Origin of the sequence: Pseudomonas sp. 8O (assembly GCF_902506495.1) — a bacterium.
Taxonomy (GTDB): domain Bacteria; phylum Pseudomonadota; class Gammaproteobacteria; order Pseudomonadales; family Pseudomonadaceae; genus Aquipseudomonas; species Aquipseudomonas chaetocerotis.
This window is the reverse complement of record NZ_LR733264.1, coordinates 2214746-2325825: the sequence shown is the minus strand read 5'-3', so window position 1 is coordinate 2325825 and position 111080 is coordinate 2214746. Positions and strand designations below refer to the sequence as shown.

The 111080-nt window shown below is 64.1% G+C and carries 111 protein-coding genes (2 of these 111 running past the window's edge); 47 read left to right on the top strand and 64 right to left on the bottom strand.

Annotation, left to right across the window (positions count from 1 at the left end; translation table 11 throughout):
- The 7 genes from GV002_RS13550 to GV002_RS13520 form a co-directional block, all read right to left on the bottom strand.
- Positions 1 to 88: the beginning of a TOBE domain-containing protein gene (locus tag GV002_RS13550; protein ID WP_003242436.1), read on the bottom strand. The gene continues 128 nt to the left of window position 1, outside the view; 88 of the gene's 216 nt are visible here — the first part of the coding sequence; its start codon is at positions 86 to 88; its stop codon lies off the left edge, out of view.
- An 88-nt stretch (positions 89 to 176) separates the two neighbouring features.
- Positions 177 to 977, bottom strand: coding sequence for an aliphatic sulfonates ABC transporter ATP-binding protein (gene ssuB / locus GV002_RS13545; RefSeq protein WP_160018847.1), 801 nt, complete (start codon positions 975 to 977; stop codon positions 177 to 179).
- Positions 974 to 1768, bottom strand: coding sequence for an aliphatic sulfonate ABC transporter permease SsuC (gene ssuC / locus GV002_RS13540; RefSeq protein ID WP_160018846.1), 795 nt, complete (start codon positions 1766 to 1768; stop codon positions 974 to 976). Before ssuC ends, ssuB begins: the two co-directional genes overlap by 4 nt.
- 227 nt (positions 1769 to 1995) lie before the next feature.
- Complete coding sequence (gene ssuD, locus GV002_RS13535) at positions 1996 to 3144, bottom strand: FMNH2-dependent alkanesulfonate monooxygenase (RefSeq protein WP_160018845.1); 1149 nt, start codon at positions 3142 to 3144, stop codon at positions 1996 to 1998.
- A 61-nt stretch (positions 3145 to 3205) separates the two neighbouring features.
- Positions 3206 to 4186, bottom strand: coding sequence for a sulfonate ABC transporter substrate-binding protein (locus GV002_RS13530; RefSeq protein WP_160018844.1), 981 nt, complete (start codon positions 4184 to 4186; stop codon positions 3206 to 3208).
- A gap of 84 nt (positions 4187 to 4270) precedes the next feature.
- Positions 4271 to 4864 (bottom strand): NADPH-dependent FMN reductase, encoded by a 594-nt coding sequence (ssuE, locus tag GV002_RS13525; protein ID WP_160018843.1) that lies wholly within the window; start codon positions 4862 to 4864, stop codon positions 4271 to 4273.
- A 9-nt stretch (positions 4865 to 4873) separates the two neighbouring features.
- Complete coding sequence (locus GV002_RS13520; protein ID WP_160018842.1) at positions 4874 to 5512, bottom strand: peroxiredoxin; 639 nt, start codon at positions 5510 to 5512, stop codon at positions 4874 to 4876.
- 117 nt (positions 5513 to 5629) lie between these two features.
- Here GV002_RS13520 and GV002_RS13515 point away from each other — a divergent pair, with 117 nt between their 5' ends.
- Entirely contained in the window at positions 5630 to 6085 is a 456-nt protein-coding gene (locus tag GV002_RS13515) for a GNAT family N-acetyltransferase (RefSeq protein WP_160018841.1), read from the top strand.
- On the opposite strand, the gene GV002_RS13510 is transcribed toward GV002_RS13515, so the two are convergent.
- The 8 genes from GV002_RS13510 to GV002_RS13470 form a co-directional block, all read right to left on the bottom strand.
- Entirely contained in the window at positions 6082 to 6774 is a 693-nt protein-coding gene (locus tag GV002_RS13510; RefSeq protein ID WP_160018840.1) for a response regulator, read from the bottom strand. The two genes, GV002_RS13515 and GV002_RS13510, sit on opposite strands and share 4 nt — an antisense overlap.
- Complete coding sequence (locus tag GV002_RS13505; RefSeq protein WP_160018839.1) at positions 6774 to 9425, bottom strand: sensor histidine kinase; 2652 nt, start codon at positions 9423 to 9425, stop codon at positions 6774 to 6776. The genes GV002_RS13510 and GV002_RS13505 overlap by 1 nt, the downstream gene beginning before the upstream one ends.
- Positions 9426 to 9435: 10 nt before the next feature.
- Positions 9436 to 9993: a potassium-transporting ATPase subunit KdpC gene (kdpC, locus tag GV002_RS13500; RefSeq protein WP_160018838.1), complete on the bottom strand. Its 558-nt coding sequence runs from the start codon at positions 9991 to 9993 to the stop codon at positions 9436 to 9438.
- Between the two features lie 233 nt (positions 9994 to 10226).
- Positions 10227 to 12299, bottom strand: a complete 2073-nt coding sequence (kdpB, locus tag GV002_RS13495; RefSeq protein WP_160018837.1) for a potassium-transporting ATPase subunit KdpB — start codon at positions 12297 to 12299, stop codon at positions 10227 to 10229.
- A gap of 13 nt (positions 12300 to 12312) precedes the next feature.
- Entirely contained in the window at positions 12313 to 14001 is a 1689-nt protein-coding gene (gene kdpA / locus GV002_RS13490; protein WP_160018836.1) for a potassium-transporting ATPase subunit KdpA, read from the bottom strand.
- 10 nt (positions 14002 to 14011) lie between these two features.
- Entirely contained in the window at positions 14012 to 14101 is a 90-nt protein-coding gene (locus GV002_RS13485; RefSeq protein ID WP_021490657.1) for a hypothetical protein, read from the bottom strand.
- A gap of 277 nt (positions 14102 to 14378) precedes the next feature.
- Positions 14379 to 15713, bottom strand: a complete 1335-nt coding sequence (gene chrA, locus GV002_RS13480) for a chromate efflux transporter (protein WP_160018835.1) — start codon at positions 15711 to 15713, stop codon at positions 14379 to 14381.
- Positions 15714 to 16215: 502 nt separating this feature from the next.
- Positions 16216 to 17085: a LysR family transcriptional regulator gene (locus GV002_RS13470; protein WP_160018834.1), complete on the bottom strand. Its 870-nt coding sequence runs from the start codon at positions 17083 to 17085 to the stop codon at positions 16216 to 16218.
- A 149-nt stretch (positions 17086 to 17234) separates the two neighbouring features.
- Between GV002_RS13470 and GV002_RS13465 the strand changes: the two genes are divergently transcribed.
- Both GV002_RS13465 and GV002_RS13460 read left to right on the top strand, forming a co-directional pair.
- A complete protein-coding gene (locus GV002_RS13465) occupies positions 17235 to 18212 on the top strand; it encodes a hypothetical protein (protein ID WP_160018833.1) in 978 nt (325 codons plus the stop codon).
- A 128-nt stretch (positions 18213 to 18340) separates the two neighbouring features.
- Positions 18341 to 19108, top strand: a complete 768-nt coding sequence (locus GV002_RS13460) for a TSUP family transporter (RefSeq protein WP_160018832.1) — start codon at positions 18341 to 18343, stop codon at positions 19106 to 19108.
- A gap of 226 nt (positions 19109 to 19334) precedes the next feature.
- Here the strand turns inward: GV002_RS13460 and GV002_RS13455 are convergent, their stop codons facing one another.
- The 4 genes from GV002_RS13455 to GV002_RS13440 all read right to left on the bottom strand — a co-directional run bounded on the left by GV002_RS13455 (position 19335) and on the right by GV002_RS13440 (position 23286).
- Positions 19335 to 20066, bottom strand: coding sequence for an ABC transporter ATP-binding protein (locus GV002_RS13455; RefSeq protein WP_160018831.1), 732 nt, complete (start codon positions 20064 to 20066; stop codon positions 19335 to 19337).
- On the bottom strand, positions 20063 to 20893 hold the full coding sequence (locus GV002_RS13450) for an ABC transporter permease (RefSeq protein ID WP_160018830.1): 831 nt from the start codon (positions 20891 to 20893) through the stop codon (positions 20063 to 20065). The genes GV002_RS13455 and GV002_RS13450 overlap by 4 nt, the downstream gene beginning before the upstream one ends.
- A gap of 3 nt (positions 20894 to 20896) precedes the next feature.
- On the bottom strand, positions 20897 to 21889 hold the full coding sequence (locus GV002_RS13445) for an aliphatic sulfonate ABC transporter substrate-binding protein (RefSeq protein WP_160018829.1): 993 nt from the start codon (positions 21887 to 21889) through the stop codon (positions 20897 to 20899).
- 77 nt (positions 21890 to 21966) lie between these two features.
- Positions 21967 to 23286 carry an OprD family porin gene (locus GV002_RS13440; RefSeq protein WP_160018828.1) on the bottom strand — a complete coding sequence of 440 codons (1320 nt, stop codon included), beginning with the start codon at positions 23284 to 23286 and terminating at the stop codon, positions 21967 to 21969.
- A gap of 487 nt (positions 23287 to 23773) precedes the next feature.
- Between GV002_RS13440 and GV002_RS13435 the strand changes: the two genes are divergently transcribed.
- The 4 genes from GV002_RS13435 (at position 23774) to GV002_RS13420 (ending at position 28313) form a co-directional block, all read left to right on the top strand.
- Entirely contained in the window at positions 23774 to 24733 is a 960-nt protein-coding gene (locus GV002_RS13435) for an aliphatic sulfonate ABC transporter substrate-binding protein (RefSeq protein WP_160018827.1), read from the top strand.
- Positions 24730 to 25959 (top strand): acyl-CoA dehydrogenase family protein, encoded by a 1230-nt coding sequence (locus tag GV002_RS13430; protein WP_160018826.1) that lies wholly within the window; start codon positions 24730 to 24732, stop codon positions 25957 to 25959. The genes GV002_RS13435 and GV002_RS13430 overlap by 4 nt, the downstream gene beginning before the upstream one ends.
- 103 nt (positions 25960 to 26062) lie before the next feature.
- Positions 26063 to 26989, top strand: a complete 927-nt coding sequence (locus tag GV002_RS13425) for a sulfurtransferase (protein WP_160018825.1) — start codon at positions 26063 to 26065, stop codon at positions 26987 to 26989.
- Positions 26990 to 27128: 139 nt separating this feature from the next.
- Complete coding sequence (locus GV002_RS13420; protein ID WP_160018824.1) at positions 27129 to 28313, top strand: YeeE/YedE thiosulfate transporter family protein; 1185 nt, start codon at positions 27129 to 27131, stop codon at positions 28311 to 28313.
- A 134-nt stretch (positions 28314 to 28447) separates the two neighbouring features.
- Here GV002_RS13420 and GV002_RS13415 read toward each other — a convergent pair whose 3' ends face one another.
- Both GV002_RS13415 and GV002_RS13410 read right to left on the bottom strand, forming a co-directional pair.
- Positions 28448 to 29689, bottom strand: a complete 1242-nt coding sequence (locus GV002_RS13415) for an MFS transporter (protein WP_160018823.1) — start codon at positions 29687 to 29689, stop codon at positions 28448 to 28450.
- 331 nt (positions 29690 to 30020) lie between these two features.
- The gene (locus GV002_RS13410) at positions 30021 to 30305 is read right to left on the bottom strand and encodes a hypothetical protein (RefSeq protein WP_125836181.1); all 285 of its coding nucleotides are present in this window, start codon (positions 30303 to 30305) and stop codon (positions 30021 to 30023) included.
- A gap of 174 nt (positions 30306 to 30479) precedes the next feature.
- Between GV002_RS13410 and GV002_RS13405 the strand changes: the two genes are divergently transcribed.
- The gene (locus GV002_RS13405; protein WP_160018822.1) at positions 30480 to 31109 is read left to right on the top strand and encodes a class I SAM-dependent methyltransferase; all 630 of its coding nucleotides are present in this window, start codon (positions 30480 to 30482) and stop codon (positions 31107 to 31109) included.
- Positions 31110 to 31181: 72 nt separating this feature from the next.
- On the opposite strand, the gene GV002_RS13400 is transcribed toward GV002_RS13405, so the two are convergent.
- From GV002_RS13400 to GV002_RS13390, 3 genes are all read right to left on the bottom strand, one after another.
- Entirely contained in the window at positions 31182 to 31487 is a 306-nt protein-coding gene (locus tag GV002_RS13400) for an NIPSNAP family protein (RefSeq protein WP_125836179.1), read from the bottom strand.
- A gap of 150 nt (positions 31488 to 31637) precedes the next feature.
- Entirely contained in the window at positions 31638 to 32285 is a 648-nt protein-coding gene (locus GV002_RS13395; RefSeq protein WP_160018821.1) for a DUF998 domain-containing protein, read from the bottom strand.
- 53 nt (positions 32286 to 32338) lie between these two features.
- Complete coding sequence (locus GV002_RS13390; RefSeq protein WP_160018820.1) at positions 32339 to 33556, bottom strand: MFS transporter; 1218 nt, start codon at positions 33554 to 33556, stop codon at positions 32339 to 32341.
- 104 nt (positions 33557 to 33660) lie between these two features.
- On the opposite strand from GV002_RS13390, the gene GV002_RS13385 reads away from it, so the two are divergent.
- The 4 genes from GV002_RS13385 to modC all read left to right on the top strand — a co-directional run bounded on the left by GV002_RS13385 (position 33661) and on the right by modC (position 37182).
- Positions 33661 to 34434: an AraC family transcriptional regulator gene (locus tag GV002_RS13385; RefSeq protein WP_160018819.1), complete on the top strand. Its 774-nt coding sequence runs from the start codon at positions 33661 to 33663 to the stop codon at positions 34432 to 34434.
- Positions 34435 to 34543: 109 nt separating this feature from the next.
- Positions 34544 to 35299: a molybdate ABC transporter substrate-binding protein gene (gene modA, locus GV002_RS13380; RefSeq protein ID WP_160018818.1), complete on the top strand. Its 756-nt coding sequence runs from the start codon at positions 34544 to 34546 to the stop codon at positions 35297 to 35299.
- A 78-nt stretch (positions 35300 to 35377) separates the two neighbouring features.
- Positions 35378 to 36058 (top strand): molybdate ABC transporter permease subunit, encoded by a 681-nt coding sequence (modB, locus tag GV002_RS13375; protein WP_160018817.1) that lies wholly within the window; start codon positions 35378 to 35380, stop codon positions 36056 to 36058.
- Complete coding sequence (modC, locus tag GV002_RS13370; protein ID WP_160018816.1) at positions 36058 to 37182, top strand: molybdenum ABC transporter ATP-binding protein; 1125 nt, start codon at positions 36058 to 36060, stop codon at positions 37180 to 37182. Before modB ends, modC begins: the two co-directional genes overlap by 1 nt.
- 147 nt (positions 37183 to 37329) lie before the next feature.
- On the opposite strand, the gene GV002_RS13365 is transcribed toward modC, so the two are convergent.
- On the bottom strand, positions 37330 to 38154 hold the full coding sequence (locus GV002_RS13365) for a sigma 54-interacting transcriptional regulator (RefSeq protein WP_160018815.1): 825 nt from the start codon (positions 38152 to 38154) through the stop codon (positions 37330 to 37332).
- 114 nt (positions 38155 to 38268) lie between these two features.
- A complete protein-coding gene (locus tag GV002_RS13360) occupies positions 38269 to 38850 on the bottom strand; it encodes an RBBP9/YdeN family alpha/beta hydrolase (RefSeq protein ID WP_160018814.1) in 582 nt (193 codons plus the stop codon).
- A gap of 245 nt (positions 38851 to 39095) precedes the next feature.
- Here GV002_RS13360 and oscA point away from each other — a divergent pair, with 245 nt between their 5' ends.
- The 5 genes from oscA (at position 39096) to GV002_RS13335 (ending at position 43168) form a co-directional block, all read left to right on the top strand.
- Entirely contained in the window at positions 39096 to 39278 is a 183-nt protein-coding gene (oscA, locus tag GV002_RS13355; protein ID WP_074682162.1) for a sulfur starvation response protein OscA, read from the top strand.
- A gap of 102 nt (positions 39279 to 39380) precedes the next feature.
- Positions 39381 to 40379 (top strand): sulfate ABC transporter substrate-binding protein, encoded by a 999-nt coding sequence (locus GV002_RS13350; protein ID WP_160018813.1) that lies wholly within the window; start codon positions 39381 to 39383, stop codon positions 40377 to 40379.
- A gap of 92 nt (positions 40380 to 40471) precedes the next feature.
- Positions 40472 to 41290 (top strand): sulfate ABC transporter permease subunit CysT, encoded by an 819-nt coding sequence (gene cysT / locus GV002_RS13345; RefSeq protein WP_160018812.1) that lies wholly within the window; start codon positions 40472 to 40474, stop codon positions 41288 to 41290.
- Positions 41291 to 41300: 10 nt separating this feature from the next.
- Positions 41301 to 42173, top strand: a complete 873-nt coding sequence (gene cysW / locus GV002_RS13340) for a sulfate ABC transporter permease subunit CysW (protein ID WP_160018811.1) — start codon at positions 41301 to 41303, stop codon at positions 42171 to 42173.
- A gap of 2 nt (positions 42174 to 42175) precedes the next feature.
- A complete protein-coding gene (locus GV002_RS13335) occupies positions 42176 to 43168 on the top strand; it encodes a sulfate/molybdate ABC transporter ATP-binding protein (protein WP_093051491.1) in 993 nt (330 codons plus the stop codon).
- A 132-nt stretch (positions 43169 to 43300) separates the two neighbouring features.
- Here the strand turns inward: GV002_RS13335 and GV002_RS13330 are convergent, their stop codons facing one another.
- A complete protein-coding gene (locus GV002_RS13330) occupies positions 43301 to 43993 on the bottom strand; it encodes an ArsR/SmtB family transcription factor (RefSeq protein WP_160018810.1) in 693 nt (230 codons plus the stop codon).
- Between the two features lie 84 nt (positions 43994 to 44077).
- Here GV002_RS13330 and GV002_RS13325 point away from each other — a divergent pair, with 84 nt between their 5' ends.
- On the top strand, positions 44078 to 44440 hold the full coding sequence (locus tag GV002_RS13325; RefSeq protein WP_160018936.1) for an antibiotic biosynthesis monooxygenase family protein: 363 nt from the start codon (positions 44078 to 44080) through the stop codon (positions 44438 to 44440).
- Complete coding sequence (locus GV002_RS13320; protein ID WP_160018809.1) at positions 44433 to 45170, top strand: sulfite exporter TauE/SafE family protein; 738 nt, start codon at positions 44433 to 44435, stop codon at positions 45168 to 45170. Before GV002_RS13325 ends, GV002_RS13320 begins: the two co-directional genes overlap by 8 nt.
- Before the next feature lie 9 nt (positions 45171 to 45179).
- Here GV002_RS13320 and GV002_RS13315 read toward each other — a convergent pair whose 3' ends face one another.
- Positions 45180 to 45581 carry a hypothetical protein gene (locus GV002_RS13315; RefSeq protein ID WP_160018808.1) on the bottom strand — a complete coding sequence of 134 codons (402 nt, stop codon included), beginning with the start codon at positions 45579 to 45581 and terminating at the stop codon, positions 45180 to 45182.
- 122 nt (positions 45582 to 45703) lie between these two features.
- On the opposite strand from GV002_RS13315, the gene GV002_RS13310 reads away from it, so the two are divergent.
- Together GV002_RS13310 and GV002_RS13305 are read left to right on the top strand one after the other, a co-directional pair.
- Positions 45704 to 46489 (top strand): helix-turn-helix domain-containing protein, encoded by a 786-nt coding sequence (locus GV002_RS13310; protein WP_160018807.1) that lies wholly within the window; start codon positions 45704 to 45706, stop codon positions 46487 to 46489.
- A 130-nt stretch (positions 46490 to 46619) separates the two neighbouring features.
- Positions 46620 to 47366: a hypothetical protein gene (locus tag GV002_RS13305; RefSeq protein WP_160018806.1), complete on the top strand. Its 747-nt coding sequence runs from the start codon at positions 46620 to 46622 to the stop codon at positions 47364 to 47366.
- Between the two features lie 139 nt (positions 47367 to 47505).
- Here the strand turns inward: GV002_RS13305 and GV002_RS13300 are convergent, their stop codons facing one another.
- On the bottom strand, positions 47506 to 48030 hold the full coding sequence (locus GV002_RS13300) for a DUF962 domain-containing protein (protein ID WP_160018805.1): 525 nt from the start codon (positions 48028 to 48030) through the stop codon (positions 47506 to 47508).
- A gap of 123 nt (positions 48031 to 48153) precedes the next feature.
- Between GV002_RS13300 and GV002_RS13295 the strand changes: the two genes are divergently transcribed.
- Together GV002_RS13295 and GV002_RS13290 are read left to right on the top strand one after the other, a co-directional pair.
- Positions 48154 to 48837, top strand: a complete 684-nt coding sequence (locus GV002_RS13295; RefSeq protein WP_160018804.1) for a Crp/Fnr family transcriptional regulator — start codon at positions 48154 to 48156, stop codon at positions 48835 to 48837.
- Between the two features lie 61 nt (positions 48838 to 48898).
- Positions 48899 to 50863, top strand: a complete 1965-nt coding sequence (locus GV002_RS13290; RefSeq protein ID WP_160018803.1) for an alkaline phosphatase family protein — start codon at positions 48899 to 48901, stop codon at positions 50861 to 50863.
- Positions 50864 to 50957: 94 nt separating this feature from the next.
- Here the strand turns inward: GV002_RS13290 and GV002_RS13285 are convergent, their stop codons facing one another.
- The 6 genes from GV002_RS13285 to GV002_RS13260 form a co-directional block, all read right to left on the bottom strand.
- The gene (locus tag GV002_RS13285) at positions 50958 to 52271 is read right to left on the bottom strand and encodes an NAD(P)/FAD-dependent oxidoreductase (protein ID WP_160018802.1); all 1314 of its coding nucleotides are present in this window, start codon (positions 52269 to 52271) and stop codon (positions 50958 to 50960) included.
- A 106-nt stretch (positions 52272 to 52377) separates the two neighbouring features.
- Positions 52378 to 53745 (bottom strand): glutamine synthetase family protein, encoded by a 1368-nt coding sequence (locus tag GV002_RS13280; RefSeq protein ID WP_160018801.1) that lies wholly within the window; start codon positions 53743 to 53745, stop codon positions 52378 to 52380.
- 121 nt (positions 53746 to 53866) lie between these two features.
- The gene (locus GV002_RS13275) at positions 53867 to 54046 is read right to left on the bottom strand and encodes a hypothetical protein (RefSeq protein ID WP_160018800.1); all 180 of its coding nucleotides are present in this window, start codon (positions 54044 to 54046) and stop codon (positions 53867 to 53869) included.
- A gap of 197 nt (positions 54047 to 54243) precedes the next feature.
- Positions 54244 to 55749 (bottom strand): methyl-accepting chemotaxis protein, encoded by a 1506-nt coding sequence (locus GV002_RS13270; protein ID WP_160018935.1) that lies wholly within the window; start codon positions 55747 to 55749, stop codon positions 54244 to 54246.
- 459 nt (positions 55750 to 56208) lie between these two features.
- Complete coding sequence (locus tag GV002_RS13265) at positions 56209 to 57285, bottom strand: FAD-dependent oxidoreductase (RefSeq protein WP_160018799.1); 1077 nt, start codon at positions 57283 to 57285, stop codon at positions 56209 to 56211.
- Positions 57282 to 58295: an AraC family transcriptional regulator gene (locus tag GV002_RS13260; protein ID WP_160018798.1), complete on the bottom strand. Its 1014-nt coding sequence runs from the start codon at positions 58293 to 58295 to the stop codon at positions 57282 to 57284. Before GV002_RS13260 ends, GV002_RS13265 begins: the two co-directional genes overlap by 4 nt.
- Positions 58296 to 58398: 103 nt before the next feature.
- On the opposite strand from GV002_RS13260, the gene GV002_RS13255 reads away from it, so the two are divergent.
- On the top strand, positions 58399 to 59457 hold the full coding sequence (locus GV002_RS13255) for a fatty acid desaturase (RefSeq protein WP_160018797.1): 1059 nt from the start codon (positions 58399 to 58401) through the stop codon (positions 59455 to 59457).
- 172 nt (positions 59458 to 59629) lie between these two features.
- Positions 59630 to 62509, top strand: a complete 2880-nt coding sequence (locus tag GV002_RS13250; protein WP_160018796.1) for an EAL domain-containing protein — start codon at positions 59630 to 59632, stop codon at positions 62507 to 62509.
- Here GV002_RS13250 and GV002_RS13245 read toward each other — a convergent pair.
- The 3 genes from GV002_RS13245 to rpmB form a co-directional block, all read right to left on the bottom strand.
- Entirely contained in the window at positions 62497 to 63711 is a 1215-nt protein-coding gene (locus GV002_RS13245; RefSeq protein ID WP_160018795.1) for an HDOD domain-containing protein, read from the bottom strand. The genes GV002_RS13250 and GV002_RS13245 overlap by 13 nt on opposite strands.
- Before the next feature lie 283 nt (positions 63712 to 63994).
- Complete coding sequence (rpmG, locus tag GV002_RS13240; RefSeq protein ID WP_003464575.1) at positions 63995 to 64150, bottom strand: 50S ribosomal protein L33; 156 nt, start codon at positions 64148 to 64150, stop codon at positions 63995 to 63997.
- Positions 64151 to 64160: 10 nt separating this feature from the next.
- A complete protein-coding gene (gene rpmB / locus GV002_RS13235; RefSeq protein WP_003242523.1) occupies positions 64161 to 64397 on the bottom strand; it encodes a 50S ribosomal protein L28 in 237 nt (78 codons plus the stop codon).
- Positions 64398 to 64742: 345 nt separating this feature from the next.
- Between rpmB and GV002_RS13230 the strand changes: the two genes are divergently transcribed.
- Positions 64743 to 66320 carry an ABC transporter substrate-binding protein gene (locus GV002_RS13230; protein WP_160018794.1) on the top strand — a complete coding sequence of 526 codons (1578 nt, stop codon included), beginning with the start codon at positions 64743 to 64745 and terminating at the stop codon, positions 66318 to 66320.
- Between the two features lie 53 nt (positions 66321 to 66373).
- On the opposite strand, the gene radC is transcribed toward GV002_RS13230, so the two are convergent.
- On the bottom strand, positions 66374 to 67048 hold the full coding sequence (radC, locus tag GV002_RS13225; RefSeq protein WP_160018793.1) for a RadC family protein: 675 nt from the start codon (positions 67046 to 67048) through the stop codon (positions 66374 to 66376).
- A gap of 139 nt (positions 67049 to 67187) precedes the next feature.
- On the opposite strand from radC, the gene coaBC reads away from it, so the two are divergent.
- The 4 genes from coaBC (at position 67188) to argB (ending at position 72405) form a co-directional block, all read left to right on the top strand.
- Positions 67188 to 68396, top strand: a complete 1209-nt coding sequence (gene coaBC / locus GV002_RS13220; protein WP_017676056.1) for a bifunctional phosphopantothenoylcysteine decarboxylase/phosphopantothenate--cysteine ligase CoaBC — start codon at positions 67188 to 67190, stop codon at positions 68394 to 68396.
- 2 nt (positions 68397 to 68398) lie between these two features.
- Positions 68399 to 68854 (top strand): dUTP diphosphatase, encoded by a 456-nt coding sequence (gene dut, locus GV002_RS13215; RefSeq protein ID WP_074682220.1) that lies wholly within the window; start codon positions 68399 to 68401, stop codon positions 68852 to 68854.
- Positions 68855 to 70080: 1226 nt separating this feature from the next.
- The gene (gene algC / locus GV002_RS24205) at positions 70081 to 71475 is read left to right on the top strand and encodes a phosphomannomutase/phosphoglucomutase (RefSeq protein WP_218580343.1); all 1395 of its coding nucleotides are present in this window, start codon (positions 70081 to 70083) and stop codon (positions 71473 to 71475) included.
- Positions 71476 to 71499: 24 nt separating this feature from the next.
- Positions 71500 to 72405, top strand: coding sequence for an acetylglutamate kinase (gene argB, locus GV002_RS13205; protein ID WP_017676059.1), 906 nt, complete (start codon positions 71500 to 71502; stop codon positions 72403 to 72405).
- A gap of 102 nt (positions 72406 to 72507) precedes the next feature.
- Here the strand turns inward: argB and GV002_RS13200 are convergent, their stop codons facing one another.
- A complete protein-coding gene (locus tag GV002_RS13200) occupies positions 72508 to 73110 on the bottom strand; it encodes a DUF4124 domain-containing protein (protein WP_160018791.1) in 603 nt (200 codons plus the stop codon).
- Between the two features lie 20 nt (positions 73111 to 73130).
- Positions 73131 to 73772 (bottom strand): orotate phosphoribosyltransferase, encoded by a 642-nt coding sequence (gene pyrE, locus GV002_RS13195; RefSeq protein WP_013717752.1) that lies wholly within the window; start codon positions 73770 to 73772, stop codon positions 73131 to 73133.
- A gap of 80 nt (positions 73773 to 73852) precedes the next feature.
- On the opposite strand from pyrE, the gene GV002_RS13190 reads away from it, so the two are divergent.
- A complete protein-coding gene (locus tag GV002_RS13190; RefSeq protein WP_017676062.1) occupies positions 73853 to 74632 on the top strand; it encodes an exodeoxyribonuclease III in 780 nt (259 codons plus the stop codon).
- A gap of 59 nt (positions 74633 to 74691) precedes the next feature.
- On the opposite strand, the gene GV002_RS13185 is transcribed toward GV002_RS13190, so the two are convergent.
- Positions 74692 to 75063: a DUF4870 domain-containing protein gene (locus GV002_RS13185; RefSeq protein WP_160018790.1), complete on the bottom strand. Its 372-nt coding sequence runs from the start codon at positions 75061 to 75063 to the stop codon at positions 74692 to 74694.
- A gap of 28 nt (positions 75064 to 75091) precedes the next feature.
- Complete coding sequence (gene rph / locus GV002_RS13180) at positions 75092 to 75811, bottom strand: ribonuclease PH (protein WP_160018789.1); 720 nt, start codon at positions 75809 to 75811, stop codon at positions 75092 to 75094.
- 174 nt (positions 75812 to 75985) lie between these two features.
- On the opposite strand from rph, the gene GV002_RS13175 reads away from it, so the two are divergent.
- The 6 genes from GV002_RS13175 to GV002_RS13150 all read left to right on the top strand — a co-directional run bounded on the left by GV002_RS13175 (position 75986) and on the right by GV002_RS13150 (position 81434).
- On the top strand, positions 75986 to 76849 hold the full coding sequence (locus GV002_RS13175; protein WP_160018788.1) for a YicC/YloC family endoribonuclease: 864 nt from the start codon (positions 75986 to 75988) through the stop codon (positions 76847 to 76849).
- Positions 76850 to 76997: 148 nt separating this feature from the next.
- Positions 76998 to 77615, top strand: coding sequence for a guanylate kinase (gmk, locus tag GV002_RS13170; RefSeq protein WP_160018787.1), 618 nt, complete (start codon positions 76998 to 77000; stop codon positions 77613 to 77615).
- A gap of 150 nt (positions 77616 to 77765) precedes the next feature.
- A complete protein-coding gene (gene rpoZ / locus GV002_RS13165; protein WP_160018786.1) occupies positions 77766 to 78029 on the top strand; it encodes a DNA-directed RNA polymerase subunit omega in 264 nt (87 codons plus the stop codon).
- A 63-nt stretch (positions 78030 to 78092) separates the two neighbouring features.
- Positions 78093 to 80204: a bifunctional GTP diphosphokinase/guanosine-3',5'-bis pyrophosphate 3'-pyrophosphohydrolase gene (gene spoT, locus GV002_RS13160; protein WP_160018785.1), complete on the top strand. Its 2112-nt coding sequence runs from the start codon at positions 78093 to 78095 to the stop codon at positions 80202 to 80204.
- Between the two features lie 68 nt (positions 80205 to 80272).
- Positions 80273 to 80653 (top strand): RidA family protein, encoded by a 381-nt coding sequence (locus GV002_RS13155; protein ID WP_003464610.1) that lies wholly within the window; start codon positions 80273 to 80275, stop codon positions 80651 to 80653.
- A 55-nt stretch (positions 80654 to 80708) separates the two neighbouring features.
- Positions 80709 to 81434 carry a hypothetical protein gene (locus GV002_RS13150; protein WP_160018784.1) on the top strand — a complete coding sequence of 242 codons (726 nt, stop codon included), beginning with the start codon at positions 80709 to 80711 and terminating at the stop codon, positions 81432 to 81434.
- Positions 81435 to 81486: 52 nt separating this feature from the next.
- On the opposite strand, the gene GV002_RS13145 is transcribed toward GV002_RS13150, so the two are convergent.
- The 3 genes from GV002_RS13145 to GV002_RS13135 form a co-directional block, all read right to left on the bottom strand.
- Positions 81487 to 82110, bottom strand: coding sequence for a LysE family translocator (locus tag GV002_RS13145; RefSeq protein ID WP_160018783.1), 624 nt, complete (start codon positions 82108 to 82110; stop codon positions 81487 to 81489).
- Between the two features lie 150 nt (positions 82111 to 82260).
- Entirely contained in the window at positions 82261 to 83061 is an 801-nt protein-coding gene (locus GV002_RS13140; protein ID WP_160018782.1) for an AraC family transcriptional regulator, read from the bottom strand.
- A gap of 1 nt (position 83062) precedes the next feature.
- The gene (locus tag GV002_RS13135; protein ID WP_160018781.1) at positions 83063 to 83920 is read right to left on the bottom strand and encodes an NAD-dependent epimerase/dehydratase family protein; all 858 of its coding nucleotides are present in this window, start codon (positions 83918 to 83920) and stop codon (positions 83063 to 83065) included.
- Positions 83921 to 84018: 98 nt separating this feature from the next.
- On the opposite strand from GV002_RS13135, the gene GV002_RS13130 reads away from it, so the two are divergent.
- The 3 genes from GV002_RS13130 (at position 84019) to GV002_RS13120 (ending at position 88530) form a co-directional block, all read left to right on the top strand.
- A complete protein-coding gene (locus GV002_RS13130; protein ID WP_017676072.1) occupies positions 84019 to 84948 on the top strand; it encodes a hydrogen peroxide-inducible genes activator in 930 nt (309 codons plus the stop codon).
- Positions 84949 to 84956: 8 nt separating this feature from the next.
- Positions 84957 to 87032 carry an ATP-dependent DNA helicase RecG gene (gene recG / locus GV002_RS13125; RefSeq protein WP_160018780.1) on the top strand — a complete coding sequence of 692 codons (2076 nt, stop codon included), beginning with the start codon at positions 84957 to 84959 and terminating at the stop codon, positions 87030 to 87032.
- Between the two features lie 91 nt (positions 87033 to 87123).
- Positions 87124 to 88530, top strand: coding sequence for an aminoacyl-tRNA deacylase and HDOD domain-containing protein (locus tag GV002_RS13120; RefSeq protein ID WP_160018779.1), 1407 nt, complete (start codon positions 87124 to 87126; stop codon positions 88528 to 88530).
- A 106-nt stretch (positions 88531 to 88636) separates the two neighbouring features.
- Here the strand turns inward: GV002_RS13120 and GV002_RS13115 are convergent, their stop codons facing one another.
- From GV002_RS13115 to GV002_RS13030, 18 genes are all read right to left on the bottom strand, one after another.
- Positions 88637 to 89389 carry a hypothetical protein gene (locus tag GV002_RS13115; RefSeq protein ID WP_178094652.1) on the bottom strand — a complete coding sequence of 251 codons (753 nt, stop codon included), beginning with the start codon at positions 89387 to 89389 and terminating at the stop codon, positions 88637 to 88639.
- 82 nt (positions 89390 to 89471) lie between these two features.
- Positions 89472 to 89867, bottom strand: coding sequence for a helicase (locus GV002_RS13110; RefSeq protein WP_160018777.1), 396 nt, complete (start codon positions 89865 to 89867; stop codon positions 89472 to 89474).
- Positions 89868 to 90084: 217 nt separating this feature from the next.
- Positions 90085 to 90357 carry an HU family DNA-binding protein gene (locus GV002_RS13105; protein ID WP_003242571.1) on the bottom strand — a complete coding sequence of 91 codons (273 nt, stop codon included), beginning with the start codon at positions 90355 to 90357 and terminating at the stop codon, positions 90085 to 90087.
- A gap of 188 nt (positions 90358 to 90545) precedes the next feature.
- The gene (locus GV002_RS13100) at positions 90546 to 91694 is read right to left on the bottom strand and encodes an NAD(P)/FAD-dependent oxidoreductase (RefSeq protein ID WP_160018776.1); all 1149 of its coding nucleotides are present in this window, start codon (positions 91692 to 91694) and stop codon (positions 90546 to 90548) included.
- 349 nt (positions 91695 to 92043) lie between these two features.
- Positions 92044 to 93384 carry a hemolysin family protein gene (locus tag GV002_RS13095; RefSeq protein WP_160018775.1) on the bottom strand — a complete coding sequence of 447 codons (1341 nt, stop codon included), beginning with the start codon at positions 93382 to 93384 and terminating at the stop codon, positions 92044 to 92046.
- Positions 93385 to 93446: 62 nt separating this feature from the next.
- Positions 93447 to 94766 (bottom strand): phosphate regulon sensor histidine kinase PhoR, encoded by a 1320-nt coding sequence (gene phoR / locus GV002_RS13090; protein WP_160018774.1) that lies wholly within the window; start codon positions 94764 to 94766, stop codon positions 93447 to 93449.
- 236 nt (positions 94767 to 95002) lie between these two features.
- Complete coding sequence (gene phoB / locus GV002_RS13085) at positions 95003 to 95692, bottom strand: phosphate regulon transcriptional regulator PhoB (protein ID WP_072426159.1); 690 nt, start codon at positions 95690 to 95692, stop codon at positions 95003 to 95005.
- 82 nt (positions 95693 to 95774) lie between these two features.
- Positions 95775 to 96665 carry a 4-hydroxybenzoate octaprenyltransferase gene (gene ubiA / locus GV002_RS13080; RefSeq protein ID WP_160018773.1) on the bottom strand — a complete coding sequence of 297 codons (891 nt, stop codon included), beginning with the start codon at positions 96663 to 96665 and terminating at the stop codon, positions 95775 to 95777.
- A 222-nt stretch (positions 96666 to 96887) separates the two neighbouring features.
- The gene (locus tag GV002_RS13075) at positions 96888 to 97439 is read right to left on the bottom strand and encodes a chorismate--pyruvate lyase family protein (RefSeq protein ID WP_160018772.1); all 552 of its coding nucleotides are present in this window, start codon (positions 97437 to 97439) and stop codon (positions 96888 to 96890) included.
- 157 nt (positions 97440 to 97596) lie between these two features.
- Positions 97597 to 98043 (bottom strand): flagellar protein FlgN, encoded by a 447-nt coding sequence (flgN, locus tag GV002_RS13070; protein WP_160018771.1) that lies wholly within the window; start codon positions 98041 to 98043, stop codon positions 97597 to 97599.
- Positions 98040 to 98318: a flagellar biosynthesis anti-sigma factor FlgM gene (flgM, locus tag GV002_RS13065; RefSeq protein WP_160018770.1), complete on the bottom strand. Its 279-nt coding sequence runs from the start codon at positions 98316 to 98318 to the stop codon at positions 98040 to 98042. Before flgM ends, flgN begins: the two co-directional genes overlap by 4 nt.
- A gap of 78 nt (positions 98319 to 98396) precedes the next feature.
- Positions 98397 to 98822: a flagellar FliJ family protein gene (locus GV002_RS13060; protein WP_072426154.1), complete on the bottom strand. Its 426-nt coding sequence runs from the start codon at positions 98820 to 98822 to the stop codon at positions 98397 to 98399.
- Complete coding sequence (gene fliI, locus GV002_RS13055) at positions 98819 to 100135, bottom strand: flagellar protein export ATPase FliI (protein ID WP_160018769.1); 1317 nt, start codon at positions 100133 to 100135, stop codon at positions 98819 to 98821. Before fliI ends, GV002_RS13060 begins: the two co-directional genes overlap by 4 nt.
- Positions 100136 to 100141: 6 nt before the next feature.
- Complete coding sequence (fliH, locus tag GV002_RS13050; protein ID WP_160018768.1) at positions 100142 to 100834, bottom strand: flagellar assembly protein FliH; 693 nt, start codon at positions 100832 to 100834, stop codon at positions 100142 to 100144.
- A gap of 1 nt (position 100835) precedes the next feature.
- Positions 100836 to 101900 (bottom strand): FliG C-terminal domain-containing protein, encoded by a 1065-nt coding sequence (locus tag GV002_RS13045; protein ID WP_160018767.1) that lies wholly within the window; start codon positions 101898 to 101900, stop codon positions 100836 to 100838.
- Positions 101875 to 103560: a flagellar basal-body MS-ring/collar protein FliF gene (fliF, locus tag GV002_RS13040; protein ID WP_160018766.1), complete on the bottom strand. Its 1686-nt coding sequence runs from the start codon at positions 103558 to 103560 to the stop codon at positions 101875 to 101877. Before fliF ends, GV002_RS13045 begins: the two co-directional genes overlap by 26 nt.
- Before the next feature lie 19 nt (positions 103561 to 103579).
- Positions 103580 to 103915, bottom strand: a complete 336-nt coding sequence (locus GV002_RS13035; RefSeq protein WP_074918704.1) for a flagellar hook-basal body complex protein FliE — start codon at positions 103913 to 103915, stop codon at positions 103580 to 103582.
- Positions 103916 to 103927: 12 nt separating this feature from the next.
- Positions 103928 to 105337, bottom strand: a complete 1410-nt coding sequence (locus GV002_RS13030; RefSeq protein ID WP_160018765.1) for a sigma-54 interaction domain-containing protein — start codon at positions 105335 to 105337, stop codon at positions 103928 to 103930.
- Positions 105338 to 105816: 479 nt separating this feature from the next.
- Here GV002_RS13030 and GV002_RS13025 point away from each other — a divergent pair, with 479 nt between their 5' ends.
- The 7 genes in view from GV002_RS13025 to flhA are tightly spaced (at most 12 nt apart) and all read left to right on the top strand, a layout consistent with a single transcriptional unit that may run on beyond the window.
- Positions 105817 to 106656 (top strand): FliM/FliN family flagellar motor switch protein, encoded by an 840-nt coding sequence (locus tag GV002_RS13025; RefSeq protein ID WP_160018764.1) that lies wholly within the window; start codon positions 105817 to 105819, stop codon positions 106654 to 106656.
- On the top strand, positions 106653 to 107024 hold the full coding sequence (fliN, locus tag GV002_RS13020; RefSeq protein WP_021490734.1) for a flagellar motor switch protein FliN: 372 nt from the start codon (positions 106653 to 106655) through the stop codon (positions 107022 to 107024). The genes GV002_RS13025 and fliN overlap by 4 nt, the downstream gene beginning before the upstream one ends.
- Positions 107024 to 107773, top strand: coding sequence for a flagellar type III secretion system pore protein FliP (fliP, locus tag GV002_RS13015; RefSeq protein WP_160018763.1), 750 nt, complete (start codon positions 107024 to 107026; stop codon positions 107771 to 107773). Before fliN ends, fliP begins: the two co-directional genes overlap by 1 nt.
- A gap of 12 nt (positions 107774 to 107785) precedes the next feature.
- Positions 107786 to 108058, top strand: a complete 273-nt coding sequence (locus tag GV002_RS13010) for a flagellar biosynthetic protein FliQ (RefSeq protein ID WP_037051071.1) — start codon at positions 107786 to 107788, stop codon at positions 108056 to 108058.
- A 3-nt stretch (positions 108059 to 108061) separates the two neighbouring features.
- The gene (gene fliR / locus GV002_RS13005; protein ID WP_160018762.1) at positions 108062 to 108856 is read left to right on the top strand and encodes a flagellar biosynthetic protein FliR; all 795 of its coding nucleotides are present in this window, start codon (positions 108062 to 108064) and stop codon (positions 108854 to 108856) included.
- Complete coding sequence (gene flhB, locus GV002_RS13000) at positions 108849 to 109982, top strand: flagellar biosynthesis protein FlhB (RefSeq protein WP_160018761.1); 1134 nt, start codon at positions 108849 to 108851, stop codon at positions 109980 to 109982. The genes fliR and flhB overlap by 8 nt, the downstream gene beginning before the upstream one ends.
- A gap of 3 nt (positions 109983 to 109985) precedes the next feature.
- Positions 109986 to 111080, top strand: the 5' portion of a protein-coding gene (flhA, locus tag GV002_RS12995) for a flagellar biosynthesis protein FlhA (protein ID WP_160018760.1). 1002 nt of this gene lie beyond the right edge of the window; 1095 of the gene's 2097 nt are visible here — the first part of the coding sequence; it begins with the start codon at positions 109986 to 109988; its stop codon lies off the right edge, out of view.

The following is a 111080-nucleotide window of genomic DNA, read 5'->3' as shown; positions in this document are numbered from 1 at the left end:
CGTCGATTTCCGACAGCACGTCGCCGATGACGATTTCCTTGATGCTGCCCTTGAACTGGTTACGCACGTTGATGGCTTTGATGGTCATGGTGTTTCTCCTGATGGTCCACTGATGTAGCCCGGATGAAATCCGGGGAATCTTGCAACCGCTCCCGGATTGCATCCGGGCTACGGCGTCAAAGCGCCCAACGCAATTGCGTGGGCAGGGGTGATACGGGCTCCGGTGGTATGGGTAATTCAGGCTGCGCCAGCACCCGGTCGAGCACGCGCGCTTCCAGTGCTGCCAGCAGTGGCGAGCCATGCGGACGCGGGCGTACCAGCTGCACATCGAGGTCGAGGCCGATCTGGCCGTCCTCGATGAGGATCACCCGGTCCGCTACGGCCACCGCTTCGGCAACGTCGTGGGTGACCAGCAGCACGGTGAAGCCATGCTGCTGCCACAGGCGCTCGATCAGTTGCTGCATCTCGATGCGGGTCAGCGCATCCAGCGCGCCCAGCGGCTCGTCGAGCAGCAACAGACGTGGGCGGTGGATCAGCGCGCGGGCCAGCGCCACACGCTGCTTCTGCCCCCCGGACAGGGCCGCCGGCCACTCATTGGCGCGATCCGCCAGGCCGACCGCCGCCAGGGCTTCCTTGGCCTGCTTGCGCCAGTTGCCGGCAAGACCGAGGCCGACGTTATCGATCACCCGCCTCCAGGGCAGCAGACGCGAGTCCTGGAACATCAGACGAATGTCTTCACGCACGGCGTTGAGCGAACCACTGCCGGCCAGCAGCTGACCGTCGCTGGGTTGATCCAGCCCGGCCAGCAGGCGCAGCAGCGTGCTCTTGCCGCAGCCACTGCGACCAACCACGGCGACGAACTGGCCGGCCGGGATATGCAGGTCGATACCCTTGAGCACCTGACGCTCGCCGAAGGTTTTCTCGATCTTCTCGATAGTCAGGGGAATGCCCTGACGAATGTTATGCAGCGCTGTCATTGGTCACCTGCCTTGACCTGATAGGCCGGGTGCCAGCGCAGCCACACGCGCTCAAGGCCACGGGCGGCGACGTCGGCCAGCTTGCCGAGCACCGCATAGAGCAGGATCGCCAGCACCACCACGTCGGTCTGCAGGAATTCGCGGGCGTTCATCGCCAGGTAGCCGATGCCGGCGCTGGCCGATATGGTCTCGGCAACGATCAGCGTCAGCCACATGAAACCCAGGGCGAAACGCACGCCCACCAGAATCGATGGTAGCGCGCCGGGCAGGATCACCTGGCGGAACAGGGCGAAACCGGACAAACCATAGCTACGCGCCATCTCAACCAGCGCCGGGTCGACGTTACGGATGCCGTGGTAAGTGTTGAGGTAGATGGGGAACAGCGTGCCGAGCGCGACCAGGAACACCTTGGCCGCCTCGTCGATGCCGAACCACAGGATCACCAGCGGAATCAGCGCCAGGTGCGGTACGTTACGGATCATCTGCACCGAGCTATCGAGAAAGCGCTCGCCCCATTTCGACAGGCCGGTGATAAAGCCCAGCAGCAAGCCGATGCCGCCGCCAATGGCGAAGCCGATACCGGCGCGCTGGCCACTGATCGCCAGGTGCTGCCAGATTTCGCCGGAGGCCAGCAGCTCCCAGCCGGCGGCGAGCACGGCGCTGGGCGCCGGCAGGATGCGACTGGACAGCCAGCCGCTGGCCACCGCCAGTTGCCAGGCGGCCAGCAGCCCCAGCGGCAAGGCCCAGGGCGCGGCACGCAGGGCCAGTTTGTGAAGGGTCGTGTTGCGCATTTTTTGCCTCGAAGAATTCTGTTTACTCGAACCTGTGCTCCCGGATTTCATCCGGGCTACAAATCCCCTCTCCCCCATCAATGGGAGAGCCGGAGGAACATCGACCCGTAGGGTGCGCCATGCGCACCAATGGGAGCGCAGGCAATCGCGGTGCGCGCAGCGCACCCTACGATTCGGTCCGTAGCCCGGATGCAATCCGGGAAAACCTGTACCAGCGTTGCACCACCTCAACTCGCCGAAGCCGCCCTCGGCAGGATGTCGCTGGAGATCATTTCGCCGAACGGGCTGACATAGCCGCGGCTCTCCGGACGCGCAGGCTGGGCCACGTCCAGGTGCGGGAACAGCAGTTCGGCGACCCGGTACGACTCTTCCAGATGCGGATAGCCGGAGAAGATGAAGGTGTCGATGCCCAGCCCGGCGTACTCCTTGACCCGCGCCGCCACGGTCGGGCCATCACCGACCAGCGCGGTGCCAGCGCCGCCGCGCACCAAGCCGACGCCGGCCCAGAGGTTCGGCGACACTTCCAGGTTGTCGGTCTTGCCGCCGTGCAGGGCGGCCATGCGCTGTTGGCCGACCGAATCGAAACGTGCCAGCGACGCCTGCGCGCGGTCGATGGTGCCCTGATCCAGGTGGCTGATCAGGCGATCTGCCGCCGCCCAGGCCTCTTCATTGGTCTCGCGCACGATCACGTGCAGACGAATGCCGAAGCGCACTTGGCGCCCCTGCGCGGCAGCCTTCTCACGCACCTGGGCGATCTTCTCGGCCACCGCAGCCGGCGGCTCGCCCCAGGTCAGGTACAGCTCGACCTGCTCCGCGGCCAGGTCCTGCGCTGCGTCGGAGGAACCGCCGAAATACAGCGGCGGACGCGGCTGCTGGATAGGCGGATAGAGAAGTTTGGCGCCCTTCACCTGGATGTGCTTGCCGTCGTAGTCGACGGTTTCGCCTTCCAGCACGCGGCGCCAGATACGGGTGAATTCGACGGAGGCCTCGTAACGCTCGGCATGCGACAGGTGCAGGCCATCGCCGGCCAACTCGTCCGGGTCGCCCCCGGTCACCAGATTGAACAGCGCACGGCCGTTCGACAGGCGATCCAGGGTCGCCGCCTGGCGCGCAGCCACGGTCGGCGAAATGATCCCCGGGCGCAGGGCAACGAGAAACTTCAGATTCTGCGTGAGCGGGATCAGCGAGGCGGCTACCAGCCAGGAATCCTCGCAGGAACGCCCGGTGGGAATCAGCACGCCGCCATAACCGAGGCGGTCAGCCGCCTGGGCGACCTGGGCCAGGTAGCCGTGGTCGACGGCGCGCGCGCCTTCGGCTGTGCCCAGGTACTTGCCATCACCATGGGTAGGCAGGAACCAGAAAATATTGAGGCTCATGGAGTGGTCTCCTTGGATTCGCTCCCCTCTCCCGCCGGGAGAGGGGCTGGGGGTGAGGGTTCTACTGGTTCTGCGCGACCTTGGCCGGCGGATTCCAGATCACGTCCTTGATGGTCAGCTGCTTGGGGATCAGCTTCAGCTCGGTGAAGGTGTCGGCGATCTTCTGCTGCGCCTCGACCACCTCCGGGGTGATGAACTGCGCGCCGTAACCCTGGCGCTCGACGGCCTGGCGGGTGATCTCCGGGGACAGGCCGATCAGCGGCGCGACCTGACTGGTGGCTTCGTCGAGGTTGCCCTTGACCCACTCGCCGACGCCGCGGATTTCCTCGACCAGCACACCGACCACCTGCGGGTTTTTCTCGGCATAGGTGCGGGTCGCCAGGTAGAACTGGTGGTTATCCACCAGACCGCTACCGTCACGCAGGGTGCGGGCCTGCAATTGCTTCTCGGCGGCGGACTGGAACGGGTCCCAGATCACCCAGGCATCGACGCTGCCACGCTCGAAGGCGGCGCGGGCATCGGCCGGCGGCAGGTAGACCGGGGTGATGTCGCCGTACTTGAGGCCGGCGTCTTCCAGTGCACGAACCAGCAGGTAATGCACGTTGGAGCCTTTGTTAAGGGCGACCTTCTTGCCCTTGAGCTCGGCCACCGATTTGATCGGCGAGTTCTTGGGTACGAGGATCGCCTCGCCCGTCGGAGCCGGCGGCTCATGGGCGACGTAGAGCAGGTCGGCGCCAGCTGCCTGAGCAAATACCGGCGGGGTTTCACCGGTGACACCGAAATCCACGGAGCCGACGTTGAGACCTTCGAGCAGTTGCGGACCGCCCGGGAACTCCGTCCACTTGACCTCCACGCCCTGCTCGGCCAGGCGTTTTTCCAGGGTGCCCTTGGCCTTTAGCAATACCAGGGTGCCGTATTTCTGATAGCCGATACGCAGGACGCTTTTGTTATCAGAAGCAGCCTGAGCTTGAGTGATGGCGCCGAAGGAAATGGCCGCGGCAAACAGGGCGACCAGGCTTCGACGCAAAGTAATGGTGCGCATGGCGCTCTCCCTTTGCAGTGATGTCTTGGTTGGCTACCTGCTTGCCCGTTGGCGGGCGAGTAAGGCGGGGGTGTTACAGATGGATCAGATGCTCCAGCGAGCGTTCACCAGCCGGTCGTTGAGCAGGTTCGGGTCGATCGGCTTCGGCCGTCGCGCCAGGGCTGCGCCCAGTTGTTCCAGAGCCTCATCGAGACGTTCGCGCAACTCGTCGTCGATCTGCGCGGGCCTGTCCCCTTCCGGGTAGGCGATCTGCTTGTCCACGGCGAACACGCCGGAGAGCATTTCCTGCGCCTTCAGCGCGGCCAGCACCGGCTTGAGCGCGTAATCCACAGCCAGCAGATGCGCCGGGCTGCCACCACTGGCCAGGGGCAGTACCACCTTGTGCGCCAGGGCACGTTCGGGCAGCAGGTCCAGCAGCACCTTCAGCGCACCGGTAAACGATGCCTTGTATACCGGCGTACCGACCACCAGGCCATCGGCGCTGGCCACCACAGCCTGCAGCTGCTGCACTGCCGGGCTGTCGAAGCGGGCATGCAGCAGATCCTCGGCCGGAAAATCCCGCACCCGTAGCCAACTCACTTCCACGTGCTGCGCCTCGAGGCGTTGGCGTACATGGTCCAGCAGCACTTCAGTGCGCGAGCGCGCCGCAGGGCTACCGGATAGCAACACGACATGCATGGTCAGTCCTTAGCGGTTCGGTTGCGGCGTCAGACGCAGATAGGGCTTCACTGCGCGATAGCCTCTCGGGAAGCGCTCGGCGATCTCGGCCTCGTCCTTCAACGACGGCACGATCACCACCTCTTCACCGTCCTGCCAGTTGGCCGGGGTGGCCACCTTGTAGTTGTCGGTCAGCTGCAGCGAATCAACCACGCGCAGGATTTCATTGAAGTTGCGCCCGGTACTGGCCGGATAGGTGATGGTCAGGCGCACCTTTTTGTTCGGGTCGATGACGAACAGCGAACGCACAGTCAGGGTGTCGTTGGCGTTCGGGTGGATCAGGTCGTAGAGGTCGGACACCTTGCGGTCGGCATCGGCGATGATCGGGAAGTTGACCACCGTGTTCTGCGTCTCGTTGATGTCATCGATCCATTTGATGTGCGAATCCACCGGGTCGACCGACAGGGCGATGGCCTTGACGCCGCGCTTGGCGAATTCGTCCCTGAGCTTGGCGGTAAAGCCCAGTTCGGTGGTGCACACCGGCGTGAAGTCGGCCGGGTGGGAGAAGAGGATGCCCCAGCTGTCGCCCAGCCACTCGTGGAATCGAATGCGGCCTTCACTGGAATCCTGTTCGAAGTCAGGGGCGATGTCGCCCAGACGGATGCTCATGATCGTGCTCCTTGGCAGTAGCTTGCGTGGTGCTCACTATGCTCAGGAACCAATCGAAACAAAAAGAATAAATAATGATTTATTTATAACCAAAAAGTTATTCAAGGAAGGTTCGTCATGCCCACCCCAAGCCTGCACAAGGTTCCCAGCGAACAGGTACCGATAGCGCTGCTGCTGGAGGCCGACCCCAGCCCCAGCGTCATCGCCCGCTATCTGCAGGAGGGTCATTGCGTGGTCGCACGCCTGGGCGAAGCGACTGTCGGCGTCTACGTGATCAAGGCCCTGACGGCCGACACCTGGGAACTGATGAACATCGCCGTGGCACCCGAGCACCAGGGCCAGGGCATCGGCGCCCTGCTGCTACGCCACGCCATCGAGCAGGCCCGGCAGCTCGGGGCGCAGCGACTGGAGCTGGGCACCGGCACCTTCGGTCACCAGCTGACCTTCTACCAGCGCGCCGGTTTTCGCGTGGTGGCGGTGGAGCCGGATTATTTCCCGCAGCACTACCCCGAGCCGCTGTTCGAGAACGGCCTGCAGCATCGGGATCGTTTGCGCCTGGCCTTGGTACTTTAGGCGGGCTCGCGCAGGCGATAACCCACACCGGCCTCGGTGATCAGGTAGCGCGGCGCGGCCGGGTCGTCGCCGAGCTTCTGCCGCAGGTGGCCGACCACCACGCGCAGGTAGTGGCTGTCGCCGACGTGGCTGGGCCCCCAGATGTCGCGCAGCAGTTGTTGCTGGGTCACGACCCGGCCGAGGTGCTGGGCGAGCAGCGCCAGCACAGCATATTCCTTGGGCGTCAGGGCGATTTCGGCGTCGTCGAGGGTGACCCGGCGGTAGGCCAGATCGATGTTCAGCGCGCCACAGACGATGCTCGCCGGCAGCGCTTCACGCCCCTGGCCCTGGCGCAGCAGCACGCGCACACGGGCGAGGAACTCCTGGATGCCGAACGGCTTGGTCACGTAGTCATTGGCGCCGCCATCCAGCGCCAGCACCTTCTCGCCCTCGCTGGCGCGCACCGAGAGCACCAGCACCGGCACCTGGCTCCATTCGCGCAAGCCGCGCAGTACCTGCTGGCCGTCGAGGTCGGGCAGGCCGAGGTCGAGCACGACGAGATCGGGGTTGTGCAGTGCCGCCTGGGCCAGGCCGTCTTCGCCGTTCGCCGCCTCCAGCACCCGATAGCCCTGGGCGCTAAGGGCGATGCGCAGGAACTTGCGAATCTGCGCCTCGTCGTCGATCAGCAGAATGTTCGGCCCTTGGCTCATCAGTCTTCCTCGGCGGCTTGCGGTTGCGCGGTCAATGGCAGGTGCAGGGTCAGGCTGGCGCCACGGCCGTCGAGCCCCTCGCCGACCGTGACGCGGCCGCCATGGGCACCCACCATACCCTGGCAGATCGCCAGGCCCAGGCCCGTACCCTGGCCGCCGCGATCACCCCGCGCTGCGGTGTAGAACATGTCGAAGATCTTCGCCCGTTCCGCCTCGGGAATGCCAGGGCCCTGGTCGGCGACGACGAAGCGCAGCGCCTGTTCATCGTACTCCAGCGCCACGCGCAGACGGCCACCGGGCGGCGAGAAGCGCGCGGCATTCTCCAGCACGTTGATCAGTGCCTGCTCGATCAGCGCCGCGTGCACGTACAGCAGCGGTGGTTCCGTCGGCAGTACGCATTCGACCTGCAGCGGCGCTAGCACCGCGCGCAGGCGTTGCAGGGCGCTGGCGACGATGTCGCTGGGCGCCACCCAGTCGCGCGCCAGTTTGAGCCCGCCATGGCCGAGGCGGGTCATGTCGAGCAGGTTCTGGATGTAGCGGTCGAGGCGCTCGGCCTCGTCTCGGGTGCCCTCCAGCAGCTCGTTACGATCCGCCGCAGGGATCGCATCGCCCAGCGCCAGCAGACTGTCGATGGAGCCGCGCATGGCCGTCAGCGGCGTGCGCAGGTCGTGCGACACCGAAGCCAGCAGCGCGCTGCGCAGCTCCTCGGTCTGCCCATGCAGACGCGCCGCTTCCAGCTCCTCGGCCAATTGCGCACGGGCCAGGGCCTGCGCCAGCGGCTGGGCAAGGGCAGCCACCAGGCGCCGACGCTCGTCCGCCAGCGGTGTGCCGTCGGCGCTCTGCAAACCGATCAGCAGCAGCGGTCCCTCCTCGCCACACAACGGCCACCACCACCAGCGACTGCTGGGCAGGGTGTCGGTGCCGAGGCCGGCAGGTTGCTCGTGCTGCCAGGCCCAGTCGGCGGCGGCGCGTTCGGCATCGGGCAACTCGGCGGGCAGCCCCCCCTCATGGCGCCACTGCCCATCAGCGCTGCGCGACAGCAGGGTCAGCTGCATGTCCGCCCAGCCACCCAATTGCTGCTCAGCCACCGCCAGCACGGCCTGGCGGTCGGCAGCAACGGTGAGCTTGCGCGACAGCTCCAGCAGCGCCGTGGTTTCGCCCTGCGCCTGCCGCAGCGCCTGCACCTGGCGCCGCTGGCGGCTGGCCAGGTTGCCGGTCAACCCAGCCATGAGCAGGAAGAACAGCAGGGTCAGCACGTCTTCCTGACGCTGGATGCGCAGGGTCAGGGTCGGCGGGATGAACAGGAAGTTGTAGGCCAGGAACGACAGCCCCGAGCACGCCAGCGCCGGCCCCAGGCTGCTGCGCACCGCCACCAGCAGTACGGCGGCGAGGAACACCAGGGAGATGTTCGGCAGCTCCAGCACCCGCGCCAGGCCGAGGGAGATCAGCGTGGCGCAGGCAGTCGCCAGTGTGGCCAGCAGGTAGTCGCGCCAGCGCGGGGCGATGCGCGTGCGCCGGCCAGCCCGTGGCTGATCACCCGCCGCATCCAGCACACTCACCTCCAGCCCGGCCCCGGCAGCCAGCAGGCGCTCGCCAAGACCGCGACCGAACCAGCGCCGACGCAGGCGCCGCGTACTGTTGCCGACCAGGATCAGGCTGGCGCGGCGCTCGCGGGCATGGTCGAGCAGCGTGCGCGCCACCGAGTCGCCGTGCAGCGTCACCACCTCGCCACCGAGGCGCTCGGCCAGGCGCAGCGCGGCTTGCAGACGGCCACGCTGCTCCTCGTCCATGGCCTGGCGGCCGTCCACGTGCACCACCGACCAGGGCAGATGACGACGCTCGGCCACCCGACAGGCATGACGCACCAGACGCTCGGCCTCGCCATCGCCATCAACACCCACCAGCAGGCGCCCGAGCACGCTGGGCGCGGCCTGGCCGAGCTGGCGGTAGCGTTGGTCGAGGTCGGCATCGACCCGCGCGGCGGCGGTCTGCATGGCCAGTTCGCGCAGCGCAGTCAGGTTGGTCGGCGAGAAGAAGGCGTCGATGGCCGCGCGCGCCTGCTCGGGCATGTACACCTTGCCGTCGCGCAGGCGTTCGAGCAGCTCGCGCGGCGGCAGGTCGACCAGCTGGATCTCGTCGGCTTCCTGCAGCACCCAGTCCGGCACCGTCTCGCGCACCTGCACGCCGGTGATGTCGCGGACGCGGTCGTTGAGGCTTTCCAGGTGCTGGACGTTGACCGTGGTGTAGACGTCGATGACGGCAGCAAGCAGCTCCTGCACGTCCTGCCAGCGCTTGGCGTGGCGGCTGCCGGGGGCGTTGCTGTGCGCCAGCTCATCGACCAGCGCCAGCTTGGGTGGGTCGGCGAGCAGACCGTCGAGGTCCATCTCGCTGAGTTCAAGACCGCGATACGGCAGGCGCAGCGGTGGCTGCTGTGGCAGCCCCAGCAGCAGCGCCTCGGTCTCGCTGCGGCCGTGGCTTTCCACCACCCCGGCGCGCAGCAACACGCCCTGGCGCAGTTGCGCATGGGCGGCCTGGAGCATGGCGTAGGTCTTGCCCACGCCCGGCGCCGCACCGAGAAACACCTTGAGCCGGCCACGGCCTTCGCGGGGCAGGTCGGCGAGCAGCGCTTCGGCGCGCAGGCTGTCGTTCATCGAGCACTCGTCACTGGGAAGAAGTGGATGGATTGTCGACCAGCGCCAGGTTCAGAGCCAGCACATTGACCAGCGCCGGGCCGAACAGCGGGCGCTCGGTGTGCGCCTCAACCAGGCGCAGCAGCTCGGCTTCGGCCATGCCACGGGCCTGGGCGATGCGCGGCACCTGCCAGGTGACGGCCTCAGGTGACAGGTGCGGGTCGAGGCCGCTGCCCGAGGTAGTGACCAATTGCATCGGCACCGGCGTGTCACCGGCAAGGCCGGCGCTGGCCTGCTCGATGCGGGCAAACAGCTTCGGGTTGCTGGCCGCCAGGTTGCTGGCGCCGCTGGCCACGGTGGCGTAGTCACCGGCCGAGGGGCGCGACTGGAACCACTGATCACCATCGAAGGCCTGGGCGATCAGACGGCTGCCGCGCACCTCGCCGGTGTCGTCGCGCACCAGGCTACCGGCGGCCTGATCGGGAAAAGCCAGGTGCGCCACGCCAGTGACGGTCAAGGGATAGGCGACCCCGACCAGCAAGGTCATGAAGGCCAGTGTGGTGATGGCAGGGCGGATTGAGTCGAGCATGATGAGTCTCCTGTTCAGATTGCCCCGGATTGCATCCGGGCTACGTCGCTTGGCTTGTGTCATTCGTCTTGGCACCGTGCCTGGCCATTTCGCGGATAAATCCGCTCCTACCGACCATGCATCCAGGCGCAGAGATGCTCTTGTAGGAGCGAATTCATTCGCGATGGTCTTGGCGCCGTGCCCGAACATTTCGCGGATGAATCCGCTCCTACAAGAACGTTCAAACAACGCGCCTACACCCAGCCCAACCCCACCAGCAGCAGGTCGAGCAGCTTGATGCCGACGAAGGGCGCGACGAGCCCGCCCAGGCCGTAGATCAGCAGGTTGCGCCGCAACAGTTGGCCGGCATCCAGCGCGGGGATGCGCACGCCGCGCAGCGCCAGCGGAATCAGCGCGACGATGATCAGCGCGTTGAACACGATGGCCGAGAGGATCGCGCTCTGCGGGCTGTGCAGCTGCATCAGGTTGAGCGCGCCGAGCTGCGGGTAGATGCCGGCGAACAGCGCCGGAAGGATGGCGAAGTACTTGGCCACGTCGTTGGCCACCGAGAAGGTGGTCAGCGCGCCGCGCGTCACCAGCAGCTCCTTGCCCACCTGCACCACGTCGATCAGCTTGGTCGGGTCGCTGTCCAGATCCACCAGGTTGGCGGCCTCACGGGCGGCCTGGGTGCCGTCGTTCATCGCCAGGCCGACGTCGGCCTGGGCCAGCGCCGGGGCGTCGTTGGCACCGTCGCCGCACATCGCCACCAGCTTGCCTTCGGCTTGCTCGGCGCGGATGCGCGCCAGCTTCTTCTCCGGCGTGGCCTCGGCGATCACGTCGTCCACACCCGCCTCGGCGGCGATGGCGGCGGCGGTCAGCGGGTTGTCGCCGGTCACCATGACGGTGCGGATGCCCATGGCGCGCAGCTCGGCGAAACGCTCGCGGATGCCCGGCTTGACCACGTCCTTGAGGTGGATGGCGCCGAGCAGGCGCCCATTCCCGGCCACCAGCAGCGGCGTGCCACCACTCTGGGCGATCTTCTCCACCTCGCGCGCCAGCGGCGCCGGCAGGTCGTCACGCCCCAGGTCGAGGTAGGCCAGCACGGCGTCCACCGCACCCTTGCGATAAGCCACGCCACGCACGTCGGCACCGGACAGGCGCGTCTCGGCGCTGAAAGCGATCAGCGTCACGCTCGCGCGGTCGGGCACCTCCATCGTGTGCAGCGCCGACAGGTACTCGACGATGGACTTGCCCTCCGGCGTGTCGTCGCCCTGCGAGGCCAGCAACGCCGCCTCGGCCAGTTCCAGCGTGGACACACCCGGTGCCTTGACCATGGCGCTGCAACGGCGGTTGCCGAAGGTGATGGTGCCGGTCTTGTCCAGCAGCAGGGTGTGCACGTCGCCAGCGGCCTCCACGGCGCGGCCGGACTTGGCAATGACGTTCAGACGCACCAGGCGATCCATGCCGGCGATGCCGATGGCCGAGAGCAGGCCGCCGATGGTGGTCGGGATCAGCGTCACCAGCAGCGCCGCCAGGTAGATCAGCGGCAGATCGCCGTCGGCGAAACGGGCGAACGGCTGCAGCGTGGCCACCACCAGCAGAAAGATCAGGGTCAGGCCGATCAGCAGGATATCCAACGCCACTTCATTAGGCGTCTTCTGCCGGCGCGCGCCTTCGACCAGGGCAATCATGCGGTCGAGGGTGGACTCGCCGGGGTTGGCGCTGATTCTGACCAGCAGCCAGTCCGACACCAGCCGGGTGTTGCCCGTCACTGCCGAGCGGTCGCCACCGGACTCGCGGATCACCGGCGCGGATTCGCCGGTGATGGCGGCCTCGTTGACCGCCGCCACACCTTCGATCACCTCGCCGTCACCGGGGATCAGGTCACCGGCCTCGACCCGCACCACATCGCCCTTGCGCAGGCTGCTGGCCGGTACGGACTGGAACTGCGCACCGACCTGCTTGCTCGCCATCAGCCCCTGGCTGCCGGACTTGAGGCTGTCGGCGCGGGCCTTGCCACGGCCCTCGGCCAGCGCTTCGGCGAAGTTGGCGAAGAGCACGGTGAACCACAGCCACAGGGCGATCTGCACGCCCAGGGCGGTGCTCACCGCACCTGCTTCTGGACGGACGAAGGGGACGAAGCACAGCACGCTGGTGACCAGCGCTGTCAGCTCCACCACCAGCATCACTGGCGAGCGCACCAGTTGGCGCGGGTCGAGCTTGACGAAGGCCTGTTTGAGGGCCGGGCGCCACAGCGCGCCGAGGCCGGTCTGCGGCTGGCTGCTGGACGATTTGACGCTGCGTTGCGCCGTTACGGGGGCATTCATCACGGTTTCTCCTTCAGAACGCCAGGTATTCGGCCAGCGGGCCCAGGGCCAGCGCCGGCATGAAGGTCAGGCCACCCACCAGGAGGATGGTCAGGGTCAGCAGCACGACGAACAGCGGCCCATGGGTGGGAAAACTGTTCTGCCCCTGCGGCGCGGCGCGCTTGGCCGCCAGGCTGCCGGCAATCGCCAGCACCGGCAGGATGTAGCCGAAGCGCCCGAGCAGCATGGCCAGGCCGAGCATCAGGTTGTGGTAGGGGGTGTCGGCGGTGAAGCCGGCGAAAGCCGAGCCGTTGTTGCCGGTGGCCGAGCCGTAGGCATAAAGCGCCTGGCTGAAGCCATGCGGGCCGGGGTTGCCGATGGACGCCGCAGGCCCGGCGAAACTCACCGCCAGGGCGCCGAACACCAGCACGCCGACCGGCATCACCAGCAGTGTGGCGACCATCAGGCGCACCTCGCGAGCCTCCAGCTTCTTGCCCAGATAGGCCGGCGTGCGGCCAATCATCAGGCCGGCGAGGAACACCGCGATCAGCACGAACAGCAGCATGCCGTAGAGGCCCGCACCGACGCCGCCGAAGACGATCTCGCCAAGCAGCATGTTGACCAGCGGCACCAGCCCGCCCAGGGCGCTGAAGCTGTCGTGCATCGCGTTCACCGAACCGTTGGACGCCGCCGTGGTGGTGGTCGCCCAGAGCGCCGAGGCGAAGCTGCCGAAGCGCGCCTCCTTGCCCTCCAGCGAGCCGACCTGCTCGATGGGCAGCCCCGCCAGCGCCGGGTTCGGCTGCAACTCCGCCCAGGCGCAAACAGCCAGGCCGATGACGAACAGCACCAGCATGCTGGCCAGGATCGCCCGACTCTGGCGCAGGTCACGCACGTAATGGCCGAAGGTGAACACCAGCGCCGCCGGAATCAGCAGGATCGACGCCAGCTCCAGCAGGTTGCTGAGCGCCGTGGGGTTTTCGAACGGATGCGCCGAGTTGACGCCGAAGAAGCCGCCGCCGTTGGTGCCCAGTTGCTTGATCGCAATCTGGCTGGCCGCCGGCCCCATCGGCAGGGTCTGCTCGCTGCCTTGCAGGGTAGTGGCCGAGACGTAGTCGCTGAAGTTTTGCGGCACGCCTTGCCACACCAGCAGCACCGCCAGCACCAGGCACAGCGGCAGCAGGCCGTAGAGCACGGCGCGGGTGATGTCGACCCAGAAATTGCCCAGGCGGTCGCTGGACTGCCGCGCCAGGCCCCGGCACAGCACCACCAGCACCGCCAGACCCACCGCCGGGCTGACGAAGTTCTGCACCCCGAGGCCGAGCATCTGGCTGAAATAGCTCAGCTGCGCCTCACCGCTGTAGGCCTGCCAGTTGGTGTTGGTGACGAAGCTCACCGCCGTGTTGAACGCCAGTGGCAGGCTCAGTCCGGCGAGCTGCTGCGGGTTGAGCGGCAGAGCGCCCTGCACCAGCAGAATGCTCATCAGCACCAGCAGGCAGACCAGGGTGAAGGCCAGCAGCGCCAGGGCGTAACCGCGCCAGCTTTGCTCACGCTCCGGGTCGACGCCGGCCACGCGGTAGCACAGGCGCTCCACCGGCTGCAGCACCGGGCTGAGCCAGGTGCGCTGGCCCTCCATCACGCGGTAGAAGTAGCGTCCGAGAAAAGGTGCCGGCGCCAGCACCAGCAGGAAGAAGGCCGCCAGCAGCAGCCAGTCGTAGTCGTGCATGGCCGTCTCCTCAGCCACGCCCGGCGGTCAGCAGCGCCGACAGCAGGTAGGCGAAGAGGCCGACCACCAGGATCAGCGACACACCATCGATTGCGTTCATGTCCAAAGCTCCACGATGCGGGGAATCCGCTCGCGAGCATTGTCGAAAGGCTGGCCGTAAAGATTCGATTGGCGCCCCGCCGCCGGGGCGTAAAGAAATCGTATTGATGCAGTGGGATCAGCCCTGTGGGAGGCGCTTGAGCGGCGACTTATCCAGGCGGCTGCGACTGCATGAACGCATACCCGTAGGGCGGGTTAGCGGCGCAGAACACCGCTCCTACGGCCGCGCACCAACCTCAAGCGCCGCGTAACCCACCAAGCGATCGCAAGCCCACCACTCAAACCAACACATACACCACCAACCCCACCAGCGCACAGGCCACCAGCGTCTCGATCACCCCGCGCTTGAAGCCCAGCAACGCCACGCCCGCACCGAGGGTAATCAACGCCGACACCCAATCGAACGTGCCGGTGAAACCGTCGGGCCAGAGCACGTGATAACCGAAGAACAGCGCCAGGTTGAGGATCACCCCAACCACGGCAGCGGTGATCCCGGTCAGCGGCGCGGTGAACTTCAACTGCCCGTGGGTCGACTCCACCAGCGGCCCGCCGGCGAGGATGAACAAAAATGACGGCAGGAAGGTGAACCAGGTGACCAGCACCGCCGCCAACGCCCCGCTGGCGAAGGCCGAATCGCCGCCGAACACCGGCTGGCCATAGGCACCGACGAACGCGACAAACGCCACCACCATGATCAACGGCCCTGGCGTGGTCTCGCCCAGCGCCAGACCATCGATCATCTGTCGCGGCGTCAGCCAGCCGTAATGCTCGATGGCACCTTGATACACGTAGGGCAGCACCGCATAGGCTCCGCCGAAGGTCAGCAGCGCCGCCTTGGTGAAGAACCAGCCCATCTGCGTCAGCGTGCCCTGCCAGCCGAACGCCAGGGTCAGCAGGCCCATCGGCAACAACCAGAGCACCGCACCGACCAACAGGATCAGCGCCAGCCGGCTGGAGCGAAAATGCGTGTGCGCCAGGCGCGTCTCGTCATCGATCAATGCCGGCGCATGCGCCCCGACCTTCTCGCCATGGCCACCACCGACCGCGAAGTGCTGCGGCGCCAGTCGTCCGCCGATGTACCCCACCAGCGCCGCGCCCAGCACGATCAGCGGGAACGGCAGTTGCAGGGCGAATATGGCCACGAAGGCCGCCGCCGCGATGGCCCACAGCCAGACGTTCTTCAAAACCCGACCGCCGATGCGCCAGGCCGCTTGCACCACGATGGCAGTCACCGCCGGCTTGATGCCATAGAAAATCCCCGCCACCAACGGTACGTCGCCGAACACCAGATAGACCCAGGACAGCACAATCAGGATAAACAGCGACGGCAGCACGAACAGCGCACCGGCAATCACCCCACCCCAGGTGCGGTGCATCAGCCAACCGATATAGGTGGCCAACTGCTGCGCCTCTGGCCCGGGCAGCAACATGCAGTAATTCAGCGCATGCAGAAAGCGCCGTTCGGACAGCCAGCGGCGCTTCTCCACCAACTCCTGATGCATGATCGAAATCTGCCCCGCCGGCCCGCCGAAACTGATCAGCCCCAGCTTCAGCCAGAACCAGAACGCCTGCAGCAAACTGACCGGGGTGGGACGTTCAGGCAATTCGGACATTAGAGGGTTCCAGCGGCTGCAAGTCGACCGGCCACTATAGCCACGAAACATGACAGCCGCGCGACTCCGCACGAAAAATCACCAGCCTCACGCAGCCCTTGCCCCACCTGGCCTGGAAGAGTTTTCCCGCATCTTATCCACAATGCTTTCCCCAGATTCTGTGCACGACACCCGCCAACAAGCCACCACCCTGCCCGGCTGTTGTAAAACCGAGCCAAGTGATTGATTAAAAGCGATATTCCGCCTGGCAATAACGCCAGCGAAGCATCATTGGACAAAAACTGAACGGCCTGCCGAGACCCGCTTGGATGCTAGGCGCGGAGGGCTTTTGCAAAGGTTATCCACAGCGCTGTTAACAGAATTTGTGGGTGGTTATGGAGAGGTCTGGACCCGGGCTACGAAGGGCCAGCACGTGCGTCGCTGAGGTAGGAGGCTTCGTCGAGGTCATGGGTGACCAGCAACACGGCGATCTCGTAGCGGGCGGCCAGTTCCACCACCAGATTTATAGCTTTTTAAACTCATTCTGCAGCAGCTCAGCAAATGCATCCTTGGCTCGGTGAAAACCTACATGCTTGTTCCATACGAAATAATTCTGCACAGGCGATAACTGGCTAAAGGTATAGCCACTGATATTCCCAATTTTCTTGAACTGTTCGAAAACCCCTACAGGTACCAGGGAAACGCCTGCCCCGGCACTGACGCAACCGAGGATGGTTCCATAACTGGCGATGCTGGTGATCGCAGTCGATACGTGGTGCTCATTCAGCCATCCTTCAAGTGCACGTCGATACGGGCACCCCTCAGGCCACATGAATATGTTCATCTGCTCCAAATCCTGTGGCGTACGTATTACCCCGACAGAGGGAGATGCAATCATGACCAGCGGCTCCTTATAGACCTCCACCTGAGCAATATCTGGATGTGTTGTATTGACTGCGATGATTGCACCATCCAGGTTATGCCCTACCACATCATTGATTAATTGAGACCATGTCCCGGTGCTGAATTGCATCTGCACATCGGGATAAAGATGATGGTACTTGGATAATAAAATCGGTAATCGCCCTGTGGCTGCGGACTCGATAGCACCGATCTTCAGCACACCAGAGGGCACTGCATCCGGGGCGAGTGCTCTTTTGGCTTCCTGACATACTGCCAGAATCTTATTGGCATAGCCGAGAAACAACTCGCCCGAGGGACTGATGACAAGACCTCGGCCTTTGCGAATGAACAGCGCCACACCCAACTCCTGCTCAAGGAGCTTGAGTCGATTCGTTATATTGGATGGAACACAGTGCAGCACTTTAGCGGCCTGTACGATGCTGCCATGATCGGCAACCACCTTGAACATTTTCAGCTGTGACAATTCCATTGCAACACCGCTCACTAAAAGTGAATAGACAACTAACTATAAGTTACTTGTTCAGCACACTCAATCAACTTAGCGTTATCGAGCCAACTCAGCCGTATTGAGCAAGCACCGCATTCAATAGCGATTCCTTTAAGGATAAAGGTAAAACGATGACCTCCACTCTACTGAAAAATCGTTTTCTGGCACTTCAACAGCACGTGTCCATGCAGCAACTGGGCGAAGCATTCATCGAGGCTCTACCCCAAAATATTGCCGCATTGAAGATACCTGGCCGCCTGATTACCAGCGACTCTCGCAGGACTCCCATTCCCGCTTATGTCGAGCATGTTCCCAGCATTCAGCTGGTTATGCACGAAGTTCTCTGCCATGACACGACCCAGGAAGCCCAATCCTGGGCAGAGCAATGTTTCCATGCGTTCCTGGCCAAGCAGGAAGCGGATGATGGCGTTCTGAGATTTTTCAACGGCTGGAATGAGACCCACAAGACAACCAGTTTGGTATCCGCAAAGATCATCATGCGCCTGGCGGCAGATGCCATCTCGATCCCTACCGAACGGCAGCTTGGCTATAGCAATGTGATGGCACACATGCATGAAGTCGCGAAAGATGACTTCGGACTTGGCCATGAAGGGCACGATGGCATGTATGACTACATGACCAATGCCTTCAACGCCTCTCGTTGGAAAGAAGCCCACTTCATCGTAAGCGAGCGCAATGAATTCTCCGAATTTCTTTATAACGTGGGTGTAGCGGGACACAAGTTCCCAATGGACACAACCGAGCACAAACAGTCCATATTGAACGCCATGATAACATCCATCGCTTCGGAGCTATGGAATGGCCGGGAGTACAATTTCATTGCGCAATATATCGAAGAAAAACTCCTGTCCTACACCCCCTCCCTGAGTACCGATAACCGTGCCTTGCGCAATGCAAAAGGCTATGTCATGGGGCACTCTGGAGAGGTCGAGAACAGGCACGGCCTGCATGCATTAGCGGCAGCGCAGGCCTATAGCCGCAACACCGGTATCGCATTCGACATTACCAAACTCAAGGAAGTAATGCTGGATTACAACCAACGAGTGGGCAATGCTTTCCATGGACTTCACCGTGCGCTAACTGCATGACGACGTCCGTTTAAATACGCGCGTGGGTATTCCGTTTAACCCTATAAACGAAATACCCACACCCTTACCTGTAAATGGATAGCCCTGTATGTCACCGCCCCTAATACCCCCAAACTGGGAAATGCATGATGAGTTTTGAGTACCTCATCGTTGCACTCGGTTTCTTTGCGTTCTGCGGTGGATTGATTGATGCGGCAGTTGGTGGTGGCGGCCTTGTGCAAGTGCCTGCACTTTTGCATGCATTACCGCAACATAGTTTGGCCACCGTGTTCGGCACGAACAAACTGGCGGTATTACTGGGAAATATTTCGTCTATCTCGGGCTACCTGAGAAGAATAAATATCGTCTGGAAGCTCATGCTACCCACGATGATTTCTGCCTTCGTATTTTCTTTCCTGGGTGCTCTTTCGGTATCGCTCATTCCCAAGACGCTCATGGAATATGCCGTCTTTGTGCTCCTGATCGCCATGGCCATCCATACCTTTGTCAGGAAGGACTTTGGGCAACACCAAGGCAACCTGCAACATGGCAGGCGAGAAATTCTGCTCGGCATATTCTTCGGTGCACTACTCGGTTTCTATGATGGTGTATTCGGCCCCGGCAGTGGCAGCCTCTTGCTTTTCGTATTCGTCAGGTTCTTCGGTTTTGATTTCCTGAACGCTTCGGCTTCCGCCAAGCTCATCAACCTGGGGACGTTCAGCGCGGCGCTGCTGTTCTTCGCGCCATCAGGCAATGTGTTATGGCTGGCAGGCGGCATCGTAGGCCTGTGCAATATCGCTGGGTCTCTGACAGGCGTTTTCCTGGCACTGCGTTATGGAAGCGGATTCATCCGTATCTTTTTCCTGATTTTGCTGCTGTTTCTAATCGGTAGAATGGGGCTTTCCCTATTTTTCTGATCATTCAAACCTCCTGAAAGGCATCGCTATCCAACCAGGTCGATGGACCTTCAAGATTGAAGGTCCATAGCAGTGGAATTATCGGTTTCATACATGCACTCCCCTCCACAGCCCCATAGGAAGAGCCCCCGGATTTCATCCGGGCTACGAAAAGCAGTCCGCGTGCGACGCAGGCAAAAAAATGGGCCTTACGGCCCGAAAAGTTACTCCACCTTGAAGAGTTCGTTTACAGCACGTGTGACTGGTACAGCTCGGTCAGGGCCTCGCCGCGCAGGTAGGCCAACTCGGCCGAGCGCCGATCTCGCGGGCGAACCAGGGGCACGGCCAGTTCGCGTTGCAGACGGCTTGGTGTGCCGCCAAGGATCAGCACGCGGTCGCTGAGGTAGAAGGCTTCGTCGAGGTCATGGGTGACGAGCAGCACGGCGATCTCGTAGCGTGCAGCCAGCTCCACCAGCAGATCCTGCAGCTTCATGCGGGTGAAGGCGTCCACCGCGCTGAAGGGCTCATCCAGCAGCAGTACCTGCGGTTTGCCATACAGCGCGCGGGCGATAGCCACGCGCTGGGCCTGGCCGCCGGAGAGGTGTTTTGGCAGCGCGTCGCCACGTCCCTGCAGGCCGACGTCACGCAGCAGTTGCTGCACCCACGCGTCGTCAGCCACCCAACCATCGGCGAAGCCGACGTTCTGCGCGACGCTCAGCCAGGGCATCAGCCGAGGCTCCTGGAACACCACGCCGATGCCGCAGCCACGCCCGAAGTTGAGCAGCGGGTTGAGTTCCAGCCCGCCCAGGTAGTCCTGATCCAGCCCGGCGGCGATGCGCAGCAGGGTGCTCTTGCCGCAGCCGGAGGGGCCGAGCAGGCTGACCACTTCGCCAGCGGCCAGGCTCAGGCTGACGTCTTCGAGCACACGTACGTCGGCGAAGGCCTTGTGGATATTCTGCAGTTTCAGCAATGCACTCATGCTTCGCTCTCCCCGCCCTGGAAGCTGTCGCGCCAGCGCAGGGCGCGGGTTTCCCAGGCCTTGAGCAGGCTATCGCTGAGTTTGCCGAGCAGCGCCAGCAGCAGAATGGCGGCGATCACCAGATCCGGCCGCGAGGTTTCCCGACCATCGCTGAGCAGGTAGCCGAGGCCACGGGTGGCGGCGATCAGTTCGGCGGCGACGAGGAACATCCAGCTCAGGCTGAGCGCGCCGCGCAGACCGGTGAACAGGCTCGGTAGCGCAGCCGGCAAAAGAATGCGGCGCACCAGCGCCATGGGCGACAGGCCATAGAGCCGGCCCACCTCCACCAGCTTGCGGTCGATGTTGCGGATGCCGGCGAGCAGCGCCAGGTACACCGGGAAGAAGGCGCCGAGGGCGATCAGCACGATCTTCGGCGTTTCGTCGATGCCCAACCAGAGCAGCAGCAACGGTACCCAAGCCAGGCTGGGAATCGCCCGCAATGCCTGGAAGGTCGGTTCCAGATAGGCTTCAGCGCGGCGGCTGAGGCCCACACAGGTGCCGATGACGATGGCCAGCACGGCGCCAATGGCAAAACCGGCGCCGACGCGCAGCAAGCTGGCGTTCAGGTGCCGCCACAGCTCGCCGCTCTGCGCCAGCAGATACAGGGTTTGCGCCACCTGGCTCGGCGCGGGCATCTGGTGCGCGGGCAATACGCCGCTGCGCACCAGGGTTTCCAGCAGGGCCAGAATCAGCAGGGGCACCACCCAACCACGCAGGTCGGTCAGTGCCGGCCGCCAGCCTGGAAGCCGTTCGGCCCAGCGACCGATGACGAGGTTGAGCGCTCCCATCGGTCAGTTCCCCGCCTTGGCCACGTTGCTACCGATCACCTGAGCGGCCAGTTGCGGCTGGATCAGTTGGTCGACCACCCGGGCCACATCGGTGCCCGGACGCACCAGCTGCTCGTCGAGCAGGATGGGCGCGGCGGCTTTCAGCGCCTTGATGTGTTCGGCGCCCGGCTGCGGGTTGCTGAAGTCGGTGCGCGACAGTTGCAGCTTGGCCACTTCCAGCGGCAGCTTGGCCTCGTCGGCGAGCAGTTGGGCCAGGGCGTCGGGGTTGGCGATGGCCCACTGACGCGCCTGCTCGTAGGCGGCGATCACCTGCTGGATCAGCTCGGGCTGCTGCTTGGCGAACTTCTCGGTGACGCTGAGCACGCTGTAGCTGTTGAAATCACGATTGCGGTACAGCAGGCGCGAGCCGGCCTGCAGTTCGCTGGCCGCCATCAGCGGGTCGAGCCCAGCCCAGGCCTGCACGTCGCCGCGCTCCAGGGCGACGCGACCGTCAGGATGTTGCAGGTGGACGATTTCCACGGCGTTCTTGTCCAGCCCGGCCTTCTGCAGGCTCTGCAGGAGGAACAGGAAAGGGTCGGTGCCCTTGGTGGCGGCGACCTTTTTGCCCTTGAGATCGGCCAGCGACTGGATGGGCGAGTCCTTGGGCACCACCAGCGCTGTCCACTCCGGACGGCTGGCAACGTAGACGGTGTTGATCGGCGCGCCGTTGGCGCGGCTAAGCACGGCGGCCAGGCCGGCGGTGGAGGCGAAATCGGTACTGCCGCCGTTGAGATATTCCAGCGAGCGGTTGCTGCCCTGGCTGAACACCCATTTGACGGCGATGCCCTGCGGCGCGAGGTTTTTTTCCAGCAGCCCCTGCTGCTTGAGCACCAGGCTGGTGGGGGCGTAGTAGGCGAAGTCCAGGCGGACTTCTTTCGGTGGTGCGGCATGTACGGCGGTAGGCAACCAGGCGGCGAACAGGGCCGCCAGGCCAACACGCAAGGCATTCTTCTTCATGGTCATCTCCTCATGGATGAATGGCCTTCCGGCCCGTTGGCGGGCCGGTCAGGAGATGTCACAACTGGGTTAGTGGATCAGAGCAGCGTCAGGGTGTAGCTCAGGATCAAACGGTTCTCGTCGGCGTCGGTGGTGACGTTGCCGCGCTGGGTCGCATTGCGCCAGGACACACCGAGGCCTTTCAGCGGGCCGTCCTGCAGGGTGTAGTCGAGGCGGAAATCGCGCTCCCACTCTTTCAGGTCGCCGTTGGCGGAATCGACGTTGTCACCCTTGAGGTAAGCGACGCTGGCCTTCAGGCCTGGGACGCCGAGTTTGGTGAAGTCATAGCCGTACTCGGCCAGCCAGGTGCACTCGCCGGCGTTCTGGAACTTGCCGATCTGGCGGTCGGTGATCAGGTAGGACGAGGAGCCGCCGCCCTGGTTGAGGAAGGGGAAGGCGCTGTCGCCTTCGACCTGCTGGTAGCCCAGGCTGGCGAAGTGGCTGCCCAGGGTGTAGGTGAACAGCGCGCTCCAGGTCTGGTTGTCGACCTCGCCGGTGCTGCTGTCGCCGGCACGCCAGTAGCCGGCGCTGCGGTAGCCATCGGCACGGCCGGAGGCGCTGCCGTTCTTGCCGTCGGAGCCACTGTCGAAGTAGCGCAGATCGGTCTTCAGCGAACCCGGGCCGATCGCCCAGTTGTGCACCAGGCCGAGGAAGTGCTGTTTGTAGAAGTCTTCCAGGTTGCCGTAGTAGTACTGCAGCGTCAGATCCTTGGTCAGCTTGTAGTCGCCGCCGGCGAAGTAGAACTTGTTGGTGTCGGCGTCACCGGTGGCGCCGGCGATACGCAGGGCGATGTCGTCCGTGGAACTGCGGGTCTTGGTGCTTTCCAGCTGGCCGGCGGTCAGGGTCAGGCCGTCGATCTCGTTGGAGGTGATCTGCCCGCCCTCGAAGGTCTGCGGCAGCAGGCGGCCGTCGTTGAAGGTCACCACCGGCAGCTTCGGCAGCAGGGTGCCGAGGCGCGCCTCGGTCTTGGACAGGCGCACCTTGGCGGTCACACCGGCCTTGCTGTAGTCGTCCACGGCGCTGCCGTCGCTATCGAGCGGGAACAGCTGGCCGGGGGTGCGATCACGGCCGGCCTTGCCGGCGGTGCCGCCGGAGTCCAGCTTGACGCCCAGCAGGCCGATGGCGTCGAGGCCGAAACCGACGGTGCCCTGGGTGAAACCGGAGCTGTAATTGAAGATGAAACCCTGACCCCACTCCTGCGCCTCGCCGTTATTGTTGGCGGTGTTCTTGTTGTTCAGGTCGTAATAGAAATTGCGCAGGCCGATGCTGGCCTTGCTGTCTTCGATGAAACCAGCGGCGGCGGCCTGGTTGGCGATGGCGGCCAGCGTGACGGCCAAGGCCAGTGTGGATTTTTTCATGCTCGATGCTCCAAGTGCTTTGTGTGCTGTTCTAGGGTTGGCACTGCACAGGGGCTCGGCAGGACAGCGGACTTGGCGCTGTTCTCGGCGGATTGGCAAAAGAGCCCCTGATTCGGGCCCGATGCGGTGGTCCGCTGTCGGCTGCTGGCTAATCTACGAAATACCCGCTAATCCCTAAAAAGAATTATTTTTCACTTTGTAGTAACCAAAAAGAATATGACCCTGATCCCGATGCAACTCGGTCCGTAGGAGCGGATTCATCCGCGAATCCTGCGAGCCACTCCTGACGGCTTGCTCCGCCAGCCCGCACAAGGCCCCTGCTGCGCCTGACAAACTGGCCTTAGCTAATTCCTAAAAATTATTTAACAAGCAGTTTTTATATCGTCTAGCTTCTCTTCACCGGATCACCGGACTTCTTTCCCTCAACACTGAAGTACGCGTGATCCGCCGCCCCCATGGCCGGCACGTGTTCGTATCGAGAGCCGCCATGTCCAAGATCCATTCCAAACGCAGCACACTGATCGCCGCCTCGGTGGCCATCGGCCTGCTCGTCGCTCCGCTCACCGAGGCCGCCGAGCAACTGCGCATCGGCTACCAGAAATCCTCCACGCTGATCAGCCTGCTGAAGAGCCAGGGCACCCTGGAGAAGGCATTGGCCGACCAGGGCATCACGATCAGCTGGCACGAATTCCCCAACGGTCAGCCGCTGCTGGAAGCGCTCAACGTCGGCAACATCGATCTCTCCGCCGATGTCGCCGACACCGTGCCGGTGTTCGCCCAGGCCGCTGGCGCCGACCTCGCCTACTTCGCCCAGGAAGCGCCTTCCCCCAGCGCCCAGGCGATCATCGTGCGCGAGGATTCACCGATCAAAACCCTGGCCGACCTCAAGGGCAAAAAGGTCGCCGTGACCAAGGCGGCCGGCGTGCACTACCTGTTGATCGCCGCGCTGCAGCAGGCTGGCCTGAAGTTCAGCGATATCGAACCGGCCTACCTGACTCCAGCCGACGGTCGCGCCGCCTTCGAGAACCGCAAGGTGGACGCCTGGGTCACCTGGGAGCCATTCCTCAGCGGTGCCCAGCAGCAGTTGCCAACGCGCATCCTCGCCGACGGCAAGGGCCTGGCCGACTACCAGCGCTACTACCTGACCAGCGCCAAGTTCGCCAAGAGTCACCCGCAGGTGCTGCAGACCGTGTTCGCCGAGCTGGTGAAGACCGGCGACTGGCTGCGCGCCAACCCACGCCAGGCCGCTGAAATCCTCGGCCCGCTGTGGGGCAACCTCGACCCTGCCATCGTCGAGAAGGCCAACGCCAAGCGCAGCTACCAAGTGCGCCTGGTGCAGCCGGACAGCCTCGCCGAACAGCAGAAAATCGCCGATGCCTTCTACGGCGCCAGTCTGTTGCCGACCTCGGTGGATGCCCGTGAAGTCAGTATCTGGAGCCCGCAATGAGTGCCGAGGCCCGTCTGCACCCCAGCCTGCGCGACGAGCCCTTGTTCGCTGCGCACCTGTTCCCCGCGGATTTCGGCAGCCGCACGGCCAAGGTCGAACGCCTGGGCCGGCGCCTGGCGGCCAGCGCGGTGGAGCGTGATCGCGCCGGCGGCAGCGCCCAGGCCGAACGCGAGCTATTGCGCGACAGCGGCCTGCTGACCCTGGCCGTGCCGCAGCAGTATGGCGGCCAGGGCGTGGCCTGGCCGGAGATCTATCGCATCGTGCGCTACCTGGCGGCGGTGGACAGCTCGCTGGCCCACCTGTTCGCCTTCCAGCACCTGCAGGTGGCGACCCTTTTGCTGTTCGGCAACCCCGAGCAGCAGCGCCACTGGCTGACGCGCACGGTGCAGGAGCGCTGGTTCTGGGGCAATGCCACCAACGGCCGCGACACCGGCCTCAAACTCAGCCCACGCGAAGAGCATTTCGAGCTCAATGGCAGCAAGTCGTTCTGCTCCGGCGCGCTCGGCGCCGATGCGCTGGTGATCAGCGCACCGCGCGGCAGGAACCCGGAGGATCGGGTGTTCATCGTGCTGCCCAGCCAGCGCGAGGGCCTGGCGGTGAACAGCGACTGGGACGGCTTCGGCCAACGCCAGACCGACAGCGGCACGGTGCAGTTCGAGCAGGTGTTCGTCGACGCCAGCGAGTTGCTCGGCCCGGTCGGCCCCAGCCCGCGTACCACTCTGCGCGCCTGCCTGTCACAGCTGATCCTCACCCAGCTCTACCTGGGCAATGCCCAGGGCGCGTTGGACGCAGCGCTGCGCTACACCCGCGAGCAGAGTCGTGCCTGGCCGGCATCAGGCGTGGCCAATGCCAGTGACGATCCGTTTATCCAGCAACGCTACGGCGAGCTGTGGCTGCGCTACCGCAGCGCCCTGCCCCTGGCCGAGCACGCCGCCCAGCGCCTGCAGAGCGCCTGGGAAAAACCGGCGCTGACTGCCGCCGAACGCGCCGAGGTGGCGCTGGCCATCAGCGAGGCCAAGGTGGTGGCGGTACGCGCGGCGCTGGAGATTACCAGCCAGATCTTCGAAGCCATGGGCGCCCGCGCCACCAGCTCGCGTTACGGCTTCGACCGCTTCTGGCGCAACGTGCGGGTGCACAGCCTGCACGATCCCATCGACTACAAGGTGCGCGACCTCGGTCACTGGCTGCTCAGCGGCCAGGGGCCGCAGCCGTCGCTGTACGGCTGAGGGAGGTGCGTTCAACCGGGAATATGCATAGAAAAAAGCGGTATCTCGCTTCGATAAAGGCTGACTAGCCTGAAATCTGCCAACCTTCGAGAGGTCGTCGACAATGACTATCAAGACCCTGTTCGGCGCCGGCCTGCTGGCCGCCGCCACCCTGCTGCACACGCTGACGGCGCAGGCCGCCAGCGACTATCTGGTCAGTACCGAGTGGCTGGAAAAGAACCTGAAAGATCCCAAGGTACGCATCATCGAAGTCAGCGTGGTGCCCGGTGTCTACGAGCGCGGGCATATCCCCGGCGCGGTGAACTTCGCCTGGCACAGCGACCTGGTCGACCCGGTGCGCCGCGACATCGCCAGCCAGGAAGCCTTCCAGCAGCTGCTGCGCAAGGCCGGGGTAAATGACGACAGCACCACCATTCTCTACGGCGATAACAACAACTGGTTCGCCGCCTGGGGCGCCTGGGTGTTCGACGTGTACGGCGTCGACAACGTCAAGCTGCTCGATGGCGGTCGCGCCAAGTGGGAAGCCGAAGGCCGTCAGCTGGACAGCCGCGCCAGCACGCCGAAAGCCGGCAACGTAACGGTGCAGGCCGCCAACAAGGATCTACGCGCCTTCCTCCCGGACGTGCTGGCCGCTGCGGAGAAGCGCAGCGACGTGCAGCTGGTGGATATCCGCTCGCCGGATGAATACAACGGCAAGGTCTTCGCCCCGCAGGGCGTACAGGAGCTGGCCGTGCGCGCCGGCCACGTGCCGGGGGCAGTGAACGTGCCCTGGGGCCAGGCGGTCGCTGCCGACGGCACCTTCAAATCGGCCGAGGAGCTGAAGAAGGTCTACGCCGCGGTAGGCATCGACGGCAGCAAGCCAATCATCACCTACTGCCGCATCGGCGAGCGCTCCAGCCACACCTGGTTCGCCCTGAAGAAAATTCTCGGCTACGACGTGCGCAACTACGACGGCTCCTGGACCGAGTACGGCAATGCCGTAGGCGTGCCGGTGGTGAACCTGGCCGGCACCGTCTGGGGCGGTAAGTAAGCGAGCGGCCGGCGGCCTCGGCTGGGTAGATCACGCCGCACCGATCCGCCCGTGGCTCAAACGGCAACGACAGTACAAACAGCGGCCCTGCACGCGAAGCCAGGGCCGCTTTCGTCATCAGGGTCAGCAAGGACACCCCATGACTGCCAGCATTGCCTCCCCTCGCGCAGCGCTACCCATCGCTACGTCCGGTCTGATCGCCATCGCCCTGCTCGCCTTCATCTGGCTGCTGGCTGACGGCAGCAACGAAGGCCGCGTCTTCAGCTACTCGCTGGCCAGCGGCGCGCTGTTCGGCCTGCTGCTGCAGCGTTCGCGCTTCTGCTTCTTCTGTGTAACCCGCGACTTCGTCGAACGCCGCATACCGGACGGCCTGCTCGGCCTGCTCGCCGCCCTGGCGGTGGGCACCCTCGGCTATCACGCGGTGTTCGGCGCCTTCCTGCCCGACCCCAGCGGCGGGCGCCTGCCCCCGGATGCCCATATCGGCCCGCTGAGTTGGGTGCTGGCTCTGGCCGCCACGCTGTTCGGTCTCGGCATGGCGATTTCCGGCTCGTGCATCAGCGCGCATCTGTATCGCCTCGGCGAGGGCAATTTCGCCTCGCTGGCCGCGCTCACTGGCGCGCTGCTCGGCTTTGCTCTGGGTTTTCTCAGCTGGAACCCGCTGTATCTGGCCGCCCTGCAGGAAGCGCCGGTGCTCTGGCTGCCCGGCCGAGTTGGTTACGGCGGCTCGCTGCTGCTGCAACTGGCGCTGCTGGGTGCGCTGGCCGCCTGGCTGCTGCGTTATCGCCAGGCGGGCACAGCTTCCGGGACACAGGGGCTATGGTCGCTGCTGTTCGGCGCGCGCTGGCCAACCTGGGTCGGCGGCGTGCTGATCGGTGGGCTGGCGGTGCTGGCGTATTTTCGCGTCGCGCCGCTGGGGGTGACCGCCGAACTGGGCAGCCTGGCGCGTACCGGCGCGGACAGCCTGGGCTGGCTGCCCGAACGTCTGGAGGGACTCGATGGCTTTTCCGGCTGCGCAACGATGGTCAAGGAGACGCTGCTGTCGAACAACGGCCTGTTCGTCATCGGCCTGGTGATCGCGGCCTGGGCAAGCGCCCTGGCCGCCGGCGACTTTCGCCCCAGCAGTGGCGCGCCGCGCGACTGGCTGCGCGGCTTGCTCGGTGGCGTGTTGCTGGGTTGGGGCAGCCTGCTGGCATTGGGCTGCACCGTGGGCACGCTGCTGTCCGGGGTGATGGCCGGCGCGGTGTCGGGCTGGGTGTTCGGCCTGTTCTGCCTGGTTGGCATTGTGCTTGGATTGAAGCTGCGGCCGTTGCTGCGCTTGGGGTGAAGCCCGGTTCCCAGACCGGGCCCCTGCCAGGTTGCTGATTGAAGCGATCTGTAGGAGCCGGCTTGCTGGCGATCAAACCTTGGCCTCACGCGAAGCTGATCGCCAGCAAGCTGGCTCCTACAAACAGACGGCGCCTACGCCGCCTTGCTCGGCGAAGCATCCTCGAAGCGATTCACCTTGCGCAGGCTCTTGAAGCCGAGCATCCAGCCGCCAGTCACGGTCAGGGTGCAGGCGCAGCCGATCAGCGCCGCCGGTACCACGCCGAACCAGGCGGCGCTGGTGCCGGCGCGGAATTCGCCGAGCTCGTTGGAAGAGCCGATGAACAGCATGTTCACCGCGTTGACCCGGCCACGCATGGTGTCCGGGGTGGAGAACTGCACCAGTGAGGAGCGGATGTACATGCTCACCATGTCCGCACCGCCGGCCACCACCAGCGCGGCGAACGATAGCCAGAACAGGCTGGACAGCGCGAACACCAGGTTGGCCACGCCGAACAGCGCCACCGCGCCGAACATCACCAGGCCGACATGGCGGTTGAACGGCTTCATGCTCAGGTACAAACCCACCGATACCTCGCCGATGGCCATGGCGCTGCGCAGCAGGCCGAGCCCCGTCGGCCCGACTTCCAGCACTTCCTGGGCGTAGATCGGCAGCAGCGCTATCACGCCTCCAAGCAGCACGGCGAACAGGTCCAGCGAGATGGTGCCGAGGATGATCGGCCGCGTGCGGATGAAGTGGATGCCAGCAGTAAAACGCGCCCAGGCAGTGGACTCCAACGCCTGCATCTTTTCCGCGCAGCGCACCGGCACCCGCAGCAGCAGTGCGGAGCCAGCGAGGAAGCAGGCCAGGCACACCGAGTAGGTCAACCCGCCGCCACCGATGGCGTACAGGCCGCCACCGATCACCGGCCCGGAAATGGTCGCGCCGCGCATGATCATGCTGTTGGCCGCAATGGCCGCAGCCAGGCGTTCGCGCGGCACGATCTGCGGCAACAGGCTCGATAGCGCCGGCCCGGTGAAGGCGCGGCCACAGCCGTAGAGCACCAGCACCGCGTAGTACCAACTGACGGCCGCCTCGCTCAGCGACAACCACAGCAACACCGCCGCACACACGCCCTCGACCAGCCAACTGAGCATCAGGATCAACTTGCGGTCGTAGCGGTCGATCAGGTCGCCGGCGGGCATCAGCAGCACCAGCATGGGAATGAACTGGGCCAGGCCGACATAGGCCAGCGACAGCGGATCGCGCGTCAGGTCGTAGACCTGCCAGGCCACCACGATGGCCTGGATCTGAACGGCGAACACCACCACGATGCGGGCGATGAGAAACGGCAGGAAACCGGGAAGTCGGTAGACGGAAACAGGGGCAGCGGACACGGCGAAAATCTCGAGGCAGAACCGGCAAGTGCCGGACGAGGTAAGCCGGCCAATCTACGGGAAAGCTCCGCCACGGGGCAAACCCGAGAACAGGCTGTTGCGCAGATCACGCCCTGGACTACGCGGAGGCGTCAGACACACACGAGTGCCTTACTGGGCGACGCCGGGTCCGCGCCTGGTTCGGTCACTGTAGGAGCGCCGCCCCGGCGCGAAGACGGATGCGGCCGTATCGCAATAGTGAGTTGCCGGCTCCATTCGCCGCAGGGGCGGCTCCTGCAGGTGTTGCCAGCACGGGGGATGCGGGAGGTCATTCCTCCCGCCAATATCCAGGCTAGACGAATGCCTGGTCGCCGAAACCTCGCGGCAGACGCTGCGGGCCTGGCAAGGCAGCCAGACGCGCCTCCCAGGAAGTGCGCCAGTCGTTGATGGCGCGGGCAGCCTTCTCGCGGCGGGCGGCACGGCGCGCGGCATTGCGTGAGTTACGTCGAGCTTCGGTGAACACTTCGGTCTTACGGCAATTGCGGCATTTGACCTTGGCCAATTCGGTGGTGGCGGGCAGCTTTTCACCATGAGAACCACAGGCGAGGTGGCCAGAGACTTTGTAGTGCGTAACCATCGCGTTATCTCCTTGATTGTGGGTGCCCGACTGCAGCCAGCCGGTCTACACCCCTCAGGAAATGGGACTGTGCAAGCGGTACGCGGGTTCATTGCCATCGACCAAGGGGCATGCCGCCTCTGGCCGTGCGCCCTACCAAACGGTTTTAATGCGCTCTTTTACCGGAACCTCACCATGCCCCTGAGCCCCGATGAACTCGCGCAAATCAGCGCTCTCACCCTGGCCCACTACCAGAGCAGCGCCGAGGATTTTCGCGAGGGCACGCGCGACCATGATGTGAGTCAGAACATTGCCGCCCTGCTGCGTCATATCGAAGCTGAAAAGCCCTGGCGTATCCTCGATTTCGGCTGTGGCCCGGGGCGTGACCTGCGCACCTTCAGCGGCCTCGGCCATACCGCCGTCGGCCTCGATGGTTGCGCCGAGTTCGTCGCCATGGCGCGTGCCGATAGCGGCTGCGAGGTGTGGCAGCAGAGCTTTCTCGAACTGGACCTGCCGGCTGGACATTTCGACGGTATCTTCGCCAACGCCAGCCTGTTCCACGTGCCGGATCAGGAGCTGCCGCGCGTGCTCGGCGAGCTGCATGCGGCGCTCAAGGCCGGTGGCGTGCTGTTCAGCTCCAACCCACGTGGCGAGAATCAGGAAGGCTGGAACGGCCCGCGCTACGGCAGCTACCACGACCTCGAACGCTGGCGCGCGCGGCTCACGGCGGCCGGCTTCGTCGAACTGGAGCATTACTACCGCCCCGCCGGCCTGCCACGCGACCAGCAACCCTGGCTGGCCAGCGTGTGGCGGCGACTCGGTTGAGGCTCACCGCCGCAAGGCATGCCAGGGCGCTCGCTCGGGACAGCCAGGCGCCTGGCAGCTGCCTGCCTCGCCCTAGTCGAGTACAGGGCGGAAGAAGCTGCGCTCGTAGCTGAGGACGCAGCGCGTCTCCTCGGCGTACTTGAACGCCGCCTGGCACTCGGCGTCGACGAATGAATCCTGACGGTAGCGCTCGTAGTCGGTCAGGCTGGGAAAACTGAACAGTGCCAGCGCGACGTTATTGGCCCCCTCGGACGGCAGGAAATAGCCATGGTGCGTACCGCCGAATTTCTCTACCAAGGGAATCCACAGTTTCGCGTAGCGCTCGAATTCCTCGAGTTTGTAGGGGTCGACGATGTAGCGCAGGTAGCAAGTGATCATGGCAGTCCTTCCTTGCGGGCATGTTCGATGAGCGCGCGATATAAACACGGCTCGGCCGGCAGATGCATCTACTACGGAACGAAATCGCCTTCGCCAATAACCCCCGCAGCAGAGCACCGAGCATCGGTGCCCCAGTGCCCGCGAAACACTTCAAGTTGTACCTGACTGGAGGGAACCGGCACGGCTTCGCGACAACATCAGCGCCAGGCCTGCGACCCAGATCACCGAGATACCGTAGTTGATGCGCTGGTACAGGCCGAACGAATGCCCGGTCTCGACGGCATGGGCCATCAGCACCACAGTGGCCACGGCCAACACGGTGCAGGCGAGGGAAAACAGACCGAAGCCGCGAGCGCCCATCAGGCGCTTACTCGCAAAGGCCCAGAGCAGGCTGGCCAGGGTCAGCGATAGGAACATCACCAGCCCGGCCAGGTTGTGCATCTGCTGCGAGAAGGACGGCTGTACTGGCGCACATCCCTGGTCGCAGGGGAAATAGCCAGTGGCGAAGCTGGCCAGCCCATGGACGAGAATCAGCCCGGCACTGAACAGCGCAAGCCGCGAGCCGCGCAGCCGACGCAGCACGCCCACGGCGAAGAGCACAAAGAGCACGCCCAGCGGCAGGTTATTGACCCAGGCCGAGAAGCCCTGGGTGGGTGAACCCTGCGCTCCAAGCTGGCTCATGGCCTGATCCAGATGGCTGTAATCGGGGTACGCCAGCGCCGTCAGCAACACGCCGAAGAACAGCCAGAACGGTATCAGCACGCCCAGGCCAAGCAACATCCGATCAAGGTTTTTCATTCGTCCCTGCTCCTTGCGGGTAGTGGGGGCCCCTTGCCCCCGCGGTGAGTCGGCTAACGGGTCTTGAGCGACGGCAGCAGCGCGGTGAGGATACCCAGCAGCGGCAGGAAGGAGCACAGCAGGAACACCTCCTCGATGCCGTGGATGTCCGCCAGGTAGCCGAGCAGCGCTCCGCCAATACCGCCAAAGCCGAACATCAGACCGAAGAACAGCCCGGCGATCATGCCGACGTTGCCCGGCATCAGCTCTTGGGCGAAGACCACGATGGCGGAGAACGCCGAGGCCAGGATGAAGCCGATCACCATGCTCAGCACGCCGGTCCAGAACAGGTCGACGTGCGGCAGCAGCAGGGAGAACGGCGCCACGCCGAGGATGGAAAACCAGATCACCTGCTTGCGCCCGATGCGGTCGCCGATCGGCCCACCGAAGAAGGTGCCGGCCGCCACCGCGCCGAGGAACAGGAACAGGTAGAGCTGCGAGCTGGCCACCGACAGCTCGAACTTCTCGATCAGGAAGAAGGTGAAATAGCTGGTGAAGCTGGCCATGTAGAAGTACTTGGAGAACACCAACAGCGCCAGGATCAGCAAGGCGAACTTCACCCGCCCGGACGACAGGCCATGAGTGGCCATGCCGCCCTGCTTGAGTTTGAACAGCGTCAGGTGGTGGCGATACCAACGGCTCAGGCCATATAGCACGACGATGGCGAAGGCGGCGAACAGGCCGAACCAGGCGACGTTACCCTGGCCGTAGGGAATGATGATGGCCGCCGCCAGCAGCGGGCCGAATGCGGTACCGGCGTTGCCGCCGACCTGGAAGGTGGACTGCGCCAGGCCGTAGCGTCCGCCCGATGCGAGGCGGGCGATGCGCGACGCCTCGGGATGGAAGGTCGAGGACCCGATGCCCACCAGTGCTGCGGCCATGAGGATCGCCGGAAAGCTACCGACGAAGGCCAACATGAGGATGCCGACCAGGGTACACAGCGAACCGGCCGGCAACAGCCAGGGCTTGGGATGGCGGTCGGTGTGATAGCCCACCCAGGGCTGCAGCAGCGAGGCGGTGAGCTGGAAGGTCAGGGTGATCAGGCCGATCTGGGCGAAGCTCAGGCCGTAGTTGAGCTTGAGCATCGGGTAGATGGCGGGCAACACCGCCTGGATCAGGTCGTTGATCAGGTGCGCCAGGGCGCAGGCGCCGATCACGCGCATTACCAGAGGGCTGGCCTGGCTGACGGGCGAGGCAGCGGCCAGGGGCGTAGCGGCAGGACTGCTGGACATGCTTGAAGCTTCCGGACGAGGTGAGGAACGGCGCTATGCTAGGCTCCGCTCAATCGCCTGTCTCACGAAGACAGGACAGCAACCTTCGCAAAAAGGGCACAGGCATGCGATTACCCGAGAAGTTGCTGGCCGAGATCGACGCCTCCCCCTGGCTTGTCAGCAGCAGCGCCACCGATTATCCGGTCAACGCCATCATCGAGCCGCACTCGCACCGCAACAAGCACCAGCTGATCTACGCCATCTCCGGGGTGATGGTGGTGACTTCGGCGCTGAACCAGTGGACGGTGCCGCCGAGCCGCGGCATATGGATGCCCTGCGGTCAGGTGCATGCGATCCGCTGCATCGGCAGCGTGCGAATGCGCAGCGTCTTCGTGCGCCCCGACAGCCTGGCGGACATGCCCGCCGAGTGCCGCGCCGTGGCCATCTCACCGCTGCTCAGCGAGCTGATCCGCGCCGCCGTGGCGATCACCCAGCCCTATGCCGACGACTCGCGCGAGGCGCGGGTGATGCGCCTGATCCTCGATGAATTGCGCATCCTGCCGACCCTGCCGCTGCACCTGCCGCAGCCGGCCGACCCACGCATCCAGGCGATCTGCGCGACGCTGCAGAACGATCCTGGCGACGCCTCCACCCTGGCTGAATGGAGCACCCGCCTGTGTCTGGACGAGAAAACCATCCAGCGCCTGTTCCAGAAGGGCACTGGCATGACCTTCGGCCAATGGCGCCAGCAGGCGCGCCTGTTGTTGGCCCTGGAGCGCATCGCCCTGGGCGAGAAGATCATCGACATCGCCGGGGAGCTGGGCTACGACAGCCCCAGCGCCTTCGCCACCATGTTCAAGAAGCAGTTCGGCACCACGCCCAGCCAGTTCTTCAAGTGATGCAGGCCAGGCCCGCAGCCACTTCAACAATCGCTATATACAAAAAAACATAACGATGTAGGATTGCGCATCCGGTCTCTCGTCGGGATCGATTCCACGAGGAATCCTCATGTTCAAGCCTCTCAAGCACAGCCTGTTTGTCCTCGGCCTGGTCTTCGCCAGCGGCGCCATCGCCGACGAGGTCAAGGTCGCCGTGGCCTCCAACTTCACCGCACCGATGCAGGCCATGGCGCCCGCGTTCGAAAAAGCCACCGGGCACAAGCTGGTGGCGTCCTTCGGTGCCACCGGGCAGTTCTACGCGCAGATCAACAATGGTGCGCCGTTCGATGTACTGCTCGCAGCCGACGACACGACGCCGGCCAGGCTGGAGCGCGAGGGCATGACCGTACCCGGCTCGCGCTTCACCTACGCCATCGGCGGCCTGGTGCTGTGGTCGGCCGATGCCAGCTACCTCGACGGCACGGACGCAGCGCTGAAAGCCGGCCAGTTCAGGCACCTGTCCATCGCCAACCCCAAGGCCGCGCCCTATGGCCTGGCAGCGACTCAGGTGCTGGCAAAGCAGGGCCTGAGCGAGACGGTCAAGGCCAAGCTGGTGGAGGGCCAGAACATCACCCAGGCGCATCAGTTCGTCTCCAGCGGTAACGCCGAGCTGGGTTTCGTCGCGCTGTCGCAGGTGTACAAGGACGGCCAGCTCAGCAGCGGCTCGGCCTGGATCGTCCCGGACGCCATGTACGACCCGATCAGGCAGGACGCGGTGATCCTCAAGCAGAGCGCGAACAATCCGGCCGCCGTCGCACTGGTCGAGTATCTGAAAGGCCCGGAAGCGGCCAAGGTGATCGAATCGTTCGGCTATAAACTGCCGTAGCCCGGATGAAATTCGGGGCCATCTGTCTGAGCATGCCCCGGATTGCATCCGGGCTACGTCTGCCACCGGAACCCACCCATGCCGCTGTCCAAGAACGACCTCGATGCGATCCTGCTGACCCTCGAGCTGGCCTCGCTGACCACCTTGCTGCTGCTGATCATCGGCACGCCCATCGCCCTGTGGCTGGCGCGCACCGACTCCTGGCTCAAGCGCCCGGTCGGTGCCGTGGTGGCGCTACCGCTGGTGCTGCCACCGACGGTGATCGGCTTCTACCTGCTGGTGAGCATGGGGCCCAACGGTTTCTTCGGCCAACTGACGCAAAGCCTGGGTCTCGGCACCTTCACTTTCACCTTTACCGGCCTGGTGATCGGTTCGATCTTCTATTCCCTGCCCTTCGTCGTGCAGCCGTTGCAGAACGCCTTCGAGGCCATCGGCCGTGGTCCGCTGGAGGCTGCTGCGACCTTGCGCGCCAATCCCTGGGACAGCTTCTTCAGCGTCGTGCTGCCGCTGGCACGCCCCGGCTTCATCACCGCCGCCATTCTCAGCTTCGCCCATACCATCGGTGAGTTCGGCGTGGTGCTGATGATCGGCGGCAACATCCCCGGCAAGACCCAGGTGGTCTCGGTGCAGATCTACAACCACGTGGAAACCATGAACTACGCCCAGGCGCACTGGCTGGCCGGTGGCATGGTTGCGTTCTCCTTCATCGTTCTGCTGGCGTTGTACAGCGGGCGCAGCACCCGGATGAGGACACTGTGATGTTCGGGTTCGGCAAAGCCCCACCACCTGCCGTTCACGACGACGGGCGTATTCGCGCGCGCTTTCTGGTCAGGCATCCGGGCTTCACCCTGGATGTCGACCTCGACCTGCCCGGGCGCGGCGTCAGTGCGCTGTTCGGCCATTCCGGTTCGGGCAAGACCAGTTGCCTGCGCTGCTTCGCCGGGCTGGATCGCCCGCAGCAGGGCTACCTGCAGGTCGCCGGAGAGCTCTGGCAGGACAGTGAGCGCGGGTTCTTTCTGCCCGCTCACAAGCGGGCCATAGGTTACGTATTCCAGGACGCCAACCTGTTCCCGCACCTGAGCGTGCGCAAGAATCTGGAGTACGGCCAACGGCGCATCCCCGCCGCACAGCGCAAGGTGGCGCTGGATCAGGCGCTGCAGCTGCTGGGTATCGACCATCTGCTCGAGCGCATGCCCTCGGCGCTGTCCGGTGGCGAACGCCAGCGCGTCGGCATCGCCCGTGCGCTGGTCACCAGCCCGCGCCTGCTGCTGATGGACGAGCCGCTGGCTTCGCTGGACCTCAAGCGCAAGCAGGAAGTGCTGCCCTATCTGGAGAGGCTGCACGAAGAGCTGGACATCCCCGTACTCTATGTCAGCCATGCGCCGGACGAAGTGGCACGCCTGGCCGATCATCTGGTGCTGCTCGACGAAGGCCAGGTGCACGCCAGCGGCCCGCTCAAGGAAACCCTGCTGCGTGCCGACCTGCCCTTCGCCAGCGACGAGGATGCCGAGGCGGTGATCGACGGCCAGGTCTGCGCTCACGATGCCGCCTACGATCTGCTGGAGCTTCAACTGCCTGGCAGCGAGGCGCGCCTGCGCTTGCCCCATGCGGCGCTGCCCAGCGGGCATCGAGTGAGGGTGAAAATCAAGGCGCGCGACGTCAGCCTGGCGCTCAATCGCGCCGAGGATTGCAGCCTGCTCAACCTGCTGCTGGCTACGGTGGAAAGCTGGCAGGCGCTAGACGCGCAGATGCTGCTGACCCTGCGCATCGGTGATCAACGCCTGCTGGCGCGAATCACCCGCTACTCCTTCGATCAGTTGGGCATTCATGCCGGACAGGCGCTGTGGGCGCAGATCAAGTCGGTGTCGCTGCTCGCGCCGTAGGGCGCGCACCGATCTGATAGCTCCCACGCTCTGCGTGGGAGTCAAGGTAAGGGCGCTCAGCGCCCGTACGGACTGCTAGGCAAAAGCCAAACGGACGCAGAGCGTCCCAGGGTGCATTCCCACGCGGAGCGTGAGGAACGATCAGTCTCACGCAATACCCGGCAACTCCAGATGCTCCGGCCCGATTTCGGCGTTGCCGGCCAGCAGCAACGCGAAGTGGATGACGTTTTCCAGCTCGCGAGTATTGCCCGGCCAGCGGTGCGCCTCCAGCAAGGCCAGCGCCGCCGGGCTGATCGACGGAATGGTCAGCCCCAGGCGCGAGGCATGGATGCCGAGGAAGTATTCGGCCAGCGGCAGGATGTCGCCGACCCGCTGACGCAGCGCCGGGAACAGCAACTGGCCGTCGCAAAGGTAGGCATACAGGCGCTCATCGAAGGTACCCGCAGCCACCGCGCGGGCCAGGTCGATGCTGCTCGCCGCCACCAGACGCACATCCACCGGCAGCGCCTGGCTGGCGCCGACGCGATACACCTCGCGGGTTTCCAGCGCGGCCAGCAGCTTGCTCTGCAGAGGCCGCGAGAGATCAGCGATTTCATCCAGGTAGAGCGTGCCGCCATTGGCCGAACCGAACCAGCCGGCACGGCTACTGCCGGCGCCGACATGAGCACCGGCGGCATGGCCGAACAACTCAGCCTCGCCCCACTGCGGGCTTATCGCCGCGCAGCTCACCGCCACGAACAGGCCAGCGCGCTCACTGTGGCGATGGATATAGCGAGCCAACAGCTCCTTGCCGGTGCCGGTTTCACCGAGAATCAGCAACGGCTGGCCATTGCCCGCCAAGGCTTCGGCGCGCTCTCGCAGCTGACGTGAACGCGCATCGACGAATACCAGCGCCTTGGCGCGGATGCTCAGCGGGCTCTTGTCCGAATCAGCGAAGGTCAGCGGCGCCGGAAAGTCGGGTGGAAAGCTCATGACGTGCAGCTCCAATGCCGCGCCTCAGTGGACGCAGCCCGTAGTCGAGTAAAAAAGAGCGGGCGGCTGCCTGGCCCGTTCCCGCTCCGAAAGGGTTCGCCCCGAGAGGGCCTTTCAGGCGCGCAGGCGCGAGTGCTGTTCGATGCGGCTCTGCAGGCGATACAGATAGCCGAAGCCCTGCTCCCAGTAACGGTGCCCGGACTTCACGTTGATATGCCCGGCACCGCTCAGAATCGCCGCCTCGCTACCCCAGGCCCGCGCCAGCTCCATGGCGCGCAGGGCGCTGGCCGCTGCGTCGTTGTCGGAACCCACCAGCAGGCTGGGAAAGGGCAGCAGATCACGCGGCATCGGCGCAAAATTCTGCAGCGGTGCGGGGCAGCCCAGCCGCTCGACATCGGCCGGCGCCACCAGCAGCGCGCCGCGCACACGGCGCAGCAGTTCGACCGGTGCCTGCGCGGCCCAATGCGCCACCGTCACGCAGCCCAGGCTATGGGCGATGAGGATGAGCGGACGCGGATCGTCGGCGACTGCCTGGTTCAACGCGGTGACCCAGTCGCCACGTTGCGGGTTGAGCCAGTCCTTCTGCTCCACACGCGCGCTGTTCGGCAGGCTGCGCTGCCAATGGCTTTGCCAGTGTTCTTCGGGTGAGCCCTGCCAGCCCGGCAGGATCAGATAACGGATTGCTTCGCTGCCCATGACGGCGCCTCCTTGAATCGAATGGCGTCAGTCTAGGCAGCACGAATAAATTACAAAAAGAATAAGAACTTATTTACTTATTCTAAAAATGCAATGTATCGCATCACGCCACATATTTCCAAAAAGCATATAAATGTTCTTAAACAATATTTTTAAGAATATTTACGCCTCTCTACTATCCGCTCCACGCCAGCGTCGGTACTCCATACCGCCGCCGTGGCGACCTATTCACAAGGAGCCTGGAAATGACCGCGACGCTGAGAAACCTCGAAGGCCAGGACGAAGCCGTGATCCTCCGCGAGATCCAGACCGCCCTGCATGGCCTGAAATTCGGTTCGGTGGAAATCACCGTGCACAACGGCCAGGTCGTGCAGATCGAGCGCAAGGAAAAGATTCGCCTGCAACAACCGAGTACCAAGAACAGCTGAAACATGATGCGGCCCGACTGGACCACCAGAGGGCTCGAGAAAGATCGCCCCGCCTGACACCCAACACGCCAACACAAGAATTTCACAGTTAGGAGCTGCACCATGTCCCTTCGTCGTTTTGCCCTGGCCGCGCTGGCCAGCAGTCTGATCGCCGGCCCGGTGGCCGCCGCACAAACCCTGCTCAACGTGTCCTACGACCCGACCCGTGAGCTGTACACCGAATTCAACGCCGCCTTCAACAAGCACTGGCAGGCCCAGGGCAACGAAGCGCTGACCATCCAGCAATCCCACGGTGGCTCGGGCAAGCAGGCCCGTGCGGTAATCGATGGCCTGCGCGCCGACGTGGTGACCCTGGCTCTGGCCGGCGATATCGACGAGCTGTACAAGCTCGGCAAGCTGATCCCGGAAAACTGGCAGGAGCGTCTGCCGGACGCCAGCACCCCCTACACCTCGACCATCGTGTTCCTGGTGCGCAAGGACAACCCGAAAGGCCTGAAGGACTGGGATGACCTGGTCAAGCCGGGCGTGGAAGTGATCACCCCGAACCCGAAAACCTCCGGTGGCGCACGCTGGAACTTCCTCGCTGCCTGGGCCTATGCCCAGCAGAAGTACGGCAGCGAAGCCGAGGCCAAGGCCTTCACCGAGAAGCTCTACAAGAACGTCCCGGTGCTCGATACCGGCGCCCGCGGCTCGACCATCACCTTCGTCAACAACGGCATCGGCGACGTGCTGCTGGCCTGGGAGAACGAGGCCTTCCTGGCGCTCAAGGAAGAAGGCGGGGAGAACTTCGAGATCGTCGCGCCGTCGCTGTCGATCCTCGCCGAACCGCCGGTAAGCGTGGTCGATCAGAACGTCGACAAGAAAGGCACCCGCAAAGTCGCCGAGGCCTACCTCAACTACCTGTACAGCGAGGAAGGCCAGCGCATCGCCGCCAAGCACTTCTACCGCCCACGCAACCAGGCGGTGGCGGCCGAGTTCGCCAAGCAGTTCCCGCAGCTCAAGCTGGTAACCATCGATGCTGACTTCGATGGCTGGAAAACCGCTCAGCCGAAGTTCTTCAACGACGGCGGCGTGTTCGACCAGATCTACCAAGCCCAGTGATTGCCACGGCGCGTCCGCCCATGTAGGGCGGATGCAGCCGCAAGATCGTCGCAGCCAGTGGCGGGTTCCACCCGCCCTACCAAGGAGCTTGCATGTCTCGCCGCACTTCCCCAGTCATACCCGGCTTCGGGCTGACGCTGGGTTACACCCTGGTGTACCTCAGCCTGTTGGTGCTGATTCCCCTGGGTGCCATGTTCGTCCACGCTGCCCAGCTCACCTGGGATCAGTTCTGGGCCATCATTTCCTCACCGCGCGTGCTGGCCGCCCTGAAACTGAGCTTCGGCACCGCCTTTCTCGCTGCCATCATCAACGGCGTGATCGGTACCCTGCTGGCCTGGGTGCTGGTGCGCTACACCTTCCCCGGTCGCAAGATCATCGAAGCGATGATCGACCTGCCGTTCGCCCTGCCCACCGCCGTTGCCGGTATCGCCCTGACCGCGCTCTATGCGCCTAACGGTTTGATCGGCCAGTTCGCCACGTCCCTGGGCTTCAAGATCGCCTACACCCCGTTGGGCATCACCCTGGCGCTGACCTTCGTCACCCTGCCCTTCGTCGTGCGCACCCTGCAGCCGGTGCTGGCCGACATCCCGCGCGAGGTCGAGGAAGCCGCCGCCTGCCTCGGTGCCAAGCCGCTGCAGGTGGCGCGCCACGTGTTGCTGCCGGCGCTGCTGCCGGCCTGGCTGACCGGCTTCGCCCTGGCCTTCGCCCGTGGCGTTGGCGAATACGGCTCGGTGATCTTCATCGCCGGCAACATGCCGATGAAGACCGAGATCCTGCCGCTGCTGATCATGGTGCAGCTGGACCAGTACAACTATGTCGGCGCCACCGCCATCGGTGTGCTGATGCTGGTGGTGTCGTTCATCCTGCTGCTGCTGATCAACCTGCTGCAGCGCCGCATCAGCCGTTCTTGAGGAGCCAGGCATGTCATCTGCAACCCTGACGGCCAGCGCCGTCAACAATGCCGCGCGCCGCGGTAACGCCCTGGGCCGCCGCCTGCTGATCATTTCGGCCTGGCTGGTGTTCGCCTTCTTTCTGCTGCTGCCGTTGTTCGTGGTGGCGACCGAGGCGCTCAAACAGGGCGTCGGCGTGTTCGTCGCCTCGATCCTCGAACCCGACGCCATCAGCGCACTGAAACTGACCCTGCTCGCCGTGGGCATCGCCGTGCCGCTCAACCTGGTGTTCGGCGTGGCCGCCGCCTGGTGCGTGAGCAAGTACGAGTTTCGCGGCAAGAGCATTCTGGTGACCCTGATCGACCTGCCGTTCTCGGTTTCACCGGTAATCGCCGGTCTGATCTACGTGCTGCTGTTCGGCGCCCAGGGCTTCTTCGGCCCCTGGTTGCGCGAGCACGACATCCAGATCATCTTCGCCCTGCCCGGCATCGTCCTCGCCACCGTGTTCGTCACCGTGCCCTTCGTCGCCCGCGAGCTGATCCCGCTGATGCAGGAGCAGGGCACACAGGAGGAAGAGGCCGCGCGCCTGCTCGGAGCCAACGGCTGGCAGATGTTCTGGCACGTGACGCTGCCCAATATCAAATGGGGCCTGATCTACGGCGTGGTGCTGTGCACCGCCCGGGCGATGGGCGAGTTCGGCGCGGTATCGGTGGTCTCCGGGCACATCCGCGGCTACACCAACACGCTGCCGCTGCATGTCGAGATTCTCTATAACGAATACAATCACGTCGCCGCCTTCAGCGTTGCCAGCCTGCTGCTGCTTCTGGCGCTGTTCATCCTGCTGCTCAAGCAGTGGAGCGAATCCCGTATCAACCGCCGCAAAGCCAGTGCTGGCGAGGAATAAACATGAGTATCGAAATCCGTAACGTCAGCAAGAACTTCAATGCGTTCAAGGCGCTGAACGAGATCAATCTGAACATCCAGAGCGGCGAACTGGTCGCCCTGCTCGGCCCGTCCGGCTGTGGCAAGACCACCCTGCTGCGCATCATCGCCGGCCTGGAAACCCCGGACAGCGGCACCATCGAGTTTCACGGCGAGGACGTCTCCAACCACGACGTGCGTGATCGCAATGTCGGCTTCGTGTTCCAGCACTACGCGCTGTTCCGCCACATGACGGTGTTCGACAACGTCGCCTTCGGCCTGCGCATGAAGCCCAAACGCGAGCGCCCGAGCGAAGCGGTGATCCAGCAGAAGGTGCACGAACTGCTCAACCTGGTGCAGCTCGACTGGCTCGGCGATCGCTACCCGGAGCAGCTCTCCGGCGGTCAGCGCCAGCGTATCGCCCTGGCCCGCGCCCTGGCAGTGGAGCCGAAAGTGCTGCTGCTCGACGAACCCTTCGGGGCGCTGGACGCCAAGGTGCGCAAGGAGCTGCGCCGCTGGCTGGCGCGCCTGCACGAGGACGTGCACCTGACCAGCGTATTCGTCACCCACGACCAGGAAGAAGCCATGGAAGTGGCCGACCGCATCGTGGTGATGAACAAGGGTGTGATCGAGCAGATCGGCACGCCGGCCGAAGTCTACGAGTATCCGGCCAGCGATTTCGTCTACCACTTCCTCGGCGACGCCAACCGCCTCTACGTCGGCAATGATCACCACGTGCTGTTCCGCCCGCACGAGGTCGACCTGTCCAGCGAACCGAGCCCGGAACACAAGGCCGGCGAGGTGCGCGACATTCGCCTGCTCGGCGCGATCACCCGCATCACCCTCAAGGTCGAAGGCCAGGACGAGCTGATCGAGGCCGAGGTGGCCAAGGATCACGTCAGCCTGGACAACCTCGCCCGCGGCACCACCCTGTACTTCAAGCCCAAGGGCGGCAAGCCGGTCAGCGCCCAGGTGTAGCTCTTCGTAGGGTAGGCCGGGCGATAGTACGTAGGGTGGGCTTCAGCCCACCGACTACACCGACAGGAGCTCAACCTGTGTTCGGTGGGCTGAAGCGAATCGTCGCCCGGCCCACCCTACGGAGCTGCGAAGCTACGGGGCCGCGATTGCCATGATCGCCCTGCGCCCCTTCGGTGAAACCTGCAGCGCACGCGAATCCGTGCTGCGCCGCAGCCAGCCCTCGCCTTCGCACAGATTCAGCAATGCCGCGCCCAACGCGCCACCGAGATGCGGCTTGCGCTCGCTCCAGTCCGGGCAGGCACAGAGTCGCTGGCGGCGCTGACGGTTGACCTGCTGCAGATCGATCCCCAACGCCTGCAGCCCCTGCTCACCGCTTGCCGTCAACTTCAGCGCACCACCCTCCTCGCTCAGCCAGTCAGCCGCGCGCATGCGCGCGAACACGCCTACCGCCAGTTCTCCGGCCAGATGGTCATAGCAGGTGCGCGCCTCACGCATGGCCTGCGGCGTCCCGCGTGAAGCCGGCACCGCGCGTGGTTGCCGTGGCTGCGCGGCCAGCGCGGCACTGGCCAGGGCCTCGACCAATTGCCCGACTTCCGGCCCGGCCAGGCGGTAATAGCGATTGCGCCCATGGCGTTGCTGCGCCAGCAGGCCGCCTTCTACCAGCTTGGCCAGGTGCGCGCTGGTCGACGACGGCGACAGCCCCGCGAGCAAGGCCAGCTCGCCGGCCGGCCGCGCGCTGCCGTCCATCAGCGCCCAGACCATGCTGGCGCGCCCGGCATCGGCGAGCAGTGCGGCAATCGAGCTGAAACCCGGTGCGTATTCCATAGTTCACCTCATGACGAAACATGGCGTGCAGCAAATGTGGATACTGGCATGCAATTTCAGCCGGAGCCAGCCAGGGAGAAACCGATGCTCGCCGTGATCTTCGAAGTTCAGGCCAAGCCAGGCCTGCAGCAGGACTATCTCGACCTCGCCGGTGAGTTGCGCCCGCTGCTCGCCGAGCAGCCGGGTTTCATCTCCATCGAACGCTTCCAGAGCCTGACCCAGCCGGGGAAGATCCTGTCGCTGTCGTTCTGGCAGGACGAAGCCGCGATCCAGGCCTGGCGCCAGCGCGATGAACACCGACGCGCACAGACGGCAGGACGCGAGGAGGTCTTCAGTCACTATCGCCTGCGCGTGGCCCAGGTGCTGCGCGACTACGGCATGCACGAGCGCGAACAGGCGCCAGCCGACAGCCGCGCGATCCACGAGCAGGGGCAACGCGATGACTGAGCACCTGCCGCTGATCCTCGCCACCTTCCTGCTCGCCGGCATGGTCAAGGGTGTGGTCGGCCTTGGTCTGCCGACCATCGCCGTTGGTCTGCTCGGTCTGGTGATGGCGCCACTGCAGGCCGCCGCGCTGCTGATCATCCCGTCGATGGTGACCAACATCTGGCAGTTGTGCGACGGTCGCAGCCCGCTGCCGATGCTGCGCCGGCTATGGCCGATGCTGCTGGGAATCCTGTGCGGCACGCTGCTGGTGGCCGCCCTGCTGCAGAGCCTCGACCTGCCCGGCGCCACCCGCTGGCTGGGCGTCGCGCTGGTGATCTACGCAGTGCTTGGCCTGGCCAAGGTGCACTTTCGCGTGGAGCGGGCCAAGGAAGGCTGGCTGAGCCCGGTGATCGGAGCGATCACCGGTGCGATCACCGCAGTTACCGGTGTATTCGTGATTCCCGCCGTGCCTTACCTGCAGGCCATCGGCCTGGAGAAGGACGATCTGGTTCAGGCCCTGGGGTTGTCCTTCAGCGTCTCCACCCTGGCTTTGGCGGCAGCGCTCGGTCACAGCGGTGAACTGCTGCAACCGGCGGTGCTGGGTGTATCGGCCCTCGCCCTGCTGCCCGCACTGCTGGGCATGGCCGGCGGCCAGTGGCTGCGCAAACGCATCAGCGCGGAGCGCTTCAAACGCTGGTTCTTCATCGGCCTGTTGCTGCTTGGGGCAGAACTGGCACTGCGCGGTTTCTGAACCTGACCATCAAATGGCGGCAGCCTGCGAGTGCTTGAGGCCGAACCATTGCAACTCGGCCAGCAGCGCCACCGCCAGCGCCTGGCCGATGATGAAGGCGTAGCCGAACAGGTTCGGCGACACCCAGCCGATCACCAGTACCAGCAGGCTGTCGATCACCCACAGCGCGTTGACCGCGATCACCGCCCAGATGGCCTGGCGGCTGATTTCGGCGCGGTTGGATAACCACACCAGCAGCGCCGCGAAGGGCAGCAGCGCGCTCCCTGCGACCAGTAACAGCAAGCGTGGCAATTCGAGGAAGGCGCCCAGCCAGCCGGCCGCCAGGACCAGTAGCAGGCCGGTGACGCCGCTGAGCAGACCATCGAGCAAGAGAGCATTGCGCAGCATCGGGGTGGGTTGCAGTGCGTTCATGATGAATCCTCCATAGGGACACCGGGGTGGTGCCTGGCCTACAGATTTCGCCGAAACGCGCGGGGCGTCGATTACCTGCCAGGTAATGGCCGGCATGACCTGACTGAACTATCGTGCTGACCATGAACAATACCCAGACCGCCGGCGCCCTGTTGCGCCAATGGCGCCAAAGGCGCCGCCTGAGCCAGCTCGACCTCGCCTGCGAGGCGGAGATCTCCACCCGCCACCTGAGCTTCGTCGAAACCGGACGCGCCCAACCCAGCCGCGAAATGCTGCTGCACCTGGCCGAGCAACTGGAGATTCCCCTGCGCGAGCGCAATCGTCTGCTTAGCGCAGCCGGTTTCGCCCCGCTGTACAGCCAGTACGAGCTAAGCGACCCGGCGCTGGCTCCAGCCCGCCAGGCCATCGAACAGTTGCTCAAGGCCCATGAACCCTATCCGGCGCTGGCCATCGACCGGCAGTGGAATTTGCTGGCAGCCAACGCCTCGGTCGGCCCCTTCCTCGCCGGCATGCCGGACTTTCTGCTCGGCCCGCCGCTCAATGTGATGCGCCTGTCGCTACACCCCGAAGGCCTGGCTCCGCGCATCGCCAACCTTGCGCTGTGGCGCGCGCACCTGCTGATGCGCCTGCAGCGTGACGCCGAAATCAGCGGCGACGAAGCCCTGTTCAGCCTGCTCGATGAACTGCGCGGCTACCCGGCGCCGGCAGAAGTCCCTGCGCCGCCGAGCGATGCCGTGCTGGTGCCGCTGCAACTGCACAGCGAGCAGGGCGTGCTCAGCCTGATCAGCACCATCACGGTCTTCGGTACACCGAATGACGTGACCCTCGCCGAACTGGCGCTGGAGACCTTCTTCCCCGCCGACGCCTTCACCGCCGACTACCTGCGCAACCTGGCGAAAAGCCCCTGAACGGTAGCGATTTCCGACGAAATCACTCTTTCGGGTCATGCTCCGCGACGCTTGGCGCAGTAGTCTTGGCGCTGCGTCGTTGACGCTGCCAATGCATACCTGCTCAAAACAATAACAAGGAGCACCCCGGATGCGCTGTAAAGCACTGTTGCGTCATGCTTTTCTCTGGTCGCTCGGACTCTTCGTCGGGCTCTCGCCAGTGGCCTTCGCCGAGGCCGTCAGCCCGCAGGAACAGATTCAGGTACACGCCAGCCGCGCCACCAGCAGCCTGATGCTGTTACGTGGCGAAGGTTTCCAGAAGACCCATCAGCAGCGCCTGGAAGCCGACCTCGCCGCGCTGGCCGGCGCCATGCAGAGCCTGCCACAGGGCAGCGCCGCACTCACCAGCGCCCATCAGGCCCTCGTTACCCAATTGCGCAACGGTGTTTCCTATGGCCCCGGTGACGAGAACGTACCCTGGCGCTTTCCCGAAGACCTCAGCCGCGCCCTGCGCGACTTCCTCGGCGCGGCTCGCGCACTACCGGGCGCCGAAGGCCAGAGCGAGCTGGCGGCAAAGGTCGAGTACCTCTGTGTGCAATACCTCAGCCGCTCCTACCTGGGCACCTTCGAGATCGCCCGCGAGCAACCCGGCACCTACCTCGGTCAGGACGAACGCCTGCTGCTGCCCGCCATCGACAGCGAGCTGCAGGCAATCGAGGATCAATCCGACCCGCAGGTGACCAAGCTGCAGACGCGCTGGAGTTACCTGCGTGCCGCGCTGGCCGACATGAACAGCCAGAGCAACACCCTGCAGAGCGTCTCCGGCCGTCCCTTCGCGCCCATTACCGTGGATCGTCACGCACGCTCGATGACGGCGCAGTGGATGGAGATGTTCTAGCCCCGCGACCGTACGAAGCAATCGTAGGAGCCGGCTTGCTGGCGATGCTCTTCGTCAGCAGGGCTGATGATCATCACCTCGCCGGATCGCCAGCAAGCTGGCTCCTACATGCGTTCCGGCCTACGTTTAACTGACCGGCTCAGGCCAGCACCTTCTTCTCGCGGATGCAGGTCGGGCCGGCGATCTCCACCACGGCATGTTCGACTTCCTTGCGCAGGCCGAGCAGGAAAGCCAGTTCAGCGACCACGAACAGCGGGCCGATCACCAGTCCCATGACGTCATCGACGAAGGCCGGCTTGCGTCCTTCGTAGTAATGACCGATGAACTGGATGACCCAGCCGACCACGAACAGGCCAATGCCTGCCGTCAGCCACAGGGCAGTGGAAGCGACCGCCAGGCTGGCACCGGCCCACAGGCACAGCCCCAGTAGCACGGCCATAAGCAGGCCGAAACGGGTGTCCAGACGCAGGTAGAACCACGCCGACGCCAGCGCCACCAGCGTGGCAGGCGCCAGCCACAGGCCGGCGAGATGGAAACCTGGCCGCGACAGCAGCACGGCGACGGCCAGCACGATCATCGGGATGCCGAGGAAGTGGCTGGCGATATTGCGCCGGTCGCGATGGTAGGCGGCATATTGCGCCAGGTGATCGACGAGGGTTTTCATTATTATCGTCCTCAGGTGTGAAACGGGCCCGTACATGATCCCCCCACCTTGGCTAGTCGCACTGTCGGCTAGCCGACAATGGCAGGGATGGCCGCACCGCCGCGCAACCTCACAGGAGCCGCAATGCCCGATCCCCGTCATTACTTCAGCCAGCTGAACCAGGGTCACTGGTTCGCCGCATTGCCCACAGCGCTAAGCCAGAGCCTGTTGGAAATGGCCCAGGTGCAACGCCTGGATGCCGGCCAGCGGCTGTTTCGCCGTGGCGAAAAACCCAGCGGCCTGTATGCGGTAGTCGAAGGTGCAGTGCGCATCGGTGCGGTCAGCGAAAACGGCAAGGAGGCATTGCTGACCCTGGTCGAGCCGCCCTACTGGTTCGGCGAAATTTCCCTGTTCGATGGCCTGCCGCGCACCCACGATGCCTTCGCCGAAAGCGCCAGCACCCTGCTGCTGCTGCCCCAGCACGACCTGCTCGCGCTGCTCGAACGCGAGCCGCAGTACTGGCGCGACTTCGCCCTGCTGATGAGCCACAAGCTGCGCCTGGCCTTCCTCACCCTGGAAGACATGAGCCTGCTACCCGCCGCGCCGCGCCTGGCCCGACGGCTGCTGCTGATCGCTGAGAACTACGGTGAAAGCGAACCGCGCCGGATTCTGCACCTGGCCCAGGAACAGCTGGCGCTGATGCTCTCGCTGTCACGCCAGACCACCAACCAGATCCTCAAGGAGTTGCAGGCGCAGGGCGTGGTGCAGCTCACCTATGGCGAGATCGAAATTCTCGATTTCGAACGTCTGCGCCAGCTGGCCTCCTGAACCGCTGGCGTCCTGCCACTGTCCAACCCCTGTCGTTTTTCTTGCAGGAAGTACCGCACCGATGCCAGACAATGCCCCCGCTCCGCTGCCTGATGTGCTCGCCGGCCCGCTGCTGCGCCGCCTGGAGCCCGGCCGCCTGGTGCTGTGGCTGGTGGCCAGCCGTGAACTGAGCCTGCAACTGTGGCTGCAACCCGAGGGTCAGGCGCAGCAGACGCATGCGCTGGACGAACACTGCCAGCAACTGCCGCTGGGCCAGCACGCCGTGCTACACCTGATCGACCTGCCCCTTACGCAGGTGCTGCCGCAAGATATACGCATCGCCTATAACCTGCAGATCCTCGACGACGATGCTCCGCAAGGCATGCGCGATTGGGCGCCGCACCTGCTTTACGACGGCGTCGAGCATGCCGATTTCGTCCTGCGCTCACGTGTCGACCACCTGCTCCACGGCTCCTGCCGCAAGCCGCACCATGCGGCTGATGACGGCCTGCTCTGCGCCGACCGCCTGCTGGCAAGTCAGCCCGAAGCCAAGCAGCGCCCGGCGCTGTTGCTGATGAGCGGTGATCAGGTCTATGTCGACGATGTCGCCGGCCCAATGCTGTGCGCCATCCACCAGTTGATCGCCCGCCTCGGCCTGTTCGACGAGTTTCTCGACGGTGCCGTGGTCGAGGACAGCCAGGCGCTCTACGCCAACCCGGTCGGCTACTACCAACGCGCCAACCTGCTGCCAGCGGTGAAGAGCAACCAGACCCTGCGCGACAAGTTCTTTGGCGGCGTGGAGAAGCCGGTCTTCACCAGCAGCAGTGCCGACAATCATCTGGTGACCTTCGCCGAGATGATCGCCATGTACCTGCTGGTCTGGTCGCCGCTGCCCTGGACGCTGATCAGCGAAGAGCAGCCGCCGCTGGACGAGGAACAGCAGCAGCGTTACACCCGCGAGCGCGAACGCATCGAGGCCTTCCGCCAGACCCTCGGCCAGGCTGCGCGGGTGTTCGCCCACCTGCCGACGCTGATGATCTTCGACGACCACGATGTCACCGATGACTGGAACCTCTCCGCGCGCTGGGAGCAGACCGCTTACGGTCATCCGTTCTCCAAGCGGATCATCGGCAACGCCCTGCTCGCCTATCTGTTGTGCCAGGGCTGGGGCAACAACCCGGACGTATTCGATGAGCCGCTGCAGGCCTTTGCCGAACTGCTGCAGCAGCGCCAGGACAATCACTTGCAGTCCAAGACGCAGGACGCGCTGATCGACCAGTTACAGGCTTTCGAACAGTGGCACTACGTGCTGCCGACCACGCCGGCGCTACTGGTGCTGGATACCCGCACGCGCCGCTGGCGCAGTGAAGGGCACCTGTCGAAACCCTCGGGGCTGATGGACTGGGAAGCGCTGTGCGACTTCCAGCAGGCGCTGCTCGATCACCCCAGCTGCATCATCGTCTCGCCGGCACCGATGTTCGGCGTGAAGCTGATCGAGGGCATTCAGAAACTGTTCACCCTCGCCGGCCACCCTCTGATGGTCGACGCAGAAAACTGGATGGCCCACCGCGGCGCGGCCAGCGTGATGATGAACATCTTCCGCCATTCGCGTACGCCGGGGGATTTCGTCATCCTCTCCGGCGATGTGCATTACTCCTTCGTCTACCGCGTGAACATCCGTCATCACCGCGCCAGCCCGACCATCTGGCAGATCACCAGCAGTGGCATCAAGAACGAATTTCCAGCTGACCTGCTGGACTGGTTCGACCGCCTCAATCGCTGGCTCTACGCGCCCTGGTCGCCGCTCAACTGGCTGACCAAGCGCCGCCGTATGCGCGTCACCCCACTGATCCCCGACCGCAGCCGCTCGGGCGAACGCCTGTGGAACAGCGCAGGCCTCGGCCAGGTGTTCTTCGACGAACAGGGCCGACCCAAGCGCATCCTCCAGCTCAACGCCGACGGTTCACGGCCAGTGACATTCACCAACGAGCGCGAGGAGCGGCCGTCGGCAGCCGTTACGCCTCGGCGGAGCAAAGCTGCTCCGTAGCGCCTCAAGATGGATTGAGTGCAGCGATACCCATCGGCCATATCCCACGTATCGCTACACTCGCCCCAGGCCACGTACTGACATACTCCCTCTGTCAGCGCAGCTTCTCGAGCATCTGGTAGTACCACATGCCCGCCGCCAGCATCGGATTGCCGAGCTGGTCGCCCAGCGGCACCTTGATGTGCTTGCAGGCGGCAAAGGTGTCGTATTGCTCCAGATCGCCAGTGATCGCCTTGGCCATGATCTCGCCCATGATGTGGGTGGTGGCGATACCGTGGCCGGAGTAGCCCTGGCAGTACCAGACGTTGGACGAGAGCTTGCCCAGCTGCGGGATGCGGTTCATCACGATGCCCATGGCGCAGCTCCACTGGTAGTCGATCTGCACGCCCTTGAGTTGCGGGAAGGTGCTCTCGATGCACGGACGCAGCTCGCCGGCGATATCGCGCGAATCACGTCCGGAGTAGTTGCAACCACCGCCGAACAACAAGCGGCCATCGGCGGTCATGCGGTAGTAGTCGAGCACGAAGCGGCAGTCGTACACCGCCAGGTCCTGCGGGTTGATTTCCTTGGCCAGCTCGCCCAGCGGCGCGGTAGTAACGATGCCGCCCATGGCCGGGAAGATCAGGCCCTTGAGCGTGCGCCGTTCGAGCTTGTGATAGACGTCGCCGGCCAGCAGTACCTGCTTGGCCTCGATGCGTCCGCCCGTGGTGACCACTGCCGGACGCGGGCCGTGGACGATATCCAGCACCTCGGAATGTTCGAAGATCAGCGCGCCGAGGCTCTCGGCGGCCTTGGCCTCGCCGATGCACAGGTTGAGCGGGTGCAGGTGCATGTTGCGGGTGTTCTTCAGGGCGCCGCAATACAGATCGCTGCTGAGCTGGGAACGTACACCGGCGGCGTCGAGCAGGGTGACATCCTCGCCCATGCCACGGCGCAACGCCTCGTCGTAGGTCGCCTTGAGCTCGTCCATATGGCTGGCTTTCATCGCGGTATGCAGATGGCCGTGTTTGAGGTCGCAGTCGATGCCGTATTTGGTCACGCGGTTCTTGATGATCTCGTGACCGCGCCAGCGCAGGTGCCAGATGAAGTCGTCCACCTCATCGCCCAGCGTGTTGCGCATCTGCTTGCGCATGGCCTCGTCGCCAGAGAGGCTGCCGGTGACCTGACCGCCGTTGCGCCCACTGGCGCCCCAACCGACCTTGTTGGTTTCCACCACGGCCACCTTGAGGCCACGCTCGGCCAGCTCGACTGCCGTGGCGATGCCGGTGAAACCGCCACCGATGATGGCCACGTCAACGGTCACGCTGCCCTGCAGCGTCGGGTAGTCGGTCTCGAAATTGAGCGAGGCCGAGTAGTAGGAAGGCGCGCGCTCGGCGGCGGGTTTGACAGCTTGGTTGATCGCGTTCATTGCATGTCCTTGAGGTGCGTTCGCACCGATGAATCTTGGATCGCGGCTGAAGCCGCTCCTACCATGCTTAACCCGTAGGAGCGGCTTCAGCCGCGATGCTGTTTAGTCAGGCATTACTCAAATACCAGCGCCAGTCCTGCTCACCGACCTCGCCCATGAACTGGCGATACTCGGCACGCTTGACCGCGAGAAAGACCTTGAGAAAGTCCGCGCCAAAGGCATCGCGCGCCCAGCTGGAGCGCTCCAGTGCCTGGATCGAAGCCAGCCACTCGGTCGGCAACAGGGTCTTGGCCTGGGCATAGCCATTGCCTTCCACCGGCGCGCCGGGGTCGAGGCGATCAGCAATGCCACGGTGAATCCCGGCGAGAATCGCCGCCGCAGCGAGATAGGGGTTGGCGTCGGCGCCGCAGATACGGTGCTCGACATGCCGGGTGTTTGCCGGGCCGCCGGGCACGCGCAGGCTGACGGTGCGGTTGTCCACGCCCCAGGTCGGTGCCAGCGGTGCGTAGCTGTTGGCCTGAAAACGCCGGTAGGAATTGGCGTTGGGGCAGAACAGCAGCAACGAGTCGAGCAGACTGGCGAGCATGCCGCCGACGGCCTGGCGCAGCAGCGGCGTGCCGGCGGGATCGATGCTGGCGAACAGGTTGGTGCCCTGTGCATCGGCCAGGCTGACATGCATGTGCATGCCGGTACCGGCCAGATCATCGAAGGGCTTGGCCATGAAGCAGGCCTGCATCCCATGGCGGTGCGCCACGCCCTTGACCAGGCGCTTGTAGCGCACCGCTTGATCCATAGCCGCCAGCACCGGGCCATGTTCCAGGGTGATTTCCACTTGGCCGGGGGCGTACTCGGAAATCGCCGTGCGCGCGGGAATGCCCTGCGCCTTGCACGCGGCATAGAGATCACGCAGGAAGGGTTCGATCTGTTCCAGCTCGCGCAGGCCGTAGACCTGGGTCTGCCGTGGGCGGCCGCCGTCGGCATCCAGCGCCGGCTGCGGTCGGCCCTGGGCATCACGTTTCTGGTCGAGCAGGTAGAACTCCAGTTCGCAGGCCATCACCGGGTAATACCCCTCGGCTTCGAGCTGCTCGATCACCCGGATCAGCAGTTGGCGTGGATCGGCCGGCGTGGCCGGCAGACCTTCGGTCGGGTGCATCGACACCTGCACGGCGGCGGTGGGCATCTGTCGCCAGGGCAGGCGCACCAGGCTGCCGGGCAGCGGATAGGCGCGGCAGTCGATATCGCCCACCTCCCAGACCAGACCGGAATCCTCGACATCCTCGCCCTGGATGGACAGCCCGAGCATGGTGCTCGGCAACGGTCGGCCGCTCTGGTACAGCGCCAGCAGCTCCTCGCGGTGCAGCAGCTTGCCGCGCGGCACGCCATTGGCGTCGAGGATGAACAGCTCGATCAGCTCGATATCGGGATTGCTGGCCAGGAAATCCTGGGCTTCCTGCACAGCAGCGAAAGTCGTCATATCGCACTCGCTTGCGCCAGTTGGGCGCTCGGTGTCTGCACGGCCCGTTCGATTCTTGAACAGGTTGCACAGGCAGACAAGGTGATAGCAGCGGCTGCGGGCATGGCGCAGCCATCGATATTCAGCGGGTGGGGACGGCGTCCGGCGGGCGAGCGTGGCGGCAGTGCCACAGCGCCCAGAAGGCGAGGATGATGGTCAGCAGCGGGTTGAGCCGCTCCAACAAGCGCCGCCGCGCAGGAGCGCGGTACAGCGGAACATGGACTTGGCAGGCCGGGAAGATCATGGCTTGGCAGCGTCGCACAGGGTTTGACGTGCGTTAAATCGGGTTTTTCATACGCTTGGTTATGAGTCAGCTAAACAATCCCATCGTTTCACCCACACCGCCCCGTAGGGTGCGCCGTGCGCACCAGGGCCCCCGCATCCGAGGTAAAGACGGTGCGCGCAGCGCACCAGCCTTCAAACCACCGTTACCCGTAAGACAAATAGCGCCGCGCGCCATTAAGGCTCCGGCCGATAGCCCAGACGCAAACCGCCCCAATGCTTGCCCTGCACCATGATCGGCACCGACAGGTCGTGCATCAGCTCGCCGGTATCACGCATGTAGGTCTGCAGTAGCAGTGCCTGCCTGTGGCTACCGCAGCGGATGCCGGTGCGGTCGTTGAACAGGCGCTTGCCACGGCTGCGGGTGGCGTCGACTGCCGGATCGCCGCTCGGCGGGTGGTTGAATGCGGCGTTATGGGTCGGCACATAGCCTTCCGGGGTGGTGGAAATGGCGAACACCAGCCCTTCATGGCGCTTGAGCAGCGGCTCCTGCAGCGCCGGCAGCACCTGGTCGGCATACTGATCGAAGCGCGTGCGGTACTTCTGCGGCTGGGTGCCGGCAATCGGTTGGTAGCGACGGTCGAACAGATCGTCGAGGCCGATGCGTCCGGCCTGCAGGTCCTGCTCGAACTGCGCCGCGATGGCAGCGGCGCCTTCACGGGCCAGGTCATAGGCACGCTGATGGTAATCATCCAGACCCACCTCGGCGAGTTGCTCGCTGACCGTTTCGGCCTGGCCTACCAACTGTTCGGCTGCGTCTGCCAGTTGCCGCGTCTGCCCTTCGCTGCCTTGCACGTCGTCCTGCAATTGCAGTGCAGCAGCCGACAGGCTGGCCAGGCGCTGGTGATTGTCCGCCGTGCCGGCGCTGATCTGCGCCACCTGCTGCTCGACCTCCTCGGCCTGGTCGGCGATGCCGTGCAGGCGGCTGCCGGCTGTCTCTATCTGCTGCGCAGCCTGTTCCAGCTCGACGCTCTGACGCTGGATATGAGCGACCACCGCAGCGCTCTGCTGGCGGATGTCGGCGACCATCTGGCTGACTTCTTCGGTGGCGCTGGCGGTACGCGCGGCAAGGTTGCGCACCTCGTCGGCGACCACGGCAAAACCACGCCCCATCTCACCGGCGCGGGCGGCCTCGATGGCCGCGTTGAGCGCCAGCAGATTGGTCTGGCTGGCGATGGAATGGATCACCTGGGTGACCTGCTCGATCTGTTCGGTACGGCTACCGAGACCATCGATAAGCTCACGGCTGGCCAGGGTCTGCGCACTGAGTTGCTGCATGCGCGCGATGGCCTGGTTGAGCTCGGCCTGACCGTTGGCGCTGGCATCGCGCACATGCCGGGCCGCGGCCAGGGTCTGCTCGGCGCGGGCGGCGCTGTCCTGCTCGGTGTGCGTGATGGCCTCGGCGGCCTGGCTGACCTGCTGCACCGCCGTCAGCTGCGATTGCAGGCGACCGGCCAGATGCTTGACCGCATGGGCCACCTTGGCTGCGGACAGCGCGTTGTGGCAGGTGTGGCGCGATAGCCCGCGGCTGAGCTCGACGAAGTCAGTGCTGGCGACCTGCTGCGCGGCGGGCGAAGCATCGTCGCGACGCTGCCATGGTCCCAGCCAGGGCCACAGCGCCAGCAGCAGGAAAGACAACACGCTGACATAGGACGGTAGCTGCACCTGCTGGTAGACCAGCATCAATGCAGCCAACCCCAGGGCATGGAGGAGACAGGCAACGGGTGAACGGACAAAGGCAGCTTGCATGACCGACCTCAGAGTTCTTGTTCTGGTGCGCGGCGAGGCGCTGTAGGCGGACGGGGTCACGGCGGGTCTCTCCTTGAATATCCCACGCAACCTGGGCAGCAGGTTACGTGTACGACAGGCCCGACGAAAAATTATGTGTATGCAGGCCGGGCACGATGACCGGGATTCGAGCAGCTTGGAAGCACCAGCACCATAAAACTTTGGTAGCAACCTGCCATGAATTTAGGCAGTGTCCCGGCAGGCTCAACAAGGCTTCCCCCGCACCAGGGCGCAGCGCCTACACACTCGCTGTATCGACACTTAACTCAGTGGCATTAGCAGGCGGTTGAAAAACCACCTCGGCTTTGGCCTCCCGCCCCCATGCAGTCGTAACCCGGGCTTTTCAGACGCCTGCTACCCCACCATGCGATGGCGTTTGACGAAGCGCCGGTCCAGCCAGTCCTTGCAGTGCCCGTACAGCTGCCCGCCCGCACTCCAGTCGTGCCAACCGAGCAGCGCACCGCCATCGCCAGTGGCGAGCAGGGCCAGGCTCTGCCATTGCGGCCGATACTGGCGCAGCGGACGCCCCTGCAGCGCGGCCTGCAAATTGGCGCTGAGTACCGGAGCCTGACGCACGGCAAAACGCCCGCTGCGGCGCATGCCGTCGAGGCTGGCGCTGTCACCGACGGCAAAGATCTGCGCGTGGGACTCGCACTGCAGGGTCGGGCGAATGGCGATGAATCCGGCCGCGTCGGTGGCCAGTTGGCTCGACGTCAGCCATGGCCAGGGACGCGCACCGCTGGCCAGCAGCAGGCGCCGCCCGCGCCATACCGGCTCGTCACCGCTGAGCAGCCAGTCATCCTCGATACGGCCGATCGGGCAATGCTCACGCACCTGCACACCACGCTGACGCAGATGGCCCAGTGCGCGCAGCCTTAGCCCCGGCCCCAGCCCATCGAGCAAGGTTCCGCCACAGAACAGCGCCAACGCCGGTACCTTGTCGGCCAGCGCCAGGGCCAGCTCCACACCTCCGGCTCCACCACCGAGAATCGCCATGCGTCGTGGCTCGGCCTGCCATTGCTGCCAGCCTTCGAGCATCCGTTCGATGGGCCTGGCGGCCAACACCTGCATCCCTTCGCCCTGTTGGGGTGGAATGGCCATACCGGCACCGACATTGAGCGACAGCCACTCGCTCTGCAGGCTACGGCCATCCGCGAGTTGCATGATGCGCGCATCGGCATCGAGCGAGGCGATCTCGCCCTCGATCAGCTCGACCTTGGCCGCACGGCACAACGGCTGCAGCTCCACACGGCAGTCTGCCGGGCTGAAACGGCCGCTGATCAGCCCTGGCAACATGCCGGCGTACCAGGCTTCCGGGCCAGGGCTGAGCAAGCCGATACGGCCTGGCGGACGCTCCACCAGCGCCCAGCGGCGCAACACACCAAGATGGGCGTGGCCGGCCCCGGCCAGGATCAGGTCGTACTGGGTCATACGTTGTTGCATCCGTCGCGGTACTGGCTCGGCGTCTGCCCGGTCCAGCGTTTGAAGGCTCGGGCGAAGCTGCTGCTATCGCTGAAGCCGAGCAGATAGGCAATTTCACTGATCGAACAGCGCGGGTCGCGCATGTGCCGCAACGCCAGGGCGTGGCGCGTCTCGCCGAGCAGCGCCTCGTAGCGGGTGCCCTCCTCGGCCAGGTGCCGCTGCAGGCTGCGCAGGCTCAGGTGCAGAGCCTGGGCGATACGCTCGGCGGAGGGCTCGCCATCAGGCAGCTGCAGCTCCAGGCAATTGCGCACCCGCTCGCTGCAGCTGGCTGCCTGCAGTTGCTCCAGGCTGCGTCTGAGCACTGTCTCGTTGTGTTCGGCCAGTTCCGGGTTGCCGTCGTCCAGCCGTTGTTCGAATGCGGCGCGGGGAAAGCGCAGCAGGCTTTCGGCGGCATCGAACTGCAGCGGCGCGCGAAATACCGCCTGCCAGGGCGTCGGGTCGGCTGGCTGCGGGCGCTGCAATTGCACCAGCAGCGGCGAGAACTCCCGGTTCAGGCGATTGCGACAGCTGCGCACGTAGATCGCAGCGAAGGCATCCAGCGCTTCGGGTGCCGGTGCCGGGCTGCCTGGCGGTACGCGAAAACGAAATTCGTAGACGTCTTCCAGCTCGCGCAACTCCAGCTGCAGCGCATCGCTGACCACCCGGTGATAGCGCACGATGCGTTCGAACATCTCGCGCAGGCTGCTGCTGGCGATCAACGCGTAGCCCAGCGCGTGGAAGGTGGTCGGGCTGACGAACTGCGAAGTCTTCAGACCCAGCGCCGGATCACCACTGGCGGCCACCGCCAACTGCCACAGGCGCGTGGTGACCGACAGCGGGCAGCGCGCGTTGGGGTCGTCGAGCACTGTCGGGTCGAGGCCGGCGGCACGGCACAGCGCAGCGCTATCCAGCCCGAGGGCATCGAGCTGCTTGCGCAGAGCGCGGGTCCAGCTGGCCAGTGTGGTGGCTTCGGCAGTCATGCAGATTGGCGTATCCGGTAGGCAGGTTGGCGTGCTCGGTCGGGCACTCTGACGACCGTCACGGCACAGTGAAGTCACAACCCAATAACAAGAGGATGTCGGCATGTCGCCCTCTCCCGCAAGCCTTAATGACCAGCAACGCGCCGCTTGTATCCGTGAACAGGTGATGGCCCACGGCAATGCCCTGCGCCAACGCTACCCGATCCTGCAACATCAGGACGCACTCGGTGCCGGCATCCTGGCCTTCGCCCTGCTCGGCATGCTCGGCTCGGCAGCGTTGTACATCGGTGGCTACCTGGCCTGGTGGGCGTGTCTGCTGCTCAACGCCTTCTTCGCCTCGCTGACTCACGAGCTGGAGCACGACCTGATTCACTCGATGTATTTCCGCAAGCGGCCGCTGCCGCACAACCTGATGCTGGCGCTGGTCTGGCTGGCGCGGCCAAGTACCATCAACCCCTGGGTGCGCCGCCACCTGCACCTGAACCACCACAAGGTGTCCGGCAGCGAAGCCGACATGGAGGAGCGCGCCATCACCAACGGCGAGCCCTGGGGCATCGCTCGCCTGCTGATGGTCGGCGACAACATGATGAGTTCGTTGATTCGCTGGTTGCGGGCGAAGAACCCCGAGCACCGCCGGCTGATCCTCACCCGCACGCTGAAGGTCTACGCGCCGCTGGGGTTGCTCAACTGGGCGACCTGGTACCTGTTCCTCGGCTTCCATCTGCTGGACTGGGCCAGCGCCGCGCTCGGCGCCCCCATCGCCTGGCCGGCCAGCACGCTGAGGGTGATGGAAGTGGTGAACATTGCCGTGGTGGTGCTGGTCGGGCCCAACGTGCTGCGCACCTTCTGTCTGCACTTCGTCAGTTCCAACATGCACTACTACGGCGATGTCGAGCCGGGCAACGTGATCCAGCAGACCCAGGTGCTCAACCCCTGGTGGCTATGGCCACTGCAGGCGTTCTGCTTCAACTTCGGCAGCAGTCATGCGATCCACCATTTCGTGGTCAAGGAGCCTTTCTACATTCGCCAACTGACCGTGCCTTTCGCCCACCGCGTGATGCGCGAGATGGGTGTACGCTTCAACGACTTCGGCACTTTCGCCCGTGCCAATCGCTGGACGCGCCGCCAGAAGGCGGGCGAAGAGCGCACGCAGACTGCCTGACCCAGACTGGAGAGGCGGCGCAGTCAATCGTCACGCCATCCCGACGGATGAGACTCGCAGCGCAATCATCGCGCCAGTAGTCGGCTAGAATGGCTCTGCGCCCGACAGCTCCTCAGACCCGACAGCGTCCACCGGACTTCGGCGCCCTCGTAGTAGCCATGAGGCGCCCAGGATGCTTCGACCGCTTCGCTCACTGATATTGCTGCTTTGCCTGGCCTGCGTCGCGCCGGCCTGGGCGACCAGTGCGTTGCCGCTGCTCAAGCTCAGCGCAGCCGATCTGGCCACGCCGGTGAGCATTGAGCACAGCCTCCTGCTGGAAGACCCCAGCGGCCAGCTGAGCGCCAGCGAGGTGCTGCAGCGCATCGCGCAAGAGGGCCGCCAGGTTCACGGTACCGCTCGCATCGGCTATACACGCAGCGCCTGGTGGCTCGCCGTGCAACTGCAGACGCCGCCAGCCGAACGCCTGCAACTGATCATCGGCCAGACCTTCCTCGATGATCTGGAGGTCTGGCTGTTCGATGGCGAGCAGTCACTCGGCCCGCTGTACAGCGGCGCAAAACGTCCATTCGCCGAACGTGGCGAGCCCTATCCACAGTTTTTGCTCAACCTGCCGCGCCTGGGCGAAGGCCCATACAGCCTGCTGCTGCGCGTACAGAGTCATTCGGCGATCAACCTGCCATTGCAGGTGGTCGGCGCCGAACAGGGCCAACAACTGATCGCCCACAGTTGGCTGCAGAGCGGCCTGCTGATCGGCGCCCTGCTCGCCCTCGCACTGTTCTATCTGGTCAAGTACAGCACCCTGCGCGAAGCGCAGCTGGCCTACTTCAGCCTCACCTCGCTGTGCGTGGCGCTGTACAACATCAGCCTGTACAACATTGCCGGCCTGCTCTGGCCACAGTGGGCGCTGTTGCCCAAATTGCTGGTCAATCTACCCACTGCCGGGATGATGATCTTCAGCTCGCTGTTCATCGCCAGCGCCCTGGGCCTGCAACTCGGACGCCTGCGCTGGCTGCGCAATGTCCTGTTCGCGGCCACCTTGCTGGTCAGTGTCGGCGGCGTCCTCGTCGACCATCCCCACGCCTACCAGACACTCAACCTGCTGACGCTGGCCACCGGGCTGTATCAGTTGCTGCTGATGATCCTCGGCGTCTATCAGCGCCGCCCCTACGCGCCCGGCTACATGCTGTGCTGGAGCGCCGCACTGGTGCTGATGCTGCTGGTGCCGCTGAGCCGCGCCGGACTGATTCCGCTGCCCGCCGGTTTCTACGCGCTTTACGCCTACCTGCCGGCGCTGAGCATGCTGCTGTTCGGTGCCCTGCTCGACAAGCAGCTGGAGCGCGTGCGCCGCGTGCTGCTGAGCAGCCAGGCGCAGGCCATCGACAACCTGGAGCAGTACCAGGCACTGTTTCGCCACAGCGGCGAGGGCATCTTCCGCTGTGACCACGACGGCAGACTGCTGGAAGCCAACCCGAGCCTGGCGCGCCTGCTCGGCAGCGATACACCGGCCGTCCAACTGGTCGGGTTGCCGCTACAGCGACTGCTCGGCGAAACCCAGTGGCGCGAGCTGCAGCAGCAACTCGACACCCAGGCCGGCACGGTCGCCTGCGAATGCCAGCTGTACGACCTGAAACAGCGCCCACTCTGGGTCTACCTGTCGCTGCACCTGCGCCCTCAGCGAGACCGCATCGAAGGCATAGTGGTCGACCTCAGCGAACGCCGCGCGCTCGAGGAACGCCTGCAACAGCTGGCTGCACATGACGCGCTGACCGGCCTGCTCAACCGCCGCGAGCTGGAAAGGCTGCTCTCGGAAACCCTGGGCGGTACCGCCAAGCGCCGCTTCAGCCATCTGCTGCACCTGAGCCTGGACCGCTTCAAGCAGGTCAACGACCTGTGTGGCCACTCCGCCGGTGACCAGTTGCTCAGGCAATTGGCAACCCAGCTCGCGCACCAGTTGCCGCGCCATGCCGAGCTGGCCCGCGTCGGTGGTGACGAGTTCGCCGTACTGCTGCGCGAGGTCGATGACGAGGCCGCCCTCAAGCAGGCCGAGGCCTTGCGCCGGGCGGTCGAACAGTTCGTCTTCACGTGGCAGGGGCGCCCCTTCCGTCTCCACACCAGCATCGGCCTGCTCGCCCTCGGTTCTGGCGTGCGCGACTGGGAGACCGCACTGACCTGGGCCAGCAGCGCCAGCCAACTGGCCAAGCACCAGGGCCGCAACCGCGTGTGCCAGTTCAACCCGGAAGACGGCGCGCTGCTCGAACATCAACGCCAGTTGCAGTGGATTACCCGCCTGCGTGAAGCCTGCGAACGCGGTCATTTCGAGCTGTTCTTCCAACCCGTACAAGCGCTGCAGAGTGCCACCGCCGGCCTGCACTACGAAGTGCTGTTGCGCTACCGCGATCCGCAGAGCGGCGAGTGGATCAGCCCGGCGCAGTTTCTCGATGCAGCGGCGCGCTATGACTTTCTCGGCGCCATCGACCGCTGGGTCGTCCAGCATCTGTGCGCCTGGCTGGCCGCCAACCCACGGCACCTGGCACAACTGGCTCAGGTCAACGTCAACCTCAGCGCCAACTCTCTGCTCGATTCCGACTTCCACCGTTTGCTGCAGGACGAACTGCAGCACCACGGCCTGCCGCCCGGAAAATTCTGCATCGAAGTGACGGAAATGGTCGCCCTCGGTGAGTTGGGCGTCTCCGCCCAGTGGATCGAGGAGCTACGCAGCAAGGGGCTGAAAGTCGCCCTGGACGATTTCGGCAGCGGCTTCGCCTCCTACGCTTATCTGCGTCACTTGCCGCTGGATATCCTCAAGATCGACGGCAGCTTCATCAGCGGTATCGAGAACGACCCGATCAACCAGGCCATGGTCGGCTCGATGCGGCAGATTGCCGGACAATTGGGCCTGCTCACCGTCGCCGAATTCGTCGAGACCCAGGCCAGCCTGGACTGCCTGCGCCGCCTGGGCATCGACTACGCCCAGGGCTACTTCGTTGGACGCCCGCAGCCCTTGCGACTACTGGCCGACGACGCGCGGCGCCACGACACTCAGGAAGCCTGATAGAGCGCCACCGGCACGCGCTCGAGCAGCGCCAGATCCAAACGCAACATGCGCACGCAGCGCGCTTCGACCAGGCTGGCTGGTAGCTCGTTGTTCGGCAGGGCCAGCAACAGACCGGTGAGGTTGAGCACCAGCGCCTCACGCGAGAACACGCCGCTGCCCAGGCCGTAGAGTGCTGCGATCAGCTCTCGCAGGCCGAACGGCAATCGCCAGCGGATACGCAAGGCCGAACCGAAGCTCGCCGAGCGGCACAGCATCGCATCGTCGATCTGCTCATTACTCAGTTCACCACCCGCTTCCTGCCAGTCCTGCAGGCTGCGCAGCAGGGCCAGTTCGCCCAGATTGTGCAGCAGACCGGCGGTGTAGCAGAGCTCGGCGTCCAGCTTCAGTTCGAGCGCCAGCCAGCGCGCCAGCTCGGCGCTGCGTCGCGCCTGCTGCCAGGTATGCGCAGCCAATTCTGCCAGGCGCGGGTCGCGCAACTGTGCATTGCGCTGTAACGCCAGGCCCAGCACCAGATTCAGCGTGCGCGCCACACCTAGGCGATGCAGCGCCTGCGTCAGGGTATGACAAGGCACACCCTGATGCTGCGCGGCGGTGCTGGCGGCAGCAATCAGCAGCGCGGTGATCTGCGGGTCGCTACCGAACACCGCCTCCAGCTCGCCCAGGTCCTGCTCGCCGGCCTGCAATCCCTGACTCACGGCATTGCGTACATCGCTGAGCAGCGGCGCGCCCTGCCCCTCTTCGCGCACCGTATCGAGATAGTCATGCAGCTCGCTGAGCAACAGCGGCTGACGCACCGCCACTGCCGCCGCAGGCGCCGGCAACAACGTGCGCAGACGCTGACGCAGGCTTTCGGCATTGAAGGGCTTGGCCAGATAGGCACTGGGCGCCAGCGGCCGCGCGGCGCGTACGCTACTGGCATCGAGGCGACCACTGATGAGCACGAACGGCAGCGCCGGTGTACGCGGGTGACGACGCAACTGGCGCAGCAGTTCCAGGCCGTCGAGCCCGGGCAACTCGCCATCGGCGATCACCAGATCAGGCAAGCGCCGCTTGCAACGCGCCAGAGCCGCCTGGCCATCGCTGACCTGCAGCACACGGGCATCACCACACACGTCGAGCACCAGTTGCTGCAACAGGTTGGACGTCCAGGGATCCGCCTCGGCAATCAGGACTTCCACACAATGAGCTGAAGCGGTCATGCGAGCCTCTGGGCGAATGACGAACGGAGGATGCCCGAACCCCATGTACCCACATCCACCAAAAAGCTGATGGATGAGTCAGTTCCACGGCAACGGCGCAGTCTAAACCGAGGTGTTGTGTGACGTAAGTCGCAGGTGAGCGAGTTGCGCAAAAAAATGCGCGACCAATAGCCGCGCCAACCGCCCCGCACAAATGAGCCGCGCAGGCGCGAGTCCGAGGGGGAAACACGGGCAAAAAAAAGCCCGCCGATCAGGGCGGGCTTCTTTGCAGGCAGCCGATCAATTACTTGATCTTGGCTTCCTTGTACATCACGTGCTTGCGTACGACCGGATCGAATTTCTTGATTTCGATCTTGTCAGGGGTGGTGCGCTTGTTCTTGTCGGTGGTGTAGAAGTGGCCGGTACCGGCGCTGGACACCAAACGGATCAGTTCACGCATGACTCTCTCCTTAAACCTTTTCGCCGCGAGCGCGCAGCTCAGCCAGCACTACGTCGATGCCACGCTTGTCGATGACGCGCATGCCTTTGGCAGATACGCGCAGACGCACGAAGCGCTTCTCGGACTCGACCCAGAAGCGATGGTGCTGCAGGTTCGGCAGGAAACGACGACGGGTTTTGTTGTTTGCGTGGGAAATGTTGTTCCCGGTTACCGGACCCTTACCGGTAACTTGACAGACTCTCGACATGCCTCAGCCCTCTAAAACCACATGCCCAACCCGGCATGGGTTGGCCGCTTAAACTCAATGTCATTGGCGCTCGGCGCCGCGTTTCTCGAGGGTCTTACCGGGCGCACTGGATAGCGCAAGAACCGGGCCCCTAGAAAAGAGCGCTGCTTTATACCAGAAAGCCCTGAAGGCAACAAGGAAAACCGCAGGATAAAACCCAACCCCGAGCCAGCAGAGCCGCCGGGGGCCGGCCCGTTGGGGCCTGATCAAGATTTGACCGCTCGTCGCCTCGATCAGGTATTCAGCTCATGGCAAATCGACTAGGGTTGCAAGCTTGCCGTCAACGCCAGGAATGAGGACTTCTCCATGCGCCTGCTACTCGCCGCTCTGCTATGCACCCCGATCCTGGCCCAGGCCACCACCCTCAGTGTGTGCACCGAAGCCAGTCCCGAGGGTTTCGACGTGGTGCAGTACAACTCGCTGACCACCACCAACGCCTCGGCGGACATGCTGATGAACCGCCTGGTGGAATTCGACGCCGAGCAGGGCAAACTGCTGCCAAGCCTGGCGCGCAGCTGGTCGATCTCCGCCGACGGCCTGGTGTATGACTTCACTCTGCGCGACGACGTGCAATTTCACCAAAGCGCCGACTTCACGCCCAGCCGCACGCTCGATGCCCGAGACGTGCTGTTCAGCTTCCAGCGCATGCTCGACGACCAGCATCCCTGGCACAAGGTCGCCGCCAGTGGCTACCCACATGCCCAGTCGATGCAGTGGCCAAGCCTGATCGCCAAGGTCGAGGCAGCGGATGCCCAGAGCGTACGCATCACCCTGAACCGCCGCGATGCCACCTTCCTCGCCACCCTGAGCATGGGCTTCGCCTCGATCTACTCTGCCGAATATGCCGACAAGCTCCTGGCTGCCGGCACACCGCAGAAGCTCAACAGCGCGCCCATCGGCAGCGGACCGTTCGTCTTCGAGCGGTTCCAGAAGGATGCCGTGGTGCGCTACCGCGCCAACCCGGACTATTTCGCCGGCAAGCCGGGCGTGGAGCGGGTGATATTCGCCATCACTCCGGACAGCAACGTGCGCCTGCAGAAGCTGCGCCGTGGCGAATGCCAGATCGCCCTGTCGCCGAAACCGCAGGACGTACAGGCCATCGCCGGCGACGCCAAACTGAAAAGCGCGCAGACCGCCGCGTTCATGACCGCCTTCGTCGGTATCAACAGCCAGCACCCACCACTGGACAAACCGCAGGTGCGCCAGGCGATCAACCTGGCGTTCGACAAGGCCAGCTACGTCAAGGCCGTGTTCGAAGGCAGCGCCGAGCCCGCCAGCGGCCCCTATCCACCGAACACCTGGAGCTATGCCAGCGAACTGCCCGGCTACGCGCACGAACCGGAAAAAGCCCGCGCCCTGTTGGCCGAAGCGGGCCTGGCTGACGGCTTCAAAACCACCATCTGGACACGCCCCAGCGGCAGCCTGCTCAACCCCAACCCGAGCCTCGGCGCGCAGTTGCTGCAGGCGGATCTGGCCAAGGTCGGCATCGCTGCTGAAATTCGCGTGATCGAATGGGGCGAGCTGATCCGCCGCGCCAAGGCCGGCGAGCACGACCTGCTGTTCATGGGCTGGGCCGGCGACAACGGTGACCCGGACAACTTCCTCACCCCGCAATTCGCCTGCGCCTCGGTGGAGTCAGGCCTGAACTTCGCGCGCTACTGCGACGAAGCACTGGACAAGCTGATCGCGGACGGCAAGACCAGCAGCGACCAGGATGAGCGCAGCCGCCTCTATCATCAGGCGCAGCAGATCATTCAGGAGCAGGCGCTGTGGCTGCCGCTGGCCCACCCCACTGCCTTCGCCCTGCTCAGCGCCAAGGTGCAGGGCTACAAGGTCAGTCCGTTCGGCCGGCAGAATTTCGCTTCGGTGCAGATGGCACCATAAGCCGTCATCCTGGCGGGCTGAAGCCCACCCTACGCACTGCAGGAGCGCCGCCCCTACATCCAGCCGAGCTCGGCCATCGACAGCGGCTCACCATCACCGATGATGAAGTGATCGAGCACGCGCACCTCGACCAGCGCCAGGGCATCCTTGAGACGCTGGGTCAGCACGCGGTCGGCCTGGCTGGGCTCCGCTACACCCGATGGGTGGTTATGAGTGAGGATGACGGCTGCGGCATTGTTGGCCAGAGCGCGTTTGACCACCTGCCTGGGATAAACGCTGGCGCTGTCGATGCTGCCGCGAAACAGCACCTCGAAGGCCAGCACACGATGTTTGGCATCGAGAAACAGGCAACCGAATACCTCATGCGGTTCGTGGCGCAGCTGCGCCTTGAGGTAGTCACGCACCGTCTGCGGGCTTTCCAGCGCCGAATCGCGGCGCAGGCGCTCGGCCAGATGGCGCCGCGACATCTCCAGCACCGCCTGCAGTTGGGCGTACTTGGCCGGCCCCAGGCCGAGGTGCTGGCTGAAGCCAGCCAGATCGGCTTCCAGAAGGACTCTAAGACTGCCGAACTCGCTCAGCAGATAACGCGCCAGGTCCACCGCACTCTTGCCGGTCACCCCGGTACGCAGAAAGATCGCCAACAGTTCGGCGTCGGTCAGCGACGCCGCGCCCTGCTCCAGCAATTTCTCCCGCGGACGCTCTGCCGCGGGCCAGTCACGAATGCTCATGTACACCTCCTTGTCGAGCCAGGCGCCCGCTGTTCCGCTGCGGGCGCTGTGCTATCGTAGCCCATCTTTTTACACGGGGCCGGCCTGGGGAGGCGTTGGTCACGTGGCGCACATCCACCGGTTTATAAAAGGCAGGCCTATGCAGCGGCTGTATCGCAAACGCATCATCGTCGGCGTGGGGGGCGGTATTGCTGCCTACAAGAGCGCCGAACTGGTTCGCCGACTCAAGGATCAGGGCGCCGAAGTCCGCGTGGTGATGACCCAGGGCGGACGCGAGTTCATCACCCCGTTGACCCTGCAGGCCCTTTCCGGCCACCCCGTGCACCTCGACCTGCTCGACCCGGCCGCCGAAGCGGCGATGGGCCACATCGAGCTGGCGCGCTGGGCCGATCTGATCCTCATCGCCCCGGCCACCGCCGACCTCATCGCGCGCCTCGCTCAGGGCGTGGCCAACGACCTGCTCACCACCCTGGTGCTGGCCACCGACGCGCCGATTGCTCTGGCTCCGGCGATGAATCAGGCCATGTGGCGCGACGCCGCCACCCAGGCCAACCTCGAACTGCTGCAAAGTCGCGGTATGCGCCTGTTCGGCCCGGCATCCGGCAGCCAGGCCTGTGGCGATGTCGGCCTCGGTCGCATGCTCGAAGCCAATGATCTGGCCCAGCTGGCCGCAGACTGCTTCCAGCGCCAGGCACTGGACGGCCTGCACATCCTGATTACCGCCGGCCCGACCCAGGAAAACATCGATCCGGTGCGCTACATCACCAACCACAGCTCCGGCAAGATGGGCTTCGCCCTGGCCGAGGCCGCTGCCGAAGCTGGCGCGCGAGTGACTCTGGTCAGCGGCCCGGTGCACCTGCCGACGCCGGACCGGGTCAGCCGCATCGACGTGGTCAGCGCTCGCGACATGCTCGCCGCTTGCGAAGCGGCCATGCCTTGTGACGTGCTGATTGCCGCCGCGGCAGTAGCCGACTACCGCCCGGAAGTGGTAGCCCAGCACAAATTGAAGAAAGACCCCAGCAGTGGCGAAGGGATGCTCCTGCAAATGGTGCGCAACCCGGATATCCTCGCCACCATCGCCGGCCGCGAAGATCGCCCGTTCAGCGTGGGCTTCGCCGCCGAGACCGAGAACCTGCTCGAATACGCCTCGCGCAAGCTGCGCGACAAGAATCTCGACCTGATCGTCGCCAATGATGTGGCCAACCCCAGCATCGGCTTCAATAGTGAAGAGAACGCCATCACCGTGATCGACCGTGGGCTGCAGCAAACCAGCTTCGCCCAGACCAGCAAGGGCAAGATCGCCCGCCAATTGATCACCCTTATCGCCGAACGACTGAACAAGAACTGACCATGCACGCTCTGCAAGCCAAGATCCTCGACCCCCGCCTCGGCCAGGAATTTCCGCTGCCGCAATACGCCACACCCGGTTCCGCCGGCCTCGACCTGCGCGCCATGCTCAAGGAGGAGATCGTCCTCGAGCCAGGCCAGACCGTGCTGATTCCGACGGGGTTGTCGATCTACATCGGCGACCCTGGCCTGGCCGCGATGATCCTGCCGCGCTCGGGCCTCGGCCACAAACACGGCATCGTGCTCGGCAACCTGGTCGGCCTGATCGACTCGGATTACCAGGGCGAACTGATGGTCTCGTGCTGGAACCGTGGCCAGACGCCTTTCACCATCGCCATCGGCGAACGTATCGCCCAGTTGGTACTGGTACCGGTGGTGCAGGCCCACTTCGAGTTGGTCGAGCAGTTCGACGAGACTCAACGTGGCGCCGGCGGCTTCGGCCACTCCGGTAGCCACTGATTCATCCCCCACAGGACGACCCGCCGAGGAGCACCCACGTGAAACTCTTCAAGCGTACCGCCAAGGAAGCCAACGCGGCTGCCAGCCTGGTGCCGAGCAAGCCCAAGGGCAAGAAGGCTAACCCCTTGCAGGGCGCACTGCTACCCGGTCTGCTGGCCGCACTGATCGGTGGGGCCGCAGGCGCCGCGCTGCTGTGGTTTGCCGACAACAGCAGCAGCCAGGCACGCCAGACAGAGCTGGTGCAGGCCATGGGCAGTAGCCAGGCCTCTGCCGTGCAGCAGGTGCTCAAGCAATTACAAGCCGACAGCCTCGCCGCAGCACGCAACCCGGAGCTGTTGCAAGCACTGCAAAGCGGCGACAACCTGCGGGTCAGTGAAGTCGAGCGGCGCCTGGGCTACTGGGATGGCGTGATCGATGCCCATCTCAATCGCCGCGGCGAAGCGGTACAGAACACGTCCCGCATCGCGCCGATGAACTTCGCCGGCCTGGATATGCTGCGCCGCACTGAAAGCGGTCAGCAACCCGCTATCGAAGCCTATCGCGTGGGTGAGCGCTGGCTGGCATACAGTGCCGTGGCGCTGCGCCTGAGTGAGAACCAGCCGGCACAGGGTACGCTGCTGCTGGCTTTCGACCTGCAGCGACTGTTCGCAGCCGTGCCGGCGCTACCGCCAGAGTATGGCCAGGTGCAGCTGGTGCAGCAGTTCGCCAACACACCGCCGCAGATTCTGCTACAGCGCGGTCAGGCAGGCGATGCAGCCGCTGCGCAGACCTTCGCCACCGGCAACCCCTACTGGAAGATCAGCTTCGCCCCCGGCCCCGGCCTGGCTCAAGGCAGCATTTCTCCCGCGATGCTCGGCCTCGCGTTCCTGCTTGCATTGGGCGGCGCACTGATCGGCATGATCCTGGTGCAGGGCGCGCTGCAGCGGCGCGTCAATCTCGACGCCCAGCAACTCGGGCAAATGCTCAAAGAACTCTCCGCCGGTAAGAACGTCAAAGCCTTCAGCCTCAGCATGCCGGTTCTCGATGCACTGGCCCAAAGCCTGGCGCGATTGCCGCGCCGCAGTGGCCCTGAAGGCAGCAGTACCCCCGTTAAAGGAACAGCTGCGGCACCCGCCGCTCAGCCGGCAGCCGAGCTGGTCGACCCGCTGTTTCAGGACACCGATATCCTCGATATCGACATTCTCGATGAAGACCAGGATCTCCTGGGACTGGAGCAGAACCCCGCAATGAGCACTCGCCAAAGCGCCCCTAAACTTCCCGACGACATCTTCCGCGCCTACGACATCCGTGGGGTGGTGGGCGACACCCTGACCGCCGAATACGCCTACTGGATTGGCCGCGCCATCGGCTCGCAGAGCCTGGCCCAGGGCGAGCCCAAGGTCATCGTTGGCCGCGACGGCCGCCTCTCCGGCCCGGAACTGCTGCAACAACTGGTACAGGGCCTGCTCGACTGCGGCTGCGAAGTGACCGATATCGGCATGGTGCCGACCCCTGTGGTGTACTTCGCCGCCAACGTGCTGGAAGGCCGCTCGGCCGTCATGCTCACCGGCAGCCACAACCCGCCGGACTACAACGGCTTCAAGATCATCATCGCGGGCGACACCCTGGCCAACGAGCAGATCCTCGCGCTGAAGACCCGCCTGGACAACAACGACCTGGCCAGCGGCGTCGGCAGCGTGCAGCAGGTCGACGTCCTGCAACGCTACTTCAAGACCATCCGTGACGACATCGCCATGGCCAAGCCGCTGCGCGTGGTGGTCGACTGCGGTAACGGCGCCGCCGGCGTGATCGCCCCGCAACTGATCGAAGCCCTGGGCTGCAGCGTGATTCCGCTGTTCTGCGAAGTGGACGGCACCTTCCCCAACCACCACCCGGACCCGGGCAAACCGGAGAACCTGGTCGATCTGATCGCCCGCGTCAAAGCGGAGAACGCCGACCTGGGCCTGGCGTTCGACGGTGACGGAGACCGTGTCGGCGTGGTGACCAACACCGGCAATATCGTCTACCCGGATCGCCTGCTGATGCTGTTTGCCAAGGACGTGGTCTCGCGCAACCCCGGCGCCGACATCATCTTCGACGTCAAATGCACCCGTCGCCTGACCCCGCTGATCAGCGGCTACGGCGGTCGCCCGGTGATGTGGAAGACCGGCCACTCGCTGATCAAGAAGAAAATGAAGGAAACCGGTGCCCTGCTGGCCGGCGAGATGAGCGGTCACATCTTCTTCAAGGAGCGCTGGTACGGTTTCGATGACGGCATCTACAGTGCTGCCCGTCTGCTGGAAATCCTCAGCCTCGAAAAACGCAACGCCGAGCAGGTGTTCAGCGCCTTCCCCAGCGACATTTCAACGCCGGAAATCAACATCAAGGTCACCGAGCAGACCAAGTTCGGCATGATCGAACGCCTGCAGCGTGAAGGCCAGTGGGGCGAAGCGAACATCACCAGCATCGATGGCGTGCGCGTCGACTATCCCAAGGGTTGGGGTCTGATTCGTGCGTCCAACACCACACCGGTGCTGGTGCTGCGCTTCGAAGCCGACACCCAGGAAGAGCTGGAGCGTATCCAGGATGTGTTCCGTGTTCAGCTGCTAAAGGTCGCCCCCGACCTGCAACTGCCCTTTTGACCGATTTGTTCCAGGAGCCCATGCATGACCCTCGAGCGTGACGCCGCTGCCCAGGTTGCCAAGGTACTGTCCGAAGCCCTGCCCTATATCCGCCGCTTCGTCGGCAAGACCCTGGTGATCAAGTACGGCGGCAACGCCATGGAAAGCGAGGAGCTCAAGCAGGGCTTCGCCCGCGACATCGTGCTGATGAAAGCCGTCGGCATCAACCCGGTGGTGGTGCACGGTGGCGGCCCGCAAATTGGCGACCTGCTCAAGCGACTGTCCATCGAGAGCCACTTCATCGACGGCATGCGCGTCACCGATACCGCCACCATGGACGTGGTGGAAATGGTGCTCGGCGGCCAGGTCAACAAGAGCATCGTCAACCTGATCAACCAGCATGGCGGCAGCGCTATCGGCCTGACCGGTAAGGATGCCGGCCTGATCCGCGCCAAGAAGCTCACGGTCAGCCGCCAGACGCCAGAGATGACCCAGCCGGAAATCATCGACATCGGCCATGTCGGCGAGGTCACCGGGGTCAACACTGACCTGCTGAACATGCTGGTCAAGGGCGACTTCATCCCGGTCATCGCGCCCATCGGTGTCGGCCCGGGCGGTGAGTCCTACAACATCAACGCCGACCTGGTCGCTGGCAAGGTGGCTGAGGCGCTGAAGGCCGAGAAACTGATGCTGCTGACCAACATCGCCGGCCTGATGAACAAGCAGGGCGAGGTGCTCACCGGCCTCACTACCGAGCAGGTCAACGATCTGATTGCCGACGGCACCATCTACGGCGGCATGCTGCCGAAGATCAAATGCGCCCTGGAAGCGGTGCAGGGTGGCGTGACCAGTTCGCACATCATCGATGGCCGTGTACCCAATGCAGTGTTGCTGGAGATCTTCACCGATATCGGCAATGGCACCATGATCAGCAACCGCAAACGCCCTTAAAAAGCGGCCGCTACGCGGCCTTCTGATGACCCTCTCCCTCCGGGAGAGGGTGCCCGCAGGGCGGGTGAGGGCAAAGCGACCACCCCAGAGCCTCCAAAAGCCCTAAGGCTTTTTCTGCGGCTCGCCAAACAACTCGGCCAGGCGCGCACGATCAGCGGCAAAACCCGCCTCGGCCTGGGTGCGCGTCTCCTTGTAACGGGCGATATCACGCTGCAGGCGCCGCTGCTCTTCCTTGAGGTTGTTGATCTGCGCCAGCAAATGCTCCGGTACCTGGCGCCCGGCACGCTCATGGTCGGCAGCCTGGCTCTGCAAGTTGGCCTGCTGAGTACGCACCGACTGCAGATTGCCACGCGCGACGCTGGTGACACTGTCGAGTTCGGCCAGCTTGCGCTCACGGGCACGGTCAACATCATCGAGATTGGTGTACAGACGCAGCAACTGGGCATCGCTGCTGGCGCGCGCCTTGTCCGCCTGCATGCGTGCAAACTCTTCAGGCGTCGGGGCCGGCGGGATCACGCGCAGCACCCGCCCCTGATCATTGAGCACCTCGTAACCCTTGCCGATGAACTCCGGCGGCACACCCTGGCGACTGAGCACCGTCACACCCTTGTCATCGACATAGCGATACAGCTCGGCAGCCACACCAGACAGCGGCAGTAGCAGGCTACAGAGCAGCGTACAGCGGGTCAGGAGCGGTGCAGGCATAAGACGACCTTGTGCTAGGGCTAGATTCCGTACTCGGCGCGATAGGCTTCGACAGCCGGCAGATATTGCTTCAGTTCAGCATCCCCTGCCAGATATTCCAATACCTGTTCGAGTGACACGATACTCACTACGGGCATGCCGAAGTCGCGCTCGACTTCCTGAATGGCGGAAAGCTCGCCCTGACCACGCTCCTGGCGGTTCAGCGCGATCAACGTGCCGGCAGCCTGCGCGCCCTGGCCTTGGATGATCTGCATCACCTCACGAATCGCGGTGCCGGCGGTGATCACGTCATCGACGATCAGCACCCGACCCTTGAGTGGCGCACCGACCAGGGTGCCGCCCTCGCCATGGTCCTTGGCTTCCTTGCGGTTGAAGCACCAGGGCAGATCGCGCTGATGATGCTCGGCCAGCGCCACTGCAGTGGTCGCCGCCAGCGGAATACCCTTGTAGGCCGGGCCGAACAGCACGTCGAAGTCGATACCGCTGTCAACGATTGCCGCCGCGTAAAAACGCCCCAGCTGAGCCAGCGCCAGACCGCTGTCGAACAGGCCGGCATTGAAGAAATAAGGGCTGGTACGCCCGGACTTGAGGGTGAACTGACCGAAACGCAGAACACCGCGTTCGATGGCAAAGCGAATGAAATCGCGCTGGTACGCTTGCATGAAAAGTCCCGGACGGCACGGATTTAGCTAAATGAGGTGAGCTCGGGTATCATACACGCACGTGTTTTTGGGGGCCATTTATGCGGATCATCAGTGTGAACGTGAATGGTATTCAGGCTGCGGCCGAGCGAGGTCTGCTCAGCTGGCTGCAAGCCCAGAATGCCGACGTGATCTGCCTGCAAGACACCCGTGCCTCCGCCTTTGAAATGGACGACCAAGCCTTCCAACTGGATGGTTATTTCCTCTATGCATGCGACGGTGAAGTGCCCAGCCAAGGTGGCGTGGCGCTCTACTCGCGATTGCAACCCAAGGCGGTGATCAGCGGCCTCGGCTTCGAGATGGCCGATCGCTACGGGCGCTACCTGCAGGCCGATTTCGACAAGGTAAGTATCGCCACCCTGCTCCTGCCAAGCGGGCGGGACGGTGACGAGAGCTTGAATCAGAAATTCAAGTTCATGGACGACTTCACCCATTATCTGGACAAGCAACGCCGCAAGCGTCGCGAGTACATCTACTGCGGCTCGCTGCATGTAGCGCACCAGAAGCTGGACGTGAAGAACTGGCGCGACTGCCAGCAATCACCAGGTTTCCTGGCGCCCGAGCGCGCCTGGATGGATGAGGTGGTCGGCAATATGGGTTATGTCGACGCCCTGCGCGAAGTCAGCCGCGAAGGCGACCAGTTCAGCTGGTGGCCGGATAACGAGCAGGCGGAAATGCTCAACCTGGGCTACCGCTTCGACTACCAGCTGCTCACTCCGGGCATGCGCCGTAGTGTGCGCAGCGCACGCCTGCCACGTCAGCCGCGCTTCTCCCAGCATGCGCCGCTGATCGTCGATTACGACTGGATTCTCAGCATCTGATCGACAGGTAAGAGTCATGAAAAAGCCGGCTGATCGCCGGCTTTTTGTTGCACGCAGGTTTACTTCACCAAACGCCAACTGAAGGGGTAGTGATAAGGTTGCCCTTCATTGGCCTTGATACCCGCGATGATGGTCAACACCAGCGCCGCCAGGCCCAACAGCATCAGCAGCGGGAAGCCGATCACCACCACCATCAGAATGAAACAGACCACTGCGGCCAGCGCTACGCTGATCTGGAAGTTCAGCGCTTCCTTGCCCTGGGCATCGACGAAGGGGTCGAGGTCTTTCTTGATCTGCCAGATGATCAGCGGGCCAAGCAGATTGCCGAAGGGGAACACCAGGCCGAGAAACGCGGCAAAGTGGCAGAACATGGCCCACTGACGCGCTTCCTGACTGGGCGTCGGAACCGGGTTTTGCATATCGTCGTTCATACGGGTGCTCCTTGCTCGGCTAAAGATTTCAGTCGACCAGAGCGGCCTTCTGCAGTTCAAAGATCTCGTTCATGCCCTTCTGTGCCAGTGCCAGCATGGCGTTGAATTCGTCAGGCTGGAACGGCGCGCCTTCGGCAGTACCCTGCACTTCGATGAAGCCGCCGGCGTTGGTCATCACCACGTTGAGGTCGGTCTCGGCGGCGGAGTCTTCCAGGTAATCCAGATCCAGCACCGGCTCGCCCTGGTAGATACCGACCGACACCGCAGCGATCATCTGCTTGAGCGGATCGCCCTTGAGCGCGCCACGCTTCTTCAGCACTTTCAGCGCATCGATCAGCGCCACCATGGAGCCAGTGATCGAAGCGGTACGGGTGCCACCGTCAGCCTGGATCACATCGCAATCGACGTACAGGGTGTTCTCGCCCAGCTTGGTCATATCCAGTGCCGCGCGCAGCGAGCGACCGATCAGGCGCTGGATTTCCAGGGTGCGGCCACCCTGCTTGCCACGGCTGGCTTCACGCTGGTTACGCTCGCCGGTGGCGCGCGGCAGCATGCCGTATTCGGCGGTCAGCCAACCCTGGCCCTGGCCTTTGAGGAAACGCGGTACGCCCGACTCGACGCTGACGGTGCAGATCACCTTGGTGTCGCCGAACTCCACCAGCACCGCCCCCTCGGCGTGCTTGGTGTAGTTGCGGGTGATACGAATCGAGCGCAACTGATCGGCGGCGCGGCCACTGGGACGTTTCATCGAGCGATACCTACTTCATTAAGTGAAAACAGCACGCATTATAGGGGCGGTCGAGCACGGCGACACGCCGAATTGGTATCGGCAGACGGCAGGCCTGATCGCCTGCACATGAAATGGGTAGGCGCCGTGAGCTACAATCCTGCGCTTTTCGAGCCAACTTCCACGAGGTATCCCATGGTTCACAGCATGACGGCCTTTGCCCGCAATGAGCAGGCAACCGCTCACGGCACACTGAGCTGGGAGCTGCGCTCGGTCAACCACCGCTACCTCGAGCCGCACCTACGCCTGCCGGAAGCCTTCCGCGACCTCGAAGGTGCGGTACGCGAAGCCCTGCGCCAGGGTCTGTCACGCGGCAAGGTGGAATGCACCCTGCGCTTCGCCGAAGAAAGTGCCGGTAAACAACTGCAGGTCGACAACGAGCGGGCTCGCCAACTGATCGCCGCCGCCGAACAGGTCGCCGCGCTGATTCAGCAACCGGCCCCGCTCAACCCGCTGGAAGTGCTGGCCTGGCCCGGCGTGCTGGTGGCCGACTCGGCCGACCCGCAGGCGCTGAACACTGCAGCTTTGAAGCTCTTCGACCAGGCGCTGGGCGAACTCAAGGCAGGCCGTGCTCGAGAAGGCGCCGAGCTGGCCAAGCTGCTCAACGAGCGCCTCGACAACATCCTCGACGAAGTCGCTGCACTGCGCGAACTGGTGCCGCAGATGCTTGCCGGGCAACGTACCAAGATCGAAACCCGCTTCGCCGAGATGCAGGCCGAGCTCGATCCGCAACGACTGGAGCAGGAGCTGGTGCTGCTGGCGCAGAAGAGCGACGTGGCCGAGGAGCTGGATCGCCTCAGCACTCATGTCAGCGAAGTCCGTCGTGTGCTCAAGGCCGGCGGTGCTGCCGGGCGGCGCCTGGACTTCCTCATGCAGGAGCTCAACCGCGAGGCCAACACCCTCGGCTCCAAGGCCTTCGACCCGCGTAGTACACAAGCGGCAGTCAATTTGAAGGTGCTCATCGAACAGATGCGTGAGCAAGTACAGAACATCGAGTGAAAACTGCTGCGCTAGGCTATACCGCGTATAAATCAGGTTCGAAATGCTCATTTACAGTCGTAAACTCCGCTTTCTCACCTGATTTCGCCTTGTCTAGCCGTCGCTCGCTACGTTTTCAAGACCACCAAGATTTGCTCAGGAAGCTCTAATGGCCACCACCGGCACCCTCTACATCGTTTCCGCTCCCTCCGGCGCCGGCAAGACCAGCCTGGTCAAAGCCCTGATCGACAGCGAGGCGCAGATTCGCGTCTCGGTATCGCATACCACCCGCGCCATGCGCCCAGGCGAGGTGGACGGGGTCAACTACCACTTCGTCGATCACGCGCAGTTCAACACCATGCTCGAACGCAGCGAATTCCTCGAGCACGCCCAGGTCTTCGACAACCTCTACGGCACCTCGCAGAAATGGGTCGAGCAGACCCTGAGCGAAGGCTTCGACCTGATCCTAGAGATCGACTGGCAGGGCGCACAGCAAGTACGCAAGCTGATGCCGCAGAGCAAATCTATCTTCATCCTGCCGCCGACCCAGGAAGCTTTGCGTCACCGCCTGACCAACCGCGGCCAGGACAGCGGCGAGATCATCGAACGGCGCATGCGTGAGGCCGTCAGCGAGATGAGCCACTACGTCGAATACGACTACCTGGTGATCAACGACGACTTCAATCACGCCCTGAGCGACCTGAAAGCCATCTTCCGCAGCAACCAGTTGTCGCAAACACAGCAACAGCAGCGCCATGCCGGGCTGCTCAGCGAACTGCTGGCATAAGAGCAGCCGCAAGCTTCGAGCCACAAGCTGCAAGTAAAAGCAAGGCCGATTTGGCTTCTACTTGTAGCTTGAAGCTTGCAGCTGCTTTACAATATCCAGTCCGCTCGCCCGCTCGGGCCAAGCTTATCCGCACAAGTTACGAGGAACACCATGGCTCGCGTTACCGTCGAAGATTGCTTGGACAACGTTGATAACCGCTTCGAACTGGTCATGCTCGCTACCAAGCGTTCGCGCCAGCTGGCCACCGGCGGCAAAGAGCCGAAAGTGGCTTGGGAAAACGACAAGCCCACCGTCGTGGCCCTGCGCGAAATCGCGGCTGGCCTGGTGGACTACGACGTGATCGCTCAGGACGACATCATCGAAGAAGAACCGCTGTTCGCTGCCTTCGAGGAAGAGGCCAACGAGCCTCTGTAAGTCGATGATGCCGGGTCGAAGTTGCGCGGCGGGTAGCCAAACCGGTCATGAGGGGAATACCCCATGGCTGGTATAGACGCTCTCGCCGACCGACTTTCGGCCTACCTCGGCCATGACCAGGTCAACCTGGTTCGCCGAGCCTACTTCTACGCCGAACAGGCGCACGATGGCCAACGCCGCCGCAGTGGCGAAGCCTACGTGACCCATCCGCTGGCCGTGGCCAGCATCCTCGCCGACATGCACATGGATCATCAGAGCCTGATGGCCGCCATGCTGCACGACGTGATCGAAGACACCGGCATCGCCAAGGAAGCGCTCAACGCGCAGTTCGGCGAGACCGTGGCCGAACTGGTCGACGGGGTCAGCAAACTGACCCAGATGAACTTCGAGACCAAGGCCGAGGCGCAGGCCGAGAACTTCCAGAAGATGGCCATGGCCATGGCCCGCGACATCCGCGTGATTCTGGTCAAGCTCGCCGACCGCCTGCACAACATGCGCACCCTCGATGCCATGCCGCACGAGAAGAGCCGGCGCATCGCCAAGGAAACCCTGGAAATCTACGCGCCCATCGCCAACCGGCTGGGCATGCACAACATGCGCGTGGAGTTCGAAGACCTGGGCTTCAAGGCCATGCACCCGATGCGCTCCGAGCGCATTCGCGCCGCCGTGCGCCGCGCTCGGGGCAACCGCAAGGAAATCGTCGCCAAGATCGAGGAATCGATCCAGATGTGCCTGCAGCGCGAAGGCATGGAAGGCGAGGTGATCGGCCGCGAGAAGCACCTCTACAGCATCTACCAGAAGATGCGCGGCAAGCGTAAGGCGTTCAACGAGATCATGGACGTCTACGCCTTCCGTATCATCGTCGACAAGGTCGACACCTGCTACCGGGTGCTCGGCGCCGTGCACAACCTGTACAAGCCGCTGCCCGGCCGCTTCAAGGATTACATCGCGATTCCCAAGGCCAACGGCTATCAGTCGCTGCACACCACGCTGTTCGGCATGCACGGCGTGCCCATCGAGATCCAGATCCGCACCCGCGAGATGGAAGAGATGGCCAACAACGGCATCGCCGCGCACTGGCTGTACAAGTCCAGCGAGGACGAGGCCCCGAAGGGCAACCACGCCCGCGCACGCCAATGGGTCAAGGGCGTGCTGGAACTGCAGCAACGCGCCGGCAATTCGCTGGAATTCATCGAAAGCGTGAAGATCGACCTGTTCCCGGACGAGGTCTACGTGTTCTCGCCCAAGGGTCGCATCATGGAGCTGCCAAAAGGCTCCACCGCGGTCGACTTCGCCTACGCGGTGCACACGGACGTCGGCAACACCTGCATCGCCTGCCGCATCAACCGCCGCCTGGCCCCCCTTTCGCAGGCGCTGGAAAGCGGCTCGACGGTTGAGATCGTCACTGCACCGGGCGCGCGCCCGAACCCGGCCTGGCTCAACTTCGTGGTCACCGGCAAGGCGCGCACGCACATCCGCCACGCCCTCAAGCAGCAGCGCCGCTCCGAATCCATCAGCCTCGGCGAACGCCTGCTGAACAAGGTGCTGGCCAGCTTCGACACACACCTGGAGAAAATCTCCGCCGAGCGCGTGCAAGCCGTGCTGGGCGAGTACCGCCAGGAAGTCATCGAGGATCTGCTCGAAGACATCGGCCTGGGTAACCGCATGGCCTACGTGGTGGCCCGCCGCCTGCTGGCCGAAAGTGGCGACGACACCTTGCCGAACAGCGAAGGCCCACTGGCGATTCGCGGCACCGAAGGCCTGGTGATGAGCTATGCCAAGTGCTGCACGCCGATCCCGGGCGACCCCATCGTCGGTTACCTATCCGCCGGCAAGGGCATGGTGGTGCACATGGAGAGCTGCCGGAACATCGTCGATATCCGCCACAACCCGGAAAAATGCATCCAGCTCAACTGGGCCAAGGACATTACCGGCGAATTCAACGTCGAACTGCGCGTCGAGCTGGAGCACCAACGCGGCCTGATCGCGCTATTGGCCAGCAGCGTCAACGCTGCCGATGGCAACATCGAGAAGATCAGCATGGACGAACGCGATGGCCGCATCAGCGTCGTGCAGCTGGTGGTCAGCGTGCATGACCGCGTGCACCTGGCCCGCGTGATCAAGAAACTGCGCGCGCTCAAGGGCGTGATGCGTATCACCCGAGTGCGCGCCTGACACAATTTCCCTATTTCCAGCCTGTAGGCTGGGTGCTCGACCCAGCCAGTTCTCACAAGGAGCGATTCATGAGCAAGACCGTCATCACCAGCGACAAGGCCCCCGCCGCCATCGGCACTTACTCCCAGGCGATCAAGGCCGGCAACACCGTCTACATGTCCGGCCAGATTCCGCTGGACCCGGTGAGCATGGAGCTGGTCGAAGGCTTCGAAGCACAGACCGTGCAGGTGTTCGAGAACCTCAAAGCCGTAGCCGAAGCCGCCGGCGGTTCGTTCAAGGACATCGTCAAGCTGAACATCTTCCTCACCGACCTGTCGCATTTCGCCAAGGTCAACGAGATCATGGGTCGCTACTTCGAACAGCCTTACCCGGCTCGCGCCGCCATCGGCGTTGCTGCTCTGCCGCGCGGTGCCCAGGTGGAAATGGACGCCATTCTGGTCATCGAGTAAGTCGTTCGAGCGGGGCAGCAGGCCCCGCTCGCCCTTCCCCGGCATGGAGATCGCCATGCGTCTGCTTCCTCTGCTGCTATGCAGCGCCCTGCTCGGCGGCTGCGCCAGCACACCGAACAACGACCCGAGCGGTACCTGGATCAACCAGGCAGCCATCGATGCCGCCCGCGAAAGCGGTCGCCTGCGCGAAGCCCTGCTCGCCTACGGCCCCAACCTCGAATGGCAGATCAACCCCGAGCGGCAGCAGGCCAGCTACAGCAATGGCTTCGAGCTGGCCGAAGGCAGGCTGCTGGGCGCCGGAGAGGGGCGTTGGCAGGTGACCTTCTACGGTGATTACAACGAGCAGCTCGCCATGCAGAACGGCGAACTGGTGCAGATCGCCAGCGAATACTGGCCCGAGCAGCACTTCACCCGCGTTTCCGGCGAAACCAGCCCACTGGGCAGCAGCTTCGAACAGGCGCTGTACCGCGACTACCTGGGCGGCGACTGGCTGATCGAAGAGGGTTTGGGCCAAGGTGGCCTGGTGCGCTTCAACAGCGACGGACAGGTGCAGGGCCTGCCCGGCGCCGAACGTTTCGCCCTGTGTCTGGCGGGCGACTGCGCCGCCATGAGCGGCGAGCATGACAGCCTCTGGCTGCAGGCTGGCGACCAGGGTAGCCCCTGGCTATTCGTGCATGAAGGCAATCAGCTGCGCATCTTCGAAGCACAGAACCGCGCCCAGTTCGACGAGATGCCCGAGTACCAGCCCGGCCCACAACGCTGGTTGCTCAAACGCCGGTAGCCGGGTGCAATCCAGGGAAAACTGGATCGACCCTTCCCGGATTTCATCCGGGCTACCCTGCCAATGCCCCTTGCAGCAACCACAAGCCCAATAGCAGCAACAACGCCCCACAGCCGCGATCCAGCCAGCGCACGCGCTGCTGCAACCAGCCGCGCCAACGCGCCTGATCGAGCAGCCGCACCAGCGCCAGATCCCAGAACAGCACCACCAGAGTCATCCACAACATCGCCAGGCCCAGCCCCCATGCCGGCATCGCGGACTCGCGCAGTACCCCGAACAACCCGGCGTAGAACAGTGGCAATTTGGGATTGAGGCTACTGGCCAGAAGGCCCTGACGCACTCCCTTCCACACCCCGCCCAGCATTGGCTGATCGCCCTGTGGCAGTACGAGATCTCGCCGCGAGGCCAACGCCTGCAGGCCGATCCAGGCAAAATACAGCCCACCGACGACCTGCAGCCCACGCCACAGCCAACTGCCCTCGGCGGGCAACAATGCCAGGACGAACAGCACCAGCAGCATGCTCAGCAGGTTGGCCAGGGCGATGCCGCAGGCACAACCATCGGCCTGCCGCCGGCCCTTCGCCAGCGCAGTACGAATCAACAGAAAGAAGTCCGGCCCCGGCGACAACAAGGCCGCGAAATGAGTACCGGCAACCAGCAGAAACAACGCGAACATGGGACCTCCGTTTGGCGGAGGCAGTGTCGGCAACCAGCGGTATCGATGTATTGGAAAAAACTCAGTGTCCGCCGCAATGTGCAATTGCTGCCGAGCAAACCGGCGCAGTGATGGGCACAACCATGCAACCTGACGCTGCGCTCCGCAGAATCAGGCCTGCGCCACGGCGCGAAAACGTCCCGGAGTGACGCCGGTAAAACGGCGGAAGACGCCATTGAAATGCGCCTGATCATAAAATCCCAGGCCCAGCGCAACCTCAGCCAGAGCCTGGCCTTGCAACAGTCTGCGCTTGGCTTCACGTACCCGGCGCTGCAGCAGATAGGTGTGTGGCGGCACTCCATAGGCACGGCGGAACACGTCGATCAGATGGCGCGGGTGGCGCTGTACCAGAGCGGCCAACTGTTCCAGGCTGACGGCCTCGGCGTAGTGCGTTTCCAGGTAATCGCGCAGGTAAGCCGTCACCCCGCCGTCACGAAAGGCCGGACGGGCCTCGCGCAAGCCGCCATGGCGCACGAACACCAGCTCCAATAACGCCAACAGTTCACTCTCCAGCGCCAGCGCATCACCGCGCTCGAACTCGCCAGCCAGCTGCGCGAGGCTTGCCGCGACGCGACCGTCGTCATCCGGGTTGAGCGTGCTGAAGCCGTTGGGCAGCCGCTTGCGCCCGAGCAGGGCCGGCAGCCGTGACTCCTCGACATAGAGCATGCGATAGACCACGCGCGCAGACTCGGCATGCCCGGTATGTGGCTCCTCGGGGTTCATCAGCGACAGGGTGCCGGCAGGCAGCGCATAGCGCTGACCACGGCATTGGTAGCCACCGACACCCTGCACGATGGCACCGATGGCGAAAGCGTCATGACTGTGACGGCCGAACGCCTGCCCGGAGAAATCGGCGTGAAACAGCTCGACTCCCGGCAACCAGGGCTTGGCCAGCAGGCGGTTAGCGTCCATCTCAGCGCTCGGCGAGGATCGCCGCATAGCCCTCACGATAGCTGGGATACTGCGGCGCCCAACCCAAGGCGCGGGCGCGGGCATTGCTGCAACGCTTGCTGCCGGCGCGGCGCACGCGCTGCTCATCGCTCCAGTGACTGACCCCCAGTTGCCCACGCAGCCAACCTACCACCTCGTGCAGCGGCGCCGGTTCATCGTCGACACCCAGGTAGCAATCGGCCAGGGGCACGCCTGCGGCGTCCGCCTGCAATAGCGTGGCAAGCAGTCCCGATGCGTCGTCGACGTGAATGCGGTTGCCATACAGCGGCGGCGTCTCGCTGACGCGATATCCACCGCGCACCTGGCTCAACAACCATTCCCGACCGGGGCCATAAAGGCCTGTCAGACGCACCGTGGTCGCTGGCAACCCGCTGTCGAGGGCGACGCGTTCGGCCTCGCGCATGATCACCGCAGAAAAACTCGGGGCTTCGGCAGGAGAATCCTCGTCGATCCACTCGCCTTCCTGCTGCCCGTATACCCCGCTGCTGGAGGCGAACAGGATGCGCCGTGGTCGCTGGCCATGCTGCGCCAACCAACTCAGCACGCGGCTCAACCCTTCGACATAGGCGGCACGGTAGCCTGCCTCGTCGTGCTCGGTGGCTGCTGCGCAGTAAACCAGGTAATCCAGTTGCCCTTGCGGCCAAGCCGGCGGGCAGGCATCGGCGTGCAGATCGCCGGCCAGCGGTTCGATGGCGGCCGGCAGCGCGGCCACATTGCGACGCAAGCCCAGCACGCGCCAGCCTTGTTCGGCCATACGCAGGCCGAGGCGGGTACCAACGTCTCCACACCCGGCAATCAGCAGGCTGTTGCATCCCGACATGCTTTTCTCCATGACATTTATGCAAAGGCGCAGTTTAGCCCGGTTGGTTCATTCGTATGCAAAGGCTATGCTTGTCGGCAATTTAATGGATAAACACTATGACCCTCACCGAACTGCGGTACATCGTCACCCTCGCCCAGGAACAGCATTTCGGCCGCGCTGCCGAGCGCTGCCATGTCAGCCAGCCGACCCTGTCGGTGGGCGTGAAGAAGCTGGAGGACGAGCTGGGCGTGCTGATCTTCGAGCGCAGCAAAAGCGCCGTGCGCCTGACGCCGGTCGGTGAGGGCATCGTCACCCAGGCACAGAAGGTGCTGGAGCAGGCCCAGGGCATTCGCGAGCTGGCCCAGGCCGGCAAGAACCAGCTGACTGCGCCGCTCAAGATTGGCGCCATCTACACCGTCGGCCCCTATCTGTTCCCGCATCTGATTCCGCAGTTGCATCGGGTCGCCCCGGACATGCCGCTGTACATCGAGGAAAACTTCACCCATATCCTGCGCGACAAGCTGCGCACCGGTGAGCTCGACGCCATCATCATCGCTCTGCCGTTCCAGGAGGCCGATGTACTGACCAAGCCGCTGTACGACGAGCCCTTCTACGCCCTGCTGCCAGCCGGCCATCCCTGGGCGGAGCTGGAGACCATCGACACCAAGCTGCTCAACGACAAGAGCCTGCTGCTGCTCGGCGAGGGCCACTGCTTCCGCGACCAGGTGCTGGAAGCCTGTCCGACCCTGCGCAAGGGTGGCGACGACCACGGCAAGCACACCACGGTGGAATCCAGCTCGCTGGAAACCATCCGTCATATGGTCGCCTCCGGCCTTGGCGTATCGATCCTGCCGTTCTCGGCAGTCGACAGCCATCACTACGCGCCGGGCGTGATCGAAGTGCGTCCGCTCAGCGCGCCGGTGCCGTTCCGTACCGTGGCCATTGCCTGGCGCGCCAGCTTCCCGCGCCCCAACGCCATCGAGGTGCTGGCCGACTCCATCCGCCTCTGCTCGGTCGCCCGTAGCCCGCAGACCAAGGCAGTCTGAGGCAGGACGTGAGCGAACTGGCAGCGGTTTCCGTCACCGCGCTCAAGGGCGTGGGTGCGGCCCTGGCCGAGAAACTGGCCAAGGTCGGCCTGGAAAACCTGCAGGACGTGCTGTTCCACCTGCCGCTGCGCTACCAGGATCGCACCCGCATCACCCCCATCGGCGCGCTGCGACCGGGCCAGGACGCTGTGGTCGAGGGCATCGTCGCCGGTGCGGACGTGGTCATGGGCCGGCGGCGCAGCCTGCTGGTGCGCCTGCAGGACGGCAGCGGCACGCTGAGCCTGCGCTTCTTCCACTTCAGCCAGGCGCAGAAGGACGGCCTCAAGCGCGGCACTGCCCTGCGCTGCTATGGCGAAGTTCGTCCCGGTGCTACGGGCCTGGAGATCTACCACCCGGAATACCGCGCGCAGAGCGGCGACGAGCCGGCCCCGGTAGAGCAGAGCCTGACGCCCATCTACCCAACCACCGAAGGTTTGACCCAACAGCGCCTGCGCCAGCTCAGCCAGCAGGCACTGGCGCGCCTCGGCCCACGCAGCCTGCCGGACTGGCTGCCTGACGAGCTGGCACGCGACTATCGCCTGGCGCCACTGGACGAGGCCATCCGCTACCTGCACCGCCCGCCACCGGACGCCGACGTCGAAGAGCTCGCCGAGGGTCGCCACTGGGCCCAGCATCGCCTGGCCTTCGAAGAGCTGCTGACGCATCAGTTGTCCCTGCAGCGCCTGCGTGAACAGGTGCGCGCCCAGCAGGCGCCGGCCCTGCCGCCGGCCAAGAAGCTGCCACAGCAATACCTCGCCAACCTCGGCTTCGCCCCGACTGGCGCGCAGCAGCGTGTGGGCGCCGAGATCGCCTACGACCTGGCGCAAAGCGAGCCCATGCTGCGCCTGGTGCAGGGCGACGTAGGCGCCGGCAAGACGGTGGTTGCCGCCCTTGCCGCCCTGCAGGCGCTGGAGGCCGGTTATCAGGTGGCGCTGATGGCGCCGACCGAGATCCTCGCCGAACAGCACTTTCTCAACTTCAGCAAATGGCTGGCACCGCTTGGCCTGGACGTCGCCTGGCTGGCCGGCAAGCTCAAGGGCAAGGCTCGCGCTAGCGCGCTGGAACAGATTGCCGGCGGCTGCCCGATGGTGGTCGGCACCCACGCCCTGTTCCAGGACGAAGTGACGTTCAAGCGCCTGGCCCTGGTGATCATCGACGAGCAGCACCGTTTCGGCGTGCAGCAACGCCTGGCCCTGCGCCAGAAAGGCATCGACGGTCGCCTCAGCCCGCACCAGTTGATCATGACTGCCACGCCTATCCCGCGCACCCTGGCGATGAGCGCCTACGCCGATCTGGATACCTCGATCCTCGACGAGCTGCCGCCAGGGCGCACGCCGGTCAACACCTTGGTGATCGCCGACAGCCGCCGCGATGAGGTGGTCGAGCGCGTACGCAATGCCTGCCAGCAGGGACGCCAGGCCTACTGGGTCTGCACCCTGATCGAAGAATCCGAAGAGCTCACCTGCCAGGCCGCCGAAACCAGCTTCGAGGAGCTGTCCGCGGCACTGGGCGAGCTGCGCGTCGGGCTGATCCACGGGCGCATGAAACCGGCCGAAAAAGCCGCAGTGATGGATGAGTTCAAGCAGGGCAAGTTGCAACTGCTGGTGGCCACCACGGTGATCGAGGTCGGCGTCGACGTGCCCAATGCCAGCCTGATGATCATCGAGAACCCCGAGCGCCTGGGCCTGGCGCAGTTGCACCAGTTGCGCGGCCGGGTCGGACGTGGCAGCGCCGCCAGCCATTGCGTGCTGCTCTACCATGCGCCACTGTCGCAACTCGGGCGCGAACGTCTGGCGATCATGCGCGAGACCACCGACGGTTTCGTCATCGCCGAGAAGGACCTCGAACTCAGGGGGCCAGGGGAAATGCTCGGTACCCGGCAGACCGGTCTGCTGCAATTCAAGGTCGCCGACCTGATGCGTGATGCCGACCTGCTGCCCGCCGTGCGCGATGCTGCGCAGGCACTATTGGAACATTGGCCGCAACATGTGGCTCCATTGTTGGAGCGCTGGTTGCGTCACGGCCAGCAATACGGTCAAGTGTGAACCTGTTCACAGGACAACCGTCGCCACGAACCTTTGCGCAAATCCTCGCTGGTTATACTCCGGGGCACATGCGCCAACGCTGGATATCGATATGACTGAAGCTGCCCTCGCCGCCAACGCCACTGTGCAAGCGCCCGCCGTGATCGTGCAACTGCTGGAGAAACTCGCCGTCCCCTATCAGGTACGCGCGGAGCGCCCGGGTCAGCCAAGCGAGGCGCGCCTGCAGGCCGTGCTGGTGGACGATGCCATCGGCGCCCTGCTGGTGCTCTATCCGCGCAGCCACATGCTCGATCTGTCGCGCCTGGCCGAACTGACTGGGCGCCAGCTCACGGCGGTCAAGCCGGAGCGCCTGGAGCGCATGCTCGGCAAGCACAACCTGGCCGCCCTGCCCGGTTTGCCGCCGCTGACCAGTTCGCCCTGCCTCTACGAAGAACGCCTGCTGCAGGTGCCCAGTCTGCTGATCGAGTCCGGCCAGCCTGGTGTGTTGCTGGAAATCCCCACCGAAGCCTTCAAAGCGCTGCTGAGCAAGGCCAGCGCGGCGCGTTTCGGCGAGCCGGTCAGTGCGATCAAACCGAACCTCGATCGCCCGCATGATGACCGCGCAGAAATCACCCAAGCCGTGCAGGCCTTTACCGCACGCCGCATCCAGCAGCGCCTGGAAGAAACCATCGAGATTCCGCCGCTGCCGGAAACCGCGCAGAAGATCATCAAGCTGCGTGTCGACCCTAACGCCACCGTGGATGACATCACCGGTGTGGTCGAGACCGATCCCGCGCTGGCCGCCCAGGTGGTCAGTTGGGCCGCCTCGCCCTATTACGCCGCGCCCGGCAAGATCCGCTCGGTGGAAGATGCAATCGTCCGTGTACTGGGCTTCGATCTGGTGATCAACCTGGCTCTCGGCCTGGCGCTGGGCAAGACCCTCAGCCTGCCCAAGGATCAGCCGCAGCACGCCACGCCCTACTGGCAGCAAGCGATCTACACCGCTGCAGTGATCGAGGGCCTGACCCGCGCCATGCCTCGCGCGCAGCGCCCGGAAGCCGGCCTGACCTACCTGGCCGGGCTGCTGCACAACTTCGGTTATCTGGTCCTGGCACACGTGTTTCCACCGCACTTCTCGCTAATCTGCCGTCATCTGGAGGTCAACCCGCACCTGCCTACCGGACATATCGAGCAGCACCTGCTGGGCATCACCCGCGAGCAGATCGGTGCCTGGCTGATGCGCCACTGGGATATGCCGGAAGAGCTGTCCAGCGCCCTGCGCTTTCAGCACGATCCGTCCTACGCCGGCGACAGCGCGGCCTTCCCCAACCTGGTGTGCCTGGCGGTCAGTCTGCTGCGCAACCGGGGTATCGGTGCCGGCCCGCAGAACGAGATTCCTGATGAGCTGTTCGACGCCCTGGGGCTGACCCGGGAAAAAGCCGAGGACGCTGTGAGCAAGGTGCTGAGCGCCGAGGTCGCCTTGCGTGAACTGGCAGCGCAGTTCCAGCAGCCGCACTGAGCTGCTGCGGCTCAGGTTCCCACACCCTGCCCCTGAGGCCCTGCCTACCGTCTTGCGTAGTTACTCACGAGCGGTGGAGTGCTGGCGGCCGGCGTTCCGGGCCGCCCTAAGGCTTACCTGCCGTCTTGCGTAACTGCTCACGGCGCTCGGCGAACAGCTGCGGAACCACTTCCAGGCTGATGGCGAGCAGTTGACTGACGCTGGAATGCTCGTAGAGCGCCGCATACTCGGCGAGTTGATCGCTGGGCATCTGCCGGTAGGCATAGAACATGAAGGTTTCCACCGCCTGCTCGCTGGACTGGCGAATGGCGTTCGCTTGGGTCTGCGTCTGCGCCTGCAGTTCGGCCTCGCTGAGGTTCTCGCCCCGCGCCCTTAGCGCCAACAATGCCTGGGTCTTGCCGACTTCGTAACGTAGCAGGCTGGCCAGCTCGGTCGTACGGGCGGCAGCATCGAGACGCTTTACCAGATCAAGGCGCGCGCCTCGTGGCGGCTGCTCCTGCAGGCGCTGGCGGTATTCAGCCAAGCCTTCAGGTTGCTCACCGACCGCACGCTCAGCGGCAGTGAAGCGCTGCGCCAGCGGGCTATCGAGACGTTCGCGAGCCTGTTCGCCCTGCACCGCATCGAAGCGAGCAGCGACGCGCCTGGCCAGGTCCAGACAAAAGACCTCGCCAGCGAACAACTGCGCGAGGCGCTTCTGCTCGGCTTCATCCTGGCCGCGCTGCAGCAACGGCGCACTCTGTTCGCACAGCAGATGGATACCGGCGAGTTCGAACAGGGGCAACAGCACTTTGGCAGACGCCGACTCGGCCCGCGCCGTGGTGGCGGCCAGCAACAGCAGGGGTAACAGGAAAAGACGCATGGTCAGGTTTTCCACAGTAACGTGCCTGGAAGCCTAACCAAAGCGCAGCGTCGCGGCCAGCCGCGACGCACATCAGTGCCGATCAGGCGGCCTTTTTTGGCGCCTCGGCCTTCTTCTTCGGCATCAGGTACTTGGTCAGACCCTGGAACCACATCACCAGCGCCGGATTGCCCTGGATCTGGATGTCCTTGTTCTGGATGCCCTGCATGAAGGCCAGCTGCTTGTTCTTCGCGGTCATGGTTTCGAAGCCGTAGGCGGCGTCCTTAAAGCCAATGGCGAATGCCGGGTCCTTGGCAGTGCCGCGCTTGCTGGTCACGCGCTGATCGGCCACGGTGAAGTGGCGGGCCACCTTGCCGTCGAGAGTATGCAGCTGGAAGACCATATCGCGACCTTCGAGCTGCTGGCGGAACGCCGGATTTTCACGACTGGCCTTGGCCATCAGGCGGCCCAGCATCCACAGGAGAAAACGGAATTTCATGCACAGGGCCTCGTGATCGAAGATGATGGCCGCGCATTGTAGTGGTTTTCTTGCAGGACTACAGCCTGTCCAAAGCATGGTCGTCGAGCCAGGAAGGTAGGGTACGCCGTGCGCACCGCAAGATACCGCGAATCAGGTGCACACGGTCTCTACAGTAAGTGAGCAGGCTTGATGAAGCGAGGAGGAACCCGGAGCCGAGCGGCTCCGGGTAACGGGCTCAGTTGACCGCATCCTTCAGGGATTTGCCTGGTTTGAAGGCGACGGTGTTGCTGGCCTTGATCTTCACCGGCTGACCGGTTTGCGGATTCTTGCCAGTACGGGCGCCACGGTGGCGTTGGACGAAAGTACCGAAGCCAACCAGGGTCACACTGTCCTTGCGGTTCAGTGCACCGGTGATTTCTTCCAGTACGGCGTTGAGTACACGATTGGCCTGATCCTTGGTCAGATCAGCCTTTTCGGCGATGGCGGCGGCGAGTTCCGGTTTACGCATAGATGCCTCTTTGACGGTTTTTTGTTGTTGTGTCCGTGCTGTCCTTCCAGAACAGCGCCCAAGGCGCCGCAACAGCTCTGCGCTGCGGCAGACCCCTGGGAGAATGGCATGCCGCATCGCACTGCGCCAGTCTCGCCCGCCACTTTAACCAGGCAATTTCGTGGCGTATCCGACAGAACGGCAGGTAATCACGCCAGCAGCGCCGGTAGCTCCTTGTTCAGTGCCAGTTTCTCCTGCACGGCAGCGCCGGTCAGCGCATAACCGAGCAGTGCTCCGGAAGCCTCGCGGCAGAGCGCCTTGATGTCGCTGCCGCTGCCTTCGACCGTCCATTCGCCCTGACTGCCACGCGGTGGCGGCGAGACCACCAGCGGGCATACCGGCGTCTTTACCGTCACCGGCATCGGCCCATAGCTGACCGCCGTCGGCTCACCGGCCAGGGTCTTGGCCAGCGCCCGAGCACAGGCCATCAGCGGCATGACGTAGAGCAGCTTGAGGCCATCGACCTCGGCACAGTCACCCAGGGCGTAGATATTGGCGTGCGAGGTACGCAGTTGGCGGTCGACCATCACCCCACGATTGACGTCGAGCCCGGCCGCTGCGGCAAGCGCGATACGCGGACGCAGGCCGACTGCAGAGACCACCGCATCACAGTGGATCAGGCTGCCATCGGACAGCGACGCCTGCAGCGCATCGCCCTGGCGGTCGAGGCTGGCCAGCACCGGGCCAAGATGAAAACGTACGCCCAGACCTTCCAGGCCGGCTTGTACCGCAGAGGCCGCTGCCGGATGCAGCAGGCCTGGCATCACCTGCTCGCAGGGCGCCAGCAACTCGACCTCGTAACCGCCTGCACTGAGGTCGTTGGCGAACTCGCAGCCAATCAGGCCGGCGCCGAGGATCAATACCCGACGTTTTCCGGCCACGGCTCGGCGAAAGCGCGCGTAGTCTTCCAGGTCATTGATCGGAAATAGCGCATCCTGGGCATCGCCCTCTACCGGTACGCGAATCGGCTCGGCGCCCCATGCCAGTACCAGGTCGCGGTATGGCACAGCTTCCTCACCAATCCACAAGCGCTTGTGGCCGGGGTCGATTCCGGTGATGCAGGTATGGGTGCGAATTTCCGCATTGAGCTGCTCGGCCATGGCGCCCGCCTCGGCCATGGCCAGGCCGTCGGCATCCTTGTTCTTGCCGAAGCCGGTGGACAGCATCGGTTTGGAATAGGAGCGGCCGTCGTCAGCGGTGATCAGCAGCAGAGGCGTCTGCGTATCGAGCTTGCGCCATTCCTTGGCCAGGTTGTAACCGGCCAGGCCGGTGCCGACGATGACGACTGGTGCACTCATGCTGTGATTCCTCGCGACACAAACGAGACGACGGCCCGCTGGCCGTCATCATTGATTCAGAAGGTTCAGGTGCGCTCGATCCAGTCGAAGTCGACCCTGGCCATACCCGATCCGGAAAGCGCCAACTGACTGACACCTGTTCTCGGGGAGGTGACGGAGTCACACCCTACTGGATCGGGCAGCAGCTGGCCAGATGCGACCGGGCAGGCCAGCCAGAGGTTGGGTAGAGCGACGAACTCATGTTCGCCTGCGCCCACCGAGAGCCTGTAACGGTTGTGCGAACGGTGACTCCGAGAGTCAAGTGAGGTCAGTGATCGAGCCTGCATGGACTTGCCAGACGCAGGAGAGATCAATCCAGCTTGACCACTTTAGCCAGAACCACCTTGGGCCCCTTCATCTTCTTGACGATGATGCGCAGGCCGTCGGTTTCCAGCACTTCCTCTTCGTCAGGCATGCGCTTGAGGGTTTCGTAGATCAACCCGGCGAGGGTCTCGGCCTCTATGTGGTCGAGATCGACGCCGAGCAGGCGCTCGACCTTGGCCAGCGGCGTGTCGCCGCGCACCAGCAGCTTGCCCGGCTGATAGGCGAGGATGCCGCGCTCAGTCTTGCGGTGTTCGTCCTGAATATCGCCGACCAGGGCCTCGAGCACGTCTTCCATGGTCAAGTAGCCGATCACCTTGCCGTCGGCCTCTTCGACCAGGGCGAAGTGCGCGCCACCCTGGCGGAACTGCTCGAGCAACTGCGACAGTGGCATATGCCGATTGACCCGCTCGAGTGGATGCATCAGATCCGCCAGTTTCAGTGCCGATGGCAACATCTCCAGCAGCGACAGGTGCAGCAGCAGATCCTTGATGTGCAGCACGCCGACGAACTCGCCCTTGCTCTCGTCGAAGATCGGGTAGCGGCTGTACTTGTGGCGGCGGAAGGTGGTGAACACCTGATCCAGACTGGCGTTGAGTTCCAGGAAGACCAGATCCTCACGCGAGTTGGCCCAGTCCACCACCTCCAGCTCGCCCAGTTCGACCGCCGACGCCAGCACACGCAGGTCCTGGTCGTTGTCACTGGTGGCGCGGCTGGAGTGCAGGATCAGCTTGAGCTCTTCACGGCTGTAATGGTGCTCGTGGTGCGGCCCCGGCTCGCCTTGCCCGGCGATGCGCAGGATGGCGTTGGCACTGGCGTTGAGTACGAAGATCGCCGGGTACATCAGCCAGTAGAAGGCGTATAGCGGCGCGGCCGTCCACAGCGACAGCAGCTCGGGCTTGCGAATTGCCCAGGACTTGGGCGCCAGCTCGCCGATGACGATATGCAGGTAGGAAATGATCGAGAACGCGGCGAAGAAGGCGATGCCGTGAATCAGCTTGGGTGACTCCACGCCAACCGCCACCAGCAGCGGGGTAAGCAGCTCGGCGAAGGCCGGCTCACCGACCCAGCCAAGACCCAGCGACGCCAGGGTGATGCCCAGCTGACAGGCTGACAGATAGGCATCCATCTGGTTGTGCACGGTGCGCAGAATATGTCCGCGCCAGCCATGGGCCTCGGCCAGGGCATCGACCTTGGTCGCGCGCAGGCGCACGATGGCGAACTCGGCGGCGACGAAGAAACCGTTGAGCAGGACCAGAAACAGGGCGAACAGCATGAGGCCGAAGTCGGCGAGGTAAGCAGAAGCGGGGAGACTCGTGGAGGGGTCCATGAAGGTTCGGGTTGGCCAATGATCGCTAGAGGTTGGAGCTTCGCCGCATCGAATGCAAGCACTCAGCGCGCACGCTGCACTACCTGTGCCGGGGCAAAATGGCAGGTGAAAGTACTGCCCTTGCCAGGAACGCTGCTGATCTCCAGGTTGCCACGGTGACGCAGCAGTACATGTTTGACGATGGCCAGGCCCAGCCCGGTGCCACCCGTGTTGCTGGCGCGGCTCGAATCGACGCGATAAAAGCGCTCGGTAAGCCGCGGCAAGTGCTTGGTCTCGATGCCCATGCCGGTATCGCTGACCGACAGGTGCGCCCCCTTCTCGTCGCTCAACCAGCGAATACGGATGTCGCCTCCGGCCGGGGTGTACTTCACCGCGTTGAACACCAGGTTGGAGAATGCGCTGCGCAGCTCCGCCTCGCTGCCCTTGAGCTTGAGATGCGGGTCGGCCTCCAGGCTGATGCGATGTTGCTGATCGCCGGACAATGCCTGCGCATCGTTCTTGATCGACAGCAGCATCAGATCCACCGCGACCGGCTGGTTGTCCGAGGGGTAATCGGTGGCTTCCAGCTTGGCCAACAAGAGCAGGTCATTGAGCAGGGTCTGCATGCGTGCGCCCTGTTGCTGCATTTGCTGCAGCGCGCGCAGCCAGCGCGGATTGACCGCCTCGACGTTATCCAGGAGCGTTTCCAGATAACCGGCAATCACCGTCAGCGGCGTGCGCAGCTCGTGGGAGACGTTGGCGACGAAGTCCTTGCGCATCTGTTCCAGCTGATGCAGACGGGTAACGTCACGCACCAGCAGCAGGTGCTCGCGATTGCCGTAGCGGGTGATATGGAACTGCAAGCGACGGCGATCATTGATCGGTGAAGGAATCTCCAGGGCATCGGCGTAGTTGCCGCGCTCGAAGTAGTCCTTGAAGCGCGGGTCGCGCACCAGATTGGCCAGTTGCTGGCCGCTGTCTTGCGGGGTTTTCAGGCCCAACAGTGTTTCCGCAGCCCGGTTCCACCATTCGAGATTACCCTGGCTGTCGAGCATCACCACGGCGTCCTTGAGAGCGGCCGTGGACTCCTGCACGCGGTCGATAACCGCCTGCAAGCGACCACGCGCCTTCTGGTTACGGCGTTGCAGGTGATAGATGCTGTCGAACACCTCGCCCCACAGACCGTAACCATCCGGCGGTGGCTCGTCGGGTTTGTGCTCGCGCAGCCATTTGTGCAGCCGCAGCAATTGGCTGAGGGTCCAGCCCAGATGAATGGCCAGGCCGCAGGCCAGCACCCAGGCATATTCACCGGTGATGAAACCGAGCAGCAGGCAGGCGCCAACCAGCAGCAACAGGCGGCGCACCACGGCGCCACGCCAGTCTTGATTCACGATGGAGCGCATCCTTGTGAGAAGAGCGAACCCGCAGAAGCTGATTTACGATCTCGCGAGCTAGAGCCATGCAAGGCGAAAGCAGGTGAGGAACGGTCGGAGTCGCGGGCGACTGTACTTTTGTACATGAGCATTACTCACTACGTTCGCCCCTACGGGGCCGCACTAAAGTGCGTTGGCCGCTAGCGGCCTGCCGAACCTGTTTTCAACGCAGCAGGGCCGACGCGCAGCAGATCGTAAACAGCTTCTCAGCCCTTGGTGGAAAAACGATACCCAGTCCCGCGCACGGTTTGTACCAGGTTTTCGTAAACATCACCGAGCGCCTTGCGCAGACGGCGGATGTGCACGTCGACGGTACGCTCCTCGACGTAGACGTTGCCGCCCCAGACCTGGTCGAGCAGTTGGCCGCGGGTGTAGGCACGCTCCTGGTGAGTCATGAAGAACTGCAGCAGGCGATATTCGGTCGGGCCCATCTCGGCTGGTTTACCGTCAATGGTGACGCGGTGGCTGATGGGATCGAGCAGCAGACCACCAACTTCGATCGGCGCCTCGCTGTCGCTGGGCCCCGCACGGCGCAGCACGGCCTTGAGACGGGCCACCAGCTCGCGCGGCGAGAAGGGCTTGGTGATGTAGTCGTCGGCGCCGACTTCCAGGCCCTGGATCTTGTTGTCCTCTTCACCCTTGGCTGTGAGCATGATGATCGGGATATCGCTGGTCAGCTCGTCGCGCTTGAGGCGTCGGGCCAGCTCGATACCACTGGTGCCGGGCAGCATCCAGTCGAGCAGGATCAGATCGGGTTTGCGGTCGACGATCACGGCGTGTGCCTGCTGGGTATTCTCCGCCTCCAGGCACTCGTAACCGGCCATCTCCAGGGCCACCGCAATCATCTCGCGGATCGGTGCTTCGTCATCGACGATCAGGATGTTCTTGCCAACCATGGTCCTGCCTCGGTTCGTTCAACTGTCTGCGCGCATTAGATAACGGAATTATTGCAGCGATATGACAGATGCGCGGCAGCACTTACCGTAACGCGTAGTCCAGCACGATACCGACGAAGATCGCCAGCCCCGCCCAATGATTGTGCAGGAAGGCGTTGAAGCACACCAACGGCTCGCGCCGACGGGTCACGTGAAACTCCCAGGCGAAGCAGACGGCGGCCACCAGCAGGCCGAGGTGGAAGTACAGGCCCAGTTCGAAACGTGCACCAGCCAGTAGCAGGCAAAGCAGCGCCAGTCCCTGCAGGATGGCGATGATCAGTCGGTCGGCGTCGCCGAACAGGATGGCTGTGGACTTCACCCCGATCTTCAGGTCGTCCTCACGATCAGCCATGGCGTAGTAGGTGTCGTAGGCAACCGTCCACAGCAGGTTGGCGATGTACAGCAACCAGGCTTCCGGCGGCAGGTTGCCGGTTTCTGCGGTAAAGGCCATCGGCATGCCCCAGGAGAATGCGGCGCCAAGCACCACCTGCGGGTAAAAGGTGTAGCGCTTCATGAAGGGGTAGCAGGCTGCCAACGCCAGGCCACCGAAGGACAGCCAGATGGTGGTGGCGTTGGTGAACAGCACCAGCACGAAACTCAGCGCCACCAGCACAGCGAACAGCACCAGCGCCTCGCGCGGCTTGACCTTGCCGCTGGCCAGCGGGCGCGCCCTGGTGCGGCTAACGTGACCGTCGAAATCACGATCAGCGTAGTCGTTGATCACACACCCGGCGGCACGCATCAGGATCACGCCGACGACGAAGATGAACAGGTTCTTCACGCTCGGCGCGCCTTCGGCTGCCACCCACAGCGCCCATAAGGTCGGCCACAACAGCAGATAGATGCCGATGGGCTTGTCCAGGCGCATCAGCTGAATGAAATCCCAGGCGCGCGGGTGCAGGCGGGTGGTCGATTGCAGCAAGCGGGTGTACATCGAAGCGTCTCCGTGCAGGTTGCGCGGATTATACGAGCAAGCGTGTGTGAGAGGCGCTTTAGCATCGATGCTCACCGCCACAAGCGGTTCAACGCATAGGGCGTACTCGGCTTTGGCTTCCTGCGTCGCTCTACCTCCTGCATCCATGCAGTCGTCGCGAAGCAGTACGCCATGGGCCTGATAGACAACAGGGATAGCCTGAGCAGGCAAGGTAGTGGAACCCTACGCCTCGATACCCGCAGCCTGCCAAAAGGCCGGCAGAAACACCTCGGCCACCAATACACCAAGCGCACCCCGGCTGAAGCACGAGCGCCGCGCCCACAGGCGCTCTTCGCGCACCTCTTCCGGCAGCCAGGCCGCCGGATAGCGGCAGGCCTGCAACTCGCCGCGATCGAAGGCGCGGTCACTGAACAGCAGCTCACCCAGCGAGCGACTGCCCAGCTCGGCCAGATTCAGCCCGGAACCCTCCAGCACGCTGCGCGCGGCAACGCTACGGGCGAACACCCAGGGCTGCTCATGACCGCGCAGGTACACCTCGCGCACCCAGCCCTGGCTGCCATCGGCCACGCCGAGCAATGCGCACTCGTCCGCGCGCAGACGCTGCCAGCCCTGTTGCAGCGGCGTCACCGAGAAGCCATCAGCAGAAAGCGCAGTCAAGCGCCGGGTCAGCGAATCCTCGTTGAACAACCAGTCGCGCACGCCAGCACAAGGTTGCGGATGCAGCTGGGCATTGGTCAGCCAGCGCGGCGGATGGGCGAGAGCGGCGTGAGGCACGGAGAGAAATCACCACGGATCGGAAGCGCGCGAGTCTAGCACGGTGCGATAGTCGCTTTTTGCACAAGGAGGCAGTCGCCGCTGAAGCGCCTCCCACTGTGCAGCCCTCGACTCAGATGCTGGCACTCGCCCATGTGGGAGGGGCTTTAGCCGCGACTCAATACGGCTGCGGCGCGTACAACTGCGCCGAGCCCGGCTCGCCGAGCAGCTGTTCGAGAATCTCGTGGTGCATGGCCAGTAGCTTGCCGTTGCGCTCGTTGAGCCGCTTGCACTGGCCGGCCAGTTGACCGAGCTGCTCCCAGGTGTGCGCAAGGTGATTGCGCTGGGCCTGTGGATAGCGTGCCAGCAGCTTCTGCATGGCGCTATGACCGCTGCCCAGCGCAAAGGCAGCCAGCACTTTGCTGCGGCGTTCGGCGCGGGCCTTGGTCTGGTCGACCAGCGGCAGGATCTGTTCGTTGAGCAGATCGATCTGCTGACTGTCGCGCTTGAGCAACTGCTGATACAGCTCCTGCATCAGCCCGCGCAGGACCAGATAGCCGGCGCAGTCTTGCTCCAGGTCCTGCTCGACGACCAGAAGCAGTTGTTGCTCACGCGCGGTGATCACGCATCGCTACCGCTGTGATAGGTCAGCATGCTGCCGGCCAGCGCGGCCGGCTCGCTGCTCAGTTCGCCGCGAGCCAGAGCGGCCTTGAGCTGGGCAACCTTGTCCAGGTCGACTTCGGGAAGGCTGCGCAAGGCGTCTTGCAGCTGTTCCAGACGCGGCTCCTGGCTGGCACTCGCACGAGCATTGCCGCTCGACTGCGCGCGGGCGCTCGGTACCTGTGCCGGAGCGTCGCTGGCCGGGTTAAGGCTGGGCTTGAGATGCCTGCTTATTTCCATGATTCGAATCCAACTCGCGTGGTGTTATAGCCTAAGAGCGACCGGGCGCGACAAGAACTTAAACGCGTCAGGTAAAAATTAACCGACCTGGGTTCGCCACCAGGCCTGCGCGGCCAGGCCATCCTGGATCTTCTGCTCCTGACGAGCAAGCAGATCCTGCCACTCGCCCATCTTGCCTTCGAGAAACTGGGTGATGACCTTCTCGCTGCGCATCGCCGCCAGCAGCTCACGCTGAATGCGCGCCAGGTTCTCCTCGGCCAGCGCCAGCTCGCGGCGCTGCAGTTCGACCATCTTGTACAGCGTCGCCTTGTAGCGCTGCTGATTGTCGCGCTGCAGCGGCGTGGTCATCGGTACGCTGAAACCGCACAAGCGGCTAAGCCCGGTGATGTTGTTGCGGTAGCGCTGACACAGGTTCTGCTGATAGCTGACCCGCCCGAGCATCTGCTGCACACGGTTGCCACGCAGGCTGGCCAGGCGGCCGAGCACTTCCAGCTGTTCTTTCATTTGATGATGCTCTGCAAGGTGGCGATGCTGGCGCCGAGTTCGGCGCCACTGCCGACCTCCTGGCGCAGAAAGCGCTCGAGGCTGGGCGCCAGCTGCACGGCGCGGTCGGTCTTGGCATCCATACCCGGCGTATAGCCGCCGAGCGGGATCAGCTCCTTGATCTTCTCGAAGGTGCTGTAGAACTCCTTGAACTGACGCCCGGCCGCCAGATGTGCTGCTTCACCGACCTGGCTCATGCAGCGGCTGACCGAAGCGGAGATGTCGATGGCCGGGTAATGGCCGACATCCGCCAGACGCCTTGAGAGCACGATATGGCCGTCGAGAATCGCCCGCGCGCAATCGACGATCGGGTCCTGATGGTCGTCGCCTTCGGCCAGCACGGTGTAGATGGCACTGAGACTGCCGCTGCCGCTCTCACCATTGCCGGCGCTTTCCACCAGCTCCGGCAGCATGCCGAATACCGATGGCGGATAGCCCTTGGTCGCCGGCGGCTCGCCGAGGGCCAGGGCGATCTCACGCTGAGCCATGGCGTAGCGAGTCAGCGAGTCGACCAGCAGCAGCACGTCCTGGCCCTGATCGCGGAAATAGGCGGCGATGCTGTGGCACAACTCGGTGGCCTTCAGGCGCATCAGCGGTGATTCATTGGCCGGCGCCACGACGACCACGGCCTTGCGCAGCCCTTCCTCGCCGAGCGAGTGAAGGATGAATTCCTGCACCTCACGCCCGCGCTCGCCGATCAGCCCGACCACTACCACATCGGCCTTGGTCTGCCGGGTGATCATGCCCAGCAGCACGCTCTTGCCCACCCCGGAGCCGGCGAACAGGCCGACACGCTGCCCCTTGCCGAGGGTCAGCAGGCCATTGATGGCGCGCACGCCGACATCCAGCGCAGCCTCCACCGGGCGACGTCTGAGTGGGTTGACCCTGGGCAGCTCGACCGGCAACGGGTCGCGTCCGCTGAGCTTGCCGCGCTCGTCCAGCGGCTCGCCAAGACCGTTGACCACGCGCCCTAACCAGGATTCGTCGATCTGCAGCAGCGCTTCGTCCTTGGCCGGGAATACCCGTGAGCCGGCGGCCAGGCCGATCGGCTTCTTGAACGGCATGAGGTAGGTGATATCGCGGTTGAAGCCGACCACCTGGGCATCCAGCAGGCTGCCATCGGCCTGCTCGACGCGACAGCGCTGGCCGGTGCTGCGCTGGCAGCCGAGGCTCTCCAGCAGCATGCCGGAGACCCGCACCAGGCGCCCGGCCACCTTGGCCAGTTGCACGCCATCGAGCGAGCGCAGCGCTTCGTCGAGCTTGTAATCCAGCATGCGGGATCAGGCCTCGGTCAGATGCAGATGTTCGGCCAGGGTGTCGATGCAAGCGTCCAGGCGCTGCTGGCAACCCACGTCGGCTTCGGCCTGCGGCGTAACCACGCGGCACTCGCCCAACGCCAGGCGCTCGTCGGCGACCAGCTTCCAGTTCGCCGCACGCTCCGGCGCCAGCGCCCTGATCCGCGCGTACTCTTCGGGGCTGAGCAATACCTGAACGTCCTCGGGCTCGCCGGGCATGCTGGTCAGCGCCTCTTCGACCAGCGCCAGCAGTTGGGTCGGATGCAGCGTGAGTTCGCAGCGGATCACCTGCTGCGATACCTTCTTGACCAGCTCGAGCAGCTCCTGACGACGCTTGTGCTCCAACTCGCCCAGGTACTGCTCGACCTTCTCGCTGATCTGTTGCAGTGGCTGGGCGGCCAGCTCGAATTCGCGGCGACCTTCACTGCGCCCCTGCTCGCGCCCGACCTTCATTCCCTCGTCGCGGCCCTGCTCGAAGCCGGTCTGACGCCCGGCTTCCTCACCCTGCTGCAGGCCGTCCTGGTAACCCTTCTCGATGCCCTGTTGAAAGCCATCGGCCATGGCACGCTGCAGGCCGGCGGCATCGCCGCTCCAGTCCACGGTTGGCTGGCTGCTGCGCGGGGGGAAGCGATAGGCGCGCCACGGGCGGACGTCGCCGCTGATTACCTTGACCGTCATGTCATTCCACCGTTTGTTCGCGGAACAGTTGCACCTGCAGCTCGCCGCTGGCCGACATTTCGCGCACCACGGCCATGATGTCCTTGCGCACCTGCTCGACACGGCTCAACGGCACCGGGCCCTGGCGCCGGTTAATCGACTCCATCTGCTGGGCCTGGCGCTTGGGCATTGCGCCGGTGATGGCGCGTACCAGCTCGGGCTCGGCGCCCTTGAGGGCGACCACCCACTCTTCCAGCGGCACGGCTTCGAGCAGCGCCTGCAGCACGTCCTGGTTCTGCCGCGAGAGGATGAAGAAGTCGTACATTTCATCCTCGATGCGCTCGACCAACTGATCGTCATGGGCGCGCAGCAGTTCGAACATCTGCCCGCGATCGCCCTTGAAGCGGTTCATGATGTCCGCCGCCTGCTTGACCCCGCGCACCTGCGAGCCCTGCGTGCTTAGCACCGCCAGGCTGCGCTCGATCAACTGCTCCAGCTCGGCGATGACGTCGCTGTTGACCTCGTTGAGGTTGGCGATGCGATACAGCAGCTCGTCCTGGCGCTCTTTGGGCATGCATTCCAGCACGTCACTGGCCATGCCCGGCGGCAGGAAGGCGAGGAATACCGCCTGCATCTGCGCGTGCTCCTTGGCGATCAGCGCGGCGAACTGCTTCGGGTCGAGCCACTCCATCTTGGCCATCTTGGCGCGGATCTCCTCGCCGTAGATGCTGTCGAGCAGGGAGCGGGTAATTTCGCTGCCCAGCGCCTTGCTGAGCATGCCGTCGAGGTAGCCGCGCGAGGCGCCCTTGATGCTGCTCTGCTCCTTGTAGTCCTCGAAGAAGCGACCAATGACGTCGGAAACCATCGGTTGCTTGACGTTGGACAGCCGCGCCATCGCCTGGCTGATGCTGACGATCTCCTCGCGCGAGAAGTGCCTGAGCACCCCGGCAGAAATCTCGTCACCCATGCTCAGCATGAGAATGGCGGCCTGCTCGGACGTACTCAGCGAACGCTTCTGCACGCGCAGGCGCATTTCCTGGGCGGTGGAGCCGCCGCGGCCGTCAGGCTGGGTTGAGGTCTCGTTCATTACGCCCTATCCACTGTTTGATGACTTCCGAGACACGCTCGGGATCGTTCTTGGCCAGCATTTGCAGGTGTTCGATCTGTAGCTCCAGGCCCGAGCCAGGCGCCGGCAGGCGAATCTCCGACAGGGGGCTGAGTTCGCCGAGTACGGTAGCGCCCGGCGCATCGTCGCCAACGCGCGCCAGCAGGCGCTCCGCTGCGCGCTCGGCGTGCAGCGCGAGCTGTTCGTCGCCCTCGACCGCCACAGGCGCACCAGACTGACTGCGCTGGCTCAGGCTGCGTACTGCAGGGCGCACCACCATCAGCAACAGCAGCAGGCTGATCAGGGCGAACACGCCGAGCTTGGCCAGGTCATGCACCTTGGCGTTTTCCCACCAGGGCAGCAGCTCGTCGCCGGCACTGCCGATACCGGCATCGGTGAAGGGGAAGACGCTCAGCGTCAGCAGATCACCGCGCGCCTGGTTGAATCCCACCGCGCTCTTGACCATCGCCTCAAGCTCGGCGCGCGCCTCGGGCGTCCAGCCACCCTCTGGCGCCACGGCGGCATTGAGCACCACGGCGATGCTCTGCTGACGCAGGCTGAAGGGCGCGTGTTTGACGTGAGTGACGCTCTGGTCGTAATCCAGCTGGCGATTGGACTCCTTGCGCAGCGAGGTCGCCGCCGGATTGGCAGGCTCCGCCTGAGCGCCCGCCTGCGCCTGATCGGCAGGCGGCTCCGGCGCAGGCTGCGGCGGACGGTTGGCCAACGCGCCGGGAACGCCGAGTGCCAACTGATCGAGCACGCTCTCGTCGCGCAGCACTTCGTTGCGCAGGCGCGGCGTCTCGCCGTAGGACTGGAAGGTTTCTTCCTTTTGACTGAAATCGATGTCGGCAGACACGCTGATACGGTAATTGCCACCGCCCAGCACCGGCGCCAGCACCGCCTCGGCATTGGTCACGGCCTTGTTCTGGTAGTCGTCGACCACCTGCCAGTTCTGCACCGGGCCGCCCAGAGTGTCGATACCGCGCGACAGCAGCGCGCCGTACTGGTCGACGACCTGAACATTGCCCGCGTCAAGCTGCGGCACGCTGCCAGCCACCAGGTTGACGATGGCGCTGACCTGCTCCGGCGCCAGCTTGTAGCCAGGCGCCAGCTGCAGCATCACCGAGGCCTTGCCCGGCTCACGTTTGCCGACCACGAAGGAGCTGCTCTCCTGCAACGCCAGGTGCACGCGCGCGCCTTCCACGCCCTTGAGCGCCATCACCGTACGCGCCAGTTCGCCCTCCAGACTGCGCTTGAGGCGCACATCCTGGACGAACTGACTGGTGCCCAGCGGCTCGTCCTTGTCGAACAGCTCGTAGCCGGCCGGCACCTTGACCTGCACGCCCTTGGCGGCCAGCAACATGCGCGCGCGGCCAAGCTGATCTTCGCGCACCAACACCTGGCCGCTCTGCGGATGCAGGCGGTAGATGATCGCGTCACCGTCGAGCACCTGCATCACCTCGGCGGCCGGATAGGCTTCGCCACTGCCATACAGTGGCCGGAAAGAGCCCTGGTCGCGCCAGAGGTAGAACACCACACCGACCGCCAGCAAGGCGGCGACCAGCGCAAGGCCGATCAGGGTCATGCGTGGATCGAGTTTCAGCCCGTGTTCAGGCAGCTTGCTTCTTATGGTCTGCAGCACGCGTCAGCCCCCGATCCGCTTACAGCGGCATCTTCATGATGTCGTCGAAAGCGCTGGATAGCTTGTTGCGCACCTGCATCAGGGCGCTGAACGAAACGCTGGCCTTCTGGCTCTCGATCATCGCCCCCACCAGGTCATCGCTCTGCCCGCTGTCGACCGCAGCCATCAGCTCGCCGGAACGATGCTGCTGCGCGTCCACCGCACGCACCGCATTGTCGAAAGCAGCGGCAAAACCCGGCTCACCGGGCTGCACGGCAAAGGCCTGCGCTGGCTTGATCGGCGTCGCTTCGCTGAGACTTTTGAGTTGCTCCATACGGCCCAGCAGATCCTGCTGCACCTGGCTAATCGAATTCATCCTTTGCTTCTCCTAGACGGGAATCTGAACGCCCTGCTCGCGCATGGCATTGAGGCGATAGCGCAGTGCGCGCGGGGTCATGCCAAGGCTTTCGGCAGCCTTGGTCTTGTGCCCGCCGAAACGGCGGATGGTGTCGATCACATGTTGGTACTCGGCCCACTTGCCGCTCGCGCGCAAGGCTGCCTTGCCACCTTCGAGCGCCTGCGGCTGCAGACGTGGCGCCTGTTCTGGCACGCTGCTCACAGGTACGCTGAGGCCCAGGTCCTGAGCCTGGATGTACAGGCCATTGCGCAGAATCAGCGCGCGCTGCAGGCAGTTCTCCAGCTCGCGCACATTGCCCGGCCAGTCATGCGCCAGCAGCGCGCGGCAGGCATCTTCGGTGAGCAGTTCGTGGCGGGCGTCCTGCGGGGCGTACTGGCGGATGAAGCGCCGCGCCAGAGCCAGCACGTCCTCCCTGCGCTCACGCAGCGGGCTGATGTGCAACGGCAGTACATCGAGACGGAACATCAAGTCGGCACGGAAACGGCCCTCTGCCACTTCCTGCTGCAGATCGCGGTTGGTGGCCGCGATGATGCGCACGTCCAGGGCAATTTCCCGACGCCCACCAAGACGTTCGACGCGCTGCTCCTGCAGCACGCGCAACAGCTTGGCCTGCAGGCCAAGCGGCAGCTCACCGATCTCGTCGAGCAACAGCGTGCCGCCATTGGCCAACTCGAACTTGCCGGGCTGAGCACTCACGGCACCGGTGAAAGCACCCTTTTCGTGGCCGAAGAGAATGGATTCAAGCATCTGCTCGGGTATCGCCGCGCAGTTCACGGCGATGAAAGGCGCATCATCCTGCGCGGAGAAACGGTGGATGTAGCGGGCCATCAGCTCCTTGCCGGTGCCGGTCTCGCCAGTGATCAGGATGGGCGCGCGGGTCATGGCCACGCGCTGCGCCATGGCCAGCAGACGGCGGCCGGCCTGCGAGCAGGAAACGAATCCCTCTTCGCCAGCGCTGGCCGATTCCTGACGGCGCAGCAGCGCACTGAGCTGGGCTTCGCTGAAAGGCGCCAGGAGGTAGTCGACACAGCCCAGTTCGAGCAAGGCAGCAGCTTTCTCCTGGTCGGCATACTCCACGACCGGCACTACACCCACGCGACCGACCTGGCGCAGGATGGCGTCTACCTGTGCATAAAGGGTGTGGCCCGCCAGGCTGCTGACGAACACCAGCACCAGGCTGGCAGCTTCCAGTGCGCGCGGGTCAAGTTCCAGGCAGCTGGCGAAGCGGCGTACCTGAAAGCCCTGGCGTAGCAGACCACCGGTCAACAGGCGCTCGCTGGCCGCATCGGCCTGACCGATCACGACTATGTGTTGCTGCCCCAGCTGTTCATTGAACAACTCGTCGCAGGCGTAACTTACCGTTTGAGTTGAATGCTTCAAGGTAAATCACCCGATGTCTTTCATGAGCCTGGCGGCGGCATTCGACCCTGTGTGCAAAACTGCCAAACAGATGACAGATTTTTTTCACGCGGCCCCTTAATCTTTCGAAACTTTCCGTCGCTTGTATTGGTCAACTACGCCAGCACTTGACGGCGTGCCATATATACGCGCAACGGATCACGGCGCAAACGTTAACAAGCGCACAGAAAACCGCCGAATTACTTGTTGTTATTTCCTATCAATGCCGGCAAATCGCTATCAAAAACGGCATTTGATATCTATTGATTTAATTTCTCACCCTCCCTCAGCCTAGACTCCTCCTCGTCATCACGGGCCTGCATGCTTGTTCCCGGATGAATTCGACGCCATGGCCAAGGCACTGCTGCCAAAGCCCGCCGGCATATCAAAACATCCTCTGCACGCCTATCGAGTTGCTCGATGGTGCACGCGCAGTTACAACCAGGAATACAGCCCACAACATGACCGGGATTAAAAAAGTCCTTCATGGCGTGCCCGCCGACAGTCTGACCCGGTTGAAACCGCAGAAACTTGGCCGGCATTACCACAAGATTCCCCACTATATTCGTGAGCTCTCCAGTAAGTATCCACGCATTATCAGTGACTACTTTCTGCGTAACTATCGAATCAATCTCGAACTGCTGCGAGTCGATATTCACGAACACGTGAATAAAGATGCCGAGTGCCTGTATCGCTCGACACTGGGCAAGGTCGGTTTCGCCATGGACCGCGCCCTGCTGACCGAAGCGCTGGAGTGTTACTACGGCGGCACCTGTCTGCCCAACCACGAAGCACCGCCAGTGAGTACGTCGGAGCAGCGCATGCGTACCCGCCTGGGTATGGACGTGACTCAGTTGTTCGCCCGCTCGATTCTCGCCGGGCAGACCTTCGGCAAGCTCGAGCCTTACGACAACACCTATGAAGAAGCAGCCTGGGAGTACGTGGCAGAGTTCCACTTCACCAGCCATATCACCGGCAGCCAGGCATCGATCTTCATCTATCTGGATACACAGCTGGTCGATGAGCTGACCAGCCGCCTCACGACCCCGGCTCCGGTGACTCAGGGCGGCAACTCGCTCAATCAGATTCGCCAGTTGCCGGTGCGCCTGGACTGCGTGGTAGCCAGCCTGCAGATGCCACTGTCGCAAGTGCTTGCCCTGCGCCCCGGCGACATTCTGCCGATGCGCCTGCTGGAGCGCTGCGATGTACAGATCAACCAGCAGAAGCTGTTTCGCGGCGCCATCTTCGAAGACGACGGCTCCTTGTTCCTGACTTCTCTTGAGAGCGTGAAGACCCCATGAGCAGCCCCATTTCCGATAACGATTTCGACAGCCTGATCAACGACGCCGGCCTCAATCTCGATGAGGCCGTCAGCGACTCTGTCCCGGAGCAAGCCCCTGCCAGCCTGCCGCAGCAGGACCTGAGTTTCTTCGGCAAGATCCCGGTTAACGTCACCCTGGAAGTGGCTTCCACCGAGATCACCCTCAAGGAACTGATGGACGTCGACGCCGGCAGCGTGATCGCCCTCGACAAGCTGGCCGGCGAACCACTGGACGTGAAGGTCAACGGCGCGCTGTTCGCCAAGGCCGAAGTGGTGGTGATGAACGGCAACTACGGCCTGCGCATCGTCGAGCTGTCCGGTAGCGGCCTCAGCGGGCTGGGCGTGTGATGCTGCGCCGTCTGCTGCAATCCGGCCTGCTGCTGGCAGCCCTGTGCTGCCCGTTGCTGGCCCTGGCGGCCGGCGACATCACCCTGTTCAACTTCAACGACACCGAAGATGGCCAGACCCTGAGCGTCAAGCTGCAGATCCTGCTGATCATGACGCTGCTGGGTTTTCTCCCGGCCATGTTGATGATGATGACTTGCTTCACCCGCTTCATCATCGTCCTGGCCATCCTGCGCCAGGCCATCGGCCTGCAGCAGAGCCCGCCCAACCCGGTGCTGGTCGGCATCGCCCTGTGCCTCACGCTGCTGGTGATGCGACCGGTGTGGCAGGAGATGTACACCGAGGCCTACGTGCCGTTCGAGGCCGACCAGATCAGCCTCGAACAGGGCCTGGGCGAAGGCAAGCGCATCATCAGCCAGTTCATGCTGGCACAGACCAGCAAGAACTCGCTGGAAACCCTGGTCGCCCTCGCGGGTGAAGAAATGCCCGAGGACCTGGCCCAGCTGGACTTCTCCCTGCTGCTGCCGGCCTTCGTACTCAGTGAGCTGAAGACCGCCTTTCAACTCGGCTTCATGATCTTCGTGCCCTTTCTGGTGATCGACCTGGTGGTGGCCAGCGTACTGATGGCGATGGGCATGATGATGCTCTCGCCGATGATGATCTCGCTGCCGTTCAAGCTGCTGATCTTCGTTCTGGTCGATGGCTGGGCGCTGCTGGTCGGCACCCTCACCACCAGTATTCAGCCCTATTAGCGAGGCTACGCGATGCTCACGCCCGAACATGCCGCCGAGCTGGTGGCTCACGCGGTCTATATCACTGGCCTGATCGTCTGCGTACTGGTAGTACCGAGCCTGCTCGGCGGCCTGCTGGTGAGCATTTTCCAGGCGGCCACGCAGATCAACGAACAGATGCTCAGCTTCCTCCCGCGCCTGCTGATCACCCTGGCGATGCTGGTGTTCGCCGGCCACTGGATCCTGCGCACGCTGGGGGATCTGTTCATCGAAACCTTCAAGCAGGCCGGACATCTGGTGGGCTGAAGCATGTCCGAACCCGTGCTGCATGCCAGCCAGTATCTGACCAGTCTACAGGCTTATTGGTGGCCGTTCTGCCGCATCGTTGCCCTGCTCAGCATGGCGCCACTGTTCAATCACAAGGCAGTCTCGGTGCGCGTGCGCATCCTCCTCGCCCTGGCCTTGACCATTGCCCTTGGCGCGGCGCTGCCGGACATGCCGCAGATCGATCCGCTTTCACTGAAGGGGCTGATGACTGCATTGGAACAGATCGCTTTCGGCGTGCTGCTGGGACTGACCCTGCAACTGGTGTTCACCATTTTCATGGTGGTCGGTGAGGTGGTGTCGACTCAGATGGGCATGAGCATGGCGCGCTACAACGACCCGGTGAACGGCGTGTCGTCGTCCTCGATCATCTACCAGCTGTACTTCATTCTGCTGGTGCTGCTGTTCTTCGCTATCGACGGCCACCTGGTCACCATCAGCGTGCTGTATCAGAGTTTCCTGTTCTGGCCGGTCGGCAGCGGCCTGCATTACCTGGGCGCACAAAGCTTCGTGCAGGCCTTCGCCTGGGTACTGGCCGCCGCCGTGCTGGTCACCTTGCCAGTGGTGTTCTGCCTGACGCTGGTGCAGTTCTGCTTCGGCTTGCTCAACCGTATTTCGCCGGCCATGAATCTGTTCTCCCTGGGCTTTCCCATCAGCATTCTGATGGGCCTGCTGTGCATCTATCTGACTCTGCCCAATCTGCCCGACAGCTACCTGCACCTGACCCGCGAGCTGCTCAACGGCATCGGTGTGATTCTGCGCGAGGGCGGCGATGTCTGAGCAGAACAGCGGCCAGGAAAAGACGGAAGAGGCCTCCGCGCAAAAACTGAAAAAGAGCAAGGATGACGGCCAGGTCGCGCGCTCCAAGGACCTGTCGACCACCATCTCGCTGATCGCCACCCTGTTCATCCTCAAGTTCAGCGCCGGGCTTTTCCTGGAGGGGCTCAGCGACAGTTTCCGCCTGTCGTACATCCAGTTCGGGCATAGCGAGATCGGCCTGGATGACCTCGACACCCTGCTTGGCTACAACATGCTGGTGTTCATCAAACTGCTGTCGCCCCTGCTGCTCACCTCCGTGCTGGTGGTAGCGCTGTCCCTGGTGCCAGGCGGCTGGGTGTTTTCCGCGAAAAACTTTGCCCCGAAATTCAGCAAGCTCAATCCCATTACCGGCCTGGGCAAGATCTTCTCGGCGCAGAACTGGAGTGAATTGCTCAAGTCGATCCTCAAGGTACTGGTGCTGCTCGGTGTCGGCTATGTCCTGGTGCGCGCGGCCCTCCCGGACCTGATCGCGCTGCAACGCAGCAGCGTGTTCGAGGCGATCTCGGCGGCCCTGAACCTGACCTTCAATCTGACCCTGTGCCTGATGCTGATCTTCGTGGTGTTTTCCCTCATCGACATCCCGCTGCAGCGCTACTTCTTCCTCAAGAAGATGCGCATGACCAAGCAGGAGCGCAAGGAGGAGCACAAGAACCAGGAGGGCCGCCCCGAGGTCAAGGCGCGCATCAAGCAGCTGCAACGGCAGATGTTGCAAAGGCAGATCAGCAAGGTGATCAAGAACGCCGACGTGGTCATCGTCAACCCGACGCATTACGCCGTGGCGCTCAAGTACGACACCAAAAAGGCCGCCGCGCCATTCGTATTGGCCAAGGGCGTCGATGAAACCGCGTTATACATGCGCCAGATGGCCACCAAGCACGCACTCGAAGTGGTGGAAATACCACCGCTGGCACGCGCCATCTACTTCACCACCCAGATCAACCAGCAGATCCCGGCCCCGCTATATACCGCCGTGGCCCATGTGCTGACCTACATCCTGCAGCTCAAGGCCTGGCGCCAGGGGCGCAGAGGCAAGCCAGAACTGGCGAGCAACCTCCCGATTCCCGACAGCTTGGCCAACAGGGGCTGATTCATGAACCTACTGCAGCAACTCGCGCCCACCTTCCGCAGCGGTCGTATCGGTATTCCGGTGCTGATCCTGTCGATCCTGGCCATGGTCATCCTGCCGCTGCCACCGGTGCTGCTCGATGCCCTTTTTACCTTCAACATCGCCATGGCCATCCTGGTGTTGCTGGTCAGCGTATCGTCGAAGAGCCCGCTGGATTTTTCCCTGTTCCCCACGGTGATCCTGATCACCACACTGCTGCGCCTGTGCCTGAACGTTGCTTCCACACGCGTGGTGCTGCTCGAAGGCCATACCGGTACCGGCGCAGCGGGCAAGGTGATCGAGTCGTTCGGTGAGGTCGTGATCGGCGGCAACTTCATCGTCGGTCTGGTGGTGTTCGTGATCCTGATGATCATCAACTTCATCGTCATCACCAAGGGCGGCGAGCGTATCTCCGAGGTCACCGCGCGCTTCACCCTCGATGCCTTGCCGGGCAAGCAGATGGCTATCGACGCCGACCTCAATGCCGGCCTGATCGAGCAACACGAAGCCAAGCGCCGCCGCGCGGAAGTGGCCAAGGAAGCCGACTTCTACGGGGCCATGGACGGCGCCTCGAAGTTCGTCCGTGGCGATGCCATCGCCGGTATTCTGATCCTCCTGATCAACCTGTTCGGCGGCTTCGCCATCGGCCTGTTCGTCTACGACCTGGGCGCAGGCCAGGCCTTCCAGCAGTACGCCCTGCTGACCATCGGTGATGGCCTGGTAGCGCAGATACCGGCACTGCTGCTGTCCACTGCGGCGGCGATCATCGTCACGCGGATCAACGAATCCTCGGACATCACCCAGCAGGTGAATCGCCAGCTGTTGGCCCAACCGGCACTGCTCTATACCGTGGCCGGAATTCTGTTCACCCTGGCACTGGTGCCAGGCATGCCGCACCTGGCTTTCATCAGCTTCGCCGCTCTGGTGGCCTTCATCGCCTGGATGGTAGCTCGTAATGGCCCACCCACTGAAGCAGCCAGCCTCGAACAGGTCGAGGCATTGGGCAAGGCGATGGAACAGGAACGCGCGCAAAACATGGTGTGGGAGGACATCCCGCTGGTCGAACGTCTGTCCGTGTCG

What these genes read in the sequence shown, in the direction of transcription:
- ssuB (WP_160018847.1), bottom strand. Translation starts at nt 977, where the DNA reads ATGACAGCGCTGCATAACATTCGTCAGGGCATTCCCCTGACTATCGAG.
- ssuC (WP_160018846.1), bottom strand. Translation starts at nt 1,768, where the DNA reads ATGCGCAACACGACCCTTCACAAACTGGCCCTGCGTGCCGCGCCCTGG.
- ssuD (WP_160018845.1), bottom strand. Translation starts at nt 3,144, where the DNA reads ATGAGCCTCAATATTTTCTGGTTCCTGCCTACCCATGGTGATGGCAAG.
- GV002_RS13530 (WP_160018844.1), bottom strand. Translation starts at nt 4,186, where the DNA reads ATGCGCACCATTACTTTGCGTCGAAGCCTGGTCGCCCTGTTTGCCGCG.
- ssuE (WP_160018843.1), bottom strand. Translation starts at nt 4,864, where the DNA reads ATGCATGTCGTGTTGCTATCCGGTAGCCCTGCGGCGCGCTCGCGCACT.
- GV002_RS13520 (WP_160018842.1), bottom strand. Translation starts at nt 5,512, where the DNA reads ATGAGCATCCGTCTGGGCGACATCGCCCCTGACTTCGAACAGGATTCC.
- GV002_RS13515 (WP_160018841.1), top strand. Translation starts at nt 5,630, where the DNA reads ATGCCCACCCCAAGCCTGCACAAGGTTCCCAGCGAACAGGTACCGATA.
- GV002_RS13510 (WP_160018840.1), bottom strand. Translation starts at nt 6,774, where the DNA reads ATGAGCCAAGGGCCGAACATTCTGCTGATCGACGACGAGGCGCAGATT.
- GV002_RS13505 (WP_160018839.1), bottom strand. Translation starts at nt 9,425, where the DNA reads ATGAACGACAGCCTGCGCGCCGAAGCGCTGCTCGCCGACCTGCCCCGC.
- kdpC (WP_160018838.1), bottom strand. Translation starts at nt 9,993, where the DNA reads ATGCTCGACTCAATCCGCCCTGCCATCACCACACTGGCCTTCATGACC.
- kdpB (WP_160018837.1), bottom strand. Translation starts at nt 12,299, where the DNA reads ATGAATGCCCCCGTAACGGCGCAACGCAGCGTCAAATCGTCCAGCAGC.
- kdpA (WP_160018836.1), bottom strand. Translation starts at nt 14,001, where the DNA reads ATGCACGACTACGACTGGCTGCTGCTGGCGGCCTTCTTCCTGCTGGTG.
- GV002_RS13485 (WP_021490657.1), bottom strand. Translation starts at nt 14,101, where the DNA reads ATGAACGCAATCGATGGTGTGTCGCTGATCCTGGTGGTCGGCCTCTTC.
- chrA (WP_160018835.1), bottom strand. Translation starts at nt 15,713, where the DNA reads ATGTCCGAATTGCCTGAACGTCCCACCCCGGTCAGTTTGCTGCAGGCG.
- GV002_RS13470 (WP_160018834.1), bottom strand. Translation starts at nt 17,085, where the DNA reads ATGGAATTGTCACAGCTGAAAATGTTCAAGGTGGTTGCCGATCATGGC.
- GV002_RS13465 (WP_160018833.1), top strand. Translation starts at nt 17,235, where the DNA reads ATGACCTCCACTCTACTGAAAAATCGTTTTCTGGCACTTCAACAGCAC.
- GV002_RS13460 (WP_160018832.1), top strand. Translation starts at nt 18,341, where the DNA reads ATGAGTTTTGAGTACCTCATCGTTGCACTCGGTTTCTTTGCGTTCTGC.
- GV002_RS13455 (WP_160018831.1), bottom strand. Translation starts at nt 20,066, where the DNA reads ATGAGTGCATTGCTGAAACTGCAGAATATCCACAAGGCCTTCGCCGAC.
- GV002_RS13450 (WP_160018830.1), bottom strand. Translation starts at nt 20,893, where the DNA reads ATGGGAGCGCTCAACCTCGTCATCGGTCGCTGGGCCGAACGGCTTCCA.
- GV002_RS13445 (WP_160018829.1), bottom strand. Translation starts at nt 21,889, where the DNA reads ATGAAGAAGAATGCCTTGCGTGTTGGCCTGGCGGCCCTGTTCGCCGCC.
- GV002_RS13440 (WP_160018828.1), bottom strand. Translation starts at nt 23,286, where the DNA reads ATGAAAAAATCCACACTGGCCTTGGCCGTCACGCTGGCCGCCATCGCC.
- GV002_RS13435 (WP_160018827.1), top strand. Translation starts at nt 23,774, where the DNA reads ATGTCCAAGATCCATTCCAAACGCAGCACACTGATCGCCGCCTCGGTG.
- GV002_RS13430 (WP_160018826.1), top strand. Translation starts at nt 24,730, where the DNA reads ATGAGTGCCGAGGCCCGTCTGCACCCCAGCCTGCGCGACGAGCCCTTG.
- GV002_RS13425 (WP_160018825.1), top strand. Translation starts at nt 26,063, where the DNA reads ATGACTATCAAGACCCTGTTCGGCGCCGGCCTGCTGGCCGCCGCCACC.
- GV002_RS13420 (WP_160018824.1), top strand. Translation starts at nt 27,129, where the DNA reads ATGACTGCCAGCATTGCCTCCCCTCGCGCAGCGCTACCCATCGCTACG.
- GV002_RS13410 (WP_125836181.1), bottom strand. Translation starts at nt 30,305, where the DNA reads ATGGTTACGCACTACAAAGTCTCTGGCCACCTCGCCTGTGGTTCTCAT.
- GV002_RS13405 (WP_160018822.1), top strand. Translation starts at nt 30,480, where the DNA reads ATGCCCCTGAGCCCCGATGAACTCGCGCAAATCAGCGCTCTCACCCTG.
- GV002_RS13400 (WP_125836179.1), bottom strand. Translation starts at nt 31,487, where the DNA reads ATGATCACTTGCTACCTGCGCTACATCGTCGACCCCTACAAACTCGAG.
- GV002_RS13395 (WP_160018821.1), bottom strand. Translation starts at nt 32,285, where the DNA reads ATGAAAAACCTTGATCGGATGTTGCTTGGCCTGGGCGTGCTGATACCG.
- GV002_RS13390 (WP_160018820.1), bottom strand. Translation starts at nt 33,556, where the DNA reads ATGTCCAGCAGTCCTGCCGCTACGCCCCTGGCCGCTGCCTCGCCCGTC.
- GV002_RS13385 (WP_160018819.1), top strand. Translation starts at nt 33,661, where the DNA reads ATGCGATTACCCGAGAAGTTGCTGGCCGAGATCGACGCCTCCCCCTGG.
- modA (WP_160018818.1), top strand. Translation starts at nt 34,544, where the DNA reads ATGTTCAAGCCTCTCAAGCACAGCCTGTTTGTCCTCGGCCTGGTCTTC.
- modB (WP_160018817.1), top strand. Translation starts at nt 35,378, where the DNA reads ATGCCGCTGTCCAAGAACGACCTCGATGCGATCCTGCTGACCCTCGAG.
- modC (WP_160018816.1), top strand. Translation starts at nt 36,058, where the DNA reads ATGTTCGGGTTCGGCAAAGCCCCACCACCTGCCGTTCACGACGACGGG.
- GV002_RS13365 (WP_160018815.1), bottom strand. Translation starts at nt 38,154, where the DNA reads ATGAGCTTTCCACCCGACTTTCCGGCGCCGCTGACCTTCGCTGATTCG.
- GV002_RS13360 (WP_160018814.1), bottom strand. Translation starts at nt 38,850, where the DNA reads ATGGGCAGCGAAGCAATCCGTTATCTGATCCTGCCGGGCTGGCAGGGC.
- oscA (WP_074682162.1), top strand. Translation starts at nt 39,096, where the DNA reads ATGACCGCGACGCTGAGAAACCTCGAAGGCCAGGACGAAGCCGTGATC.
- GV002_RS13350 (WP_160018813.1), top strand. Translation starts at nt 39,381, where the DNA reads ATGTCCCTTCGTCGTTTTGCCCTGGCCGCGCTGGCCAGCAGTCTGATC.
- cysT (WP_160018812.1), top strand. Translation starts at nt 40,472, where the DNA reads ATGTCTCGCCGCACTTCCCCAGTCATACCCGGCTTCGGGCTGACGCTG.
- cysW (WP_160018811.1), top strand. Translation starts at nt 41,301, where the DNA reads ATGTCATCTGCAACCCTGACGGCCAGCGCCGTCAACAATGCCGCGCGC.
- GV002_RS13335 (WP_093051491.1), top strand. Translation starts at nt 42,176, where the DNA reads ATGAGTATCGAAATCCGTAACGTCAGCAAGAACTTCAATGCGTTCAAG.
- GV002_RS13330 (WP_160018810.1), bottom strand. Translation starts at nt 43,993, where the DNA reads ATGGAATACGCACCGGGTTTCAGCTCGATTGCCGCACTGCTCGCCGAT.
- GV002_RS13325 (WP_160018936.1), top strand. Translation starts at nt 44,078, where the DNA reads ATGCTCGCCGTGATCTTCGAAGTTCAGGCCAAGCCAGGCCTGCAGCAG.
- GV002_RS13320 (WP_160018809.1), top strand. Translation starts at nt 44,433, where the DNA reads ATGACTGAGCACCTGCCGCTGATCCTCGCCACCTTCCTGCTCGCCGGC.
- GV002_RS13315 (WP_160018808.1), bottom strand. Translation starts at nt 45,581, where the DNA reads ATGAACGCACTGCAACCCACCCCGATGCTGCGCAATGCTCTCTTGCTC.
- GV002_RS13310 (WP_160018807.1), top strand. Translation starts at nt 45,704, where the DNA reads ATGAACAATACCCAGACCGCCGGCGCCCTGTTGCGCCAATGGCGCCAA.
- GV002_RS13305 (WP_160018806.1), top strand. Translation starts at nt 46,620, where the DNA reads ATGCGCTGTAAAGCACTGTTGCGTCATGCTTTTCTCTGGTCGCTCGGA.
- GV002_RS13300 (WP_160018805.1), bottom strand. Translation starts at nt 48,030, where the DNA reads ATGAAAACCCTCGTCGATCACCTGGCGCAATATGCCGCCTACCATCGC.
- GV002_RS13295 (WP_160018804.1), top strand. Translation starts at nt 48,154, where the DNA reads ATGCCCGATCCCCGTCATTACTTCAGCCAGCTGAACCAGGGTCACTGG.
- GV002_RS13290 (WP_160018803.1), top strand. Translation starts at nt 48,899, where the DNA reads ATGCCAGACAATGCCCCCGCTCCGCTGCCTGATGTGCTCGCCGGCCCG.
- GV002_RS13285 (WP_160018802.1), bottom strand. Translation starts at nt 52,271, where the DNA reads ATGAACGCGATCAACCAAGCTGTCAAACCCGCCGCCGAGCGCGCGCCT.
- GV002_RS13280 (WP_160018801.1), bottom strand. Translation starts at nt 53,745, where the DNA reads ATGACGACTTTCGCTGCTGTGCAGGAAGCCCAGGATTTCCTGGCCAGC.
- GV002_RS13270 (WP_160018935.1), bottom strand. Translation starts at nt 55,749, where the DNA reads ATGCTGGTCTACCAGCAGGTGCAGCTACCGTCCTATGTCAGCGTGTTG.
- GV002_RS13265 (WP_160018799.1), bottom strand. Translation starts at nt 57,285, where the DNA reads ATGACCCAGTACGACCTGATCCTGGCCGGGGCCGGCCACGCCCATCTT.
- GV002_RS13260 (WP_160018798.1), bottom strand. Translation starts at nt 58,295, where the DNA reads ATGACTGCCGAAGCCACCACACTGGCCAGCTGGACCCGCGCTCTGCGC.
- GV002_RS13255 (WP_160018797.1), top strand. Translation starts at nt 58,399, where the DNA reads ATGTCGCCCTCTCCCGCAAGCCTTAATGACCAGCAACGCGCCGCTTGT.
- GV002_RS13250 (WP_160018796.1), top strand. Translation starts at nt 59,630, where the DNA reads ATGCTTCGACCGCTTCGCTCACTGATATTGCTGCTTTGCCTGGCCTGC.
- GV002_RS13245 (WP_160018795.1), bottom strand. Translation starts at nt 63,711, where the DNA reads ATGACCGCTTCAGCTCATTGTGTGGAAGTCCTGATTGCCGAGGCGGAT.
- rpmG (WP_003464575.1), bottom strand. Translation starts at nt 64,150, where the DNA reads ATGCGTGAACTGATCCGTTTGGTGTCCAGCGCCGGTACCGGCCACTTC.
- rpmB (WP_003242523.1), bottom strand. Translation starts at nt 64,397, where the DNA reads ATGTCGAGAGTCTGTCAAGTTACCGGTAAGGGTCCGGTAACCGGGAAC.
- GV002_RS13230 (WP_160018794.1), top strand. Translation starts at nt 64,743, where the DNA reads ATGCGCCTGCTACTCGCCGCTCTGCTATGCACCCCGATCCTGGCCCAG.
- radC (WP_160018793.1), bottom strand. Translation starts at nt 67,048, where the DNA reads ATGAGCATTCGTGACTGGCCCGCGGCAGAGCGTCCGCGGGAGAAATTG.
- coaBC (WP_017676056.1), top strand. Translation starts at nt 67,188, where the DNA reads ATGCAGCGGCTGTATCGCAAACGCATCATCGTCGGCGTGGGGGGCGGT.
- dut (WP_074682220.1), top strand. Translation starts at nt 68,399, where the DNA reads ATGCACGCTCTGCAAGCCAAGATCCTCGACCCCCGCCTCGGCCAGGAA.
- algC (WP_218580343.1), top strand. Translation starts at nt 70,081, where the DNA reads ATGAGCACTCGCCAAAGCGCCCCTAAACTTCCCGACGACATCTTCCGC.
- argB (WP_017676059.1), top strand. Translation starts at nt 71,500, where the DNA reads ATGACCCTCGAGCGTGACGCCGCTGCCCAGGTTGCCAAGGTACTGTCC.
- GV002_RS13200 (WP_160018791.1), bottom strand. Translation starts at nt 73,110, where the DNA reads ATGCCTGCACCGCTCCTGACCCGCTGTACGCTGCTCTGTAGCCTGCTA.
- pyrE (WP_013717752.1), bottom strand. Translation starts at nt 73,772, where the DNA reads ATGCAAGCGTACCAGCGCGATTTCATTCGCTTTGCCATCGAACGCGGT.
- GV002_RS13190 (WP_017676062.1), top strand. Translation starts at nt 73,853, where the DNA reads ATGCGGATCATCAGTGTGAACGTGAATGGTATTCAGGCTGCGGCCGAG.
- GV002_RS13185 (WP_160018790.1), bottom strand. Translation starts at nt 75,063, where the DNA reads ATGAACGACGATATGCAAAACCCGGTTCCGACGCCCAGTCAGGAAGCG.
- rph (WP_160018789.1), bottom strand. Translation starts at nt 75,811, where the DNA reads ATGAAACGTCCCAGTGGCCGCGCCGCCGATCAGTTGCGCTCGATTCGT.
- GV002_RS13175 (WP_160018788.1), top strand. Translation starts at nt 75,986, where the DNA reads ATGGTTCACAGCATGACGGCCTTTGCCCGCAATGAGCAGGCAACCGCT.
- gmk (WP_160018787.1), top strand. Translation starts at nt 76,998, where the DNA reads ATGGCCACCACCGGCACCCTCTACATCGTTTCCGCTCCCTCCGGCGCC.
- rpoZ (WP_160018786.1), top strand. Translation starts at nt 77,766, where the DNA reads ATGGCTCGCGTTACCGTCGAAGATTGCTTGGACAACGTTGATAACCGC.
- spoT (WP_160018785.1), top strand. Translation starts at nt 78,093, where the DNA reads ATGGCTGGTATAGACGCTCTCGCCGACCGACTTTCGGCCTACCTCGGC.
- GV002_RS13155 (WP_003464610.1), top strand. Translation starts at nt 80,273, where the DNA reads ATGAGCAAGACCGTCATCACCAGCGACAAGGCCCCCGCCGCCATCGGC.
- GV002_RS13150 (WP_160018784.1), top strand. Translation starts at nt 80,709, where the DNA reads ATGCGTCTGCTTCCTCTGCTGCTATGCAGCGCCCTGCTCGGCGGCTGC.
- GV002_RS13145 (WP_160018783.1), bottom strand. Translation starts at nt 82,110, where the DNA reads ATGTTCGCGTTGTTTCTGCTGGTTGCCGGTACTCATTTCGCGGCCTTG.
- GV002_RS13140 (WP_160018782.1), bottom strand. Translation starts at nt 83,061, where the DNA reads ATGGACGCTAACCGCCTGCTGGCCAAGCCCTGGTTGCCGGGAGTCGAG.
- GV002_RS13135 (WP_160018781.1), bottom strand. Translation starts at nt 83,920, where the DNA reads ATGTCGGGATGCAACAGCCTGCTGATTGCCGGGTGTGGAGACGTTGGT.
- GV002_RS13130 (WP_017676072.1), top strand. Translation starts at nt 84,019, where the DNA reads ATGACCCTCACCGAACTGCGGTACATCGTCACCCTCGCCCAGGAACAG.
- GV002_RS13120 (WP_160018779.1), top strand. Translation starts at nt 87,124, where the DNA reads ATGACTGAAGCTGCCCTCGCCGCCAACGCCACTGTGCAAGCGCCCGCC.
- GV002_RS13115 (WP_178094652.1), bottom strand. Translation starts at nt 89,389, where the DNA reads ATGCGTCTTTTCCTGTTACCCCTGCTGTTGCTGGCCGCCACCACGGCG.
- GV002_RS13110 (WP_160018777.1), bottom strand. Translation starts at nt 89,867, where the DNA reads ATGAAATTCCGTTTTCTCCTGTGGATGCTGGGCCGCCTGATGGCCAAG.
- GV002_RS13105 (WP_003242571.1), bottom strand. Translation starts at nt 90,357, where the DNA reads ATGCGTAAACCGGAACTCGCCGCCGCCATCGCCGAAAAGGCTGATCTG.
- GV002_RS13100 (WP_160018776.1), bottom strand. Translation starts at nt 91,694, where the DNA reads ATGAGTGCACCAGTCGTCATCGTCGGCACCGGCCTGGCCGGTTACAAC.
- GV002_RS13095 (WP_160018775.1), bottom strand. Translation starts at nt 93,384, where the DNA reads ATGGACCCCTCCACGAGTCTCCCCGCTTCTGCTTACCTCGCCGACTTC.
- phoR (WP_160018774.1), bottom strand. Translation starts at nt 94,766, where the DNA reads ATGCGCTCCATCGTGAATCAAGACTGGCGTGGCGCCGTGGTGCGCCGC.
- phoB (WP_072426159.1), bottom strand. Translation starts at nt 95,692, where the DNA reads ATGGTTGGCAAGAACATCCTGATCGTCGATGACGAAGCACCGATCCGC.
- ubiA (WP_160018773.1), bottom strand. Translation starts at nt 96,665, where the DNA reads ATGTACACCCGCTTGCTGCAATCGACCACCCGCCTGCACCCGCGCGCC.
- flgM (WP_160018770.1), bottom strand. Translation starts at nt 98,318, where the DNA reads ATGGAAATAAGCAGGCATCTCAAGCCCAGCCTTAACCCGGCCAGCGAC.
- GV002_RS13060 (WP_072426154.1), bottom strand. Translation starts at nt 98,822, where the DNA reads ATGAAAGAACAGCTGGAAGTGCTCGGCCGCCTGGCCAGCCTGCGTGGC.
- fliI (WP_160018769.1), bottom strand. Translation starts at nt 100,135, where the DNA reads ATGCTGGATTACAAGCTCGACGAAGCGCTGCGCTCGCTCGATGGCGTG.
- fliH (WP_160018768.1), bottom strand. Translation starts at nt 100,834, where the DNA reads ATGACGGTCAAGGTAATCAGCGGCGACGTCCGCCCGTGGCGCGCCTAT.
- GV002_RS13045 (WP_160018767.1), bottom strand. Translation starts at nt 101,900, where the DNA reads ATGAACGAGACCTCAACCCAGCCTGACGGCCGCGGCGGCTCCACCGCC.
- GV002_RS13035 (WP_074918704.1), bottom strand. Translation starts at nt 103,915, where the DNA reads ATGAATTCGATTAGCCAGGTGCAGCAGGATCTGCTGGGCCGTATGGAG.
- GV002_RS13025 (WP_160018764.1), top strand. Translation starts at nt 105,817, where the DNA reads ATGACCGGGATTAAAAAAGTCCTTCATGGCGTGCCCGCCGACAGTCTG.
- fliN (WP_021490734.1), top strand. Translation starts at nt 106,653, where the DNA reads ATGAGCAGCCCCATTTCCGATAACGATTTCGACAGCCTGATCAACGAC.
- fliP (WP_160018763.1), top strand. Translation starts at nt 107,024, where the DNA reads ATGCTGCGCCGTCTGCTGCAATCCGGCCTGCTGCTGGCAGCCCTGTGC.
- GV002_RS13010 (WP_037051071.1), top strand. Translation starts at nt 107,786, where the DNA reads ATGCTCACGCCCGAACATGCCGCCGAGCTGGTGGCTCACGCGGTCTAT.
- fliR (WP_160018762.1), top strand. Translation starts at nt 108,062, where the DNA reads ATGTCCGAACCCGTGCTGCATGCCAGCCAGTATCTGACCAGTCTACAG.
- flhB (WP_160018761.1), top strand. Translation starts at nt 108,849, where the DNA reads ATGTCTGAGCAGAACAGCGGCCAGGAAAAGACGGAAGAGGCCTCCGCG.